This is a genomic window from Thalassospira profundimaris WP0211, from assembly GCF_000300275.1.
In the GTDB taxonomy this organism is placed as follows: Bacteria; Pseudomonadota; Alphaproteobacteria; order Rhodospirillales; family Thalassospiraceae; genus Thalassospira; species Thalassospira profundimaris.
This window is the reverse complement of the sequence record NZ_AMRN01000005.1, coordinates 230,686-314,046: the sequence shown is the minus strand read 5'-3', so window position 1 is coordinate 314,046 and position 83,361 is coordinate 230,686. Positions and strand designations below refer to the sequence as shown.

The 83,361-nt window shown below is 54.7% G+C and carries 75 protein-coding genes and 2 tRNA genes (1 of these 77 only partly in view); 29 read left to right on the top strand and 48 right to left on the bottom strand.

Features of this window, described 5'->3' with window-relative positions; all coding sequences use genetic code 11:
• Positions 1 to 179: 179 nt before the first annotated feature.
• The 4 genes from TH2_RS12010 to TH2_RS11995 form a co-directional block, all read right to left on the bottom strand.
• Positions 180 to 683, bottom strand: coding sequence for a peptidylprolyl isomerase (locus TH2_RS12010; protein ID WP_008890704.1), 504 nt, complete (start codon positions 681 to 683; stop codon positions 180 to 182).
• A 62-nt stretch (positions 684 to 745) separates the two neighbouring features.
• Entirely contained in the window at positions 746 to 1,273 is a 528-nt protein-coding gene (coaD, locus tag TH2_RS12005) for a pantetheine-phosphate adenylyltransferase (RefSeq protein ID WP_008890703.1), read from the bottom strand.
• An 11-nt stretch (positions 1,274 to 1,284) separates the two neighbouring features.
• Entirely contained in the window at positions 1,285 to 4,095 is a 2,811-nt protein-coding gene (gyrA, locus tag TH2_RS12000) for a DNA gyrase subunit A (protein WP_008890702.1), read from the bottom strand.
• Positions 4,096 to 4,298: 203 nt separating this feature from the next.
• On the bottom strand, positions 4,299 to 5,270 hold the full coding sequence (locus TH2_RS11995) for a DMT family transporter (RefSeq protein ID WP_008890701.1): 972 nt from the start codon (positions 5,268 to 5,270) through the stop codon (positions 4,299 to 4,301).
• Between the two features lie 305 nt (positions 5,271 to 5,575).
• Between TH2_RS11995 and TH2_RS11990 the strand changes: the two genes are divergently transcribed.
• Entirely contained in the window at positions 5,576 to 5,797 is a 222-nt protein-coding gene (locus TH2_RS11990; RefSeq protein ID WP_157097812.1) for a hypothetical protein, read from the top strand.
• Positions 5,798 to 5,821: 24 nt separating this feature from the next.
• On the opposite strand, the gene TH2_RS11985 is transcribed toward TH2_RS11990, so the two are convergent.
• The gene (locus TH2_RS11985) at positions 5,822 to 6,703 is read right to left on the bottom strand and encodes a DUF547 domain-containing protein (RefSeq protein WP_008890699.1); all 882 of its coding nucleotides are present in this window, start codon (positions 6,701 to 6,703) and stop codon (positions 5,822 to 5,824) included.
• A gap of 130 nt (positions 6,704 to 6,833) precedes the next feature.
• Between TH2_RS11985 and TH2_RS11980 the strand changes: the two genes are divergently transcribed.
• The gene (locus tag TH2_RS11980) at positions 6,834 to 7,715 is read left to right on the top strand and encodes a putative metalloprotease CJM1_0395 family protein (protein WP_008890698.1); all 882 of its coding nucleotides are present in this window, start codon (positions 6,834 to 6,836) and stop codon (positions 7,713 to 7,715) included.
• 184 nt (positions 7,716 to 7,899) lie between these two features.
• Here the strand turns inward: TH2_RS11980 and pyrC are convergent, their stop codons facing one another.
• Entirely contained in the window at positions 7,900 to 8,943 is a 1,044-nt protein-coding gene (gene pyrC, locus TH2_RS11975) for a dihydroorotase (RefSeq protein WP_008890697.1), read from the bottom strand.
• 186 nt (positions 8,944 to 9,129) lie between these two features.
• Here pyrC and TH2_RS11970 point away from each other — a divergent pair, with 186 nt between their 5' ends.
• Positions 9,130 to 9,690 carry a hypothetical protein gene (locus TH2_RS11970; protein ID WP_008890696.1) on the top strand — a complete coding sequence of 187 codons (561 nt, stop codon included), beginning with the start codon at positions 9,130 to 9,132 and terminating at the stop codon, positions 9,688 to 9,690.
• Between the two features lie 139 nt (positions 9,691 to 9,829).
• Here TH2_RS11970 and TH2_RS11965 read toward each other — a convergent pair whose 3' ends face one another.
• The 3 genes from TH2_RS11965 to TH2_RS11955 form a co-directional block, all read right to left on the bottom strand.
• Positions 9,830 to 10,909, bottom strand: a complete 1,080-nt coding sequence (locus TH2_RS11965) for a serine hydrolase domain-containing protein (protein WP_008890695.1) — start codon at positions 10,907 to 10,909, stop codon at positions 9,830 to 9,832.
• 128 nt (positions 10,910 to 11,037) lie between these two features.
• Complete coding sequence (locus tag TH2_RS11960; RefSeq protein ID WP_167549075.1) at positions 11,038 to 13,218, bottom strand: O-linked N-acetylglucosamine transferase family protein; 2,181 nt, start codon at positions 13,216 to 13,218, stop codon at positions 11,038 to 11,040.
• A gap of 134 nt (positions 13,219 to 13,352) precedes the next feature.
• Positions 13,353 to 13,429, bottom strand: a tRNA-His gene (locus TH2_RS11955).
• 330 nt (positions 13,430 to 13,759) lie between these two features.
• Here TH2_RS11955 and TH2_RS11950 point away from each other — a divergent pair.
• A complete protein-coding gene (locus TH2_RS11950) occupies positions 13,760 to 14,761 on the top strand; it encodes a Gfo/Idh/MocA family protein (RefSeq protein ID WP_008890693.1) in 1,002 nt (333 codons plus the stop codon).
• 61 nt (positions 14,762 to 14,822) lie between these two features.
• Here the strand turns inward: TH2_RS11950 and TH2_RS11945 are convergent, their stop codons facing one another.
• Positions 14,823 to 15,692, bottom strand: coding sequence for a LysR family transcriptional regulator (locus tag TH2_RS11945; RefSeq protein WP_008890692.1), 870 nt, complete (start codon positions 15,690 to 15,692; stop codon positions 14,823 to 14,825).
• A 136-nt stretch (positions 15,693 to 15,828) separates the two neighbouring features.
• Here TH2_RS11945 and TH2_RS11940 point away from each other — a divergent pair, with 136 nt between their 5' ends.
• Positions 15,829 to 16,179 (top strand): rhodanese-like domain-containing protein, encoded by a 351-nt coding sequence (locus TH2_RS11940; protein ID WP_008890691.1) that lies wholly within the window; start codon positions 15,829 to 15,831, stop codon positions 16,177 to 16,179.
• A gap of 86 nt (positions 16,180 to 16,265) precedes the next feature.
• Here the strand turns inward: TH2_RS11940 and TH2_RS11935 are convergent, their stop codons facing one another.
• Entirely contained in the window at positions 16,266 to 17,438 is a 1,173-nt protein-coding gene (locus TH2_RS11935) for an aminotransferase (RefSeq protein WP_008890690.1), read from the bottom strand.
• A 404-nt stretch (positions 17,439 to 17,842) separates the two neighbouring features.
• Here TH2_RS11935 and TH2_RS11930 point away from each other — a divergent pair, with 404 nt between their 5' ends.
• Both TH2_RS11930 and glnA read left to right on the top strand, forming a co-directional pair.
• Positions 17,843 to 18,181 carry a P-II family nitrogen regulator gene (locus TH2_RS11930; RefSeq protein ID WP_007091888.1) on the top strand — a complete coding sequence of 113 codons (339 nt, stop codon included), beginning with the start codon at positions 17,843 to 17,845 and terminating at the stop codon, positions 18,179 to 18,181.
• A gap of 62 nt (positions 18,182 to 18,243) precedes the next feature.
• Complete coding sequence (gene glnA, locus TH2_RS11925; RefSeq protein ID WP_008890688.1) at positions 18,244 to 19,653, top strand: type I glutamate--ammonia ligase; 1,410 nt, start codon at positions 18,244 to 18,246, stop codon at positions 19,651 to 19,653.
• A 128-nt stretch (positions 19,654 to 19,781) separates the two neighbouring features.
• Here glnA and TH2_RS11920 read toward each other — a convergent pair whose 3' ends face one another.
• The gene (locus TH2_RS11920; protein WP_238538696.1) at positions 19,782 to 21,437 is read right to left on the bottom strand and encodes a diguanylate cyclase domain-containing protein; all 1,656 of its coding nucleotides are present in this window, start codon (positions 21,435 to 21,437) and stop codon (positions 19,782 to 19,784) included.
• A 181-nt stretch (positions 21,438 to 21,618) separates the two neighbouring features.
• Positions 21,619 to 21,951, bottom strand: coding sequence for a hypothetical protein (locus TH2_RS11915; protein ID WP_008890686.1), 333 nt, complete (start codon positions 21,949 to 21,951; stop codon positions 21,619 to 21,621).
• 199 nt (positions 21,952 to 22,150) lie between these two features.
• Between TH2_RS11915 and TH2_RS11910 the strand changes: the two genes are divergently transcribed.
• The 3 genes from TH2_RS11910 to TH2_RS11900 all read left to right on the top strand — a co-directional run bounded on the left by TH2_RS11910 (position 22,151) and on the right by TH2_RS11900 (position 24,964).
• The gene (locus TH2_RS11910; protein ID WP_008890685.1) at positions 22,151 to 22,555 is read left to right on the top strand and encodes an OsmC family protein; all 405 of its coding nucleotides are present in this window, start codon (positions 22,151 to 22,153) and stop codon (positions 22,553 to 22,555) included.
• Positions 22,556 to 22,707: 152 nt separating this feature from the next.
• Complete coding sequence (locus TH2_RS11905) at positions 22,708 to 24,006, top strand: alpha/beta hydrolase (protein WP_008890684.1); 1,299 nt, start codon at positions 22,708 to 22,710, stop codon at positions 24,004 to 24,006.
• Positions 24,007 to 24,022: 16 nt separating this feature from the next.
• A complete protein-coding gene (locus TH2_RS11900) occupies positions 24,023 to 24,964 on the top strand; it encodes an alpha/beta fold hydrolase (protein WP_008890683.1) in 942 nt (313 codons plus the stop codon).
• 17 nt (positions 24,965 to 24,981) lie between these two features.
• Here the strand turns inward: TH2_RS11900 and TH2_RS11895 are convergent, their stop codons facing one another.
• From TH2_RS11895 to TH2_RS11880, 4 genes are all read right to left on the bottom strand, one after another.
• The gene (locus tag TH2_RS11895; RefSeq protein ID WP_008890682.1) at positions 24,982 to 25,956 is read right to left on the bottom strand and encodes an adenosine deaminase; all 975 of its coding nucleotides are present in this window, start codon (positions 25,954 to 25,956) and stop codon (positions 24,982 to 24,984) included.
• Positions 25,957 to 26,023: 67 nt separating this feature from the next.
• Entirely contained in the window at positions 26,024 to 27,784 is a 1,761-nt protein-coding gene (locus TH2_RS11890) for a tetratricopeptide repeat-containing sulfotransferase family protein (RefSeq protein ID WP_008890681.1), read from the bottom strand.
• Positions 27,785 to 27,940: 156 nt separating this feature from the next.
• Positions 27,941 to 28,834, bottom strand: coding sequence for an aromatic amino acid exporter YddG (yddG, locus tag TH2_RS11885; protein ID WP_008890680.1), 894 nt, complete (start codon positions 28,832 to 28,834; stop codon positions 27,941 to 27,943).
• 113 nt (positions 28,835 to 28,947) lie between these two features.
• Positions 28,948 to 29,724 (bottom strand): helix-turn-helix domain-containing protein, encoded by a 777-nt coding sequence (locus tag TH2_RS11880; protein WP_040823694.1) that lies wholly within the window; start codon positions 29,722 to 29,724, stop codon positions 28,948 to 28,950.
• Positions 29,725 to 29,974: 250 nt separating this feature from the next.
• On the opposite strand from TH2_RS11880, the gene TH2_RS11875 reads away from it, so the two are divergent.
• Positions 29,975 to 31,045: an EAL domain-containing protein gene (locus TH2_RS11875; RefSeq protein WP_008890678.1), complete on the top strand. Its 1,071-nt coding sequence runs from the start codon at positions 29,975 to 29,977 to the stop codon at positions 31,043 to 31,045.
• A 15-nt stretch (positions 31,046 to 31,060) separates the two neighbouring features.
• On the opposite strand, the gene TH2_RS11870 is transcribed toward TH2_RS11875, so the two are convergent.
• On the bottom strand, positions 31,061 to 31,687 hold the full coding sequence (locus tag TH2_RS11870; RefSeq protein ID WP_008890677.1) for a TetR/AcrR family transcriptional regulator: 627 nt from the start codon (positions 31,685 to 31,687) through the stop codon (positions 31,061 to 31,063).
• Between the two features lie 162 nt (positions 31,688 to 31,849).
• On the opposite strand from TH2_RS11870, the gene TH2_RS11865 reads away from it, so the two are divergent.
• Positions 31,850 to 32,689: an NAD(P)H-binding protein gene (locus tag TH2_RS11865; RefSeq protein ID WP_008890676.1), complete on the top strand. Its 840-nt coding sequence runs from the start codon at positions 31,850 to 31,852 to the stop codon at positions 32,687 to 32,689.
• Between the two features lie 95 nt (positions 32,690 to 32,784).
• Here the strand turns inward: TH2_RS11865 and TH2_RS11860 are convergent, their stop codons facing one another.
• The 7 genes from TH2_RS11860 to TH2_RS11825 form a co-directional block, all read right to left on the bottom strand.
• Complete coding sequence (locus tag TH2_RS11860) at positions 32,785 to 33,501, bottom strand: GntR family transcriptional regulator (RefSeq protein ID WP_008890675.1); 717 nt, start codon at positions 33,499 to 33,501, stop codon at positions 32,785 to 32,787.
• 55 nt (positions 33,502 to 33,556) lie between these two features.
• A complete protein-coding gene (locus tag TH2_RS11855) occupies positions 33,557 to 34,837 on the bottom strand; it encodes a TRAP transporter large permease (RefSeq protein WP_008890674.1) in 1,281 nt (426 codons plus the stop codon).
• Positions 34,837 to 35,289: a TRAP transporter small permease gene (locus TH2_RS11850; RefSeq protein ID WP_120226337.1), complete on the bottom strand. Its 453-nt coding sequence runs from the start codon at positions 35,287 to 35,289 to the stop codon at positions 34,837 to 34,839. The genes TH2_RS11855 and TH2_RS11850 overlap by 1 nt, the downstream gene beginning before the upstream one ends.
• An 87-nt stretch (positions 35,290 to 35,376) precedes the next feature.
• Positions 35,377 to 36,357: a C4-dicarboxylate TRAP transporter substrate-binding protein gene (locus tag TH2_RS11845; RefSeq protein WP_040823615.1), complete on the bottom strand. Its 981-nt coding sequence runs from the start codon at positions 36,355 to 36,357 to the stop codon at positions 35,377 to 35,379.
• A gap of 317 nt (positions 36,358 to 36,674) precedes the next feature.
• Entirely contained in the window at positions 36,675 to 37,586 is a 912-nt protein-coding gene (locus tag TH2_RS11840) for an AraC family transcriptional regulator (protein WP_008890671.1), read from the bottom strand.
• Positions 37,587 to 38,107: 521 nt separating this feature from the next.
• Positions 38,108 to 39,289, bottom strand: a complete 1,182-nt coding sequence (locus TH2_RS11830) for an NADH:flavin oxidoreductase/NADH oxidase family protein (RefSeq protein ID WP_008890669.1) — start codon at positions 39,287 to 39,289, stop codon at positions 38,108 to 38,110.
• Between the two features lie 2 nt (positions 39,290 to 39,291).
• Positions 39,292 to 39,564: a hypothetical protein gene (locus TH2_RS11825; RefSeq protein WP_008890668.1), complete on the bottom strand. Its 273-nt coding sequence runs from the start codon at positions 39,562 to 39,564 to the stop codon at positions 39,292 to 39,294.
• 161 nt (positions 39,565 to 39,725) lie between these two features.
• Between TH2_RS11825 and TH2_RS11820 the strand changes: the two genes are divergently transcribed.
• From TH2_RS11820 to TH2_RS11790, 7 genes are all read left to right on the top strand, one after another.
• A complete protein-coding gene (locus TH2_RS11820) occupies positions 39,726 to 40,625 on the top strand; it encodes a LysR substrate-binding domain-containing protein (protein ID WP_008890667.1) in 900 nt (299 codons plus the stop codon).
• A 257-nt stretch (positions 40,626 to 40,882) separates the two neighbouring features.
• The gene (locus tag TH2_RS11815) at positions 40,883 to 42,079 is read left to right on the top strand and encodes an ABC transporter substrate-binding protein (protein WP_008890666.1); all 1,197 of its coding nucleotides are present in this window, start codon (positions 40,883 to 40,885) and stop codon (positions 42,077 to 42,079) included.
• Between the two features lie 141 nt (positions 42,080 to 42,220).
• Complete coding sequence (locus tag TH2_RS11810; RefSeq protein ID WP_008890665.1) at positions 42,221 to 43,003, top strand: ABC transporter ATP-binding protein; 783 nt, start codon at positions 42,221 to 42,223, stop codon at positions 43,001 to 43,003.
• Entirely contained in the window at positions 43,000 to 43,707 is a 708-nt protein-coding gene (locus TH2_RS11805) for an ABC transporter ATP-binding protein (protein ID WP_008890664.1), read from the top strand. The genes TH2_RS11810 and TH2_RS11805 overlap by 4 nt, the downstream gene beginning before the upstream one ends.
• A gap of 12 nt (positions 43,708 to 43,719) precedes the next feature.
• Entirely contained in the window at positions 43,720 to 44,730 is a 1,011-nt protein-coding gene (locus tag TH2_RS11800; protein WP_008890663.1) for a branched-chain amino acid ABC transporter permease, read from the top strand.
• Positions 44,727 to 46,058: a branched-chain amino acid ABC transporter permease gene (locus tag TH2_RS11795; protein WP_040823613.1), complete on the top strand. Its 1,332-nt coding sequence runs from the start codon at positions 44,727 to 44,729 to the stop codon at positions 46,056 to 46,058. The genes TH2_RS11800 and TH2_RS11795 overlap by 4 nt, the downstream gene beginning before the upstream one ends.
• A 145-nt stretch (positions 46,059 to 46,203) precedes the next feature.
• Entirely contained in the window at positions 46,204 to 47,241 is a 1,038-nt protein-coding gene (locus TH2_RS11790; protein WP_081579307.1) for a DMT family transporter, read from the top strand.
• Between the two features lie 97 nt (positions 47,242 to 47,338).
• On the opposite strand, the gene TH2_RS11785 is transcribed toward TH2_RS11790, so the two are convergent.
• On the bottom strand, positions 47,339 to 48,703 hold the full coding sequence (locus TH2_RS11785; protein WP_081579306.1) for a dicarboxylate/amino acid:cation symporter: 1,365 nt from the start codon (positions 48,701 to 48,703) through the stop codon (positions 47,339 to 47,341).
• Between the two features lie 191 nt (positions 48,704 to 48,894).
• Between TH2_RS11785 and TH2_RS11780 the strand changes: the two genes are divergently transcribed.
• From TH2_RS11780 to TH2_RS11775, 3 genes are all read left to right on the top strand, one after another.
• Positions 48,895 to 49,944, top strand: coding sequence for a DMT family transporter (locus TH2_RS11780; protein ID WP_008890659.1), 1,050 nt, complete (start codon positions 48,895 to 48,897; stop codon positions 49,942 to 49,944).
• Complete coding sequence (locus TH2_RS20785; RefSeq protein ID WP_081579305.1) at positions 49,902 to 50,273, top strand: helix-turn-helix domain-containing protein; 372 nt, start codon at positions 49,902 to 49,904, stop codon at positions 50,271 to 50,273. Before TH2_RS11780 ends, TH2_RS20785 begins: the two co-directional genes overlap by 43 nt.
• 282 nt (positions 50,274 to 50,555) lie before the next feature.
• On the top strand, positions 50,556 to 51,365 hold the full coding sequence (locus TH2_RS11775; protein WP_008890657.1) for a hypothetical protein: 810 nt from the start codon (positions 50,556 to 50,558) through the stop codon (positions 51,363 to 51,365).
• Between the two features lie 279 nt (positions 51,366 to 51,644).
• On the opposite strand, the gene TH2_RS11770 is transcribed toward TH2_RS11775, so the two are convergent.
• From TH2_RS11770 to cysE, 14 genes are all read right to left on the bottom strand, one after another.
• Positions 51,645 to 52,796, bottom strand: coding sequence for a nucleotidyl transferase AbiEii/AbiGii toxin family protein (locus TH2_RS11770; protein ID WP_008890656.1), 1,152 nt, complete (start codon positions 52,794 to 52,796; stop codon positions 51,645 to 51,647).
• Positions 52,797 to 53,398: 602 nt separating this feature from the next.
• Positions 53,399 to 53,475 (bottom strand) — tRNA-Met (locus TH2_RS11765).
• 195 nt (positions 53,476 to 53,670) lie between these two features.
• Complete coding sequence (gene mnmA, locus TH2_RS11760; protein ID WP_008890655.1) at positions 53,671 to 54,816, bottom strand: tRNA 2-thiouridine(34) synthase MnmA; 1,146 nt, start codon at positions 54,814 to 54,816, stop codon at positions 53,671 to 53,673.
• Between the two features lie 117 nt (positions 54,817 to 54,933).
• A complete protein-coding gene (tenA, locus tag TH2_RS11755) occupies positions 54,934 to 55,638 on the bottom strand; it encodes a thiaminase II (RefSeq protein ID WP_008890654.1) in 705 nt (234 codons plus the stop codon).
• Between the two features lie 125 nt (positions 55,639 to 55,763).
• A complete protein-coding gene (iscX, locus tag TH2_RS11750; RefSeq protein WP_008890653.1) occupies positions 55,764 to 55,961 on the bottom strand; it encodes a Fe-S cluster assembly protein IscX in 198 nt (65 codons plus the stop codon).
• A gap of 54 nt (positions 55,962 to 56,015) precedes the next feature.
• Positions 56,016 to 56,351, bottom strand: coding sequence for a ferredoxin family 2Fe-2S iron-sulfur cluster binding protein (locus TH2_RS11745; RefSeq protein ID WP_008890652.1), 336 nt, complete (start codon positions 56,349 to 56,351; stop codon positions 56,016 to 56,018).
• Between the two features lie 154 nt (positions 56,352 to 56,505).
• Positions 56,506 to 58,404 (bottom strand): Fe-S protein assembly chaperone HscA, encoded by a 1,899-nt coding sequence (gene hscA, locus TH2_RS11740; RefSeq protein ID WP_008890651.1) that lies wholly within the window; start codon positions 58,402 to 58,404, stop codon positions 56,506 to 56,508.
• A 24-nt stretch (positions 58,405 to 58,428) separates the two neighbouring features.
• On the bottom strand, positions 58,429 to 59,049 hold the full coding sequence (gene hscB / locus TH2_RS11735; protein WP_008890650.1) for a Fe-S protein assembly co-chaperone HscB: 621 nt from the start codon (positions 59,047 to 59,049) through the stop codon (positions 58,429 to 58,431).
• A 152-nt stretch (positions 59,050 to 59,201) separates the two neighbouring features.
• Entirely contained in the window at positions 59,202 to 59,543 is a 342-nt protein-coding gene (locus TH2_RS11730) for a HesB/IscA family protein (RefSeq protein ID WP_008890649.1), read from the bottom strand.
• A gap of 44 nt (positions 59,544 to 59,587) precedes the next feature.
• Positions 59,588 to 59,992 (bottom strand): Fe-S cluster assembly scaffold IscU, encoded by a 405-nt coding sequence (gene iscU, locus TH2_RS11725; protein ID WP_008890648.1) that lies wholly within the window; start codon positions 59,990 to 59,992, stop codon positions 59,588 to 59,590.
• A gap of 92 nt (positions 59,993 to 60,084) precedes the next feature.
• Positions 60,085 to 61,308, bottom strand: coding sequence for an IscS subfamily cysteine desulfurase (locus tag TH2_RS11720; protein ID WP_008890647.1), 1,224 nt, complete (start codon positions 61,306 to 61,308; stop codon positions 60,085 to 60,087).
• 27 nt (positions 61,309 to 61,335) lie between these two features.
• Positions 61,336 to 62,463, bottom strand: a complete 1,128-nt coding sequence (locus TH2_RS11715) for a cysteine desulfurase family protein (protein ID WP_008890646.1) — start codon at positions 62,461 to 62,463, stop codon at positions 61,336 to 61,338.
• A 49-nt stretch (positions 62,464 to 62,512) separates the two neighbouring features.
• A complete protein-coding gene (locus tag TH2_RS11710) occupies positions 62,513 to 62,995 on the bottom strand; it encodes an Rrf2 family transcriptional regulator (RefSeq protein ID WP_008890645.1) in 483 nt (160 codons plus the stop codon).
• Between the two features lie 74 nt (positions 62,996 to 63,069).
• Complete coding sequence (gene cysE / locus TH2_RS11705) at positions 63,070 to 63,789, bottom strand: serine O-acetyltransferase (protein ID WP_081579304.1); 720 nt, start codon at positions 63,787 to 63,789, stop codon at positions 63,070 to 63,072.
• Between the two features lie 245 nt (positions 63,790 to 64,034).
• Between cysE and TH2_RS11700 the strand changes: the two genes are divergently transcribed.
• A complete protein-coding gene (locus TH2_RS11700) occupies positions 64,035 to 64,673 on the top strand; it encodes an alpha/beta hydrolase (protein ID WP_008890643.1) in 639 nt (212 codons plus the stop codon).
• A gap of 40 nt (positions 64,674 to 64,713) precedes the next feature.
• On the opposite strand, the gene TH2_RS11695 is transcribed toward TH2_RS11700, so the two are convergent.
• Complete coding sequence (locus TH2_RS11695) at positions 64,714 to 65,829, bottom strand: anhydro-N-acetylmuramic acid kinase (RefSeq protein ID WP_008890642.1); 1,116 nt, start codon at positions 65,827 to 65,829, stop codon at positions 64,714 to 64,716.
• 187 nt (positions 65,830 to 66,016) lie between these two features.
• On the opposite strand from TH2_RS11695, the gene tyrS reads away from it, so the two are divergent.
• Positions 66,017 to 67,270, top strand: a complete 1,254-nt coding sequence (tyrS, locus tag TH2_RS11690) for a tyrosine--tRNA ligase (protein WP_008890641.1) — start codon at positions 66,017 to 66,019, stop codon at positions 67,268 to 67,270.
• 76 nt (positions 67,271 to 67,346) lie between these two features.
• Here tyrS and TH2_RS11685 read toward each other — a convergent pair whose 3' ends face one another.
• The gene (locus TH2_RS11685) at positions 67,347 to 70,865 is read right to left on the bottom strand and encodes a YhdP family protein (protein ID WP_008890640.1); all 3,519 of its coding nucleotides are present in this window, start codon (positions 70,863 to 70,865) and stop codon (positions 67,347 to 67,349) included.
• Between the two features lie 264 nt (positions 70,866 to 71,129).
• Between TH2_RS11685 and TH2_RS11680 the strand changes: the two genes are divergently transcribed.
• From TH2_RS11680 to adhP, 5 genes are all read left to right on the top strand, one after another.
• On the top strand, positions 71,130 to 74,105 hold the full coding sequence (locus TH2_RS11680) for a bifunctional [glutamine synthetase] adenylyltransferase/[glutamine synthetase]-adenylyl-L-tyrosine phosphorylase (RefSeq protein ID WP_008890639.1): 2,976 nt from the start codon (positions 71,130 to 71,132) through the stop codon (positions 74,103 to 74,105).
• A gap of 89 nt (positions 74,106 to 74,194) precedes the next feature.
• Positions 74,195 to 74,659 carry a thioredoxin-dependent thiol peroxidase gene (gene bcp / locus TH2_RS11675; RefSeq protein ID WP_008890638.1) on the top strand — a complete coding sequence of 155 codons (465 nt, stop codon included), beginning with the start codon at positions 74,195 to 74,197 and terminating at the stop codon, positions 74,657 to 74,659.
• 226 nt (positions 74,660 to 74,885) lie between these two features.
• Positions 74,886 to 75,656, top strand: coding sequence for a response regulator (locus TH2_RS11670; protein WP_008890637.1), 771 nt, complete (start codon positions 74,886 to 74,888; stop codon positions 75,654 to 75,656).
• 138 nt (positions 75,657 to 75,794) lie between these two features.
• The gene (locus TH2_RS11665; RefSeq protein WP_008890636.1) at positions 75,795 to 76,622 is read left to right on the top strand and encodes a ferritin-like domain-containing protein; all 828 of its coding nucleotides are present in this window, start codon (positions 75,795 to 75,797) and stop codon (positions 76,620 to 76,622) included.
• Positions 76,623 to 76,761: 139 nt separating this feature from the next.
• Complete coding sequence (gene adhP / locus TH2_RS11660) at positions 76,762 to 77,784, top strand: alcohol dehydrogenase AdhP (RefSeq protein WP_008890635.1); 1,023 nt, start codon at positions 76,762 to 76,764, stop codon at positions 77,782 to 77,784.
• Between the two features lie 61 nt (positions 77,785 to 77,845).
• On the opposite strand, the gene TH2_RS21880 is transcribed toward adhP, so the two are convergent.
• The 6 genes from TH2_RS21880 to TH2_RS11630 form a co-directional block, all read right to left on the bottom strand.
• Positions 77,846 to 78,367 carry a methylated-DNA--[protein]-cysteine S-methyltransferase gene (locus tag TH2_RS21880; RefSeq protein WP_274517098.1) on the bottom strand — a complete coding sequence of 174 codons (522 nt, stop codon included), beginning with the start codon at positions 78,365 to 78,367 and terminating at the stop codon, positions 77,846 to 77,848.
• Between the two features lie 2 nt (positions 78,368 to 78,369).
• On the bottom strand, positions 78,370 to 79,857 hold the full coding sequence (locus tag TH2_RS11650) for a DNA-3-methyladenine glycosylase 2 family protein (protein WP_008890633.1): 1,488 nt from the start codon (positions 79,855 to 79,857) through the stop codon (positions 78,370 to 78,372).
• A 382-nt stretch (positions 79,858 to 80,239) separates the two neighbouring features.
• On the bottom strand, positions 80,240 to 81,079 hold the full coding sequence (locus tag TH2_RS11645) for a fumarylacetoacetate hydrolase family protein (RefSeq protein ID WP_040823604.1): 840 nt from the start codon (positions 81,077 to 81,079) through the stop codon (positions 80,240 to 80,242).
• A 138-nt stretch (positions 81,080 to 81,217) separates the two neighbouring features.
• On the bottom strand, positions 81,218 to 82,546 hold the full coding sequence (locus TH2_RS11640) for a TRAP transporter large permease (RefSeq protein WP_008890631.1): 1,329 nt from the start codon (positions 82,544 to 82,546) through the stop codon (positions 81,218 to 81,220).
• On the bottom strand, positions 82,539 to 83,138 hold the full coding sequence (locus TH2_RS11635) for a TRAP transporter small permease subunit (RefSeq protein WP_008890630.1): 600 nt from the start codon (positions 83,136 to 83,138) through the stop codon (positions 82,539 to 82,541). The genes TH2_RS11640 and TH2_RS11635 overlap by 8 nt, the downstream gene beginning before the upstream one ends.
• 77 nt (positions 83,139 to 83,215) lie before the next feature.
• A protein-coding gene (locus tag TH2_RS11630) for a TRAP transporter substrate-binding protein (protein WP_008890629.1) crosses the window boundary here: on the bottom strand, positions 83,216 to 83,361 show its 3' end. 871 nt of this gene lie beyond the right edge of the window; the window shows 146 of its 1,017 coding nt (coding positions 872–1,017); the start codon falls outside the window, past its right edge; its stop codon occupies positions 83,216 to 83,218.

The following is an 83,361-nucleotide window of genomic DNA, read 5'->3' as shown; positions in this document are numbered from 1 at the left end:
TTGCTCTACCAACTGAGCTACGGGCCCTCAAGGTTGGTGAAGCGCGTTTTAATGGCACAGGCGGCATCGGTCAACACCTGTTTTCCATATTTTGGCTCTTTTTACGCATTCAGCCCCAAAAACGCGAAAGCCGCCCCATGAAGGGACGGCTTTCGGTTGCAATAGTTCGAATATCGCGATTATTGCGCGTCGGCAGCAACCCGCATTTTGACGATCTGATCCGGGTCGGCAACACTGCCATTGGCCCAGGGCGCACCCTTTTTGATCATATCGACATATTCCATACCCTCAGTAACTTCGCCCCAGATGGTGTACTGTCCATCAAGGTGCGGTGCATCGGCAAAGACGATGAAGAACTGGGAATCCGCACTGTTCGGATTGGCCGAACGGGCCATGGAAACGGTGCCGCGAACGTGACGTTCGTTGGAAAATTCGGCATCAAGTTTCTGACCGGAACCACCGGTTCCATTGCCTTTGGGATCACCGGTCTGCGCCATGAAACCTTCGATCACACGATGGAATTTCAGTCCATCGTAAAAGCCTTCACGGGTGAGTTCCTTGATCCGGGCAACATGTTTCGGTGCCAGATCCGGGCGAAGCTGGATCACAACGCGGCCATCTTTCAGGTCAAGATAAAGCGTGTTTTCCAGATCCTGAGCGACAGCGTCGTTTCCATTGGACATTGTGATAAATCCTAGTACGAGAGCGATAATTGAAAATAGACGAAAAAGACGCATGGCCTGCGTTATTCCTTTTCTTCTGCCAGCTTTTCGTGCAGTCGTTTCAGCACGTTTGCCGGCACAAATTCAGTGACATTCCCGCCCAGACGGGCGATTTCCTTCACGAAACGCGAAGAGACAAACTGTTGTTTGTCCGATGCCATCAAAAAGACGGTTTCAACTTCCGGGGATAGCCGGGCGTTCATCCCGGCCATCTGGAATTCATACTCAAAGTCCGATACCGCCCGAAGACCACGGATAATCGTGCTGGATCCGTTTTCCTGGGCAAACTGCATCAGAAGCGATGAAAATGGCTTAACTGAGGTACGGGCGGCAACTTCACCGCCCGCAGCCTTGAGTGCACCTTCAACCAGTGCACAGCGTTCATCGACCCCGAACATCGGACCTTTGCCGGCGTTGATCGCAACGCCGACAATCAGTTGATCGACGATCCGGGTCGCACGACGAATGATATCCATATGCCCCTGGGTTACCGGATCAAAGGTGCCCGGATAAATCCCGATACGCGATACGGTAGAAGACGTTTCAGTCATCGAACTTCCCGTTATTCGTCGCGGTCCGCTTCATCAGATGCCGGTGCCTCAGCCGCATCTTCATCAGATGCTTCCGGGGCCTGGTCGGCGGTTTCAACGGCACCTTCGGCACCCTCGATCACACCTTCCTCGCCATCGATGATCTCATCATCTTCATCACCAAGATTTGACAGACGTTCGACTGCGACGACCTGTTCGTCTTCGGCAGTACGGAACAGCGTCACACCCTGGGTCTTACGTCCGGCAATACGGATGTCATGGGTCGGCATACGGATGACCTTGCCACCATTGGTGACCATCATCAGTTCGTCGCCTTCTTCGATCACGAAGGATGCAGCGACATTACCGTTACGTTCCGACATCTCGATATTGGCAAAGCCCTGACCACCACGGCCGGTCACACGATATTCATAGGCAGACGTCCGTTTGCCATAACCGTTTTCAGTGACCGACAGGATCATCTGATCGCCACTGAGAATTTCCTGATAGCGTTCTTCGGACAGCAGTTCGAGCGGAAGGTTATCAGCCGTGATTTCCTCGCGACGCAACTTGCCAGTGATCGAGAGGTATTCACCGCGCTCTTCCATCGAAACATGGTTGCCAAACAGCACCGACATCGCGATGACTTCGTCCTGATCGGCCAGACGGATGCCACGCACACCAACCGAATTACGGCCGGTAAAGACGCGCACGTCACCGACACGGAAACGAATGCACTTGCCCTGACGGGTTGTCAGAAGAATGTCGTCATCATCGGTACAGGTCTGAACCGCGATCAGCTTGTCACCACGTTCTTCTTCAAGCTTCATGGCGATCTTGCCGTTTGATTTCACATTCACGAAATCGGCAAGGCTGTTACGGCGGACGTTACCGGTCGAGGTGGCAAACATCACATGCAGGTTCGGCCATTCTTCCTCATCGGGAAGCGGCAGGACCGTGGTGATATATTCGCCTTCTGACAGCGGCAACAGGTTCACAAGCGCCTTGCCGCGTGATTGCGGCGTACCCATCGGCAGGCGCCAGACCTTCATCTTATAGACCATCCCCTCGGAGCTGAAGAACAGAACCGGGGTGTGGGTATTGGCAACAAACAGCTTGGAAACGAAATCTTCCTCGCGGGTTGCCATGCCCGAACGGCCTTTACCACCGCGACGCTGTGCGCGATAGGTCGACAGCGGAACACGCTGGATATAACCGCTATGCGACACGGTCACGACCATGTCTTCACGGGCAATCAGGTCTTCGATGTCATGTTCGAACTCTGCTTCCTGAATTTCGCTACGACGCGGGTCGGCGAATTCATTACGCATTTCGGTCAGTTCATCCTTGAGGATCGTCAGCTTGCGCTCACGCGAGGCAAGGATATCAAGGAAGTCCTTGATCTTCTCACCCAACTCGGTCAATTCGCCCGCGATCTTGTCGCGTTCGAGACCGGTCAGGCGATGCAGACGCAGCTCAAGGATTGCACGTGCCTGTGCTTCGGACAGGCGATACATGCCATCAGTTGAACCAACCTGGTTCGGATCGGCAATCAGTTCGATCAGCGGAACAATATCGCCCGCCGCCCAATCACGTTCCATCAGCTGTTCACGCGCAACAGTCGGATCGGCTGCATTACGGATCAGTTTGATGACTTCGTCGATATTCGATACCGCAATACCCAGACCCACGACGACATGGGCACGATCACGCGCCTTTTTCAGAAGGTGGATGGTACGACGGGTAATGACTTCTTCGCGGAATTCGACGAAGGCCTGAATGATTTCCTTCAGGTTCATCAGTTCCGGCTTGCCACGGTTCAGTGCCAGCATGTTGACACCAAACGAGGTCTGAAGCGCTGTAAAGCGGAACAGCTGGTTCAGGACGACATCGGCATTGGCATCACGCTTAAGCTCGATCACCATGCGAACGCCCGAACGGTCAGACTCGTCACGCAGATCGGAAATGCCTTCAAGCTTCTTGTCGCGGACCAGTTCGGCGATCTTTTCCATCAGGGTCGCCTTGTTCACCTGATAGGGAACTTCGGTCACGATGATGGCTTCGCGGTTGGCACGGATTTCCTCGACATGGGTACGTGCCCGCATGACGACAGAACCACGACCGGTCTTGAATGCCGAATGGATGCCCGAACGACCAAGAATAAGGCCACCGGTCGGGAAATCCGGACCATGGACAAATTCCATCAGACCTTCGACGGAAATATTGGGATCATCGACATAGGCCATGCAGCCATCAATGACTTCGCCCAGGTTGTGCGGCGGAATGTTGGTTGCCATACCAACCGCAATACCACCGGCACCATTGACCAGCATGTTTGGGAAACGGGCCGGGATAACTGACGGTTCCTTGGTGGTTTCGTCATAGTTATCGCGGAAATCAATCGTATCCTTGTCGATATCATCCAGAAGGAAGTGCGCGGCCTTGGCCATGCGGGCCTCGGTGTAACGCATGGCAGCGGCCTTGTCGCCATCCATGGACCCGAAGTTGCCCTGCCCGTCAATCAGTTGCAGGCGCATGGAGAAATTCTGCGCCATACGGACCATGGCATCGTAAATCGCGCTGTCGCCGTGCGGGTGATATTTACCCATCACGTCCCCGACCACACGGGCCGATTTGCGGAACGGCTTGTTATATTCAAACCCGTTCTCGTGCATGGCGTACAGAATACGACGATGTACCGGCTTCAAACCGTCTCGGACGTCAGGCAGTGCGCGGCTGACGATCACGCTCATCGCGTAATCGAGGTAGCTGCGGCGCATTTCTTGTTCGATGGAAACCGGGAAGATATCGCGGTTCTCGGGATTGGTCTCTTTGGTGGACAAAGGCCGTGACCTCTTAAACGCTTGATCAGAAATGATTCAATCGGCGTGACATACACCTATTTGAAGGTACATGCCGGACCAGAAAGGCGGAAAGTATCAGGTTTGTCCCGCACAAACAATATTGACAAATCCTATCGCGCAAGGTTGGGCAATAAAGTTCGAAATTTCGCGAAAATTCGGGGTTTTTCCGGCACAAAAAACCGTCACTTCCCGCCCGATTTGTCGGCTTTGGGAACTTCCATCACCGGTGTCATCGGATCAGACTTCAAAACCGGCCGCTGAACATCCTTTTGTTTGCGGCCAAAACGCATCTGTGATGCGGCAATCCCGCCCAGAATGACCGCCAGGGCAATCAATGCATTTGGCTCGGGCACTTCGCCCAGCACGATAAAGCTGATCACCACACCAACGGCTGGCACCAGATAATTGTTAAACACAAGGAAGCTGGCCCCGGCCACCGCGATCAGTTGCAAAATCAGGAACATGGCAATGCCGGTCGGAAACATGCCGAGATACATGATGGCAAGTGCGCCTTCAGGGTCCCAATCCATCGTCCAGGGCTGATCGATAATCAGGGTAAAGGGCATCAGCATCAAGGCGGCAAATGTCAGGATCACGGCCGTCGATCCGATGCGCGGCTGATCACGCAGATTGCGCGCCACAAGCGATGAGATCGCATAACCGATTGCTGCAACCAGAATGGCCAACTGGAACAGGAACTCGCCCCCCAGCCCGGAAAGTGTTTCCGGGCCAACCAGCACAATCACGCCAATCGTTCCCAAAATCACCCCGACGACCTTACCGGTCGAAAGCTTTTCATCATGGGTAAAGAAATGCGCCAGCACCACCGTTGTCAGTGGCACAGTCGACATCAGGATCGCGGCCAATCCGGCATCGACCTGTGTTTCACCAAAACTGATTAGAAAGAACGGAATGGCATTGCCAATCAGGGCCACCATAAAGGTCGAAATCCAGGCTCCCCGCCCCTTGGGCAGTTCGGATTTACGAATAGCTGCGAAACACCACAGAACAAGGGCGGCAAAGGACAAACGACCACAGGCCACCACCAGCGGCGAATAGGCATGCACGCCGATTTTGATGAAGGTGAACGAACTTCCCCACATCAAGGCCAGCAGCAACAGCAAGCCGTATTCACGAATTCCCGGACGTTTCATTTTATCAGCCCATTTTTGCCATACTTATTGGGCCTTATCGCGATGACGAACAGACCAGATCAAGCGTTAAGACCCATACGCTTTTTAATCAAGGAAATACCTTTTCACAGATTTTGCCCCAATAACAGCACGCTGCAGGCCGCTGAACGCAGATTGCGAAATTCTCGCATAGATGCCCTGCCTTAAGGCAGATCAAAGCGTTTCAGAGATAAAAATGAAAAAAAGTCACCATCGACATAGAATAGTTGTTGCGAATGAATTGCAATTGCATTACATTACGCATAACAAAAAAATCGGGATATGAGATGATGAGTTATGTTGATCAGGAATTGACGGTCGAAGACATGCTTGCCGACCCGATCGTTCAGACATTAATGCGCTATGATGGCGTCTCTGCCAGTGATGTTCGTCACACGATCGAGCAGGTAAATCAGAATCGGCCGGAAAATCCGGTCGAGGACGCACATGCCGACGCATGGGCAACGACCAATCCGGTTAAACCAGGGCTACACAACACGGCGGCGTAATGCACCTGCCCACCTTGGCAGATGCTATCGGGTGTTCAGCGCCCAGTCATATTCATAGTCGGCGATATCAAGTTCCGTGATATCGCCCAGAGCTTTCGTCAGCTCCGGCCCGGCGAATTTTCTCAGATGCGCGATGAATGCCGCATCACTTTTCCCGAAATCATCCCTATACCAGTCATACAGGCTTGAAAGCACAAACCCGCCATCGGCGTTGATGCGCACCGCGCGCGGATGGTTGATGAATTCACGCGCCGCCTGATCAAGCTGCGCTTCAAGCTTATCCGCGTCAAAGGCCTCCGGTGCCAATGCCGGGCAACCGATCGACGCACAATTGACCACATAATGAATACGCGCATCGCGCCAGATCGGGCGCAGGATGCGGTGTTCGATATCATCAAGGCTAAGCGTCCTGCCCTCGACTGTGATCAGTTTCTTGCCCCATGGGCCAGATGACAGCAACGATGAGAACAGCCCCGGCGAAATATCGATATCGCGTATACTGTCGACCGGATAATGATCGAGAACCACCTTGACGGTCAGCGCATTATACAGGTTCACCCAATAGGCAAATTGTTGATCACGGTTAAGCGCATTGACACTGACCTTGGTCATGGCATCGACATAGCCCGCGACCATCCCCGCCCCGCCATCACGGCTGGCGGCCGCATAATCAAAGCTGGTCACACCGGGCGCATGTTGGGTCACGTATCGATCCAGTACCGCCTGCCAATCGCCATGGTCAATCTCGACCGTACTGCTCGGATCATGGGCCTGCCAATCCGGCCATAAATCGGCATCCGGCGCAGCGTGCACGGGGCGCACCGACACAACAACCGCGACAGCAATCAGCAAAAAGGACAGGGCAACACTCAACGCACGCATGATCACCAAACCAGATTTCGACATATTTGATCCCACCTTACCCGCTGCGGGCAAAACCGGCGCATCAAACCGGCGTGATCACTCTCATCACGCCCGGTCATCTCCTTGATCGGCTTATATACATTTAACCCCAAGTTGGGTTATACTGGACGTCATGATACAGGCAGGTGCAATACAGGTTATCCCCGGCAGTGGCGGGCAACTTGGCCAGATTATTGCCACACGCGCCCTGCTCGGCTCCGGGAGCCAACCGCCGACCAACGGGTCGGGCGGAACAGCTGCGTCTGCGCCGCAAACATTGCCAGCCGCCGTTGCGCTTGTCCCGCTTTCGAGCACCATCGCCGCCACACAAGCCCCGGCAAACGAACCCTCGGCACGGACAGAGCAACCAACCCCGTCGCAATCCTCCAGCACGGGCGAGCGCCAACCGGCACCGCCACCGTCACCTGCGCCTGCGCAATCCGCACCGGTCAATAGTGCGGCCTCGGTGGTTACGATCATCCAACAGCTTGATCCGCGCGATATTCATGGTGCTGCACCGGACGATGCGAATACCCAAAGCCCGACACAGCGCCAGCAGGAAGAACGCGAAGCCACCCCGGAAAACGCGCGCCAGCCCACCTCAAACCCGGCCCTTCTGACCGCGTCGGAACGCGAGATCGTTCGTGAACTCAGTGCCCGCGATGCGATTGTCCGGACAGAGGAAGAAAGCCACCAAACCCTTGCCGGTGCCAATGCCGGCATGATCAGCTATAGCTATACCGCAGGCCCCGACGGGCGGCTTTATGCCACCGGCGGCAAAGTAAGCATCCGCCCCATTCAGGGGCTTGATGGTGCGGCAGCCATCGCCAATCAGGCCGCGATATCGCGCGCGGCATCGGTGCCCGGAAGTTCGGCGGCTGATTTCAACGTCGCCAAGGGCGCATCAAAGAACATCTCGGCAATGATCGCCTCACAGGCCAGTGCGGCGGCAGAAAGCTATCGCATGACCCTTGGCCTGAATGCTGCGCCGGGCAAAGTGGATCTGAGCGGTTAGCATCCGAACCACCTCCCCCGTCATTCCCGCACAGAGCCTGTGCCCGCGAAAGCGGGTACGGGAATCCATTATCGGCCACGACATAAAGATTCCGGACCATCGCTGCGCGCCGTTTGGAATGACGACAGCCCAACAAAAAAAGCGGCCCAGATGGAGCCGCTTTTGTTTTGTCGTGCGTTTGCGCTTAGGCGTAATGCCAGAACACATCAAAGCCCGGATTAAACACCGTGACCGGGCCTTCGCCGGTTTCGATCTTCTCGGCGAACTTGGCCGGCTCCGCCCGTTTTTCCAGCGTGATCTGATCGCCATTGATCGGCAGGCCGTAATATTGCGGACCATGTATCGACGCAAAGCCTTCGAGCTTGTCCAGCGCCCCTTCTTCCTCAAACACGTGGGCCAGAAGCTGCACGGTGTTGTTGGCGGTAAAGATCCCGGCACAGCCACACGGGCTTTCCTTGCGCTCGTCAGTATGCGGCGCTGAATCCGTGCCCAGGAAGAAACGCACATCACCCGATGTGGCGGCTGCACGCAGCGCCAAACGATGCTTTTCACGCTTGGCCACCGGCAGGCAATACATATGCGGATGAATGCCGCCGACCAGAATGGCATTGCGGTTAATGATCAAGTGGTGCGTTGTGATCGTCGCCCCCAAATTCTTGTCATTGGCTTTGACATACTCGACACCGTCTTCGGTCGTGATGTGCTCCATCACAACGCGCAGCTCCGGCAACCGCTTGCGCAGCGGATCCAGAACCCGGTCGATAAACACCGCTTCACGGTCAAAGATATCAATATCGGGATCGGTCACTTCGCCGTGCACACACAGCGGAATGCCAAGCTCTGCCATACGCTCCAGCGCTGGCATGGCATTATCGAAATTGCGCACACCGCTGTCAGAGTTGGTGGTCGCCCCTGCCGGATAAAGCTTGAGTGCGGTGATCACACCGGCCTTGTAGCCTTCCTCGATATCATCGGGATTGCTGCCCTCGGTCAGATAAAGCGTCATCAGCGGCGTGAAATCGTGGCCCGACGGGATGGCCGCCGTAATCCGGTCGCGATAGGCCACCGCATCGGCGGTCTTGACCACCGGCGGTACCAGATTGGGCATGATGATCGCACGGGCAAAATGTTCGGACGTCTCGCCAATCACACCTTTCAGCATCTCGCCATCGCGCAAATGCAAATGCCAGTCATCAGGACGGCGAAGGGTAATGCGATTGGTCGACATGCGGCGATCTCCTGGCAAGCAATGAATCCGTTTGGGAAATATGGAGCGTTACCTAGCAGATTGGCGCGGAATTGGGAATGTTAAAGGAATTGCTCATTGAAACTTTCCCGACCACCTAACAACCCTCTATGATTGATTCACCGGACACAATCTCAATCAAAAACCAACAAATACTGGAGGGCCTAATTGGAATCACTAAAGCCAATTGCAAACCTAGTCGCACTAACCGGCCTCCTATTTTTCTCCTTTCTAACAGGGGCGCTCTACGGCCAAAGATTTGAGGAAATTAACTGGTCTACAATTTTTGCTGGTTTCCTTGGCTTAGCTGGCGGAGCGTGCGCCTTGTTGGCTGCACGGTGGGAAAGGCAACAAAGAGTAAAAATCGCGACGTTCAAGTTCTACGAGTTTTCTAGAGCGTCCCTTTCCCCTCTTATTCGGCTAATGCAAAATGAGCTCATTGCGTTAAAAAACGGCCAAAAACAGCCTTCGATAATAGATCGAGAATTAATCGGTTATCTAGACAGGATGTTGCCTGAAGTCACCGATGACCTGCCACTTAAGATCATTCAAGCCTACAGCAGAATGGAGGTTTTTAAGGTCAACATCAGCACTCCGATCTCAATTTCAGAGCAAGACACCCAAATTCATAGGAAAGTACTGGCCGATGCCTTGGAGTTAGGAATTATCAATGCCCTTCAACTTCAGACCGAACTAGAGAAATATGGCTCAAAGATCAAATTGGATTAATCCAGATCAGAAACGCGAAAGTCCCAGCTATTTCTGTCTGACCTTTTCACACTGGGGCGAGTGATGGGGAGAAGGGGATAAATTTATTTTTCTGCCCGCCCTGCGCGCCACGCTTTTCACATGCTCTTTATCGCTTCTGTCAGGCCAGTGAAAGTACCGCCCCCTCAAGTAGATCCGTCAAGTCCCCAAAATATCCGCCGGATCGTGCGGGTGACGTCGGGTCAGAGGTGATGGCCACCGCCAGGTTCTTTTGCGGATGTGCCGCGATGATCTGGCCACCATAGCCACGTGCGATAATGAAGCCGCTGCGGCTCAGGAACCAGCCATAGCCATAAGCAAGACCCGAATAAGGTGATCGTGTGTGGGTTTGGGTTGACTGGTCTATCCAGTCGGCCGGGATGATCTGATCGCCATCGAACCGGCCTTGGTCCCGCATGAGGGTCGCGATGCGCAACATCCCGCGCGGTGTCATCGCCATCTGGTTCCCGCCGAAATAATAGCCTTGCGGATCCTGTGTCCAAGCCGGAATTTCAATGCCGAGCGGCTGACCAAGAACATCGCGCGCCTGCGCAAGCAGACTTTTTCCTGTTGCAACCGCAAGCACCGCACCAAGGATATGCGTCGTACCGGTGGAATAGATCATACGCCCGCCGGGAGTTGCGACCATCGGGCGGCGCAGCGCAAAGGAAACCCAGTTATCGGAATTGACCCACGCGCCGTAATTACGCCCTGAGGTGCCCTCAAGCCCGGCCCTGAGCGTCACCAGATCTTCGATGGTCAGATCTTCCACACCAGGGGTGGCGTCCGCTGGAATGATAGACGGCGCGATTTCGCCGATGGTGGCGTCGACCGAGGGGATCGCGCCCTGTGCAATCGCATGGCCCGTCAGCAGACCGATGATGCTTTTAGAGCAGGACTTGATGTTCGCAACCCGATCCAGGCCCGGCCCACGCGGCGACTCAGAAACGATGACCTCGTCACCGCGTTGGACCAGGATCGCATGAAGCTGGGACATGTTCGCAATTCGCGACCGGATGTCGGATGGCGTTTGTGCGAAGGCCCTGGCCACAAAGGGAGTGGCCATAGCACCCAGAAGGGTCACTGAGAAGGCACGGCGGGTCAGCATCGGATGGCGTCTGTCGCTTGGCATATCCATCAGTCCTTGGCGGTCGGGATCACATGCGCACTCAACCTTCCAGCCAAGCAAGCCAGAAGACATATTCCTTATCTGGAATTAATTCGTCAGGAATGTGACATCGGATCACAATCGGACAAGCCCCCCAGCCAGGAGCCAGAGCCAGAGCCAGAGCCAGAGCCAGGGCCAGGGCCATGAGCCAGGGTCAGGACCTAGACACTCACGGCAATATCCGAAAATGCTTCGCCTGCCAGTCTTTGCGCAAAGGCACGTTCCAGCCCCTGCTCAAACCCGCGCGTGTAGCCCTCGGTATCAAACAGAGGCTTGATCTGGCGGTTGGCGGCAAGTTTGGTGCGGATATCGGACAGCATGTCCGGATTTTGTGCGAGCTTGAGGATGAGTTCCTCATAGGCCTCTGGCGTCTCGGAGATCAGCTCCCGCAGGCCAACAGCCGAAAGCAGGCTGGCGGCAACGCGGGCGGCAAACTGTTTCCCGGCCAGTGTCACCACCGGCAATCCGGCCCAAAGCGCGTCGCTGGCGGTCGTATGGGCGTTGACATGGAAGGTATCGATAAACAGATCGGCATGGCGCAGGCGAGCGAGATGTTCGGATTGCGGCATGTAACCGGCAAAGATCAACCGATCCCCCGAGATACCCTGCTTTTCCGCCGCCGCGCGCAAGTTTTCCTTGGCGACATCATTATTGCACCAAAGCCAGAGCACGCTGCCCTCAACCTTCGCCATTACCCGCATCCAGATGGCAAATTCAGTTGGCATGATTTTGTAATTGTTGTTGAGACAACAAAACACAAAGCCATCCTCGGGCAGGCCGAGCTCCGCGCGCGTCATCGCATTTGCCGAAATTTCACGGGTATTGTCATTGGGCTGATAGCAATCAGGAAGATAAATGATCTTCTCGTGATAGCCGCTGCGCTGTTCGGGCGGAACAACCACCGGGTCGGCGACGATATAGTCGATGAAATCGCATCCAAGCGTACCGGGATAGCCAAGATAGCTGATCTGCAGCGGTGCCAGACGGGCGGCAAACGGCTCCAGACGGCTATCGCGGGTATAGCCCTTGAGATCAATGGCGATATCAAGGTTTTGCCCCCGCGCAAGCGTGATCAGATCGCCATCGGACATATCGCGCACGTCAAAGAACTGATCAACGTTATCAAGCACCTGATCGCGCTGTGCGCCATCCTTGTTCTTGCCATAGCTGAACACGAAGATTTCGAACTTTGATCTGTCATGATGGCGCAAAATGCCTGCCATCAGGAACATGGTCGCGTGATCATGAAAATCGGCCGAGAAATAGCCAAGCTGGATTTTGCGGCCTTCTGGCGAAGTTGGCTTGATCGTTGAAACCGGGGCTGCTGGCGGCAACAGGCTTTTGGCAAAGTTGCGCGACCGGGCAAGCTGATGGGCCGGGTTATCTTCAAACGGCAGAAGCGGGAATGGCAGGGCCGCATCGCCCGTGATGCCAAGCTGAGCGGCATGTTGCGCAAACAGATCACACGCCCGCCAGTCGCACAGATGGCTTTGTTCGCGCAATTGTTCGACCATGGCCGGGACATAGCCCGGCTTGACCGCAAGTGCACGTTGATAGGCCTCAACCGCCTCTGGCAGGGATTTAAGGGCGGCCATGGTTTGACCGAGCCCGTACCAGGCCTCGGCCAATTTCGGTTGCAGCTTGAGCGTCTTGAAATATTGCTGCTTGGCGTCTTCAAGCAGGTCACGTTCGCGCAGCGTATTGGCAAGGTTATAGTGCGCGTCAACATAATCGGCCTTGCGCGCAATGGCGTTCAGGTAACAGGCTTGCGCCTCTGCAAGCTTGCCGGCACTCTTAAGGATATTGCCCAGATTGTTATGCGCCTCGGCGAACTCGGGGGTGCGCGCGATCACCGCGCGATAGCATTCCTCTGCCTCATCCAGCTTGCCCAGACGTTCCAGAATGACCCCAAGGTTGCTTTTGGCCGCCACCATATCGGGCTGCAGGCGGACAACGTTTCGCAAGGCCTGCTCGGCATCGGAAAGCAGGTTCAGATTGCTGCTCACCGCGGCACGGAAGTTCCAAAGCTTGCCGGAATTACCATACTGACCCAAAAGCTGGCCGGTCATGGCATGCACATCTTGCAAACGACCGGCCTGATAGGCTTGCGAAAGTTTGACAAACACCTCGGCCGGTGGCTCTGCCGCACCAGACGCAGCCCCCTTTGCAGGCGCTGCAACCTTCACTGGGCCGCTGAGTTCGGCAAGGGCCGTTTTGACCCGTTCGTTTTTGGGATAATCGGCAAGGATGGCTTCATAAAGTGCGCGCGCCTCGGCCATTTCGCCTTTACGCATATGCGCCTTTGCGCGCTTCATTGCCTGATCAACTTTGAGCTTCGCCATGCCGCCCCATATCGCCCCGAACATTGATATTTTCGGGCAGTCTAGTCGATCACCCGCCAAAGGCAACCGGGGCCGCGGCAAAAATGCGCGTAAAAGACAAAAGGCCAGGCATTTCTGCCTGACCTTTTCACAAATGGGGCGAGTGATGGGACTTGAACCCACGGCCCCCAGTGCCACAAACTGGTGCTCTAACCACCTGAGCTACACCCGCCATCGTGTGGCGCGGTTTATATGGCCCGAGGCCCGCAACGTCAAGCGCATATTTTCAATTTTTTAGCCCGATTTCCGCCAAGTTGTTCAAAGCACCGATTTTTGCGGGCTTGAGCATTCTGTGACGATCAAACACGCAGCATTGATAACACAAATCCCGCCTCCTACCCGTCAGAGCAACTTGCATGTGAAGACAAATGACTTAATTAGTTCAGTTCAATAACAGGCTATTGCCACAAATGCAGGTTACCAAGACACCATATATAAAGGGTTGCTTGCCTGCCTTGGCATGGAAACGGCCAAATAATAGAAAAACAGACGGAGTATCGGAATGAAGTGGGGCATCCTTAGCACCGCCAAGATCGGCACGGAAAAGGTCATCCCGGCCATGCAGGAAAGCGATCAGCTTGAAATCCTTGCGATTGCCGGTCGTGATCTTGAAAAGACCCGTGAGGTCGCTGAAAACATGCGCATTCCGCGCGCCTATGGTTCGTATGAAGAACTGCTGGCTGATCCGTCAATCGAGGCGATCTATAACCCCCTGCCCAACCATTTACATGTCGAATGGACGATAAAGGCGCTTGAGGCCGGAAAGCATGTGCTGTGTGAAAAGCCGATCGGCCTTGATACCGAAGATGCCAAACGCCTGATCAGCGCCCGCGACAAAAGCGGCAAGCAAGTGCTTGAGGCCTTTATGGTCCGCCATCATCCGCAATGGCTGGAAGCCCGCAAAATCGTCGAAAGTGGTCAGATCGGCACGCTCACCACGGTGCAAAGCATCTTTACCTATTTCAATGCCGATCCGAACAATGTCCGCAATAAGAAGGACATTGGCGGCGGCGGATTGCTTGATATCGGGTGCTATTGCATTGTCGGCCCGCGCTTTATCACCGGCAAGGAGCCCGTCCGCGTCGTGTCGCTAATGGACAAGGACCCGAAATTCGGAACCGACCGTTTGGTATCTGGCATGCTTGATTTCGGATCCGGCCTGCAGGCAAGCTTTGTCTGCGGCACACAATCGGCTGCTGTTCAGCGCGTGCATATCCTTGGCACGGAAGGCCGGATTGAAATCCTGATGCCGTTCAATGCCGTGCCGGAAAACGAAGCGGTCATTCGCGTTGCCGGTCAAAAACAGCCGGGCTTTGACGACGCGCGTGAAATCAAATTCCCGGTCTGCAACCAATACACCCTGCAGGGTGAAGCCGCGACAGCGATATTTGCTGGTGAAAGCCCGGTCGATTATCCGATTGAAGATGCAATTGCCAATATGCAGATTTTGGATGCATTTGCCCGCTCTGCCAAAACCGGCAGCTGGGAAATGGTCAAATCCTGATCATTCGTCTTGCCGATACTCAAAGAAAAAGCCGGGAAAACCCGGCTTTTTCTTTGGCCAATCACGCGCCGGCAAACAGGGCGGATTTGGCCTTGAGCCGCGGGAACATAAAGTCGTTGAAGGCCCGAACGCGCGGCACGGCTTTAAGATCGCGGTGCATCAGCATCCAAAGATCATTATCAAGCCCGTCAATCGCGTCACCAAGGATCGCGATATTGTCAAATGCCCCGGCAAGGAACATCGGCAGAACCGCATAACCCGCCCCGGCATTCACCAACCGCGCCACATTCAAAAGTGAATTGCTGCGCATCACGACATGCTGATCATGAAAATGTTTGTCGCGCCACTGGGCGGCCTTGATATGAGCAAGGCTTTCATCACAGGTAATCCATGGCCCATCGCCATTCTTGGGATCCCCCATGCCCTTTGCCGCACAAACCACCGACCGGATCGGGGCAATTTGCCGCCCGACCAGATTTTCATTGGGCGCATTGCTGGGCCGGATGGCGATGTCTGCATCGTGACGGTTGAGATCATAAAACCGGTTGTCGGTCACGACCTGCACGGTAATTTCCGGATAGGCCTGCGCAAACGCCGCCAGATCATCTGCCAGCACGGCATGAAGCAACGTATCGGTCGTGGTCAGGCGCACCGTGCCTGATGGGCGGATATCCTGTCCGGCCAGCGTTCGGGCAAGCACGGCCATTTCGGCTTCAAGCTTTTCCGCGGTTTCGATGGCCGCCAATCCCGCTGGCGTTGGTTGATAATCACCCTTCTGTCGCTCAAACAGGTTGGCACCGATGCGACTTTCAATATCAGCCATGCGGCGAAACAGCGTGGAATGGTGAATGCCGGTTTGTCTGGCAGCCTGCGTGATGCTGCGCGCCCGCCCCACCGCCAGCACCAGTTTCAAATCATCCCATTCCAGCATGTGCAATCCTCCGAACGCGCCATCTGATCATTCGCATTATTGCACATACAATTCGATTTATCGCAAATTTACTTCGCTCAAACGCACATCAATACTGATCCCATCAACCAACGATATTCCTGATGGAGATTGGAAAATGACCAGAACCATTACCCGTGACGAGCTTAAGGCCGCCCTTGGCACCGCCACTGCCCCGACCCTGATCGAAGCACTTCCGGCGCGGTATTATGTTGATGCCCACCTGCCCGGTGCGATCAACATTCCACATGATGCGATTGATGAGGGCATCAAACAGATCCTGCCCGATCTGGATGCACCGATTGTTGTCTATTGCGCCAGTGGCCCGTGCAAGAATTCCGGCATTGCCCAGATGGCCCTGACCAAACTTGGCTACAGCAATGTGCGCGATTATCACGAAGGCAAGAATGACTGGCGCGAGGCGGGCTTGCCGCTTCAGGGACAGGGCACACTTAAACAAACGGCCTGAGACTATCCTACTCGCGCAACCAAATCGGGCCGACATTTACATGTCGGCCCGATGTTCTTTCAAATGCCTTGTTTTGCGTGCACGGCTTACTTCGCAAACGCCTTTTTCATGCGCGCAATCGCGTCGGCCATTTTGGCTTCGTCCTTGCAGAAGCAGAACCGCACAAAGTTGCGCACACCGCCATCTTCGCCCTGATAGAAGGCCGATACCGGGATGGCGACCACGCCGGCTTCCTTGATCATGATCTGGCAGAACTCGACATCGTCGCAATCATAGCCAAGCGGGCGGAAATCGCAGGTGATGAAATAGGTGCCCTGCGAATCAAGGACGTCAAATCCGACTTCCTTAAGCCCCTTCATCAGGTAATCACGCTTGGCCTGCATTTCGGCGGTGAAGTTTTCGAAATAGGCATCATCCTTGTTAAGGCCATAGGCCACACCATGTTGCAGATCGGGTGCGACGGTAAAGACAAGGAACTGATGCGCCTTCTTGATCGGCTCCATCAGTTTGGCACAAGCCGTGATATAGCCAATCTTCCAGCCAGTCAGCGAGAAAGTCTTGCCTGCCGATCCGATGCGCACGGTGCGTTCATGCATACCCGGGAACGTCATCAACGGTTTGTGCTTGCGCCCGTCAAAGACCAGGTGTTCATAAACCTCGTCACAGAGCGCAATCACATCATGCTTGATGCACAGATCGGCAATGAATTGCAGCTCATCATCACCATAAACCTTCGAGCACGGGTTCTGCGGCGAATTCAGCAGGATCAGCTTGGTTTTTTCCGAAAAGGCCGCCGCCAGTTCTTCGCGTGGCAATTCCCAGTGCGGCGGGGTAACGCGCACCAGCTTGGGAATGCCGCCCGCCAGCTTCACCATCGGAAGGTAGCTGTCATAAAGCGGTTCAATCAGGATGACTTCATCACCGGGCGCGACCAGACCAAGAATCACATCGGCCAACCCCTCGGTCGCACCAACGGAAACCAGCACTTCTTTTTTCGGATCAACCTCGATGCCATAAAACCGTTTATTGTGGTCGGCAACGGCCTGAAGCAGCTCGGGCACACCAGCCAGCGGCGGATACTGGTTGGACAGTTCCATCAATGCCCTGGCGGCGGCTTCGCGAATATCGGCCGGGCCATCTTCATCCGGCGCACCTTGCCCCAGATTGATGGCCTTATGTTTCTGGGCCAGTTCGTTCATCACTTCGAAGATCGTGATCCCGCCCGAAGCGAAAAGCGGATTGCCGACGAATTCGGTCATGAGGCGTCCTTTATATTATGGTCGTTCACCGGATGGTGGCCCCGGTCGTATCATGGTCAGTCGAGTCCCGGTCATCGGGTATAATTTTTGTGCCCGACCACACCCTTGCATAGCAAATCCTGTCGCATGATGGCCCCGGAATGGCAAGCCCGGAGAGGTTTGAACCTGCCTGCCTGCCCTCCAAACAGGGTGTTTGCATATTTTTTGAACATCTTGCCTAAAACACAGTCACCAGCAAACCAGAAAATCTTAAAAATTTCATGGGTTTTGCTGGGTTTTCGCACAGAGAATCCTTAGAATGCCGTTGCCGGTGAAAACTGGCATGGTCCGTGCAATAGTCAGCGGGCGAAGCATTACGCTTTACAGAGTTCAACGCAACTCTCGCCAAAAAGCAGAGGGCGCTAATGAAAAAAATTGAAGCCATCATCAAGCCGTTCAAGCTTGACGAGGTAAAAGAGGCCCTTCAAGAGATTGGTCTCAAAGGGATTACCGTCACCGAAGCCAAAGGTTTCGGACGTCAGAAAGGTCATACGGAGCTGTATCGCGGCGCCGAGTACGTTGTGGACTTTCTGCCGAAGGTAAAGCTGGAAATCGTCGTCGAGGACACGCTGGTAGAGCGTGCGATTGAGGCAATCCAGCAAGCCGCTCATACCGGGCGTATCGGCGACGGTAAAATTTTCGTTTCCTCACTTGAGGACGCGATCCGTATTCGTACTGGTGAACGGGGTAACGACGCGATCTGATCGGTCACGCCTTTCGTTGAACACCATACGGTAACTGTTTATGAGTTTTAAAGGGTTGCATCATGTCTGACGCTGCTTCTGTACTTAATCTGATCAAAGAAAAAGGCATCCAGTTTGTCGATCTGCGCTTTACCGATACCAAAGGTAAATGGCAGCACACCGCACAGGATATCTGCACCATCGACGAAGACGTCTTTGTTGACGGCATCATGTTCGACGGTTCGTCGATCTCCGGTTGGAAAGAAATCAACGAATCCGACATGATCCTGATGCCGGATCCGTCGACCGCCGTTGTTGATCCGTTCACCGCGCAGCCGACCCTGATCCTTGTTTGTGACGTTATCGAACCGGCAACCGGCCAGGGTTACGAGCGTTGCCCGCGTTCGACCGCGAAACGCGCACTGGCATACATGAAGTCCGCTGGTATCGGCGACACCGCATATTTCGGCGCAGAGCCGGAATTCTTCATGTTCGACGACGTTCGTTGGAGCACCTCGCAGGAGAGCATGGCTTACGCGCTTGACTCCGAAGAAGGTCCGTACAACACCGGCACCGAATTCGAAGGCGGCAACCGCGGCCACCGTCCGGGTCCGAAGGGTGGTTACTTCCCGGTACCGCCGGTTGACTCGGCAAACGACATCCGTGCCGAAATGGTCAACTACATCAACGAAATGGGCGTGCGTTGCGAGAAGCACCACCACGAAGTTGCTCCGTCGCAGCACGAACTGGGTATCGCATTCGGCACCCTGATCGAACATGCTGACGCGGTTCAGGTTTACAAATACTGCATCCACATGGTTGCACACCAGTATGGCAAAACCGCAACCTTCATGCCGAAACCGATCTTCGGTGACAACGGCTCGGGCATGCACACCCACCAGTCGATCTGGCACGAAGGCAAGCCGCTGTTTGCTGGCAATGGCTATGCGGATCTTTCTGAAACCGCTCTGTACTACATCGGCGGTATCATCAAGCACGCCAAAGCTCTGAACGCCTTCACCAACCCGACGACCAACTCTTACAAGCGTCTGGTCCCGGGCTTCGAAGCACCGGTTCTGCTGGCATATTCTGCACGTAACCGTTCTGCTTCCTGCCGTATCCCGTACACCGCGTCTCCGAAAGGCAAACGCGTTGAGATCCGCTTCCCGGATGCCCTTGCCAACCCGTATCTCGCATTCTCTGCAATGCTGATGGCTGGCCTTGACGGTATCGAGAACAAGATCCACCCGGGCGAAGCAATGGACAAAAACCTCTATGACCTTCCGCCGGAAGAGCTCAAAGAAGTTCCGACCGTTTGCCGTTCGCTGCACGAAGCTCTCGACAGCCTCGATGCAGACCGCGAATTCCTGAAAAAAGGCGATGTGATGACCGACGACCTGATCGACGCATACATCGCACTGAAGATGGAAGAAGTCGTTCGTTTCGAACAGGCTCCGCACCCGGTCGAATTCGACATGTACTACAGCGGCTAATCTTCCATTCGGAAGACAATGCTTACGCGAAACGCCCGGCCAATCGGCCGGGCGTTTTTCGTTTCGCTAAAATCGTTTGCTTACGCGTCCCCGATCAGGTTGATCCGGCATTTAAGATCGCGATTAAATCAATCATCAGCATGCAGATCGGGTTCCATATCCGGGGTATAGAGGCGATATTGTGCCTTGCCTGCTGCCTTGGCTTCATACATCGCCTTGTCAGCACGGCGGAGTTGCTCGCTCATATCGCAATTGCCGCCATCAAACACAGCCAGCCCGATCGAGGCGGAAATATCGCAATCATGTCCTTCCCAGACAAATGGACGGCTCATTTCGGCAAGAATCGCTTCGGCCGCCTCGGCCATTTCCTTTTCAGCGCCCTTGTTTAAGAACAGCAAGGTAAACTCGTCCCCGCCTAGGCGTGCGACCTCTTCTGCGCGGCGGGCTGCACGTTTCAGGCGCTTGCCGGTTTCAACAAGTACCCAGTCCCCAGCAGCATGACCTTGCGTGTCGTTCAGTTGCTTGAAGCCATCAAGATCAAGGATAAAGATCGCGGCGGGCGTATCGGTTCCGCGCAACACGGTTTCGCACTGATCAAGCTTCTGCATGAAGCGCGCACGGTTGGCCAACCCGGTCAGCTCATCATTGTTGGCCTTGTTCTGCAATTCGCGCGCGGCGTGCTTTTGCTTGGTGATGTCGCTGGTCCACCAAAGCACGCTTTCCTCCCCCTGGAACGAAAGCGGTTCGATTGATGTTTTAAGCCAGCGCGCCTCGGGCATATCAGATCGGCGCAACCGGATCTCGACATCCTGAAGTTCACCCAGCGCATCCATATCCTCTAGCGATTTCTCGCGATAACGTTCGGAAAGAAGAATGGAATCCGTTGCTTTGCTTTCGTCTTCAATTCCGAGCATTTTGGAAAATGTGCTGTTGAAGAATTTGAAAACGCCGCTTTCCCGGTTGGAAATCCCGACCCCGATCGGTGCACTTTCAAGCAACCCTGTCAGACGCTGGGATGCCTCGGCGACCTCGGCCTGCGCCTTTTTAAGGCTGGTCACATCAATCAATGATCCGATGGTGCCCGCAATCGCGCCACTTGGCCCCCTGAGGGTCGAGGCGGCAAACAGGGCCGTGCATTCCTTGTCATCAATCGCAAAGGTAATCTCGTCACGTACCTGCCCCTCGGCATCGCGTAACGGTGCTTCGAGTTCACCGACGGTTTTGGCAAGTGATTTGGGAGCAAAGTCCGCCATTCTCTTGCCAATCGCCGTTTCGACATCCGTACCAAACAGTTCGGCAAAGGCGCCGTTACAACGGGTCAGAACCCCTTCGCGGTTTTTGAGGTAAACCGGAGTTGGCAAAACATCGATGAGGTGCTGAATGAATGTCTTGTGTTCTGACAGTGCCTTGGCAAGTTCCTGGGCGCGCCCGGCATCACGTAACACCAGCGCAAATGTTCCGGACGGTCCGACATCGCAATGCCAGTTAAACGGCGTTTTCCCCAGACGAAAGGCCGGAAGTTCGGCATGTTTGCCCGACGAAATGGATGCGAGGGCGTTGCGAACTGCTGCTACTGCGTCGCCATCGGTAAATTCGCCATTTTTGGCAAGATAGGCCAGAAGCTGTTTGACCTCTGTACCTTTACGCAAAACAGATTTTGCATCGCCAAGCTGCTTTTCCGCAGCCGCGTTGACGTAGACAACCTTAAGGTCGCCCGGATCCAGAAAAATAAGACTATCACGTGACAACGCCGCAGTTGCCACAACATCCGCACTGACTGACAAGACACCCGGCGCGCTGCAAAACAGCGCTCTCCCTTTATTCGTGTTTTATGTGATGTCCCAGATCAGACCTTTTAAGACGGCCTTGTGTATTTATATGCGCAACCCATTGCATATACTGGAGAATAAGTCATTATTTTTTTGAATAGCAGGACATCAAACACGGGTGCAGGTCAGAATATCGTTATTTTTTCGCCGGAAGATCGATGTAACCGCGATCAATGCAGTGTTCGAGTTCCTTGGCGACGGCCAGCATTTCCTGAAAGCTTTCTCTCAGATGCTTGAGCTTTGCCAACTCGTCCACCGTCGGGTGTTCCTCTGCGCGATCATCGCAAAGGTGGAAGGCAAATTTCAGATAATCCGCCCGAAGCCGTGCAACGGTGATCATCAGCGGCACGGCATTTTCAACCGACATATCCGGAATGGCCGGGCTGATGATTTCGTGATTGATCTCACGCAGGACATGCTCCATGCCCATCATGAAACGGCTTTTGCTGCGCGTCGGATCCTCTGTCATGACTGATACTCCTGCACCATAGGGATCTGAATAATTACACCAGTATCCATCCGGAAAGTAAAAACTCCTATAACAACTTGCCACTCATGGTCGCATTTGCGACCACAGCCCGGCCGACTTTCCATGATCTCACCTTGCAGGTAGGCGCAAGGCGGGCTAGAGGTTAAGACAACAATTGTTCACATATGGGAATGCGAAGATGGAAGCGCGTGTAAAGTGGCTTGAAAACCTGACCTTCACCGGAATGAGTGGTACCGGACATGGTGTCGTCATGGATGGCGACAGGGATAACGGATTTGGCCCGAGCCCGATGGAGATGCTTCTGCTTGGTATCGGTGGCTGTTCGTCGATTGACGTTGTTCATATCCTTAAGAAGGGTCGAGAAAACGTCCTTGATGTCGAAACCGACGTTAAGGCCGAACGCGCAGAAACCGACCCGAAGGTCTTCACCAAAATCCACCTGCACTTCAAGGTAAAGGGTAAAAACCTTAATGAAACCAAGGTCGGCCGCGCCGTCGAACTTTCGGCAGAAAAATACTGCTCGGCATCCATCATGCTGTCCAAGGCCGCAGAGGTCACGCACAGCTGGGAACTGGTGGAATAATCCGGTTACTCACAGCGGTGATACTGATGAAAAAGCGATCTGTTCACAGATCGCTTTTTTGTTTCTCGCACCATGTGGCTTCCCGCGTTAACATCTTCTGACAACAATAGAAAAACCAAGTCCAATCCCGGGAACCGAACGGAGCAATCATCATGGGTACGTCCCGCATATTTCAGACTGGTTTGGCATCCCTTGCCCTGCTGGGACTTTTGACGACAGGTGCCTGCGCAAAATCAGACGCCCCGCTTTCGCCATCCGGTGCCGCGATTGCTCCGCCCGTCGAAGGAATGCCGTTTGAAGATTATGTCCGCTCCACACGCCAGCAACTCCGCGACGTCCTTTCCACGACACGATTTGTGCATGAAGAAAAACCGTTTGGCATCCATACGCTTGATCAGGTTGTCGATATGCGCGCGCCTTATGTGCTTGGACCGGTGAGCAACACCTGTACTGCCAACGAAGAAACCGACCCTGCGCAGGGAAATGGTGTTGGCTTCCTGATGGTACATGGCCTGACCGACAGCCCTTATTGGTTAAGTGACATCCGTGATGATCTGCGCCAACGTTTTCCCTGTGCGACGTTTCACGGTGTTCTTCTTCCGGGGCATGGCACGGTGCCGGGTGACTTGCTTGATGTCGAATATGAAGACTGGCTCGAAACCGTTCGTTTCGGCATGAACAGCTTTGGGGATGAGATTGATCACATCATCCCGATGGGTTTTTCGACCGGGGCCGCCCTGATTGGGCGGGTCTATAGCGAACAACAGGCCAAGAGCGACCTGATCAGCGCACTGGTTATGCTGTCACCCGGTCTTGCGGCCAAAAGCGAACAGGCCTGGCTTACCCCCTATGTCCGATATGTCAAAGACTGGGTCGGTGAGGGCGAGAATAATGATCCTGGCAAATATGGTTCGATGGCAATGAACGCGGCAGCGGAGTTTTATTTGCTGACCAAGCCCTTTGGCCAAGGAAAGTTGGAAGACTTTGATGTTCCGGTTTTCGGCGTTGTCAGTTCGGATGATCAGACCATCAACCCCGACCTGATGCGCGACTTCTTCTGCAACAAGGTCACCACCCCGCAAAAACACCTGATCTGGTATCAGGGCAAAATCGACCCGCCGACTAGCAGCGCAACTTGCGACGGCATTGAAATTGTCCGCTCAGAAAACAACGAGATGCGTACACTCAATCATGCCCACACCGCAATTACCATGAGCCCCAAGGATCCCATTTATGGCCTTGATGGCGCGGTCCCTGATTGCGGTCATTATGATGACGAAACTGCCCGCTCAAACTGCCAATCCGGCACGGATGTCCTGTATGGCGAACGCAATCTTTTTGACGAAGCGCCCCCCGGCACAATGCGTCGTGGCACATTCAATCCCGACTTCCCGGGTATGATGGATAAAATGGCTGCCTTCATCGCAAAGGCAATCACCACGCAGGACTAGGAACTGAACCCGCCCGATGACTTTTTCGACCGACATTTTCGAAACACCCGACGGGATAAATCTGCGCTTTGGTGTTCAAACGCCCGAAAACACGCGCCAGCATGTCCTTATCCTGCAGGGGCGCGGGGAATATATTGAACGCTATCAGGAAACGGCAGACGAGCTTGCCGAACGTGGTTTCGGTTGTGTGACCTTTGATTTTCGCGGCCACGGTGGATCGTCCCGCGAAACGAATGATCCGGTCATGGGGTATATCCATGATGTTGCGCATTATATCGCCGATACACGCCATGTTGTTGATCATGTGAAAAAAGTCCACGGCATTGCCTGCCCGCTTCTGATAACGCACTCGACCGGCGGGCTGGTTGCGATGGCGATGATGCTCGATCAACCGGATCTGTGGGAAAGCGTGGTGATGGTCGCGCCGTTTTTTGGACTGGGTGGTCCTGATTGGCTGTCATTGGCGGCGCAATTTGTCTCCGACAGCATGTGTCGTTATGGATTTGACAAACAGTACCTGCCCGGCCAACGCAAACTAAGCCCGCTTGCCGGGTTCGAGGCCGAAAACATTCTGACTTCCGATCCGGTCCGTCATGCGCGAAATGTTGCCATCTTGCAAAGCAGTCCGAACCTTGTGGTTGGTGGCGTTTCTGCTGGCTGGCTTGATGCCTGTTTCAAGGCGCAAGCATCCCTGACCACCCGGATCGAACAGATGAAGTCTGGCACATGGTCCCTGCCCCCCATCACCATTGTTCTGGCCGGGAACGATCAGGTTGTTTCAAACCAGACGACGGAAGATCTGTTTGGCAACGTACCGTCGATCACCATTGCGGAGATCCCTGAAGCCCGCCACGAAATTCTTCAGGAACGTGACATTTATCGAAACAGGTTCTGGCAAATTTTTGATGCTCACATCGCGCGCACGCAAAAAAGTGAATCCGGGAGACCTGGGCGATGATTTGAGTGGTTTTGACCCTAAAGCTTTGCCAGAAGTTTAGCCTTGATCGCATCATCAACAAAGGCAGCTTCGATGGCGGTACGGGTCAGACCACTGAGCTCTTCGGGGCTAAAACCAAACACCTCCTCGGCACGCTGATATTCGGCTGCAAGCGAGGTAAAGAAAAACGGTGGATCGTCAGAGCCAAGGGTCACCTTGACCCCCGCGTCGTAGAATTTGCGCAGCGGATGGGATGTGTAATCCGGGAAAACCGACAGCGCGATATTCGATCCCGGACAAACTTCAAGAACGATATCACGCTTAACCAGTGTATCGACCAGTTTGGGGTCTTCGATTGATCGCACCCCGTGGCCGATCCGCGTCACTGGAAGTTTTTCAATCGCGTCCCATACACTTTGCGGCCCTTCGACCTCGCCGGCGTGGGTGGTGCAGCCAAGACCGGCATCGCGGGCGATCTTGAACGCCGGATAAAAATCTTCCTGTGTGAACAGGCTTTCATTGCCGCCCATGCCAAAACCGACAATGTACGGGTGACGACAATCAACCGTTTCACGCGCGACCTTGACCGCCACATCCGGCCCAACGTGGCGCACACAGGTCATGATAATCCGGCCAATGATCCCGGTTTCTTTTTCGGCACGGTCAATACCATCAACGACTGCCTCAAGATGCGCGTCAAATGACAATCCACAACTGGCTGCATGGGTCGGCGAACAGAAAATCTCGACATAAAGCGTGCCGACCTTTGCCTGCTCTACCAGATAGGAACAGGTCAGATCGGAATAATCCTGCTTGGTGCGGATGGCAGTACTCGCCTTGTCAAAACTGTTGAGGAACTCGGGAAAATCACGCCAGATATAACGATCCTGCGCATCATAGATATCACCCGGCAATGTCAGGCCATTGCGCTTGGCAAAGCTGCGGACAAGCGATGGCGTCATCGCCCCTTCAAGATGCAGGTGCAGTTCTGCCTTTGGAATGGTCGTGTTCATCGCGGCGCTCCGGGTTTGTCGGCATCATCTTATACCGATACCTTCTAACCCAAACCAACCCGCTTGGTCACGCAGCAACCGCACGGCGCGATGATTTGCGCGCAGCACTCCGTTGCTGAACGTACGGATCATCGGCCAAGGATGCCAACGGCCCGATAAACGGCTCAAACCGTTGCCATTTTTCAACGGAGTCCTGATTGATCGGGCGACGAACCTGGATCATGCTGGCCGTCGCAGCAACTTTGCCGGCACGATAAAATTCAAGACATCCCGGATGCCAATCCAGTCCGCAATGGGCCAGATAATCCTGTGCAACAGCTTCCGGATCAGACACGAGGTCTTCGTACGAAAGATCGTAAAGCTGGCCATTTTGATCTGCTTCAAAACTGGCATTCATCAGACCGACATAACCGCGGTAGTAATCAGCCAATTCGCCGAGATCATCGGAATACCGCATCGGGATTGAAAACGGTGTCGTGTAGATCGAAAGACAGGTCGCAAGCGGATGGCGATGGGTGTGAATGATCGGTGCATCGGGAAAGACGCGCCGGATCATCTCTACACGTAGGAAATTGGCTGGTGTCTTGTTGGTGACAAACCGCTTTTCGGGCGCATAGGCCTTGAGTGCCGCAAGATACTGTTGGCGAATTTTCTTCGCTGCCTTGGCATTGATGCGCGCCAATTGATCAGAAATCTGACCACGTCCGACCACATCAATAACTGCCTTGGCAAAATCGCCGATTTCGCCGGCGGCATGCACATCGGGATGGGCACCAAGAATACGCTCGGTCAGGGTTGTTCCGGATCGCGGCATCCCGACGATGAAGATCGGGCGCGGGCCATCTTCGTTTTCTGAGCTGACATCTTCCAAAACCGGGACCGATCCCGCCATATCACGCAAACGCGCAAGTTCCATGAGTTCGCGCGGCATATCAAACGGCCGCTCCGACCGGTTTGCACTATGCCCCAACCGATAGAAATCAAAGGCCTCTTTCATGTTGCCTTTCATTTCCTCGATCTTTGCCCGCGCAAAGGCCGCCTTGTAACGCTCTCCTTTTGCGATATCCGCCTTATCAAGCATTGCATCGAGAACACCGCTGGCACTTTCGGGCATGGATTGCGGGCGCATAAAGGAAATGATCAGGTATGGCTGAGCACCAAAAGATGGCTTCCGACGCAGGATTTCCAGGCTCGCAGCAACTGCGTTTTCCACGTCGCCAGCCATTGCATAAGTTGACGCCAGCAACATTCGTGATGCAAGACCATCCGGGTTGCGCTCGACGACGCCTTCCAGAATGCCAAATGCCTCTGTATATTTTTCTTGATACAGATAAACTCGACCAAGCAGCATCTGGGCTTCGTCGAATGTCTGGCTTTTGCCGGGAATCGAATTGAGAACGTCGATTGCTTCGCTCAGTCCGGGTGCAAAACACAGTCCAGGACTTTTGCTGAGTTCTCTTTGGAAGATGACGTCAGCGAGCATATAGCTGAGCCAATCCTTGTGCGTCGCAGCACGCAAGCGCTTTCTGATCGCAGATTCAAATGAAGAATAGTCATTTGACTGATATGCATATTGCAGGAAGTTCTGAGCGACTGGTGCAAAAAAACGGTCCGTCAACGGCAGTGAATTAAACAGCTTTTTCAGCCTTCTACCTGCATTTTCAACAGAACCTCCCTGCAGCTCGCTTACCGCGGTCATGATCTGGATATCTGTTCTATTGGAATGCAAACGCAACAGTTGCGCGCCAATCATGGCTGCGCGATCAAACTGCCCGGCCGACATTGCCCGCTTCATTTCAAGCGCAATGTCTTTTTGTGACTGCGTCATTCATCTGTCCCTAGATGCGTAATTGTTGTTCTACGCCCCCTCCCCAAGCACATAACGACTATAGGTCAGTTAAATACTGTTGCACAGCACAACCAGGCTCTTTCTGACCGATGTTCACGTAATTGTGACCGAACTGCCACACACCGATTGGCATTATTAAACAGAGCTTCGCTGCCGACGTTTTCGTGAATTGAAATTCGCTGATGCCAGAATGGCGCCGCCAACGATCAAGATGCAGCCGGCGATAATGGCTGGCGTTGCAATCGCCTTGCCGAACGCAATCAACAAGCATGTGCTAAGCAATGGCGCGCCATAGGCCAGAACACCGAGGATCTGAATATCACCGTGTTTGGTGCCATGGTCCCAGACGAAGAATGCGGCCCCGACCGGGCCCAGTCCAAGCCCGAGAATAGCAAGCCACTGTCTGGCGTCTGGCGTTACCCAGTCTTCGATCATAGCATGCGTAATGAGGCCAAGAATGGCGGCACCTGCACAAAACCCGCAGACTGCCCCCACCGGAACATTGCGATAGCGCCGGTTCGCGACCGAATAACCCGACCACAGCAATGAACAGATAATTGCCGCCCCGTATCCCAGCGCGAATGCCGGATCAAAGGTCAGGGCTTGCCCCTTTCCCACCAGAAGAACGGCCCCGGACAACCCCAGAACGGCACCCCCGATATGCTGCCATTTCAGTCGTTCGCCGGGCAAAAGTGCAGAAAACAAAACAATCAGCAGCGGCCAGAGATAGGCAATAAGACTGGCCTCAACTGCCGGCGCGTTTGCCAGCGCGACAAAATAGAAAAAGTGATAGCCAAACAGCCCCGCCACGCCAAGCGCCCAGGCACCAAGTGGCTGACACAAGGCCCGAACCACATCACCCCCGCGGAGCGAGATCCAGAGCGCACTGAAAATGCTGGCGATACCAAAGCACAAACTGACCAGTTGAAACGGCGGGATGTCGGCCACTTCGGTCGTGAACAGGGCAAGCAGAGCCCAAAGAATTACGGCAACCGAACCGATCAGCGTTGCCTTGCGTTTTTCATCCATCGCGCCCATCCCGGTTTGCTGAGTTTGTAAACCGGAAGATGCACCTGTTTGACACCAAGGTCTTTGCCCAAACTCCGAAAGTTTGCGACAAGGACCTGGTGGGAAGTATGGCCCTAAAAGCCCGCCGGATCGCGGCGGACCGAGCTGGGCGCGCAGCCAAACCGGCGGGAAAAAGCACGCGAAAAGGCACTTTGATCGGCAAACCCGACCGCATTTGCCAGATCCGACATCGAAAGGCGAATTTCGGGATCACGCAAAAGCGCCATGGCCATTTGCAGACGTTGCTCGGTCAGCCAGCGCATCGGGCTTGTCCCAATATATTTCTGAAAGGCACTAAACAGGCTGCTCTCCGATTGGGCGGCAATGGTCGCCATGTCACTAATCGTGATGTCTTCGCCCAACCGGGCCTCCGCCCATGCCATGGTACGGAGGAGCCGTGATGGCAGCGCCGCCATGCCAAAGGCATTCCCGCCACGGCTCTGACGGCTACGCAACAAAAGCGTTTTCAGGCAATCGAGCATATCTGTCTGGGATTCGTGATCGCGTAGCGGTGCGATCATCTGCAATAACGCGACCAGTCCTCTCTGATGCCCTAGCCCCACTTCAAGGTAAGTCGCAGCATTGCCATGGCGATGCCAAAGCGCCTCAAGACCGGTGCGATGAGCCAGATCGGCATCGACATCAAGCACAAGGAACCGGTTTAGCCCCTCCGCACGATAGGCATGGGTTTTACCCGCCTCGACAAAGGCCAGTTGGCGACCGCACACCTCACCCCCGCGCCCTTCAACCTCCATCTCAAGCTTGCCCAGCTCGGAGATGATGATCTGGTGGAAATCGCCGTGGCTGTGGCTTTGTGCTTCGGGGCGGTATTGCCGCATGCTGTACTGCATCGGATCCTCAGTCTCGCAGAATGACGGGCAAACATTATCAGCGCTTTTCGCAATGATAAATCCTTTCGCGCAGCGTCTTGATTGATCGCCTGCCGCAAACATCGCCGTACAGGATAAAGTTCCGTACGAATGTATTGATTGACGCAGGAATTATTGTCACTGCGCACCATATGTTACAGTATGTTAATCAGAAGAATTGCCGACCGGGAAAAGCCAACGGCACGACTAAGGACCAGACGGGGAGATTGAGGTGACCTATTGTGAAAAATGTGATGCGGTTCCTGAAATCGCACCTGCAAACGGGACACTCTTTCTCTGGCCGCCAGTTGCCCATACCACCGGCAAAATCCTGGCCGGTGCGAAATCAATCGGCATAGAGGTCGAAAAAACACCGTCTGTCGCAACCCTATCCATCCATTACACCCGTCCGGGTCTGCGAGCGCTGATTGATGCCATATCAGGCAATCTCCTTCCCGAAGAACTGTCTGACACCAAGGCATTGATCATGCCCGGCGTTCAGCGCCCCGAAATCGATGATATTGCCCAGATTACAAGCCTTGGTGCGATCCGGGCGGCAATCGGCGCAGAATGGCTGGGCGATCTGTTGCGTGACAACCGGTTGAATTCGGTATTTCAGCCGATTTTTGACATCAATGACCTTGGTAAACCCTATGCCCATGAATGCCTTGTCCGCGGCGAAAGCGCGACCGGCGATGTGATCAATCCGGGCCAGCTTTTTGATGCGGCCCAGTCAGCAACCCTGCTTTTTCAGCTTGATCGCGCGGCACGTGCGGCCAATGTCCGCAATGCGCATAAGGCTGGCGTGAAAGGCAATCTGTTTATCAACTTCACGCCGAGCTCGATCTATGATCCGGATTCTTGCCTGCGTTCGACCATCGAGGTCGTCGAGGAGTGCAATCTTGATCGCAGCAATGTTGTGTTCGAGGTGATAGAAACCGAAAAAGTCCGCAGCACGGCACATCTGAGCGCCATCCTTCAGTCCTATCGTGATTCAGGTTTCCGGGTTGCGCTTGATGATGTCGGATCCGGCTATTCGACGCTGAACATGTTGCCGGAATTGCGCCCCGATATCATCAAGATCGACCGTGAACTGGTCGATCACGTCGATCATGACAAGTTCAAACAGGCAATTGTCAGCAAACTGATCGCGCTGGCCAAGCAGCTTGATATCGAAGTAATCGCCGAAGGCATAGAACGCCAGGAAGAACTCGATTTCCTGCGTGATCACGATGTTGACTATGTGCAGGGCTTCCTTCTTGGCCGCCCTGCCCCAACACCGTTTGCTGCCAAGGCAGGCTAACCACGCCCAAACAGCCTAAACCCGGGCCATATCAGCCAGTTCACGGCCGACCATCCGCTTGTAACTTGCCACGATCTCGCGGCCCTCACCGCGGGGAACGGCAATGGCAAGGCGCATGGTGGCTTCGCCGGAATACATGATCAGCAAACACCGTGCGGCGATTGTTTTGAAATCACCATCATTGTCGCGCACCCGCAGGATTGCCTTGGCCAGAAGGTCGGCATTGGCACGGCTGACCTCCATTTCCATGTCGCGCAGCGTCTTGTCGGCTTGCGTTCCGGTCCAGATATCGCAAATCACCGGTTCGGCCAAGAACAGCTCGTAATAGGTGTCGATCAACCGATCAAAGGCTGCCAGCAAGGCATCAGGCGAATTCACTTCTGGCAGTGCCTCTTCGATGCAATGCAGGGATTCGGCATTATAGCGATCGGCAAGCGCATGAATGATCGATGCCTTATCGGGGAAATACTGATAGAGCGATCCGATGGAAATCCCCGCCCTTTCGGCGACCTCCCCCATCTTGATGGCATCACTGCCCTGGGCTGAAATCAGCTCGCAGGCGACTTTCAGGATGGTGTCGACCCGTTCGCGACTTCTTTTTTGGGTCGGTGCGCGGCGCATTTTTTTCACGTTATCAGACAACGCGTTAGATCCTTTATCCTCGAAATATCCCGGCATCGTGGCCCGGGTTTCACAGGCTTGTGATGGGCCAAAGCTCTTGACGATCAAAATATGAGGATTTATCACATTTGGCAAATGTGAGGATTCCTCACATTTTGAAAAACCTATTCAGGAGCCAATTTGATGCCAACCAATCCCCGCTTTCTTGTTCTGGGCGCGACGGCCAAAACCGGCCGACGCGTTGCCGAAAAACTCATTGCCCTTGGTCATGATGTGCGCGCTGTTTCACGCAGCACGACACCCGCCTTTGACTGGACCGATCCGACAACCTGGGATGATGCCCTGCGTGATCGCGATGCGGTCTATGTCACCTTCCAGCCGGATCTTGCCGTTCCAGGATCAGATGACATCATCGCAAGCTTTGCCAAGCGCGCGCTGATGCATGGCGCAAAACGCATTGTGATGCTATCTGGCCGCGGTGAAGAAGCCGCCCATCGCGCAGAAGATGCACTGCGCCATTCCGGGGCGGATGCCACGGTGCTGCGTGCCAACTGGTTTTTCCAGAATTTCAACGAAGACCTGTTCCTGCCCTATATCCAGCAAGGCACCCTCGCCCTGCCCGCAGGTGACACGCCCGAACCGTTTGTTGATGCCAATGACATTGCCGAATGCGCGGTTGCCTGCCTGCTTGATCAGGGCCATATCGGCAAGACCTATGAGCTTTCCGGGCCGAGTGCCGTCACCTTTGCCGACGTCACCAAAATGATTTCCAGTGTTGCCAACCACCCGGTCAATTTCGTGGCCATCACCGTTGATGAGTTGGATGCAGGCCTTAAAGCAGACGGCATGCCCGACGAAGTCCGTGGGCTGATCCGCTATCTGTTTTCCGAAGTCCTTGATGGCCGCAACAGCCAACCGACCAGCGATGTATATGAAATTCTCGGCCGTCAGCCCAACAGTCTGCGCAACTTCGTCGAAGAAACCGCGAAAACCGGTATCTGGGATGTTGCAAAACGCGCCTGATACAACGCAAACGGCGCGCTGCAATCATGCTGCGCGCCGTTTGGTTTGGTTTATCTTATGTCTGCTTCGCCCTATTCGCCATCGCCGATCAAAGATCAGGAAAACAGCGTTTTATTTTCTTCGATGATCTGGGGCAGACGTTCCATGGTGCCCGAAAGGTGCTTGCGCATTTCCAAACTTGCCAAAGCGCCATCACCGGACTGGACGGCATCAATGATCGCCTTGTGGCCTTCAAGCACCGAGACCATTTTGCCCGCACGTGGCAGATCAAGGGTTCGCACACGCGCCAGATGACCACTGCGTGCGGTGATCTGCAAATGCAGGTTTGACTGGTTTACCCCGTTAAACAAAGCCGCGTGGAAGGTTTCATCAAGTTGCTTGAACAGATCGATTTGTTCGATATCGCCAACCAGTGCTTCCTGCATTTTGACAATGCCCTTGGCCTTGACGACGGCTGGGGAATCCTTGGCCTCGGCCAATTGGCGGACGACCTCGCACTCCGCAGCAACCCTAAGAAAATGTTCCTCGCGGATGCGGGCAACGTCGATCTTGGTCACAACGGTACGCGACTGCGGATAGGACACAACCAGACCATCTTGTTCTAGGCGCAAAATGGCTTCTCGTACGGGGGATTGGCTGACATTAAAGCTTTCAGCCAGTTCCGCCCGAACAAGCGTGGTTTCCGGAAGCAGGGACAGAGAAACAATCTGGTTACGGACTTCTTCATAGACCAGCGCAGATGCCGGAACATGCATGCTGGTTTTCACCGATCCGTCATGCATCGAAATCAGTCCGCCCGTTGATGTGTTCATGTTTTTGTGTCTCCCTGGCATTTGCCTACATGCCCCTGTTGGACTGAAATTGTCATTACATCAATGTATTGGGCAACAGCAATGTCAAAGCGGGTATTGCTGCCAGCAGAACGAAGAACAGCGCCATGGCAACAAAGAACGGAATGGATGCACGTGTGTATTCCCCGGTCTTAACCCCCAAAATGCCGCATACCGTAAACATGATCACGCCGACTGGCGGCGTCAAACCGCCAAAGTTGATCAGGGTGACAATCAGAATACCCATATGCACCGGGTCGTAACCGGCACTCACCAGAACCGGCATGACGATCGGGGTGACCAGAAGGATATTGGCCGCACCTTCAAGGAACATGCCACTGACCACCAGCACCCCGACAACGAGGATCAGGATTGCCGTTCTGTTTTCGGTCAGCGTGGTGACAAATTCAGTAATCTGTTGCGGGGCGCGTTCAATCGTCATGGCATAACCAAGCACCGCTGCCATGATGATCAGCAACATCACCATGCCAAGATCAGAGATCGAGCCAAAGATGGCTTCCTTGAGCCGGGCAAAGTTCAGCTCGCGATAGACAAACAACCCGACTGCCAGCGCATAAAACACCAGAAACGCCCCGGCCTCTGTCGCAGTAAAGATACCAAAGCGGAACCCGACGATCAGGATAACCGGAAAGGCCAGTGCCCAGATGCTTTCAAAGAAGCTGGCCGTCAGTTCCTTGGCCTTGGGAAGTTCCGGCAGATCCGGCGTATAGCCGTTTTTGCGCGCAACCAGCCAGGATGTGATCATCAAAACGATGGTCAGGAAAATGCCCGGCAACACACCGGCCAGGAACAGCCGTCCGATGGAGACTTCATTCACAAAACCAAACAGGATCAAACCGATGCTGGGCGGGATGGTTGCGGTAATGATCGACCCAAAGGCCAGAACCGCCGCCGTATTGGCCTTGGAATAGCCTTTCTTGATCATGCTGGGGCCCAGCAGGCGGGCCTCCATCGAGGCATCGGCAACGGCTGACCCCGAAATACCACCCATCATGAAACTCAGCACAATTGAAACCTGTGCCAGACCGCCTGCCATCCAGCCGGTCAGAAGACTTGCAAACTTAACAAGGCGATGGGTGATCCCCGTCACGTTCATCAGATTGCCGGCCAGAATAAAGAACGGCACGGCCAGAAGCGGGAAGCTTTGTGTTGCGGTGACCATTTTCTGGATCACGACCGTGGGTGGCATAGCCCCCGTCATGACAAAAACCGGAATGGACGCAAGACCAAGCGCAAAGGCAACCGGCATCCCGCAAACGAGGAAGACTGTGAATAAACCTGCAATCAACAACAGCATCAGTTGATCTCCCTGTTGCGAATGCGTCGAATAAGTTGGGCAACCATGGTTCGGATCATCAACAGAATGCCGACAACCATCGAAGCATGAATATAAGAAGCATTAATCTGTGCGGCCCCGACCAGGCGCGGATGCATCAAAATCATGTTTGTCCACGCATAGTTCAAAAGGAACGCAAGAAATCCGATAATCACCAGAATATTGATGATTTCCACCCATGCGCTTGCCCGTTTGGACAGGATTTCACGCAATATCTGAAGACCGAAATGCCGGTCTTCCTGCATGGCAATGTCGGCAGCCAACATGCAAAGCCAGGCAAATATCAGTTGCGCCATTTCGACTGACCAGATGATCGGCGATCCCATGGCGCGCGCCACAGAGGCCACCGCCACAAGAATGACCACAGCGACAAGCAATATGCCGCCACAGGCAAACTCAATCCGCTTGAGCATCAATTCAATTTCCATTGTGAAGTTTGAAGTGCGTTGCCCGGTATAAAAGCAACGCACTTTCGCTAGGCTACCAGAAGGCTTGTGGTCTTAGCGACCAAGAACCTTGTTAACAACAGCGGCTTCTGCTTCGAGTTCAAGCATCTGGTAAACCGGTTTGACGGCTTCCTTGAACGGTGCCAGATCAACTTCGCTGACTTCAACGCCACTTGCCGCAACGTCTTCAAGCGCCTTTTCACCGAGCTCGATGGTCAGGGCCGAGGCATAACGACCATTTTCCACGGCCAGATCACGAACGATTTTCTGGTTTTCCGGTGAAATCTCGTCCCAGGCTTCGGCACCGACAACCAGGGCGGTTACAAGCTGGATATGGCCGGTTTTGGTGACGTTCTTGATCACTTCATAAAGCTTGGCGTTCCAGATCGCGGTCGGCTGTGCTTCGGCGGCGTCAATCGTGCCAAGCTGAAGGGCGCTGTAGACTTCGCCCCAGGCAATCGGGGTCGGTTCTGCACCCATCGCACGGATGGTTTCAATCCAGACCGGTGCACCGATGGTACGCATACGAACACCCGAAAGGTCGGCCGGGCTTGAGATCGGCTTCTGCGTCAGGGCATGGCGCGCACCCTGATACCAGTTCGAGGCAATCATCACGAGGCCGGATTTTTCGCGCAGTTCTTCACCCCAGGAAATGTATTCATCCGAAAGGGCAAATTTGTCAGCCTGCTCATAGGTATCAAACAGGAACGGTGCCGACATGATGGCAAGCGACGGTACGAAGCTCGACAAACGGGCGACATCGGTCACGGTGCCGACAGCAGCCCCCGCACGGGCCTGATCGATCATTTCAGTGGTGTCACCAAGCTGCGAGTTGTGGAAAATCTCGATCTCCACATCGCCGTTGGTTGCCTTTTCCACATCCGTTTTGAACTTTTCAAGACCCTGTCCCATCGGATCATTCGGGGCCAGAACGGTCCCGATCCGAAGGGTTGTTGCCGCGTTTGCCGGCATGACTGCGGCCAGTACGCCTGCGACGACTGCACACAGTCCGAGTGATTTCATAGTGAGTTTCATTAGAGACATCCTCCCGATGGATTGGCTTTTGCCAAAATTGATATTTTAGTTGCTTTGAAATTCTAGGTATCTCGCCTCTATCTTGTCAACGAATTTCTCAAGCCTGTAAATTTGTTTATTTTCAATAATTTGATTGAAAATCAACCCTTGCCACCGGGCAACTTGTCAGTGACCGGACAATGATTGCCGCGGACGAACGCACCTGAAAGCACACCAATCAGACGCCCTGCTCAGCGAGCGCGATCAGAGCCCGAGACAGCAAAAAGCCGCCCGATCAGATGGTTTGATCGGGCTGCTAAAAGAACGATGGGGAGATGTTATTGGGAAATGCTGCGATATTTCGCAGGTGTCAGCCCGGTAAAGCGGCTAAACCGCGTGGTCAGATGGGCCTGACTGGAAAAGCCGGTTTCAAGCGCGATTTCGGCAACCGGCGCGTTGCCATCACGCAACATATGCATTGCGCGTTCGATCCGGCGGCGCAGAACGAATTGATGTGGCGCTTCACCCACGGTTTTGCGGAACATGCGGGCAAAGTGATAGGCCGACAAATCAGCAACCTCTGCCAGTTCTTCAATCGTTAGCGGCTGATCAAGGTTGGCATCAACAAAATCAAATACCCGGCGTTTGATCACCGGTGACAGCCCGCCGCGGACCTTGAAGCCAAGATCACGGCGCGTTGAGTAACTGCGCAGCATATGGCCCATCAAAAGCTGTCCGGCATTCGACATCGCCATTCGATCGGCGGGCACATCCCAATCAAGCGGCAGCATCGCCTGCCGCACAGTCTGTTCGATCAGCGGATCAAGGAAGAACGTCTTTTCCGGGACTTCAACCGCATTGGGTTCAATGTCAAAGGCCTCGACCACAGCGCGCTCCCAGGCGGCATGTGGAATATAAACGTGAAACAGCTCCACCTCGCCATGCACCAGCCAGTCCGATGTCAGATAGGCCGGCATCAAACAACACCGACCGGGGCCACCGCCGCTCATCGGGTCTGCGCCGATCTTGCGCTGAATACCCGTACCGCCATTGACATAAAGGCTGATGGTGTGGTGATCGGGATCGGTATAGCGGGTCAGGACATCTGCTTTGCGCTGCCAGTGGGCCGCCGAGATGCTTTCGCCGAAATCGCCCGCGCGCAACAGGTTTGCATCCCCAATCAACTGATTGAAGACTTCAAACTTCTGATAGCGCCCGTTGGGCTGAAAGGCTGATGCGGTCTCTGCCATTTTCTGTTCCTGACATGAAGTCCACATCATCGCATTGTGTTTTGAATTTGCAAAGCAATGCGCATGCAACCCTGATCTGTTTTGCGCAAGAATGTGAAATTCAGCAGGTTACCGCACGCGTTCGTCCACGAAAGACGGAGTGCTACAAACTTACTTTTGGTATTCGCCTTTCTCACACCAATAGCGGACAGTAACCCCGTCTTGTTGCGAGAAAAGATCTGCAGCAATCTGACAATTTTCCTGATTATATGTTGCAGAATTCTCTGCTGCATCAAAGGTCGCCATATGAATGCGCATTGTTGGGTCCAACACAGATGACCTATATAACGTGAAGACTTCACCCTGATCGCAGCCCGCAAGCAGAATCTTCACTGAAGTCACGCAAAGAGCCCGCCACATACCTATCCCTTTCCCAACTATTCCATACCAGAATAGCTCCTCAACACTTGAACGTTAACCGCTACAAAGTATTGACTGGGATCATCTTTCACACCCGGGATTCTCAATCCCCTTGCCTGATATCAGGCGAAATGCCGCAACCAAATCTGCGTCCGGTCCGCATCCCGCGCTTCGTAGGCGGAAAGCACCTGATCCAGATCATCAAATTCCGGCATTTTCATCCGCCCTGCCAGCGCCGTCAGTCGCATGGTGTACCATGCCGTAATGCCACCAGCCGGCGCATGATCAAAACGGGGAAAGACCGGATCATGGTAATCATCGCATTGCCAGATATCTGGCAAGGCGGGCTCGATAACCAACGCGCGCGCCAATCCGACGACATCAATGACGCCACTATTCAGCGCCCCCTCTGCCTGTGCGCGGGTCTTAAAGCCACCGGTCAGCATCAGAGGTTTAGTGGTAACCTTGCGGGCCAGCTTGGCGAAATTCATGAAATAAGGCCCGCCGCCAGTACCGTCAGAGGCCGCCTTTGCCCCCGGAAAATAAGTGCCGCCACTGATATCAATCAGATCGATTTTGGCCTGATCAAGCGCAGCAACGACGGCCAGAGCATCATCTTCGCTTAGGCCACCTTCCAGCTGATCGGTGGCATTCAGTTTGACCGCCACGACGAAATCGGGACCGACGACTGCGCGCACGGCATCAATGGTTTCAAGAAGCAAGCGCATGCGATTGGCAATCGGCCCGCCATAGTCGTCGCGTCGCTTGTTGAACAGCGGTGAGAGAAACTGACTAAGCAAGAAGCCATGGGCCGCGTGAATTTGCACCCCGCCAAACCCGGCCCGCTCAGCAAGCTTGGCGGTTCTTGCAAATTGGGCCGGGATTTGACGGATTTCGTCATCGGTCAGTGCCGCACATTTCAGCCCCGGAAGATCAAGCGCACTCGGCCCCTTTGGCGCACTGGTCGGGGCATAGGCAAGTGCCCCGGCATGCCCCAGTTGTAGCCACAGACTGCTGCCCTTTGCCGCCCCCTGCCGGGCGAGCACGCGGAACCGATCAAGGTCGGCATTATCATCAAGCACAAGATTACCTGGCTTCTCGGCATATCCCGGTTGCGCCTGTACTTCACCGATGATCGACACACCCACCCCACCCTCGGCCCAGCGGCGGTAAAGCCGATTCTGGGCTTTGGTCGGATGGCCGGTGCCATCCCCAAGCGAGTCCGACATTGCCGATTTCGCAATCCGGTTCTTGAGGATGACACCGCTCGGCAGTTCAAGGTGGCAGAACAACGGGTTTTCCAAGATCAGTGATCCTTGCGCGACGGGGATGGCCAATTCAGAACCAGTCCCGACAGGACATCCCCCGGTTCGGTGATGTACGTGCCATGTGTGCGGCGGCCCTCATGCCGTTCCGCCGCACTCAGGTGAGACATGCTGGTAGCAGTTGCTACATCACGCAAAGTTTTGGCGGCAGAGGCTTTCCGGATCGCGCGTTCATTTTGCCAGGCTTCGATGGCGGCACGCAGGTGACCGACAAGGCCCAGCGGAGCATGTTCGAAAGATGCGATGGCTTTCATGATGAGAATCTCCAATCTGTGTTTATCCAAGATTGAGGATTCCTCATTGATTAATCAAACGAGAAGATCTAATCTCATCTATTAGAAAAACTCACAGAATGAATTTCGCTTCATTGCTGCGAAATACAGATACCGCGTCGCTTATAGCCAAGAGGTCGATCATGAATTCCCCGACAAGTGTTGTTCATAACCTTGATCTCGATCTTGCCAGAACATTTGTCGCGATCTGCGAGACCGGCAATTTTTCACGCGCAGCCGAAAAGGTTCATCGCAGTGCGTCGGCGATCAGCCTTCAGGTCAAAAAGCTTGAAACCATGGTCGGGCGGGAATTGTTCAAACGCGAAACCCGCAAGGTCACCATGACCGAGGATGGCGAGGTTTTGCTGGGTTATGCGCGGCGTTTGCTTAAACTCAATGACGAGGCGATGTCGCATTTCCATGCCCCGGAATTTGCCGGCACGGTGCGGCTGGGTGTGCCCAATGACACCGGTATCGTTGCCATTCCCGAAATCCTCAAACGGTTTGCGCAAACCCACCCGCATGTTGATATCGACGTCAATCTGGGTCCGACCCGCACCCTGCGTCAGGCCATCAATAAAGGCGATATTGATATCGCGGTGTTCAGTTTTGATGCGGAGCTTGATCGCCAACCGCCGATCCATGCCGAACCGCTGGTCTGGCTGGGCGCGCGTCATGGCAGTGCGATTGACAAACGCCCCCTGCCGGTATCGATGGCCGAACCCGGTTGTTACTGGCGGACCATGGCGCTTAAGGCGCTTGATGATGCCGGGGTAAATTACCGGATCGCCTATACCAGCGAGTTTTGCCAGGCACAGATTGCCGCCGTGCGCGCCGATCTGGCGATTGCGCCACTTCCGATCAGTGTCATTTCAGATGATCTTGTGCATCTTGGCCCGTCGCACGGCCTGCCGGAAATCGGAGAATACCGCATGACCCTTGCCAAGCGTGATGGCCATGGTGCGGTCGAGGAGGCATTGGCCGAACATGTCATTGCCGGGTTCCGCAAGATTTCCGAGCGCGGCATGCGGGTGTTTGCCTGATCACCCGGCCATCAAAGCCCCTTGTTGTGCCCCATATGCGGCGCTCATTGCCCGCCGTGACATCACGAAACTCACGCAATCACAGGTGTGAACTCAGCCACACCTGCGTCCGTCCGTTTGGTCGCGAAACCTGCCGCCACCCGCCCCATATGCAAGAGCGATTTTGTAACTTAAAGTTAAGAAACTGGAAACGCGTTGTGTTTTCTGTATACTGCCCCACGAATATAAAGGCCCAATAAAACAGGGAAGGCTACACTATGGGAAAACTCTCTACCCTCCTCTTCTCGGCAGCCCTTTCGACGGCTGTCGTCGCAGGCGCATCTGCACAGGAACAGGTAAAGATCGGCATGCTGCAAGGCTTCACCGGCCCGACGGAATCACTCGTCAAGCCGATGGCACTTGGCGGCGAATTGGCCATTAAGGAAGTTTCCGACAGCGGCCTGCTGCTTGGCGGGCGTGAAGTTGTTTCGGTACGCGGTGACAGTACCTGTATCGACGCAGCAGCAGCCACCGCGGCGGCTGATCGTCTTGTGACGTCTGATGGCGTTCACGGCATTAACGGTGCGACCTGCTCTGGCGCGACCACGGCCATCCTGAACAACGTTGTCCGCGCAAACGGCATCGTGATGATTTCGCCGTCGGCAACCTCGCCGGCGCTGAGCGAAATCGAAGATGACGGTTACTTCTTCCGTACCGCACCGTCGGACGCACGTCAGGGCCAGATCATTGCTGAAATCCTTGATCGTCGTGGCATCAAATCGGCTGCGCTGACCTACACCAACAACGACTATGGCAAGGGTCTTGCTGACGCCATTCAGGCGGCCTACGAAGCAAAAGGCGGCAAAATCACCGCCGTTGCAGCCCATGAAGACGGCAAAGCCGACTATTCTGCTGAAATCGGCACCCTGGCATCTGCCGGTGGTGAAGTTCTGATTGTTGCCGGTTACCTTGATCAGGGCGGCAAAGGCATCATCCAGGCATCGCTTGATACTGGTGCGTTCGACAAGTTCGTCCTGCCGGACGGCATGGTTGGTGAAGCGCTGACCGATAACTTCGGTGATATGCTTGATGGCTCGATCGGCACCAACCCGGGTACTGACAGCCCGGGCGCGTCCATGCTGGCCGAACTGGCTTCGGGCAAGGGCTTCAAGGGTGATGACCCTTATGTCCCGGAAGCATATGACGCATCTGCACTGCTTCTGCTGGCCATGCAGTCGGCTGGTTCGACGGATAGTGCTGTCTACAAAGACCACATCCTGAAAGTCGCCAATGCACCGGGTGAGAAAATCTATCCGGGTGAACTGGCCAAGGCGCTTCAGATCCTCGCTGATGGTGGTGACATCGACTATGTCGGTGGTACCGCGCTCGAACTGATCGAGCCGGGCGAGTCCGCTGGTAGCTTCCGTGAAACGGAAATCAAGGGCGGCAAGTGGGAAACGGAGATGTACCACTAAGCCGATCATCCTTTGATCGCTAACGACGCTGGAACTGTCAGAGACTTCGGTTTCTGGCAGTTCCTCTATTACCGGGCCGTCACCGCAATATATCTCTGATTTCCCCGGTACAGAACGCATGACAAGGGTCAAAAACTCCCAATGATACGGGTCGAAAACATCGCCAAGAATTTCGGCGGCATTCAGGCAGTCGATGGCGTATCGCTATCCATTGAAAAAGGTTCCATCACCGGCCTGATCGGGCCGAATGGTGCCGGTAAAACAACATTGTTCAATATTATTGCGGGCGTCTTTCCGCCGTCTTCGGGGAAAATCTTCCTTGATGACGAAGACGTAACCCACCTTGAACCGCACGAACTTTTCCACAAGGGCCTTTTGCGAACCTTCCAGATTGCGCACGAATTCTCGACACTAAGTGTGCTGGACAATCTGATGGTGGTTCCGGGCAATCAGCCGGGCGAACAATTGCGCCATAGCTGGTTTAACTATTCCCGCGTCAAAGAAATCGAAGCCCAAAATTACGAGCGCGCGCTTGAGGTGATCGATTTCCTTGAGATTGACCATATCAAGCATGAGCTGGCGGGCAATCTTTCCGGTGGTCAGAAGAAACTGCTGGAACTGGGCCGCACCATGATGGTCGAACCCAAGATCGTCTTCCTTGATGAAGTTGGTGCCGGTGTGAACCGTACGCTGCTTAATACCATTGCGACCTCGATCAAGCGCCTCAATGAAGAGCGCGGCTATACCTTCTGCCTGATAGAACACGACATGGATTTCATTGCCAGCCTGTGTGACCCCGTGATCGTCATGGCCGAGGGCAAGGTCCTGACCGAGGGTACGATCGAAGAGGTCAAAAATAACGAGGAGGTCATCGAGGCCTATCTCGGCACAGGTCGCAAGCATGAACGGAAGGTGCCGTCATGAGTTTCTTAAGCGCAACCGGCATGACCGGCGGCTATGGCGGCAGTGATATCCTTCATGACTGCACGATTACCGTTGAAAAGGGCGAAATCGCCGTTGTCGTCGGCCCCAATGGTGCCGGCAAATCAACCGCGATGAAGGCAGTGTTCGGCATGCTGAACCTGCGTGAAGGATCGGTGGTTCTGGATGGCAAGGATATTACCAACCTTGCCCCGCAGGAACGCGTGCCCGAGGGCATGGGCTTTGTGCCCCAGAACCGCAACGTGTTCGTTTCGATGACGGTCGAGGAAAACCTCGATATGGGGGCCTTCATCCGCAAGGACGACAAGATCGAGGAAACCAAGCAACAGATTTTCGATCTGTTTCCGATCCTTGGCGAAAAACGCAATCAGCCCGCAGGTGAGCTTTCCGGTGGTCAGCGCCAGCAAGTCGCGGTTGGTCGGGCACTTATGACCCAGCCAAAGCTGCTTATGCTCGATGAGCCGACCGCGGGTGTTTCGCCCATCGTGATGGATGAATTGTTCGACAAGATCGTGGAAGTCGCCAGAACCGGCGTCGCCATTCTGATGGTTGAACAAAATGCCCGTCAGGCGCTTGAGATCGCCGATCACGGTTTTGTCCTGGTGCAGGGACGCAACCGGTTCACCGATACGGGCGAAGCCCTTCTCGCCAACGAAGAAGTTCGCCGCTCCTTCCTGGGCGGCTAAGTGGGGACTTGAATGGAAATTCTTAACGCACTCGCGCTGTTTACCAATTTTGTGGTCGTTCCGGCGACTGCCTATGGTGCACAGCTCGCCCTTGGGGCGCTTGGCGTCACACTTATTTTCGGCATCCTGCGCTTTGCGAACTTTGCGCATGGCGAGTTGATGTCATTTGGCACCATGATCACGATTTTGGTCACCTGGTTCCTGCAAAATATGGGCGTTTCTATCGCCCCCTTCCCGACCGCCCTTCTGGCGTTGCCGATTGGGATATTGGCCGCCATCAGTATGGCGCTTGTCATGGATCGGATGGTGTTCCGGTTTTATCGCAAGCAGCGCTCAAACCCGATTGTCTTTGCCATTGTTTCGGTCGGTGTCATGTTCCTGATTGCCGGCATTATCCGTATCGTCATCGGCCCGGCCGATCAAAGCTTTGCCGATGGTGAACGTTTTATCATTGGCGCGATTGATTCACGCCGTGCCTTGGGCCTTGATGAAGGTATTGCGATCAAGCAAAGCCAGTTGATCACGGTGGTTGTCACCGCCATTGTCGTTGCCTGGCTGTTCTGGTTCTTGCAGAAAACCCGGTCGGGCAAGGCCATGCGTGCCTATTCCGATGACGAGGATCTGGCGCTGCTTTCGGGCATCAACCCGGAACGTGTGGTGATGATCTGCTGGATTATCGCCGCGGCCCTCGCGGCCATCGCCGGCACGCTGTATGGCCTTGATAAGACCTATAAGCCGTTCATCTTCTTGCAGATCCTGCTTCCGATCTTTGCCGCCACCATTCTGGGCGGTATCGGGCAACCGGTCGGCGCGATTTTGGGCGCGTTCATTGTTGCCTTCTCCGAGGTGACGGTAACCTATGCCTTCAAAAAGTTCCTGACCTATCTCGGCCCGACGGACTGGGCGCCGGACGGGCTCGTGCAACTTCTGTCGACGGACTACAAGTTTGCAGTCTCCTTCATCATTCTGGTCGCGGTTCTTCTGATCCGGCCAACCGGTATTATTCGTGGGAAAGTGATATGACGAAGAGAGTTGCGCTCCTATATGGCCTGATGTGCCTGGTGTTGATCGCGATCGGCTTTCTTCAAAGCTGGAATGTCGCCTTTGGCATCTTCAATCTTTGTGTGATTTCTGCGGTGATGGCGCTCGGCGTCAATATGCAGTGGGGCTATGCCGGCCTGTTTAATGTCGGGGTGATGGGCTTTACAGCACTCGGTGGCCTTACCGCCGTTCTGGTCTCGATGCCGCCTGTGGGCGAAGCCTGGGCCGCTGCGGGTGGGGATATTGCCCTATCCTTGCTGAGCCTTGCGGGAACGATCATTGCGGTCATTTACGCCCGCCGCTTTGTTCATCCGGCATTGAAGCTTCCGGTCACGCTTGTTCTTTTGCTGGCGGGCTACTTCCTGATTGGTGTGTTCTTTGGTCCGGCGACCGATGCGATTGAAAGCATCGACCCGGCGCTCAGTGGTTATCTTGGTGGTGCGGGCTTGCCCGTTCTTGTCGCCTGGCCGCTTGCCGGTCTGGTGGCCGCTGGTGGCGGCTGGCTGATCGGGCGGATCGCGCTAGGCCTGCGGGCCGATTATCTGGCGATTGCCACCCTTGGCATTTCCGAGATCATCATTGCGATCATCAAGTACGAAGAATGGCTGTCGCGCGGGGTTAAAAACGTCACCGGCATTCCGCGTCCGGTGCCCTATGAAGTCGACCTGATCGAAAGTGAATGGTTCATCAGTCTGGCCAACTTCTTTGGTGCGAGCGAGATTTCCGATGCTGCCAGCCTGTTTGTCAAACTGTGCTATGCGGTGCTGTTTGTCATCGTGCTTGCAATCATCATGTGGTTTGCCGAACGCGCCTTGAAGTCGCCGTGGGGCCGCATGATGCGTGCCATTCGTGACAACCGTGATGCGGCGGCTGCGATGGGCAAGGACGTCAAACGCCGCCACCTTCAGACCTTTGTACTGGGCTGTGCCGTGTGCGGGGTTGCCGGTGCGATGCTGACCACCCTTGATGGTCAGTTAACACCAACCAGTTACATCCCGCTGCGCTACACCTTCCTGATCTGGGTGATGGTGATCCTTGGTGGTTCGGGCAACAACTGGGGCTCGATCCTCGGTGGCTTTATCATCTGGTTCCTCTGGGTCGAGGCAGAGCCGTTTGGCAACTGGTTCATGTCAACGATCACCGCCCCGCTTGGCGAAGGATCGGAGCTTGCCCAGCACCTGGTCGCCGGTGCGGCCTATATGCGCTATCTGATGATGGGGGCGATCCTTTTGATCGTCATGCGGTTTGCGCCAAAGGGGCTGATCCCCGAGGCCACCAACCGATCAACAGCAATGACGCGGTCTTCCTAAACAGACACGTTAAATAGAACGGGGCGGATACAGTGCAGTATCCGCCCCGTTTTTTTATGCGTCGAACCCGTCGCAAAATCCGAAAACACCGCAAGAACGTGAAAGCCAGGTGACGCTGACTGTGGCCTATTGGCGGTTACCGGATATGCCCCATATATTCGCAAATTCCCTGATTGGTCCCCGCGCGCCGCCAACCTGCGTGACCAGTTCTGCGTCACCCGTCACCCTTCGTGCCACTGCCCCTCGCGCACGTGCTGTTTTGAAAGCCCCGATTATGACAGCCCTTTTGTTCGTGATTGTCACTGCCTGCTGGGGATTTACCTGGTATGCGATCAAACTTCAGATCGGACCGATCCCGGTCGAAATTTCGATCTTCTATCGCTTTGCGCTGGCGGCGGTCGTTTTGTGCGGCTTCCTGTTGATAGCGCGCAAATGGCGCCCTGTGCCATGGCACGCCCATCCATGGATCGTGCTTTTGGGCTGCGGGCTGTTTGGCATCAACTTTATCCTGATGTATTCGGCGACCGGCTATATCGCCAGCGGCATTGTCGCGGTGATTTTCACCACCTCGACCATTTTCAATGCGCTGGGCAACTGGGCCTTTTACGGCAACCGCCCGGGCTTGCGCTTTGTCTTTGGTGCGGCCTTTGGGCTTGCTGGTATCGCCTGTCTGTTTGCCAACCAAATCTATGCCCTGTCGCACAACGCCAATGCCATCACCGGCATGCTGCTTGCGCTTGGCGGCACGGCGGTGTTTAGCTGCGGCAACATGGTGTCGGTCAAACTCAATCGTATGGGCATACCCAACCGCGATGCGGTCGCGCGTGGCATGATCTATGGCACGGTGTTGCTGTTCATCTTTGCCATGTTCCGCGGCCAGACGCCGGTCATGCCGACCGACCCGATCTATATCGGTGGCTTGCTGTATCTCGCCATTCCGGGATCGGTCGTGGCGTTTATCGCCTATCTCGCACTGGTCAACCGGGTCGGTGCCGGACGTGCGGCCTATGTCACCGTGCTGTTCCCGGTGGTCGCCCTTACCGTCTCGACCTTCCTTGAAGGCTATGTCTGGACCCCGATTGGCGCGACCGGTCTTGCGATGGTGTTGCTTGGCAACATCACGATCTTTGCGCGGCTTCCGAAATTCATGCAGTTGAACAGGAAGGCAGTTGCAGCGGAATAACGTGGCAACATTTTTAGAAACCAACAAAACAGAGTGCCATGTACAATCTGTTTTTCTTTCTATCGAGTGTTTTCAAACCCTTGATCATCAAATGACGTCAGGTGCCATTCACTCGTTCGGTAGTCTCCGGCTCCTCATTTTCTGCATGATCAAGCTTGTCGAGCACGATGCACGCGACCAAATCACCGCAAACATTGACGACCGTCCGGCTCATATCCAAAAGGCGATCAACGCCCATGATCAGCGCGATACCTGATGCCGGAACACCAACAGACACGAGAATGGTCGACAGGATCACTATACCTACGCCCGGCGTTGCCGGGGACCCAATCGATGCACCAACCGACGTCAGCACAATAAGGATCAGACCGGCTGCACCGATCTCGACCCCGAAAACCTGAGCGATGAAGATCGCCGCGACCCCCTGATAAAGCGCTGTGCCATTCATATTGATGGTTGCGCCAAGCGGAATGACAAACTGACTGATGTGTTTTCGCACCCCCAAGGGGCCCTCTGCCGTCTTGATCGACAACGGCATCACCGCAGCAGAACTTGATGTCGAGAAGGCAAGCAACATGACATCCTTTGCGGCACTAAAGAACACCTTGGGCGACACGCCCGCGTAAACCCGCCCCACAACAAGCAACACACCGAGCATCAACAAAAGACCGAGAAGCACAGTACCGACATAAACAAGCACGCCCAACAACGCTTGCGGCCCCGTTTCCGCCGTTAATCGCGCCATCAGGCCGAATACGGCAAGCGGCGCAAGCCACATGGCCCACTTCACGATCGTCAGACAGACTTCTTGCAAGCTTGCCAGCAAATCAAGCACCGGCCGCGCCTTGTCACGTTGCATAACCACAAGGGCAACGCCGAAAATGCTGGCAAAGATCACCACCTGTAGCATGTTGCTCTCGACCATTGACGACAACGGGTTGGACGGCAGCAGGGTTAAAACACGATCGGGTAAATCCAGAATGCGCACACCGCCCGTTTCTGGTGCCCCACCTGACGCGTCAACAACGCTGGCAAGGCCAAGATTGGTCGCATCGACATAATCACCGGGACGAATGAGCAGCGCCAGGGCAATACCGATGGTCACAGCCACAGCCGTTGTCGCTACGAAGAAGAGGATTGCCCGTCCGCCCAACCGGCGCAACTGTTCGATATCATCTGACGAACACAAGCCGCGGATGATAGACGAGAAAACAAGCGGAATGACGATCATTTGAATAAGGGCAAGGAACAGATGCCCGGGAAACGCAAGCCAGTTCCCGACAACCGACGCCGTTTCCCTTGATAGCAACCCGGTGGTCGGCCCCATGATCAGCCCGGTACATACGCCGATGACCATGCCAACCAGCACCTGCAACCACAAGCGCCCGCGTACCAGTGACTGCAACGAATAGGCAAAAGGTAATAATGATCGACGACGCGGGTTGTCACTGTGAACTGTCATTTTCCATCCCGTGTTTACCGTCCCCGAACCAAAACCACCCTACCTTATGATCCAAACACCGGTCCAGTTGTTCGAAATATCGAAAAATCGCCTGTTAGGCCCAATCTTGCATTGAAGTCCGAAAGTGGCGAGCAGCAAAAAACCAATCCGCCTAATCTTCGTTGGTCACCAACAGATCGACGGAGCCCGCGATGCTGCCCCATGAAAACACCACACGTTTGATATCGCTTGATATGGAACTGTCTTCACGCCCGAAACATCGCGGCATTGATGGCCCAAGAAACCTCTCTACCGCAGGTGGCTTACATCCCAAACAACCGCCCACCCAACCCATGGACCGCATCAGTTGGTTAATGCTGATCTCGCTATCGGTCCTGTGGGGTGGGTCGTTTTTCTTTACCGAAATCGCGCTTGTCGATTTGCCGCCCCTGACGCTTGTGCTGTGCCGGGTGTCGATTGCGACCATGGTTCTTTGGTGGGTGGTATTGTTGCGCGATATCGCCATCCCGCGTGATCCGAAATTCTGGGCGGGCGTTGCCGTGATGGGCGGGCTTAACAACCTGATACCCTTTTGCCTGATTGTCTGGAGCCAGACACAAATCACCAGCAGCCTTGCCGCCATCCTGAATGCAACCACCCCGCTTTTTACCCTGCTGATTGCCCATATCGCAACCGACAGCGAGAAGCTCACCTTGCGCAAAACCATCGGTGTGCTGATCGGGTTTGGTGGTGTGATCGTGATTTTTGGCGTACCGACATCTGGCACGGAGGTTGGTCTGCTTGCCCCGGCGGCGGTTCTGCTCGCTGCGTTCAGCTATGGCTGCGCCGGGGTGTTTGGCAGACGTTTTGCCACCACCCCGCCGATCCTGACGGCGGCCGGCATGACCAGCGCGTCGAGCCTGATGCTCCTGCCGCTTTCGATCCTGATTGATCAGCCCTGGCACCTTCCCGTTCCCACCACCAGTACCATCCTTGCCGTGCTGGGCTTTGCAATGCTGAGCACGGCACTGGCCTATATCCTTTACTTCGCGATCCTCAAACGTGCCGGGGCAAGTAACCTTCTGCTTGTCACTTTCCTGATCCCGATCAGTGCAATTTTGCTGGGGGGCGGCTTTCTGGGCGAAGTGCTTTTGGGGCAGCACATGATCGGAATGGCGGTTATCGGACTTGGTCTGCTTGTCATTGACGGGCGGCTTTTATCTCGCCCCAAGCCAGCTCAGCCCGTCACGCCAACCAAATAAGAAAGGCCATACCCGCCATCCATGCCGATCCGGCCCATAACTGGGCGCTGGAAACCCTTGCAAGATGCTCTGGCATGTCCCGGTCCGCCTTCGCCGCCAAGTTCAAGGAAAGCGTTGGCGAGAGCCCGATGGGTTATTTGACCCGATGGCGGATGATGCTGGCTGGAGAAAGACTGATCACATCGCGCGAACCGATATCCCAAATCTCGCTCAGTTTGGGATATGAGTCCGAGAGTGCCTTCAGCACAGCGTTTAAGCGCGTGATGGGCTGCCCACCAGGAAGCTATTGCAAGGAAGGCTTGTCCCGACCAGACGTCAAAATGACTTGAACACCCCAAGCACAAAGAACTGAGACCAAACGAGCCCCGCATCGCAGAATTTTGTTAGTGGGAGAAATATGCGTCGCGCCCTAATGAGAGGAGCAGCACGGATCGTACAGCGCTCAACATCACTGGCAGTCGCTATTTTCTGACACTTGAATGATCAAATACACTTCATCTGAGCGCAAAAAACACCATTTAAACAAATGCCGCAATATTCCGAGCAACCTTTAGCCGACCGCACGATTTCAGGTAACTTCTTGAGATCATTTAATAAGAAAAGGGGCAAAGTTGGATATTCATCAAGAGTTTTTCGGAACAGAAAGCAGCATTGCTCTGATGAAGAGGAGTGCGGCTCTTTGGTCACTGATAAAGGACGATCCGAGATTTGCATATTACGGTCGGACGGTCGCCCTGTCCGATATACAGACCGACACCGCCGACATACTTGCATCTGTCGCCTCTTTGCTTGGCGCATCGGTTGCCTATTATTTCCCCAAATTCAAGGCAGATAAACTGTTCGCAGAACTGAAGGCACGCGGGTTTTCGTGCGACCGCCATGAACATTATTGGGGTGGTGAAGCCGCCTACGAGGCCAGCCGTCAAGCCCTTGATAAATATGACCTGCCAAGCGACCTGTCGATTGTAGCACTCGACAAAATGTCGCCGAATGAACTGGTCGCTGATGTTGCTGCACTTTGCCAATCCTGTGACGTCATGCCTGTGCCGGGCGCCATCATGCGGGGTCAAGGCAGGCGCGGTATAAACTTGGTTGCCATTGACGCTTCTGGCGCACCGATTGCGAGTGCATCTTCATTCGTGATGCATCATGCGTCCGGAGCGCGACCAAACGATGTATTTTGGGGCATGCTTGCCACGCGTGAGGACAGACGCGGCGAAAAGATCGGCTTAATTCTCGGTGCCAAGGCAATCATTCATATGTGGGAAAAAGAGGCTGCACGAGGTTTCATGACTGGAGTTCGCCTTGATAACCCCTCCTCGCAGGCGCTGTGCGACAAGCTGGGCGTAACGGACTCTGATTGGATCTATGCCTCTTGCATCAACAATGAAGTTCTCGGCCGAGCCAGTGTAACCAAGTAATCCATTTTAAAAAGGGGACTGTCCCCTTTTTCCCTTACTTTGATTGTAGCTAGGATGAACAAGCCCCAGACAAGCTCGGCGTTAACGGCAGGCGATGCACATCTGCCCAACTAGTGGATGACACCTTCAAGCGACAATCTCAGGCTTTCCAATGAACCGTTTCACTGCCTGGGTGATGTGTTAAGAGCCCTCAGCAAAGGGGTTAAACGAATAATCCCCTGTGCGCCAAGATGTTACTGAATTGAATTAGTGAATATAAAAACATTTAGCAGCAAAAAACTAAAATTCAGAACTTTTCTTTACTTCGACAAATACCTCATGACCATTTCTGTGACAGATGTAGTATGAATAAGTATATCCTACCTTGAAACTATAAGTCAGATACAAACTACAAGATACAACACTCTCGATCTCTATCCCGAAAACACCCCCAATATCACTCAAATCTATTTTAAAATTCTCGTAAGATGATTTTTTAATTTCAATACTATCCCCCACCTTTGATTCATTTGTTTTGATGACAGGTGTATCCATCAAAAATTTTTTGCTATCACTTACATTATTGGACTCAATATAATGTCTCTGACGTTTTTCTGCATCAACCAGTTTCCCTGAAAAAATTTCATCAACGCTTACAGTACATATTGACTGACCTGTTCGATTATTTATCCAATTCCGGAATTTAAGCTGAACATATTTTTGGATTTGCCACGATCTTTCGATAGGCTCCTTACTCATCCACCCCCTGTTAATCTCAATTTTTCTCCCAAAACCTCCAGAAACTCCTTTGACGCCAAGTGTGAAGCTAGAAGATCTACTTGATGTTTGTTTAAATTCAAATTCTACAGGTATGCTTAATTCTTCGATAGGATGAACATTGAAGAATGGAACCGCAATCTCTTCATTATGCTCTCCATCTAGGACAAAACCTTTTTTTACCCACTTAAGAATGTCATGCACATTTTCCGGCCCCAACTCAACTTCCCTGAATGTTTCAGACCACGAAATAATTGAATTGGAAAACTCACCAATATTACTGTTAATTAAATCCAGAACACAAAAACAAAACCCCTCCGCATGAGAATCAATTACATCCCCAATACTACCGTACAATTCTGCACCTAAACCGCCAGCAACAAGATCGAAAACATCACACACCTCGAAACCGCGATCATTAAACGCTTTACGACAAGCCTCGTAAAATCTCAGCACTTTATAGGATGCACTATTATCCCCAACCTCCGACCGACTACCCCAAGTAAATAACGGATCCAACTCAACACTTATGGTATCACGGTCAATCCTCAACTTAGCGATTTCTTTATTTCTCTCCCCCTGCGGAACAACGACCCCAAGCAACCTAGTTCTTCCGTTATCCCCCCAATTATCATTTAGCGAACCCGAGTTATCTGGCTGATATTCCTGGCTCATACAACATCTCCTAGCGTGCTAAAGCGAGGCAAAAATCACACTCTAATATTTCAAAACTGAACTCTTGTTAGCTTGGCGTGGAGAAATCGCCCCCCCGAAGACAACAATTTTCTCTAATTATAATCTACATTACCAACCAATTAGCTACACGACAGCTTTTGCCGTACGAAATCAACCAAAATGGATAGCCGATTACATTACGAGACCCACACTGTCTGAATCTAAACAACCGCCAACACAACTTCAAGGCGAAATTTCATAACAAAAAATACAACTATAGAAACCGCTAAATAAAACAAATGGCTAGTAGAGTGCGCGCAATATTGTTGTCAACGTTTGGAACTCATCCCATTTAACAGAAGGCAAATTACAGACGCTTCACCATTCTCGGGCAAACGAAGAGGAATTTGTCGAGTCAGCCTTTGGGCTGCTTTTTATCCTTGGGCAAAGCCCGGCGGACCGTTGCGCGTTTCGCGCAACGTCTCTCGAAAGCTGCGTGCCTCGCTTTCTCGCGAACCCTTGTTTTTTTTTGGGGGGGGCAAGCCCTCTCCGAGAATACAAATGAAACAAGCCCTGCATCAGAGATGCAGGGCCTATTTAATTGGTAGCCGAGGAGGGACTTGAACCCCCGACACGCGGATTATGATTCCGCTGCTCTAACCAGCTGAGCTACTCGGCCACAAGGAATTTTGTGGTGTTCCGGTGTGGTTGGAACGAGGCGGTTTTTAAGTCAGGGAGCCGTCCCCGTCAAGCGCCTTTTTGACGATTTTGTCAAAAAACCTTCCCGCAAAACTTCTGGCAAAACTTCTGGTGAAACTGGCGGGCGAGGAACATGCGCCCTCGCCCGTCCTATTCGATAATCGGGCAATCCCGATCAGGCAGCACTTGCCGTGTTACCAATCAGCTCTTCACGGGTGATCCAGCCACCGCCAAGCACGCGTTCACCCTGATAGAAGACACCGGCCTGCCCCGGTGCGATGCCGAACTGGGCATCATGCAGTTCAATGCGGGCTTCGCCGGATGCTTCCGGGTAGACGGTTGCCGTGGTCGGCTGCATGGCCGAGCGCAGTTTGACTTCGACCTCAACGCCGTTTTCATCGATCTGATCGCCATCAAGCCAGTTCAGCTCGCGGACATAGACCAGTTTCTTCGCCAAAGCCGCCTTGGGCCCGACAATGACCTGACGCTTTTCGGGCGAAAGTTTGACGACATAAAGCGGTTCTGCCGTACCCCCGATATTAAGACCACGCCGCTGCCCGACCGTGTAATGGATCAGGCCGCGATGATCGCCGAGCACATTGCCATCAAGATCAACGATCTCGCCGGGTTCACCGGCCTCTGGACGCAGCTTTTCGACCAGACGGGCATATTTGCCATCCGGGACAAAGCAGATGTCCTGACTATCGGGCTTGTCAGCGACTTCAAGGCCAAACTTGGCGGCAAGCGCACGGGTTTCCGCCTTGCTCATCAAATGGCCCAACGGGAAGCGCAGGAAATCAAGCTGTTCCTGGGTCGTGGTAAACAGGAAGTAGCTTTGATCGCGGTTGGGATCGGCGGCACGATGCAGTTCGGCACGGCCATTGGCACCCAGTTTACGCTGCACGTAATGGCCGGTCGCCATGCAATCGGCCCCCAGGTCATAAGACGTTTCCAGCAGGTCGCGGAACTTGACGGTCTGATTGCATTTCACACATGGGATAGGGGTTTCGCCGCGCATGTAGCTGTCGGCGAAATCATCGATCACTTCTTCGCGGAAGCGTGATTCGTAATCGAGCACGTAATAGGGAATGTCGATATCCTCGGCCACTTTGCGCGCGTCATAAATATCGCGCCCGGCACAACAGGATTTCGCACGGGTCGGGGCATTGGCCCCCATATCATAAAGCTGAAGCGTGATGCCCACCACGTCATAGCCTTCTGATTTCAGAAGGGCTGCAACGGCAGAGCTATCAACCCCGCCCGACATGGCAACAACCACGCGGGTATCTTCCGGGGCTTTATCAAAGCCAAGAGAGTTCATGTTTCTCACCCATCCGTGGGTCAAGGCCACGGCGACAAGAGGTTAATCCAAAAAGGCAACGGGCGGCGCATACGCCACCCGCAAAATATCGTTCGGGCTTATATAGGCGATCTTGGCCTATTTTGCCAGATCAAGTCCCATCTGCCAAAAATCGGCTTCAAGGCGGCTTGCGATGGTAAAGGTATCCACCAGCCCTTCGAGGCGGCGATGCCCACCACGCGTGGCAACTGTGTGTTCAAGCAACTCGATCTCGGCCTTTGCCACGTCCTGGAATTCGTCAGACGCATACATTTCAATCCACGCCCGATACGGATTGCCGTCAAGCACAGTATCAGAACTTGCCATCAGGCGGTTTGCGATTTCGGCATAGCCCACCATACAGGGCATCAGGGCCACCTGCAGGTCCACCACGTCCCCCTGATGACCGCGATCAAGCACATAGCGGGTATAGGTGATGCACGCCCGTGCCTCGGCCTCTGCGACGATATCGGCCTCGGACAGGCCCCAGCCTTTGCAGAAGTCGAGATGCAGGCTCATTTCCATATCAAGGATGGCGTGAACGGTGCCGGAAAACTGGCGCATGGCATGCAGGTCTTCGGCCTTATAGGCCGCCAGCGCATAGGCGCGCGCAAACTGGATCAGGAACAGGTAGTCCTGAATGAGGTAATGCTTGAACGCGGCCTCGGGCAATGTGCCGTTGCCAAGCTGCTTGACGAAGTCATGGCAGACATAGCTTTGCCAGGCTTCGGGTGCGCAGGTGCGCAATTTGCCAAACAGACTATCGACGGGAATGATGTCGGTGAAGGTGGCGGGTTTGCTCATGCTGGTCCCTTCCCTGTTTATTCATGGTGGCTCAAACAAAAACGGACCAGCCCGCATGTTGCAGGCCGGTCCGCATTTTCGTGATCAGGGTGCAGGCCGTTTGGCGCACATCACACTCATCGAAATCAGTCGTCGCGCTCGTCGATCCAGGCCATCTGGATGGCTTCAAGAATCTTCTCGTTCGACTTCGAAGGATCGTCTTCAAAACCTTCAAGCTCGGTGACCCATTTGTGCAGGTCGGTAAAGCGAAGGTTGAGGTTATCCTTGTCCGGATGGGCTTCCTCAAGCTCGATCGCGATGTCCTGAATGTCTGTCCAACGCATATCCGTCTCCTTTGACACCGGGCGGCAATGCGCCCGGTCAGCAGAAGGTGAAACTTACTTGTCGACCATCATGTTGCGGGTCGCGGACGGCAGTTTGACACGCAGACCGTCGAGCTCGTCGCTCATGATGATCTGGCAGCCCAGACGCGAGGTCTCGGTCAGGCCAAAGGCAAGGTCAAGCATGTCTTCTTCGTCTTCGGACGGTTCATCAAGCTTGTCAAACCAGTCATCTTCAAGAATGACGTGGCAGGTCGAACATGCCAGCGAACCTTCGCAAGCACCTTCAAGGTCAATGCCGTTCTTGTGGGCAGCTTCCAGAACAGACAGGCCGTCGGCGACTTCGAATTCCTTTTCGGTGCCATCCGGCTCGACAAAAACGATCTTAGGCATTTGTGCCTTTCTCCTCGGTAATACTTTTCGTTCGATCTCTGTTTATGCGCCCCGCGATACGGGTCGCTTATCCGGCCTGACCTTGGCGGTTGTCGGGGACAATCGCCGCAGTTCGCCGGTTTGTCAATTCCACCGGTGTCGATTAATTCACTTCCTAGTGAACTTCATCGACATTTTGCCCGGCAAGTGCCTGGCGGATCCGGCTATCCATACGGGCCTCGGCAAACGGGCGCGATGCATTTTCAAGCGCCTCGGCGGCGTCATTGATCGCATCGCGGTTATCGCCTGCGGCGGCCGTTTCAAGATTGGCAATGGCCTGCTTGATGTTGGCTTCGTCTTCCTTGGTCAAAAGCGCACGGTCGGCATCCATCGCGGCATTGACCGCAAGGATGTTGCGACGGGCTTCGACCCGGGCCTCGGTCAGGACACGCAGTTCCATGTCTTCGCGGGCATGGACCATGCTATCGCGCAGCATAGTCGCCATATCAGACTCATTGATGCCATAGGTCGGCTTGACCGCGACTTCCTGTTCAGTCCCGGTGGTTTCCTCGCGGGCCGAGACGGTCAGAAGGCCATCGGCATCGACATTGAACTGAACGCTGATGCGCGCAGCGCCAGCTGCCATCGACGGAATACCGGTCAGGGCAAAGCGCGCGAGCGAGCGGCATTGATCAACCATTTCACGTTCGCCCTGCACCACATGGATCATCATGGCCGACTGACCATCCTGATAGGTCGTGAATTCCTGTGCCTTGGTGACCGGGATCGGGGTGTTGCGGTCAATGACCTTTTCAACAATCCCACCCATGGTTTCAAGACCAAGCGACAGCGGCGTGACATCCAGAAGAAGGTTGTCAGAGCCGCCTGTCAAAGCCTCTGCCTGAAGGGCAGCACCAAGGGCAACGACTTCGTCCGGGTCGATGTCTGACAGCGGTTCCTGTTCAAACAGATCAGCCACCGCCTTGCGCACAGCCGGCACACGGGTAGAACCACCAACCAGCACGACACCCTTGACGTCTTCGGGCAAGACATTGGCGTCATCAAGCACCTGTTCGGTGATGGCGGCCGTGCGGGCAACCAGCTTGGCGATCATCGCATCAAACTGTTCGCGCGTTACAGTGTGTTTGGTGTCCGTGCCATTGAGTGCCACGGTGACTTCGACACTGTTCTGATCGGTCAGGCTTTCCTTGACCGTCCGGGCGGCCTTCAGCAGGCGTTTGGCGTCCGACGCATCAAGATCATCGGTGGCACCGCCATCCTTGCGTTCCGCCAGAAGATGTTCGGCAATGGCATGATCGAAATCATCGCCACCAAGGGCGGCATCACCACCGGTCGCCTTCACCTGGAAGACGCCCTTTTGCATTTTTAGAAGCGAGATATCAAAGGTCCCGCCGCCAAGGTCATAGACGGCATAAAGCCCCTCTGCCCCGTTATCGAGGCCATAGGCAAGGGCGGCAGCAGTCGGTTCATTGACCAGACGCAGGACTTCCAGACCGGCCAGCTTGGCGGCATCCTTGGTCGCGGTACGTGCGCCATCATCGAAATAGGCCGGGACCGTGATCACGGCCTTTTCGACCGGCTTATCAAGGCTTTCTTCCGCGCGTGCACGCAGTGCGCGCAGGATATCAGCTGAAACCTCGACCGGGGTTAAAACCCGGTTACCGACATTCAGGCGCACCATCATCGGTTCGCCGTTTTCGGTTTCGGATTTTTCCGGCACTTCGACGTGATACGGTAGCGTGCCGGCAACCGATTTGACGTCGTCCAGACCACGGCCCATCAGACGTTTCACCGATGAAACCACCCGGCTGGCATCCGAATTGATCTGATCACGTGCGGCTTCGCCGACAACCGGCGTGTCATCGCCGTAATAGACGACAGAGGGCACAATCGCATTGCCACCGGATTTATCACGCAGAACTTCCGGCTTTTCCGAGTTCGAGATTGCAACCACAGAGTTGGTGGTTCCAAGATCGATCCCGACAGCGATCTGGCGTTCGTCCTCATGCGGGAGGGGTGTTTCGCCTGGTTCGTGGATTTTTAGCAGAGCCATTCTTACGTCCAGTTTTTTCTATGATCAGGCAGCGGCAAGGCGCGATTTCTTCGCGCGCGCTTCCTCGGTCATTTTCATCAGATATCTTAAACGGGTGGCCAGTTTCTTGGCCGCGTCAAAGGATTGGCTGTCAAAGGCGGCACCCAGATCATTTTCACAGGCACGCGCCTGTTTGCGGGTATCCTTGATGATGGCATCGATGGTGATTTTATCCTTGGCATCGTCAAGGGCTTCACGCATTTCCATCGCTTCCATCAGAAGTTCCGGATCATTGACAGTATGGCCTTCGCCGCCTTCTGGCTCGTGCCCGGCCTGACGCAGCATATAATGTGCGCGTGCGACCGGATTTTTCAGCGTCTCGAAAGCTTCATTCAGGCTGGCGGCCTGTTGCGATGACAGCGCCTGTTCACGGCCGGATTTGGACGCGAACCGGTCGGGATGGAGCTTTTGTTGCTGCTTGAGGTAGGTCGCTTCCATCGCATCGACATCAACGTCAAAGGAACGCTCCAGACCAAAGCGGGTAAAATGATCCAGCTGGCCGGGGGCCTGAATGGCGTTGCAGGTTTCGCAAAACAGTGCGCTTGCGGCGACCGGCCCCTTGCAGGACCAGCAAACCTTGTGCGCAGGTTGTTCGGTGTTGCTCACGCGATGCACTTCCGAGGATTAAAAGACAAAAACAAATCAGTTCAAGAGGCGATGCGTGACCATCACCTGGTCACGTCACCCTTTTCAGGCGATGGCCCCGGCGATCTCGCCAGGGCCATAACCATTCAGAAAGCAGGGAAAGCCCGGCCTGATCAAACGTGGAAGGATTCCCCGCAACCACAACGACCTTTTTCGTTGGGGTTCCGGAAAACAAAGCCTTCCTCCATCGTGTTGACCTCGTAATCCATCTCTGTGCCAAGCACGAACATGATGGCTTTGGGGTCGATCAGGATTCTCACGCCGTCGTCAAGTTCGACAACTTCTTCGAAGCCGTCGGCACCATCGGCATATTCCAGCGTGTAGGACAGGCCCGAGCACCCTTTGCTGCGCACACCAAGCCGAATGCCGTGCGAAGGTTTCCCGCGGCTATCAAGCAGCGCCTTGATGTGATCAAGGGCGACCGGTGTGACAGAAATTGGTGACGGTAGAGCCATTTTATTCTCCCAAGATTCCGAAAACGATGGGGAGTGGGCGCTGCTTATTCAGCAGCGTCCACTTCCGCTGCGCCGTTTTTGGTTTTGTAGTCGCTGATTGCGGCTTTGATCGCGTCTTCAGCCAGGATCGAGCAGTGGATCTTGACCGGCGGAAGTGCAAGTTCCTCGGCAATCTGCGAGTTTTTGATCGAACCCGCTTCGTCAAGCGACTTGCCCTTGACCCATTCGGTGATCAGCGAGCTTGAAGCAATCGCCGAACCACAGCCAAAGGTCTTGAACTTCGCATCTTCAATGATCCCTTCCGGGGTCACCTTGATCTGCAGCTTCATGACGTCACCACATGCCGGTGCGCCGACAAGGCCGGTCCCGACAGAGGTTTCGTTTTTGTCCATGGAGCCGACATTGCGCGGGTTTTCGTAATGGTCGATCAGCTTTTCACTATAAGCCATGATAGGAATCCTCCTAAAAAGTCCTGAGTCTCTCTCACGAGACAGAATACATATCGAATGTGTCGATAGTACGTTTTCGGTCGTTGTCGTTCTTAGTGTTCAGCCCACTCGATCGACTTGATGTCGATGCCTTCCTGCGCCATTTCCCAAAGCGGGCTCATTTCGCGCAGACGCTCAACTGCGGTGCAGATGGCATCAACGGCTTCATCAAGCTCTTCCTTGGTGGTGTAGCGACCAATGCCAATACGAAGGGATGTATGGGCCAATTCTTCGTCAACACCAAGAGCACGCAGAACGTAAGACGGTTCCAGCGACGCCGAGGTGCAGGCAGAGCCCGAAGACACGGCAATGTTCTTGATGTCCATCAGAAGGCTTTCACCTTCGACATAGGCAAACGAAATGTTCAGGTTGCCGCTGACACGGACGTGTTCGTCACCATTGACATAGATGTCTTCGAGACGGTCACGGAAACGCTGAAGCGTGTAGTCACGCAGCTTTTCGATACGTGCGTTTTCCTCAGTCATTTCGTTGCTAAGAATGTCACACGCCTTGCCAAGACCAACGATCAGCGGGGTCGGAAGCGTACCGGAACGCATGCCGCGTTCCTGACCACCACCGGTGATCTGTGCGATCACACGAACACGCGGACGACGGCGAACATACAGCGCACCGATGCCTTTCGGGCCATAGATCTTGTGACCGGAAATCGACATCAGGTCGATCTTCATGTCATCAACATCAAGGTCGATCTTGCCCACCGCCTGCGCACAGTCGGTATGGAAGAAGACTTTGCGTTCGCGGCAGATTTCACCGATTTCCTTGAGCGGCTGAATGACACCGATTTCGTTGTTCACACCCATGACGGACACGAGTGCGGTTTCATCGGTGATGGCAGCCTTGAGTTCTTCAAGGTCTATCAGGCCGTTTTCCTTAACGCCAAGATAGGTCACTTTGTAACCTTCCTGCTCAAGGTGGCGGGCACTGTCGAGCACGCATTTATGCTCGGTGACAACCGTGATCAGGTGCGGCTTTTTCTTGCCATAGAACTTCATCACACCTTTGAGGGCGAGGTTGTTTGACTCCGTCGCACCAGAGGTAAAGATGATTTCCTTGGCCGACGCGCCAATGATCTTGGCAACCTGACCGCGTGCAACTTCAACCGCGTCCTCGGCTTCCCAGCCAAAGCTGTGGTTGCGCGAATGCGGGTTACCGAATTTCTCGGTGAAGTACGGCAGCATTGCCTCGACAACCCGCGGGTCGGTTGGCGTCGTCGCCTGATAGTCCAGATAGATCGGCTTTGCTTTAAGCTCGTTCATTTTAAAGGCTTCCTCACTCACTCTTTCTCAGGCAGCGTGACGCGCTTTCTTGCGCGCTGCATTACCCCTCATCCGGCTCCAAACGCGGATAAATGTATCAATGTCTTCGTTGGTGCTATCCAGTCCCAGACTGACCCGAATGGCCGATCCGGGCTCGGTAACACCCATTTCCCTAAGCACGTGGCTTTCACGTACCTTGCCTGATGAACAGGCTGATCCCGAACTGATGGCAACACCTGCCAGATCCATTGCCATGACCTGGGTTTCCCCGGGCATTCCTGGCAGGATCAGGCAACTCGTATTCACCAGTCGCTCCGTTCCCTTGCCGGCGATCAGAAGCTCAGGCGCCTCTGATGCCAATTCCGTTTCCAGGCGATCGCGCATCTGCGCGATATCCGCCATCCTTGCCATGTTGGCCTCGGCACGTTTGGCTGCGGCGTCAAAGCCTGCAATCCCGACAACGTTTTCCGTGCCGCCACGGCGATATTTTTCCTGCCCGCCACCCCGGATCTGGGGGACCAGCATCACGCCCGGCGCGATCGCCAGTGCGCCAATTCCTTTTGGACCGCCGATCTTGTGGGCCGAGATCGACACCATATCTACCAGCAAGCGCCCCATATCGACCGGTAACCGGCCCAGTGCCTGAACAGCGTCGCAATGGACCTTGGCACCATATTCGCGCGCCAGCAGACCAACCTTGGCAACCGGCTGAATAACGCCGGTTTCGTTATTGGCCAGCATGACCGAAACCAGAACCTTCTGCCCGGCATCGGATGCGTCTTTCAGCATCGCTTCAAGGGCATTCAGGTCAATCACGCCATTTTCATCCACCGGGATGCGTTTGGCGTCCGGTCTTGCTTCGATGACCGAAGGATGTTCGACCGCACTGGTAAATACGGTGACATCTTCCAACCCGTTCAGCGCCAGATTGTTGGCCTCGGTGCCGCCGCTGGTGAAGATGATCCGTTCTGAATCACCGCCCAACAGATCGGCAATGGTGCGTCTTGCATGATCAACGATCTTGCGGGCCGCACGGCCACTGGCATGAACCGAGGACGGATTACCTGCAACATCCATCGCAGCGATCATGGCCTGCTTTGCATCTTCGCAAAGCGGCGCGCTGGCGTTGTAGTCGAGATAAACCTGGTCGGTCATCAGTTTAAAATCATCCTTATTCGCATCTGCCCTCGATATAGAGGACCAACTACTGTGCCGCAACCTGTGACGGCTCTTCGATCTGGGTCGTTTTACCCGGGAAAGTCCGAAGCGTCCCCGCCACGTTGCGATCCACCACATCGGCAAGACTGACAGAGGCCAGATAAAGATAAATCTGGTTGCCGAGTTCTTCCCACAGTTCATGGGTCAGACAACGGCCCTTGTTGGTCTTGCAGCCCTTGGGCGAACCGGACTTGCAACGGGTTGCACGGATTGGTTCATCAACCGCCAGAATAACATCGGCAACACGGGTTTCAGTGGCATTGCGTGCAAGCAAATATCCACCACCCGGGCCGCGCACCGAACGGACCAGACCGCCCTTGCGCAATTTGCCAAACAGCTGTTCAAGATAAGAAAGCGAAATTTCCTGGCGGTCCGCAATATCTGCAAGTGCGACCGGTCGGTCCTTGCTGCTTTCAGCGAGATCGACCATCGCCATAACGGCATAGCGGCCTTTGGTACTCAGCTTCACGGTGCGTCCTCCTGCCTTGCTTTGGGGCTAACCCAGAGCGGGCTTTTCATTCATGTTGCGCGGTGGCGCGTATTCTATTCCGATGATGCGACGATACGCGGCTTTTCCGGTGTGGCATCAGATGCGGCCTTTTCACCCTCAAGGGCGACCACCTTGTTGCGCAGCGTTTCGACCTCACGGCCAAGTTCTTCAAGTGCGCGGGCAACCGGATCAGGCAGATCGCCAAGCGGCGTACCATAGGCACAGAACCGATCATCCTGTTCTCGGCGGACGATCTTGGCCGGGATACCGACAACGGTCGCACCCTCGGGCACTTCACCCAGGACCACGGCGTTGCCGCCAACACGTGCATTCTTGCGCACGGTAAACGGCCCAAGGATTTGCGCGCCGGACCCGACAATCACACCATCCTCGAGGGTCGGGTGACGTTTCAGGCCGCGCTGGCCGTCGCTATTCACACTTGGCGATGTCCCGCCAAGGGTAACGCCTTGATACAGTGTGACATCATCGCCGATCTCGGCGGTTTCGCCGATCACGACACCCATGCCATGGTCAATAAAGAAGCGCTTGCCAATCGTCGCACCCGGGTGAATTTCGATCCCGGTCAACCAGCGCAAAATCTGCGACAGGAAGCGTGCCGTCAGGCGAAAACCGCGCTGCCACAGCCAATGTGTCCCGCGATAGCCCATGATCGCATGAAACGCCGGATAGCTGATCACGACTTCCCAACGGGATCGCGCCGCAGGGTCACGGGCGATCATCGCGTCAATTTCCTGACGAATTAGCTTGAACATGGGGCGGTCCACTGTGTAATTAGTACCTTCGATTCCCGGCAGCCACGCCCAGCCCCGTCCTTGCACATAAGCAATTGTCGGGTTCGACAGGCACCATCGGGTTAGCCGGAATATAGGATAACCGAGTAACTTGGTCAAGTATTTGCCCAAAGCAATTTATGCGCAAACACGAAAAAACTTACAAAAACACTCGGATATTTTTGTTACACACATCTTTCCATTCGTGGACAGGAGCAGTCTGATCCATGCCTGAGGTCATTTTTAACGGCCCCGAAGGTCGCCTTGAAGGTCGCTACCACCATAACGGCGCTGACGATTCGCCCATCGCACTTATCCTCCATCCGAACCCGCAACAGGGTGGCACAATGAATAACAAGTTGTGCTTCAACATGTTCAACATGTTCAAGGATCGCGGCTATTCCGTCATGCGGTTCAACTTCCGTGGCGTCGGCCGCTCGCAGGGCGTATTCGATCAGGGGATCGGCGAACTGTCTGATGCGGCATCCGCGCTTGACTGGATGCAGACCTATAACGCCAATGCACGTGCAACCTGGGTTGCCGGTTATTCATTCGGTTCCTGGATCGGCATGCAGCTTTTGATGCGCCGTCCGGAAATTGACGGATTTATTTCGGTCGCAGCCCCGGCAAGTGAACATGACTTCACCTTCCTTGCCCCCTGCCCGTCATCCGGCATTCTGATCCATGGCACGCAGGACACCAACATTCCGGTCGCCTCGGTCAACAAGCTTGCCGACAAGCTTAATGCCCAGAAAGGCATTGAAGTTGACATGTGCGCGATTGACGGTGCTGATCACTATTTTGCCAAACAGCAAGACGAAGTGATCAAGCATTCGATTGCCTATCTGGACAAGCGCGGCGCCTAAACCGCCTACAGCCTGACCACACAAATAAAAGGCCGCCTGATCAGGCGGCCTTTTTCGTTGGGTAAAGCTTGCCTCCACAACAGGGCTCGGGCACGCCCGTGGTCCCCGGGAAGCTGAGCGGCAAGTCGCGCAAATGGCGCACAGCCAGGAAGCCAAAACATTCAGCCTCCACCGCATCACCATCCCAATCAAGCACGCCAACAGATTGCACCGGCACTGCCAGACGGGTTGCGAGTGTTTCCATGATATAATCGTTATGACGCCCGCCGCCGCAGACAAACCAGCCTTTGGGCGCAGCGGGCAGATGGTTCACCCCGGCAACGATGGCCGCCACCGTGCAATTGGCAAGCGTTGCCGCCCCGTCGGACACATTAAGCTTGGCCTCAACCACCAGCCCGTCAATGCGGGCCGCCATATCTTCGCGGTCCAGTGATTTCGGCGGGATGCGGTCAAAATACGGGTCTTCAAGGAATTTGACCTCGACCATCGGGTCACCAGTGCCCGAGGCCGCCGTTGCGCCATTCAGATCAACAGGATTACCGGTATGGCGCAACATCCAGTCATCAATCCGTGCATTGCCCGGCCCGCAATCAAAGGCCAACAGGCCGTCATCCCCGTCGATATAGGTAACGTTGGAAACCCCGCCGATATTCAGAACTGCCACGGGCAACTCAACACCGGCACTTTTGATCAGGGCGGCGTGATAGACAGGTGCCAGTGGCGCACCCTCCCCACCGGCGGCGACATCGGCCAACCTGAAATCGGCCACCACCGGGATGCCGGTTTTTTCCGCCAGCCTATGCGGCGTTCCGATCTGGCGCGTCAGGCCCGATGCCGGTTCATGAAACACGGTCTGGCCATGAAAGCCGATCACACCGATATCAGCGGACGACATGCCGGATTTATCCATCAGCATGTTAACGGCATCAACATGTACCTGTGTCAGATCATCGGCAACGACATGTTCGGTGTTGGTCGCGCTGCGATTGCCAAAGCAGGCCCGCATGCGTTCGCGCAATTCCGGCGCATAGGGCACAAAAATCGATTGTCCGGCGCGGCGCACTTCGATGCCATCGGTTTCAATCAGTGCTGCGTCCACCCCGTCAAGGGACGTGCCACTCATCATGCCGATTGCGGTTATCCAGCCTTGTGTCATGTCGTGCTCCGTGCGCGATCGCTGTTGGTTTTGAGCAGCCTAAAAGGAAATTATCGCGAATTCGTTACCCGTATGGCAGATCTGTTCGCCGATGCGTTGCCGAGCGGATGTTTTCTGTGCTAGATCATCGCCTCCGCACCGAATGGCGGATCAAATTTTCTATCACAACCAACATAGCGCAAAAACCATGACTGAACTGAAGTCTGATTTTCTCCGCGTCATGAATGACCGCGGTTACATCCACCAATGTACTGATCTTGAAGGCCTTGATGCCTATGCATCGGAAAATACGGTGGTGTGCTATGTGGGTTATGATTGCACTGCAGACAGCCTGCATGTCGGATCACTTGTATCGATCATGATGTTGCGCTGGCTGCAGAAGACCGGCCACAAACCAATCGTCCTGATGGGCGGCGGCACTACCCGCGTTGGGGACCCGACGGGCCGCGATGATGCACGTCCGGTTCTGACCGATGAAATCATCGAAGCCAACATGGCCGGCATCAAAAAGGTGTTTCAGCAGTTCCTGACGTTTGGCGACGGCCCGACCGATGCGGTCATGGTCAACAATGCCGACTGGCTGGACAAGCTGAACTACATCGAATTCCTGCGTGATTTCGGCCGCCACTTCTCGGTCAACCGGATGCTGGCATTTGACTCGGTCAAGCTGCGTCTGGAACGTGAACAGTCGCTAAGCTTCCTTGAATTCAACTACATGATCCTGCAGGCCTACGACTTTGTCGAACTGAACCGCAACTATGGCTGCACGCTTCAGATGGGCGGATCGGATCAGTGGGGCAACATCGTCAATGGTGTTGAACTTGGTCGCCGCGTTGATGAGAAATCGCTGTTTGGCCTGACGACCCCGCTAATGACCACGGCATCGGGTGCCAAGATGGGCAAGACCGCCGCCGGGGCTGTCTGGCTGAACGAAGAACGCCTGTCGTCTTATGACTACTACCAGTTCTGGCGGAACACCGAAGATGCCGACGTGATCAAGTTCATGCGTCTGTTCACCGAGATGTCGCTCGATCAGATCGAAGAATACGCCAAGCTTGAAGGATCGCAGATCAACGAAGCCAAGAAAGTTCTGGCGTTCGAGGCGGTCAAACTGTGCCGTGGCGAAGAAGCAGCCCTTGCGGCGGCTGAAACGGCGCGCAAGACCTTTGAAGAAGGTGTTCTGGCAGACGATCTTCCGACCGTGGAAGTCGCCAAGGCCGAACTTGATGCCGGTATTCCGGCCTTTGATCTTTTCCGCCGTGCCGACCTTGCCAAATCGGGCGGTGACGCACGTCGTCTGATCAAGGGTGGCGGCGCCAAGATCAATGACGAAAAAGTCAGCGATGAAAACGCCAATATCACCACCGATGCGGTTAATGCAGATGGTGTGATCAAGGTATCTGCCGGCAAGAAACGCCACGTCCTGATCAAGCCGGTCTGATCAAAGAAGACCAAGCATAAAATCAAAAAGCCCCGCCGAGTGATCGTGCGGGGCTTTTTTGTGACTGGTTGCCGACTTAGCCCGGCTCGGCACCGGTGATCAGGTTACGAAACACGCCGGGCACAAAGGTCGATAGCGGATTGACCGTAATGCTGGGGTCGCTCAGATCGCCCTCCACCGTGTAGGTCGGGGCAAATATGCCACCGCCCTCTTCACCGACCAGAATGTCGCCAAGGATCGGAATGGCACCCAGCGCAGAATTCAGCGCGTAAATCGGCACAATTGATCCGGCCAGTCGGATTTCGGATTTGGCCAGATCAATCGACCCATTGGCGGTTACCCCGACGGCTGCGCCGTTTGCCGCCACCTTTGACAGCGAAAGCACATCATTGACATAGGTGAAGTCGCCGTTCATTTCGGTAAAGGCGATGCCATTGCCTTGCAACACATCGCCAAGCCCGGTCAGCGACGCGGCACTGAGCACGCGGGCCGCAATCGGCGCATTGACCACACGGAATTCATTGACCGTGACCTGACCGGTGAACGGTTGGGCGATATCGCGTTCATCGACCGTGCCTTCAATCGTCAGGCGTCCGCCCAGAAGGTTTTCATACATATCAACCGCACGCAGGAAACGCCCGGCATCCTCACTGGTCATTGTGACCTTGCGGGTCTGGAAGTCTTCGCGGACGACTTGCACAAACACATTGGCCCGGTCCCCGAATGCCCCATTCAGAACAAGACGGTCCCATTCCTGCCCGACCGTATGGATCGAACCACGCAGATCGGCCAAAAGTTCACCGTTGGCCATTACCATTTGTTCGATATTCAGGAACACTTCGGTGGTGCCGCCGGTCCGCTCAGCACGTTCGCCAATGCCACCGGTATTCGTTTCCGACGCGGCTTTGCCTGCGTCGTCATTTCTTTGTTCGTCACCGACGATCCATGGGGTCGCGATCAACTGGCGCGCCGAGATTTCCAGTTCGCGCTTGTCGGCTTCCTGACGCAAGGTGATCTTGCCATCATTTAGCAATGGCGCAGCCCCCTTAAGCAGGAAACCACCAGCTTCCAGCGTCACAAGGTAGCTCTGTTCATCGGGTTCGCCGACCGCTGGTGTTTCACCGGATGCGTCATCTTCAAGGAAAGGACGCAAATCGAATTGCGCACCCCGCAGATCGACCAGCAATCGGTCGCCTTCTTCCATGCGAATGGTGCCGGAAAGATCGATATTTTCGCGAAAACGGGTGTCTTGCAGCTCGACAAACCATTTGTCGGCCATGCCGTTATCACCGCGCCAGTTGCCACGGCCTGTTGCCTCAAGGGCGGGTGCGCTCAGTGCGAAACTGTCAAGTACCCCGCCGCCATCAAACCGCACGGCAACATCAAACTTGGCCGCAGCATTTGCGCCGGGCTCCTTGCGATATCCCACTTTTTCAAGCGGAACCGAAATCGCCGAATTGGTCAAATCAAGATCACCGACCACACGGACCTGATCCGAGCCGACGCGGATATCAAGATCCCCCTTCGCCATCCCTTTGAGGTAGGGGCCGGGATCAAGTTCGATATCGGGCAAAACCGCAAGGTCAAGATCGCCCGATAGTTTATAGCGGCTTCGGACCTCAGCCTCTTGCGCAAAGGTTTCGACCCAGTTGATGTTGGTTTTGCCGTTGCCAATCGTGGCCGTGCCGCCAAGTTCAAGCCCCTTGGTGTTGACCTGTAGCTCAAAGCTGCCAGCGGTGACATCCATGCCGCGAAACGCACCAACGATCCCGGCCTTTTCAATCCGCGAGGCTGCCGCGACATCAACATCGTCAAACGTCACATCGCGAAGCAACGGGAAATGCAGGCGCACACGGGTTGCCTGTTCGCCGCTGATCTGGGCCGGGTCGATGCCAAGCCGTGTGGCAAAGCCAAGTGGTTTTGCCTCGATCAGTTCAAGTGCCTTGCGCGCACTGCCCTGTGCGACGATTTCGATATCGGCGTAGGGGGTCGGTTCATCAAGTTTGGTGAAAATGACGCTGGCATCGGTTACCTCAATGCCATCGGCCTCGCCGGTATTTACAAAGATGCTGAAACTGGTTTCATCAAATTCGGCACGCCCGGCAGAATTATGCACTTCCGGCATTTCACCAAGATAATGCACGGTCACACCCGACATCGTCATCTGACCACCAAGATCATCAACAATCACCTCGCCCGCATCGTCCTGGCGCAGTTCAGTGTGCAAGGTTGCCTGATGAACAATCCCCTCGGACAGGTTGGTAACGACCCAGGTCCGCGCATCCACGCCAACCCCTTCGGGCCAGAGACGGTCCAGATCGTTGGTTGCAACGTTCTTGGCCGACGCATCAAGATTGACTTGCCACTGCCCGAACGGGTCAAGCACGACCCCCTGAAGTTTGGCGGATGCATCACCAACATTCAGCACGACATCATCAATGCTGAAGCGACCGGGCACATAGCTTGTGACAATCTGTCCGTCCGAGACCCGATAGGTCGCACGTATTTCGTCTGGGAAGGTGATCACGCCGCCGCCAACCGACAGGTCCGTGGCCGCCGAAAGCAATTCGGCCTTCGCATCAAAGCTTGCACGCAGCTTTCCCGAAACCGGGACATAGGCATCGCGCAATTGTTCAAACAGATCCGAGATGCTGACAAGATCGGCAAGCTGCACCTCGCCAATTTCGGCTTCAAGATCGACCTGATCGGTTTCGATACTGTAATCGCCGGTGACGCGCACCTGGGTCGATATATCCCCGGCACTGACCTGCATCGATGCTTCCGCGCCGATCCCGAAGGCCCGGCGAGATAACAGGATATCAGCCTGTGGTGCCGCCCAGACAATGCCGATTTTATCATCGCGCACTTCAAGATCGGCATTCACCACCCCGAAACTTTCGAAATAGGCCGCGGCTGGAATATCAGTGCGTTCGCCCGAGAGAATGGCAAAGACATCCTGCAAGACGGTATTGCCGGAACGTTCGACAGTTTCGGTTTCACCCGCAGCGTTTTCAGGCTCAGCCGGAAGTTGATCGGCATTCACGTCCGGCGCATCGGGGAGTTCAATCGTAACTGAGGCCCCGCGCCCCTTGTCGTAAATTTGGCCTGTTGCCGCACCATCATCGTTGCGCGTGTTTTCCGAAGGGTTCGTGCCATCTGCGGCGGTTTCTTCGGCGACATAGCCGACATCAATCGTGCCATCGGCCCGCCGTTCAAGGCGAATGCGCGGGCCGATCAGATTAAGCTCGCGCAGGGCAAGCACGCCTTCAAAAAGCGCCTTGCTGGAAAACACGACATCGGCTTCGGGGACGTGAAGCATTTCCTGATCATCGGGGCCAAAGATGCTGACGTCGCGCAAACCGACATCAAACTTTTCGTCCCAGCCACGCCAGCGCAAAACGACGTCGCCGATTGCCAGACGGTTATTGCCCATCGATTTATTGAGATGATCAACCAGATACGGGGTCAGACGATGCAGGGACACAGGTTCCTGTGACAGCCGCCAGATCGTGACTGCTGCAAATACGCCGACAAACAGGACGATGGCTGATAAAGTCAGCGCCAGCCATCCGGCAAAGGTCTTAACGTGGCGCACTCATTTTACCTTGTGTTCCCGATGTCATATGCAGCGATATCAATAACTTCTCTTATCTGGCATGGTTGTCGATGGATCATTGGATCCTAAAATACCAGACAGTTATTGATCTATACCCCTTTTTGTCCGATCACAGAAAAGCTAGAAACATATAAGTCATCCTGTTGATCAGGACGTCCTACTCCTTGCAGAGATTATGCAATCAGGCTCAATCCTTTGCATAGCGCGGTTTGTGACCATTTCGCAATACAAGGAACGCAAAAAGTGTCTCTTTCCTGGATTTCACAGGACCTGCCCAAAGCCTTTGACGCCGACCGTGTCACCAATGCGCTCGAACGCTGGAACACATTGGCGGGTCGACCAGCGTTTGAAAGTCTGTCAGACAAAATTGGCGAGATTGCGTCCAATCCCCAAAAACGTGCGGTTCTTGAAGCGCTTTTTGGTAACAGCCCCTATCTGACCAATCTTTGCCTCCGCGATCCCGATACAGTCTGTGACGTGTTTGACAGCGGCCTTGATCAGGCTTTTGCCAACGCGCTTGAGCCCGTGAAAGTCAGTGCGAATGCACGCGACCTTGATCAGACGACCACCATGGCGACGGTGCGTCACGCCAAACGCCGCGCGGCGCTGGTGATCGCGATTGCCGATATCTGCAAGGCCTGGAAACTTGATCAGGTCACATCGGCAATCAGCAAAACAGCCGAATACACCCTTGATTTCACCATGGCGCATTGTCTGTCCGCCATGGCGCGGCTTCGTAAATATGACCTGCCCAACCCGGAAAATCCGCTTGAGGGATCCGGGATCTTTGCGATTGGCATGGGGAAACTCGGCGCAGGGGAGCTGAACTATTCATCGGATATCGACCTGATCTTCCTCTATGATCAGGATGTGGTGACCTATATCGACCCTGATCGCATTCATCAGGATCTGGTGCGGATGGTGCGCGACATCACCCGGATTATGGAAGAACGCACCGGCGACGGATATGTTTTCCGCACTGATTTGCGCCTGCGTCCGGACCCGGCATCGACCCCGCCAATCCTTTCGATGATTGCGGCTGAAACATACTATGAAACGGTCGGTCAGAACTGGGAACGTGCGGCCATGATCAAGGCCCGCATTGTCGGTGGCGACCGTGTTTCGGGCAATGAATTCCTTGAAATCCTAAGACCCTTTGTCTGGCGCAAGCACCTTGATTTCATTGCCATTCAGGACATTCATTCGATCAAGCGCCAGATCAATGCCCACAAGGGCGGCAGCAAGATCAATATCCCCGGTCACAATATCAAGCTTGGCCGTGGCGGCATCCGCGAGATCGAATTTTTTGCCCAAACCCAACAACTGATTTGGGGCGGGCGCGAAATTGCGCTGCGCGGCAAGGCGACCTGCGACACCTTGCGCACCCTGACCAAGTTCGGTCAGGTATCCGAGCAAGTCCGCGATGAAATGCTTGCCGCCTATGATTTTCTGCGCACGGTCGAACACCGCCTGCAAATGATCAATGATCAACAAACCCAAACTCTGCCCGATACCGATCAGGGATTATTGGCACTGGCGACCTTCCTTGGCTATGAAACGCTTGATGCCTTCAAGGCGGACTTGCTGCTTCATCTGCGCAATGTCGAAAACAATTATGCTGAATTGTTTGAAGACGACACGACCCTTGCCGGTGCCAGTGGCAACCTTGTCTTCACGGGCACCGAAGACGATCCGGAAACCCTGATCAATCTGCGCGAGATGGGCTTTGAGAATGCCGAGAACGTCTCGGTCACGGTGCGGGGATGGCATCATGGCCGTTACCGGGCAACCCGATCACGCCGGGCGCGTGAAATCCTGACCGAACTGATGCCGACCCTTTTGGCTGCACTTGGTAAAACAACCAACCCGGACATGGCATTTCGTGCCTTTGACGACTTCCTCAAAGGTCTGCCGGCCGGCGTGCAGTTATTTTCGCTGTTCACCGCCCATCCGCAATTGCTTGAACTGCTGGCCCAGATTGCCGGCACCGCCCCGCGTATGGCGAAATATATCGGGCGTAATGCCGCGGTGCTTGATTATGTTTTGATGTCGGGCTTCCACGAAGAGCTACCCGATGCGGATGCGATGCTGGCGGAACTTGACGCCCGTCTGTCACGCGAAGACATGGTCGAAGACTGGCTTGATGCCGCGCGGCGATGGGCCAATGACCAGAAGTTCCAGATTGACGTGCAAACCATCCAGAACCGTCACACCCCGCACGAAGCTGGCCGGGCATTGGCCGATGTTGCCGATGTTGCCATTCGCGCACTGTTCCCGCCGATCGCCGACGATTTTGCCGCCAAACATGGCTCGTTTGCCGATGGCGGTCTTGCGGTGTTTGCGCTGGGCAAGCATGGCGGGCAGGAACTTTCACCCGGGTCCGACCTTGATATGGTGTTCATCTATGAGGTACCCGAAGATGCCGAAGAGTCCGATGGCGAAAAACCATTGTCGCCGGGCCACTATTTCATCCGACTGAGCCAGCGTTATATCAACGCCCTGTCGGCCCCGACCGCCGAAGGGGTTCTGTTTGAAACCGACCTGCGTCTTCGCCCCAGCGGATCCAAAGGGCCGCTTGCGACGCATTTCAAAAGTTTCGAAACCTATCAGAACAACGAAGCCTGGACGTGGGAGCACATGGCGCTGACGCGCCTGCGTGCGGTTTATGGCCCCAAAGCACTGTGTGACAAGGTCTTGGCCACGACCAATGACGTGCTTTGCAAGCAACGCGATCCGGACAAACTGGTGCGCGAAGTCTATGATATGCGCAACCGGATGGAGGCCGGCAAAGGTGACAACCATCCGTGGGCTATCAAGATGCGCCGTGGCGGTTTGGTCGATCTGGAATTCATTGCGCAATATCTGCAACTGCGCCATGCCCATGACCACCCGGAGGTCCTGTCACCGACAACCCGCGAGGTTTTCAAAAATCTGGCGTCGGTGGGGATCCTTGATGGCGAAGAAGCCGAGTTTCTGGCCAATTCCGCATCGTTCTGGCTGGCGTTGCAGGCAATGCTGCGCCTGACGACCGAGGGCCCGTTTGATCCTGAAAAAGCCAGCGAGGATTTGCAAAAAATGCTGGCAAATGCCGGTAAATGTGATGATTTCGCAAGCCTTCAGGACAAAATGGAAATGACGGCAACCCGCATCAAGGAGATCTATGATCGCGTGGTTGCAGCCCCCGCGGAAAAGATTGCGCCAACAGATGCACCGCAATGATCCAAGCCCCCTTGCCATCCTTATAAGGCTTTGTATTTTCACGGTTGCAACATGCCGCTATGCGGTCCCAAAAGATTAAAGGATAGACCATGACAGTTGATGTTGGTGACAAGGCCCCGGATTTCGAACTGCCAACCGATGGCAATGGCAGCGTGAAACTGTCTGATCTGGCGGGCAAACCGGTGGTGATTTATTTTTATCCCAAGGACATGACGCCGGGTTGCACGACCGAGTCCTGCGAATTCCGCGATGCCGAACCTGATTTCAGCGCTGTGAATGCACAGATCATCGGCATTTCCAAGGACAGTGCGGACCGGCACGATAAATTCAAGGCCAAGCATGACCTGAACTTCATTCTCGCATCCGACGAGAACGGCACCACGTGCGAGGATTACGGTGTCTGGAAAGAAAAAAGCATGTATGGCAAAAAATTCATGGGCATCGAGCGGTCGACCTTTGTCATTGATGGCAGCGGCGTCATTCGTAATGCCTGGCGCAAGGTAAAGGTCAAGGGCCACGTTGCCGAGGTTCTTGAGGCCGTCAAAGCCCTTTGAATTCAGATTTTTCTCGTATCAAGGCCCGGCGACAAGATGCCGGGCCTTTGTTTTTTTGGCGGTAAAATCGTTTTCTTTCAGACGGCTGGCCGTATTGCGTTTTGCTGATTTTGTTGCCATCCCTTGTTTGTCGGGCTAACAATTCGGATATGGGAGTGATGGGTGAGGTCTAATTCTCACCTGTTCGATGAAAACTCACCGGCATGCCGGCAAAGCGGGTAATCAAATGAATAACAATGTTGTTGATCTCGACGATCAAATGCTGGCGGATTTTCGCGACGAAGCACATGACATCATCAATTCGATTGACGTTCATCTGCAAAACGCACGCGGCAAAAAAGATCCCGCCCATCTGACCGCCATCCAGCGCGAAATATTCAATCTGCGATACAAGGGCAAGTCAGTATCAGCGCCGCTGATCAACCTGACCAGCCATCGTCTTGCGGATTACGTCACGACCTGCAAGGAACTGAACGAAGGCGCGATTGAAGATATCCAGGCCTTCGTAGACAAGATCCAGTCCCTGCTTGACGGTGACATGACGGCTGGCGGGACCGATACCGCCGAATTCGTGCGCGAACTGCCGTCCAAACGGACCCCTGATATTGACCCGGCATGGCTGAAACAGGCCAATGTCGAGGCCTTGCTGGTCATTCCGCAACGCTCCCTCGCAACCATTCTGGAACGCGAACTGGCCGCTTGTGGTTATCGCAGTTCGGTCACCCAGACATCGTTCGAGGCGATTGAACTTGCCGTGCGCACCCGCCCGGATTTCATCATTGTCGCCAAGACCATTGATGAACTGACAGGTGTAGATCTGGCCAATGCCCTGCAGGCGATGCCGAAAACGCGCGGCATTCCGACCGCAGTTCTGACCTCGGATGCACCGAACCATCCGTCGCTTCAGGATTTGCCGTGCCGGACCGCGATCATCCGCAAGGGCAATGCCTTTGGCGAGGATCTGGCAGAGGCACTGGCGCGCTTCAACATCACCTGATTGCGCAAGCGCCAAACGATTTCAAAGGGCGGTCCGAACCTTGATGGCGGGCCGCCCTTTTTGTTTGCCAATTGACCCGATGGCCGCCAAGTGGCAGACAAAGCGCACGTGAACCTTAATCCCATACTTCGGACGATCATGACCAAACTGACCCTCGCTGATGCTGCCAAACGTGCCCTTCTGACCGAAGACGCCACAGAGAAGGCCGACGTCACTGCCGAACTGGCGGCGATGTGGCGCAATGGCGAGATCAGTGAAGTGGGTTCAACCGACCTGCCCGATCGTCCCGGTCGCCCGGCAAAGCCGGAATTGCTGCCGCCCAACAAGATGCCCAAGCGCAAGAAAGGCAGCGTTCAGGGCCGTATCGGGCTTTTGCATGCGCTGGCCCATATCGAACTGAATGCCATCGATCTGGCATGGGATCTGTGTGTGCGCTTTCCCGAGGCAGACATGCCGCGCGATTTCCATGATGCATGGGTTCAGGTCGCCGATGACGAAGCGCGCCATTTCAAAATGATCAACAAGCGCCTTGGTGAACTGGGCGCGGCATATGGTGACCTTCCCGCCCATGACGGGCTTTGGCAGACATCGATGGATACGGCCTATGACATTCTGCCGCGTCTGGCGGTCGTGCCGATGGTGTTTGAGGCACGCGGCCTTGATGCCACGCCGCCGACCATTGAACGGCTTCTGGCGCATGGGGATACGGAAAGTGCCCGCATCCTTAAAATCATTGCACATGACGAAATCGCCCATGTCGCCGCGGGCCGAAAATATTACGAATATGTCTGTGATCAGCGCGACCTGCCCTACTACACCACATGGCATGATATGCTGCGCAAGCATTTCCGTGGGCCACTCAAACCGCCGTTTAATGACGAAGCGCGCTATGAAGCAGGCATGCCGCCGGACTATTATCAGGACTACGTCCTTGAATTGCCTGACTTTGACGGTGATGGCGCATAAGGCTTTTGCGCGCCTGATAAGAATTCATCAAAAAATTGATACACCTCATGGTGGTGCAAACTGAAATCAACGACACTCCCCTTCGCGATATTTGAAGAAAAGACGTTCTTTTCCGTATCATCAGCAAGGAGATGTCACCATGCCCTCCACCATGAAAGCCGCCGTCGTTCGGGCGTTTGGCAAGCCGCTGTCGATTGAAGAAGTCACCGTACCCAAGGTCACGCCGGGAAAAATCCTGGTCAAGATCGAAGCGTCCGGTGTCTGCCATACCGACCTTCACGCGGCCGAAGGCGACTGGCCGGTCAAGCCGAACCCGCCCTTTATTCCGGGCCACGAGGGTGTCGGCATTGTTGCCGAAGTGGGCGAAGGCGTGACCTCCGTCAAGGAAGGTGACCGTGTTGGTGTGCCGTGGCTGCATTCAGCCTGTGGGCATTGCCATCACTGCGTTACGGGTTGGGAAACGCTGTGCGGCGAACAGCTTAATACCGGCTATTCGGTTAATGGCGGCTTTGCCGAATATGTTCTGGCCGACCCGAATTATGTTGGCCACTTGCCCGATCCGCTTGAATTTGGCAATGCAGCCCCGGTGCTGTGCGCTGGTGTCACGGTCTATAAGGGGCTTAAGGAAACCGAATGCAAGCCCGGCGAGACCGTGGTGATTTCCGGTGTCGGCGGACTGGGCCATATGGCCGTTCAATACGCCAAGGCGATGGGCATGAAAGTTATCGCCGTTGACATTGCCGACGAGAAACTTCAGCTCGCCAAAGACCTTGGCGCGGACTGGACGCTGAACGCGGCTGAAACCGACGTTGTTTCCGAAGTGCAAAAACAGATGGGCGGTGCCAATGGCGTGCTTGTCACCGCTGTGTCGCGCGCTGCCTTCAAACAGGGTGTTGGCATGCTGGGCCGTGGCGGGACCATGGCGCTTTGCGGCCTGCCGCCCGGAACGTTCGAGCTTGATATTTTCGATACGGTCCTGTCACGCAAGACCATCCGTGGATCGATCGTCGGCACCCGTGCCGACCTTCAGGAAGCACTTGATTTCGCGGGCGATGGCAAAGTGCATTCCCACTTCACGACCGAGCCGATGGAAAACATCAACTCGATCTTTGATCGCATGCGCGATGGCAAGATCGATGGCCGTATTGTCATGTCGATCTGATCGACTGCGACATCACGTCAAAGTTAAAAAGGCTGCCATCTGGCAGCCTTTTCTTTTGGGTTCAGGCCGCCTTGGCCAGCATGGCGGCTTCATGATCGAGCAGCCATTTCTTGCGATCAAGCCCACCGGCATAGCCGGTCAATGTGCCGTTCGATCCGATCACCCGATGGCACGGCACAATGATTGATACCGGGTTCAGAGCGTTGGCCCGCGCCACCGCCCGAACCGCCTTGGGGTTGCCAAGCTGATCAGCCAGCCCGGCGTATGAAACGCTTTTCCCGCTTGGGATATTGACCAAGGCATCCCAAACCGATTTCTGAAACGCCGTCCCGACCATGTTGATCGCATCGATCGGCAGCAAGCCGACAGATCCGGCAAAATAGCCATCCAGCCAGTCAGTGATCGGGTCTGGTGCCGCGCCGCCCTCCGTCCATTCAAGGTTTTTGAACCGTCGTGTCTGAATGGTTTTAAGGCGATCATCATTGTCTTCGAAATCAAGATGCACCAGTTTGCCATCAATCGAGGCGAGCGACAGATTACCGATCGGGCTGGCATAACGCACGACGTTGATTTGGGTGGACATCGTCATTCTCCTTCCAATGCGGACCAAAGATATTGCGCGGCATATGCCCGCCATGGCCGCCAGTTTTCCGAAATGCTTTCCAGGGCCTTGGCCTTGTCCGGGCCGCCGCCCATGCCAGATGCCTTCAGGATGCCAAGGTCCGCCGCCGGGAAGGCATCCGGATCACCAAGCCCGCGCAGGCCAAAATAGTTCAATGTCCATGGGCCAATGCCCTTGATCGCGGTCATGACGGCAATCAAGTCATCCCCAGACATCTGATCACAATCCGGTCTGGCAAACAGATCAATCACATCGGCAAGGGTCTGCGCCCGGCGCGTGGTCAAACCAATCGGGATCAGTTCCTGCCCGATCAGACTTTCCGGTGCCGGGAAGACATGGGTGATCCCCGTCCCATTGATCAGATCATCGGGCAAGGCATCGCCAAAGCGGGCCACAAGCCGCCCGGCCAAGGTACGTGCCGCCGCCACCGAAACCTGCTGGCCCAAAACGGCCCTAAGGGCGAGTTCAAACCGGTCCCAGCATCCGGGCACGCGCAGACCGGGGCGTTTTTGTACCAACGGCGCCAGCAAGGCATCGTCGGAAAACTGCGCGGTGATGGACGGCACATCGGCATCAAGATCAAAAAGTCTTCGCACCCTTGCACCGATTTCAAGCACTGCCTCCCGAGCCGGGCCGCGCAGAATGACATCCACGCCGGCTTGGTCCACGCAAAAATGACAGATCATCAAGCCGAGCTTGCCATCAATTTTGAAACCGCGCGCATAGGTGCGTTCACGAACGATCTCCAGGCCCGGAATGGCACGTGCGCGGAAAAAGCTCAGAAGATATTCGGCATCAAAGGGCTGGCGGGCACGCAGACGCAAAATCAAATCATCATTGCGCGCAGAAAACGGATCATCCGACCCCGGTTTTTCCGGGCTCACGGTTTTGACACCGCGCCGAAAGGCCGTCGGGGCCTGCCCATAGGCCTGTTTCATCGCATCGTTAAAGCGACGCAAACTGCCGAAACCAGCAATGTCGGCGATTTCAGTCATCGTAAGGTTGCTATCGACAATCAACTGCCGCGCCCGCAACAGACGGCGTGCCTTGGCATGTTCTTGCGGCGTGACGCCGGTATGTTCCTTGAAAATACGCCGCAAATGCCGGTCACCGACACCAAGCCGGTCGGCCAGATCGGTGATCGAGCCATTTTCCAACACACCCTGATCAATCAGTCGCACCGCACGGGCAACAGTTGCGTGCACACCGGCACTTGCCGGGCTGCCAGGTGCGGCTTCGGGGCGGCAGCGCAGGCATGGGCGAAAACCATGGGCAATTGCGGCCTCCGCACTGGGATAGAATTCCACGTTGTCGCGCTTGGGCGTTACCGCCGGGCAAATCGGGCGACAGAAAATCCCGGTGGTCCTTACTGCGGTATAAAACCGCCCGTCAAACCGGCGGTCCCGGGTTTTGAGTGCCTGATAGCAAATATCGTTATTGAGCTGTTCCATGCCGCGCAGTTTAGCAGAACTGCACGATAAACCTCGCCAGATTCGGACTCAGACGTGAAATAGCAGGACGGAGAAAGCTTATAGCCAATTGATTGCTTGGGACGGCCTTCGATCCTCAAATGGTTTGCCCCTTGCATCCACGAGGTAACAGTGGCGAGATTTGGCGCAGAATCAAAAGTCTGTTCCAGAGCTTGAGGTTCGCCCAATCCATAAAGCAGTTGGGATAACGTTCTTGATCGAACATACCGCTTGGGGAAATCTTCACTGGACTGAGCAAGCCAGCCCAGTGAACAAAATTTACAAAGCTTGGAAATCTACACTCGGATCAAATACCGATTGACCTGAAATCTCCATCAATGTCTGTTGGGGGGATACCCCGAGCTTAACTGACGACAGTCTGGCGCTGTGTACCGAGACCCTCGACCGAGAGCTCAACAATATCACCAGCACTCAAAAAGCGGGGTGGTGTTAGGCCCAGTCCCACGCCTTCTGGCGTACCGGTAGCAATAATGTCGCCCGGCATAAGACGCATGAATTCCGACATATAAGATATGATTTCAGCCACGGAGAAAATCATGTCGGCTGTCGAACTGTCCTGCACTGTCTCGCCGTTAACAGAAAGGCTCAAAGCAAGGTTCTGGGGATCGCCTGCCTCATCGGGCGTGACCAGCCATGGGCCAATCGGGCCGAAATTGGGTGCAGATTTTCCTTTGATCCATTGTCCGCCGCGTTCGATTTGATATGCGCGCTCGCTGACATCATTTATCGTACAAAAGCCTGCAATATAATCCAGTGCTTCGTCCTTACTGACATAGCTGCACGGGCGACCAATAATGATGCCAAGTTCAACTTCCCAGTCTGTTTTTACAGAGCCACGCGGCAAAATGATGGGATCGTTCGGTCCACAAATTGATGACGTTGATTTTGAGAAAAGCACTGGCTCTTTCGGCTCTGGGTTGTTGGTTTCACGGGCATGCCGCGCATAGTTCAAACCCACCGCATAAAAGTTACGCGCCGCACCGACGCACGGTCCGATGCGTGTATCAGGCGCGACCACAGGCACATCTGACAAATCACGACCGGCCAATGCTGACAGCACCTCGCAGGTCACTGTCTCGGGGGTGAAATCGGCAATCAAAGCAGATAGATCGCGTATGTTTCCCTCTGAATCAAGGAATCCGGGCTTTTCGCCCCCTATAGGTCCGTGGCGAAGAAACTTCATTAGTCAGTCCTTTCAACAATGTTATTTCAATCGCGCAGTCATGCGGTGCGCAATATCATGTTGGTGGCCTTTTCCGCGATCATAGCGCCCGGTGTCGGGGTATTCCCGAAGACCATGTGCGTGATGTCGGCACCTGAACTAGTAAACTGCGATTGCCGGGAAGAGTATCAGCAGGCCGACGGCCAGTACCTGGAGGCAAATGAACGGCGCAAGTGATTTGAATATCTCGCCAAGCGTGATTTCGGGTGGGGTCACGCTTTTTAGGTAAAATGCTGCGGGCCCGAATGGCGGTGTCAGGAAAGAGACTTGCATATTCATGGCAAACAGCACACCAAACCAGACGGGATCATAACCAAGCTCTCGAATGATTGGCACGAAGATGGGCATGGTCAAAAGCGCGATGCCGACCCAGTCAAGAAACATGCCGAGTATGAAAAGAATCAGCATCATGAACAGGATAATCACCATGGGCTGATCAGAAATGCCGGTGATGAGCTGCGAAACAAATCGGATGCCGCCCATAAGATTGTAAACGCCCACCAATGCGCTTGCACCGATGCCGATCCACATGATCATACCGACTGTAGCCAGTGTATGCAGAGCTGCATCCAGTAGCATGCGGAACGAGAATTCCCGGCGCAGAATGGTTGAGACGATGACACCTGCGACGCCGATGGCCGAAGCCTCAGTCACCGATGCGATGCCCCCATAAATCGATCCCAGAACAGAAAAAACAACCAGAAATGGCAATACCAGGCCGCGCAGTAGCGGTAGGTTATCGCGGAACGCGACGCGCTCTACAGGTGCTGGCGGCGAAGCGTTTGGGTCAAGATAAGAGCGCAACAAAATATACGCGATGTAGAGCCCTGCCAGCATGAAACCGGGCAGGAAGGCAGCGGTAAAAAGATCACCGACTGAGATATTCGCGGTCAAACCGTAAATAATCAGGACAATCGATGGTGGTACCATTGTGCCCAACGAACCGCCGGCGCAAACAACGCCAATAGCCAAGCGTCGGTTGTAGCCAAGACGCAACATCTGAGGCAAAGCAACGAGGCCAAGCAGGACGATTTCACCGCCGATAATGCCACTCATTGCCGCAAGGATGACGGCTACGAAAATAGTCTGGACGGCGACCCCGCCGCGAAGACGGCCCCCAACGAGTTTCATCGCGTCAAACAAGTCACGTGCGATGCCGGATCGGTCGAGGATTGCCGCCATCAGCACAAACATCGGCACTGAGACAAAAACAAAAGATGATACGAAGCTGTAAACGCGGTTGGTGATTAAAGGTACCGAACTTGGGCCAAACCAGCCCACCGCGAAGATCAGCGCAACAAACAGGGTCACCATTGCAAGCGGCGTTCCGGTCAACAAAAGCACGACCAGTAGACCGAACATCAACAATGTTCCCCAGCCGATCCCGAGCGCCTTAAGGTTCAGTCCAAGATCAAGTAAGTCAAACATCGTCATGCCCTTTTGGCGCTTTGGTGCCGCGTGCATAGTTGAAAGTCAGGATGAGAAACTGGAAGCTCATGGCAACTAGCACGCATAGAAGGAATATCTTCAAAGCCGCAGGTGCCGGAGAGTTCCAGGCGCTTCCGCTGGTTTCCAGAGCAAAGCTGCCGTCAGGGCGGAACATCGCCTTTTTCGCCATCAGCCATGAGGCCCACGCGAAAAACAAGCTGGCCCCAAGACATGCAATTGATATGACCACATCAAGCACATGGCGCGCAGACGCACGGACAACGTCATAAACCAGGACGACCCGGATATGCGTGTTACGTGCGACACAGTAAAGCCCACCATAGATAAAGGTGACTGCACTTAAAAATATTGTTGTCTCATGTGCCCATACCGTCGGTCGGTTGAACACATATCGCAGGAAAACTTCTGTTACCAGGATCGCCATGGCGGCGAGGATACAGACTGCAAATAAACGTGCGACGACAGTGATCGCGCGGCCAAGCCAGCCGGCCTGCGGCAGGGCTTCGAGTTGCAGCACGTCGGTGTGCAGTAGATCGGGTGCGATGGTTTTAGGATCGGAGGGCGCTGACATGACTGACCAATCGTTTCAAGCTGTGTGATGATCGGAAGTTGTCTCCGAGCGCGACCCACGCGCCCGGAGACATTATGTCAGTCCAACAAACCTTGCGATTGCAGGTACTCGGTCAGTAAGTCATAGACCTTTTGCGCATTTTCAGACTGCGCAGCGACCTTTGACCACTGGTCCATTGCGATGGTACGGAATTTTGCACGTTCTTCTGCCGACCAGTTATGGA

Coding starts and splice junctions, on each gene's coding strand:
- coaD (WP_008890703.1), bottom strand. CDS start 1,273: ATGACTGAAACGTCTTCTACCGTATCGCGTATCGGGATTTATCCGGGC.
- yddG (WP_008890680.1), bottom strand. CDS start 28,834: ATGGATGAAAAACGCAAGGCAACGCTGATCGGTTCGGTTGCCGTAATT.
- TH2_RS11815 (WP_008890666.1), top strand. CDS start 40,883: ATGGGAAAACTCTCTACCCTCCTCTTCTCGGCAGCCCTTTCGACGGCT.
- TH2_RS11950 (WP_008890693.1), top strand. CDS start 13,760: ATGAAGTGGGGCATCCTTAGCACCGCCAAGATCGGCACGGAAAAGGTC.
- TH2_RS11860 (WP_008890675.1), bottom strand. CDS start 33,501: ATGAACACATCAACGGGCGGACTGATTTCGATGCATGACGGATCGGTG.
- tyrS (WP_008890641.1), top strand. CDS start 66,017: ATGACTGAACTGAAGTCTGATTTTCTCCGCGTCATGAATGACCGCGGT.
- TH2_RS11715 (WP_008890646.1), bottom strand. CDS start 62,463: ATGACCGACCAGGTTTATCTCGACTACAACGCCAGCGCGCCGCTTTGC.
- mnmA (WP_008890655.1), bottom strand. CDS start 54,816: ATGAACTCTCTTGGCTTTGATAAAGCCCCGGAAGATACCCGCGTGGTT.
- iscX (WP_008890653.1), bottom strand. CDS start 55,961: ATGCGTTGGACAGACATTCAGGACATCGCGATCGAGCTTGAGGAAGCC.
- TH2_RS11940 (WP_008890691.1), top strand. CDS start 15,829: ATGACCAGAACCATTACCCGTGACGAGCTTAAGGCCGCCCTTGGCACC.
- TH2_RS11960 (WP_167549075.1), bottom strand. CDS start 13,218: ATGGCGAAGCTCAAAGTTGATCAGGCAATGAAGCGCGCAAAGGCGCAT.
- adhP (WP_008890635.1), top strand. CDS start 76,762: ATGCCCTCCACCATGAAAGCCGCCGTCGTTCGGGCGTTTGGCAAGCCG.
- TH2_RS11800 (WP_008890663.1), top strand. CDS start 43,720: ATGGAAATTCTTAACGCACTCGCGCTGTTTACCAATTTTGTGGTCGTT.
- TH2_RS11730 (WP_008890649.1), bottom strand. CDS start 59,543: ATGGCTCTACCGTCACCAATTTCTGTCACACCGGTCGCCCTTGATCAC.
- TH2_RS11795 (WP_040823613.1), top strand. CDS start 44,727: ATGACGAAGAGAGTTGCGCTCCTATATGGCCTGATGTGCCTGGTGTTG.
- TH2_RS11700 (WP_008890643.1), top strand. CDS start 64,035: ATGCCTGAGGTCATTTTTAACGGCCCCGAAGGTCGCCTTGAAGGTCGC.
- TH2_RS11820 (WP_008890667.1), top strand. CDS start 39,726: ATGAATTCCCCGACAAGTGTTGTTCATAACCTTGATCTCGATCTTGCC.
- TH2_RS11790 (WP_081579307.1), top strand. CDS start 46,204: ATGCCCCATATATTCGCAAATTCCCTGATTGGTCCCCGCGCGCCGCCA.
- TH2_RS11805 (WP_008890664.1), top strand. CDS start 43,000: ATGAGTTTCTTAAGCGCAACCGGCATGACCGGCGGCTATGGCGGCAGT.
- TH2_RS11935 (WP_008890690.1), bottom strand. CDS start 17,438: ATGACCGAATTCGTCGGCAATCCGCTTTTCGCTTCGGGCGGGATCACG.
- TH2_RS11825 (WP_008890668.1), bottom strand. CDS start 39,564: ATGAAAGCCATCGCATCTTTCGAACATGCTCCGCTGGGCCTTGTCGGT.
- TH2_RS11995 (WP_008890701.1), bottom strand. CDS start 5,270: ATGAAACGTCCGGGAATTCGTGAATACGGCTTGCTGTTGCTGCTGGCC.
- TH2_RS11840 (WP_008890671.1), bottom strand. CDS start 37,586: ATGGCAGAGACCGCATCAGCCTTTCAGCCCAACGGGCGCTATCAGAAG.
- TH2_RS11945 (WP_008890692.1), bottom strand. CDS start 15,692: ATGCTGGAATGGGATGATTTGAAACTGGTGCTGGCGGTGGGGCGGGCG.
- iscU (WP_008890648.1), bottom strand. CDS start 59,992: ATGGCTTATAGTGAAAAGCTGATCGACCATTACGAAAACCCGCGCAAT.
- TH2_RS11635 (WP_008890630.1), bottom strand. CDS start 83,138: ATGTCAGCGCCCTCCGATCCTAAAACCATCGCACCCGATCTACTGCAC.
- TH2_RS11865 (WP_008890676.1), top strand. CDS start 31,850: ATGCCAACCAATCCCCGCTTTCTTGTTCTGGGCGCGACGGCCAAAACC.
- TH2_RS11720 (WP_008890647.1), bottom strand. CDS start 61,308: ATGAACGAGCTTAAAGCAAAGCCGATCTATCTGGACTATCAGGCGACG.
- TH2_RS11665 (WP_008890636.1), top strand. CDS start 75,795: ATGACCAAACTGACCCTCGCTGATGCTGCCAAACGTGCCCTTCTGACC.
- TH2_RS11780 (WP_008890659.1), top strand. CDS start 48,895: ATGCTGCCCCATGAAAACACCACACGTTTGATATCGCTTGATATGGAA.
- TH2_RS11850 (WP_120226337.1), bottom strand. CDS start 35,289: ATGCTCAAGCGGATTGAGTTTGCCTGTGGCGGCATATTGCTTGTCGCT.
- TH2_RS11785 (WP_081579306.1), bottom strand. CDS start 48,703: ATGACAGTTCACAGTGACAACCCGCGTCGTCGATCATTATTACCTTTT.
- TH2_RS11650 (WP_008890633.1), bottom strand. CDS start 79,857: ATGGAACAGCTCAATAACGATATTTGCTATCAGGCACTCAAAACCCGG.
- TH2_RS11880 (WP_040823694.1), bottom strand. CDS start 29,724: ATGCAGTACAGCATGCGGCAATACCGCCCCGAAGCACAAAGCCACAGC.
- TH2_RS11645 (WP_040823604.1), bottom strand. CDS start 81,079: ATGAAGTTTCTTCGCCACGGACCTATAGGGGGCGAAAAGCCCGGATTC.
- TH2_RS11910 (WP_008890685.1), top strand. CDS start 22,151: ATGGAAGCGCGTGTAAAGTGGCTTGAAAACCTGACCTTCACCGGAATG.
- TH2_RS11745 (WP_008890652.1), bottom strand. CDS start 56,351: ATGCCTAAGATCGTTTTTGTCGAGCCGGATGGCACCGAAAAGGAATTC.
- TH2_RS11965 (WP_008890695.1), bottom strand. CDS start 10,909: ATGTCTTCTGGCTTGCTTGGCTGGAAGGTTGAGTGCGCATGTGATCCC.
- TH2_RS12010 (WP_008890704.1), bottom strand. CDS start 683: ATGTCCAATGGAAACGACGCTGTCGCTCAGGATCTGGAAAACACGCTT.
- TH2_RS11905 (WP_008890684.1), top strand. CDS start 22,708: ATGGGTACGTCCCGCATATTTCAGACTGGTTTGGCATCCCTTGCCCTG.
- pyrC (WP_008890697.1), bottom strand. CDS start 8,943: ATGTCGACCAATCGCATTACCCTTCGCCGTCCTGATGACTGGCATTTG.
- TH2_RS11990 (WP_157097812.1), top strand. CDS start 5,576: ATGATGAGTTATGTTGATCAGGAATTGACGGTCGAAGACATGCTTGCC.
- TH2_RS11845 (WP_040823615.1), bottom strand. CDS start 36,357: ATGAAACTCACTATGAAATCACTCGGACTGTGTGCAGTCGTCGCAGGC.
- TH2_RS11915 (WP_008890686.1), bottom strand. CDS start 21,951: ATGACAGAGGATCCGACGCGCAGCAAAAGCCGTTTCATGATGGGCATG.
- TH2_RS11670 (WP_008890637.1), top strand. CDS start 74,886: ATGAATAACAATGTTGTTGATCTCGACGATCAAATGCTGGCGGATTTT.
- glnA (WP_008890688.1), top strand. CDS start 18,244: ATGTCTGACGCTGCTTCTGTACTTAATCTGATCAAAGAAAAAGGCATC.
- TH2_RS11770 (WP_008890656.1), bottom strand. CDS start 52,796: ATGAGCCAGGAATATCAGCCAGATAACTCGGGTTCGCTAAATGATAAT.
- TH2_RS11895 (WP_008890682.1), bottom strand. CDS start 25,956: ATGAACACGACCATTCCAAAGGCAGAACTGCACCTGCATCTTGAAGGG.
- TH2_RS11640 (WP_008890631.1), bottom strand. CDS start 82,546: ATGTTTGACTTACTTGATCTTGGACTGAACCTTAAGGCGCTCGGGATC.
- TH2_RS11890 (WP_008890681.1), bottom strand. CDS start 27,784: ATGACGCAGTCACAAAAAGACATTGCGCTTGAAATGAAGCGGGCAATG.
- TH2_RS11985 (WP_008890699.1), bottom strand. CDS start 6,703: ATGTCGAAATCTGGTTTGGTGATCATGCGTGCGTTGAGTGTTGCCCTG.
- TH2_RS11930 (WP_007091888.1), top strand. CDS start 17,843: ATGAAAAAAATTGAAGCCATCATCAAGCCGTTCAAGCTTGACGAGGTA.
- TH2_RS21880 (WP_274517098.1), bottom strand. CDS start 78,367: ATGTCCACCCAAATCAACGTCGTGCGTTATGCCAGCCCGATCGGTAAT.
- TH2_RS11900 (WP_008890683.1), top strand. CDS start 24,023: ATGACTTTTTCGACCGACATTTTCGAAACACCCGACGGGATAAATCTG.
- bcp (WP_008890638.1), top strand. CDS start 74,195: ATGACAGTTGATGTTGGTGACAAGGCCCCGGATTTCGAACTGCCAACC.
- cysE (WP_081579304.1), bottom strand. CDS start 63,789: ATGTTCAAGCTAATTCGTCAGGAAATTGACGCGATGATCGCCCGTGAC.
- TH2_RS11695 (WP_008890642.1), bottom strand. CDS start 65,829: ATGACACAAGGCTGGATAACCGCAATCGGCATGATGAGTGGCACGTCC.
- TH2_RS11855 (WP_008890674.1), bottom strand. CDS start 34,837: ATGCTGTTGTTGATTGCAGGTTTATTCACAGTCTTCCTCGTTTGCGGG.
- tenA (WP_008890654.1), bottom strand. CDS start 55,638: ATGAGCAAACCCGCCACCTTCACCGACATCATTCCCGTCGATAGTCTG.
- hscA (WP_008890651.1), bottom strand. CDS start 58,404: ATGGCTCTGCTAAAAATCCACGAACCAGGCGAAACACCCCTCCCGCAT.
- TH2_RS11980 (WP_008890698.1), top strand. CDS start 6,834: ATGATACAGGCAGGTGCAATACAGGTTATCCCCGGCAGTGGCGGGCAA.
- TH2_RS11810 (WP_008890665.1), top strand. CDS start 42,221: ATGATACGGGTCGAAAACATCGCCAAGAATTTCGGCGGCATTCAGGCA.